Origin of the sequence: Streptococcus sp. 449_SSPC (genome assembly GCF_001073005.1) — a bacterium.
Classification (GTDB): Bacteria; Bacillota; Bacilli; order Lactobacillales; family Streptococcaceae; genus Streptococcus; species Streptococcus salivarius_F.
In genome coordinates this window covers 57,672-173,014 of sequence record NZ_JVGR01000029.1, presented here as the reverse complement: position 1 = coordinate 173,014, position 115,343 = coordinate 57,672, and the positions used below count along the sequence as shown (strand labels likewise).

The 115,343-nt window shown below is 39.7% G+C and carries 107 protein-coding genes, 2 pseudogenes and 1 riboswitch (2 of these 110 cut by a window edge); of the genes and pseudogenes, 18 read left to right on the top strand and 91 right to left on the bottom strand.

What is annotated here, in order from left to right:
* Positions 1 to 152 carry the start of a DNA gyrase subunit A gene (gyrA, locus tag ADH51_RS06900; RefSeq protein ID WP_048675490.1) on the bottom strand. It extends 2,317 nt beyond the left edge of the window, so only the first 152 of its 2,469 coding nucleotides appear in the window; the start codon lies at positions 150 to 152; its stop codon lies beyond the left edge, outside the window.
* Positions 153 to 371: 219 nt separating this feature from the next.
* On the opposite strand from gyrA, the gene ADH51_RS06895 reads away from it, so the two are divergent.
* Positions 372 to 1,358 carry an L-lactate dehydrogenase gene (locus ADH51_RS06895; RefSeq protein ID WP_037600761.1) on the top strand — a complete coding sequence of 329 codons (987 nt, stop codon included), beginning with the start codon at positions 372 to 374 and terminating at the stop codon, positions 1,356 to 1,358.
* A gap of 89 nt (positions 1,359 to 1,447) precedes the next feature.
* Here ADH51_RS06895 and nox read toward each other — a convergent pair whose 3' ends face one another.
* The 6 genes from nox to ADH51_RS06865 form a co-directional block, all read right to left on the bottom strand.
* On the bottom strand, positions 1,448 to 2,821 hold the full coding sequence (gene nox / locus ADH51_RS06890) for a H2O-forming NADH oxidase (RefSeq protein WP_048675487.1): 1,374 nt from the start codon (positions 2,819 to 2,821) through the stop codon (positions 1,448 to 1,450).
* 289 nt (positions 2,822 to 3,110) lie between these two features.
* Positions 3,111 to 4,649: an ABC-F family ATP-binding cassette domain-containing protein gene (locus ADH51_RS06885; RefSeq protein ID WP_048675484.1), complete on the bottom strand. Its 1,539-nt coding sequence runs from the start codon at positions 4,647 to 4,649 to the stop codon at positions 3,111 to 3,113.
* Positions 4,650 to 4,787: 138 nt separating this feature from the next.
* Positions 4,788 to 5,318, bottom strand: a complete 531-nt coding sequence (locus ADH51_RS06880; protein WP_048675482.1) for an ECF transporter S component — start codon at positions 5,316 to 5,318, stop codon at positions 4,788 to 4,790.
* The gene (locus tag ADH51_RS06875) at positions 5,308 to 6,165 is read right to left on the bottom strand and encodes a pyridoxamine kinase (protein WP_048675479.1); all 858 of its coding nucleotides are present in this window, start codon (positions 6,163 to 6,165) and stop codon (positions 5,308 to 5,310) included. The genes ADH51_RS06880 and ADH51_RS06875 overlap by 11 nt, the downstream gene beginning before the upstream one ends.
* Positions 6,166 to 6,675 carry an ECF transporter S component gene (locus ADH51_RS06870; protein WP_048675476.1) on the bottom strand — a complete coding sequence of 170 codons (510 nt, stop codon included), beginning with the start codon at positions 6,673 to 6,675 and terminating at the stop codon, positions 6,166 to 6,168.
* 136 nt (positions 6,676 to 6,811) lie between these two features.
* Entirely contained in the window at positions 6,812 to 7,342 is a 531-nt protein-coding gene (locus ADH51_RS06865) for a DUF5067 domain-containing protein (RefSeq protein ID WP_048675473.1), read from the bottom strand.
* A gap of 159 nt (positions 7,343 to 7,501) precedes the next feature.
* Between ADH51_RS06865 and ADH51_RS06860 the strand changes: the two genes are divergently transcribed.
* Positions 7,502 to 8,767 carry a PLP-dependent aminotransferase family protein gene (locus ADH51_RS06860; protein WP_048675471.1) on the top strand — a complete coding sequence of 422 codons (1,266 nt, stop codon included), beginning with the start codon at positions 7,502 to 7,504 and terminating at the stop codon, positions 8,765 to 8,767.
* A 39-nt stretch (positions 8,768 to 8,806) separates the two neighbouring features.
* Here the strand turns inward: ADH51_RS06860 and ADH51_RS06855 are convergent, their stop codons facing one another.
* The 5 genes from ADH51_RS06855 to pheS all read right to left on the bottom strand — a co-directional run bounded on the left by ADH51_RS06855 (position 8,807) and on the right by pheS (position 14,176).
* Entirely contained in the window at positions 8,807 to 9,145 is a 339-nt protein-coding gene (locus ADH51_RS06855) for an ATP cone domain-containing protein (RefSeq protein WP_002891184.1), read from the bottom strand.
* Positions 9,146 to 9,236: 91 nt separating this feature from the next.
* Positions 9,237 to 9,818 carry a hypothetical protein gene (locus tag ADH51_RS06850; RefSeq protein ID WP_048675468.1) on the bottom strand — a complete coding sequence of 194 codons (582 nt, stop codon included), beginning with the start codon at positions 9,816 to 9,818 and terminating at the stop codon, positions 9,237 to 9,239.
* Positions 9,819 to 9,886: 68 nt separating this feature from the next.
* A complete protein-coding gene (gene pheT / locus ADH51_RS06845) occupies positions 9,887 to 12,295 on the bottom strand; it encodes a phenylalanine--tRNA ligase subunit beta (RefSeq protein WP_048675967.1) in 2,409 nt (802 codons plus the stop codon).
* A gap of 302 nt (positions 12,296 to 12,597) precedes the next feature.
* Positions 12,598 to 13,116, bottom strand: a complete 519-nt coding sequence (locus tag ADH51_RS06840) for a GNAT family N-acetyltransferase (protein WP_048675465.1) — start codon at positions 13,114 to 13,116, stop codon at positions 12,598 to 12,600.
* 16 nt (positions 13,117 to 13,132) lie between these two features.
* On the bottom strand, positions 13,133 to 14,176 hold the full coding sequence (gene pheS, locus ADH51_RS06835; protein WP_048675462.1) for a phenylalanine--tRNA ligase subunit alpha: 1,044 nt from the start codon (positions 14,174 to 14,176) through the stop codon (positions 13,133 to 13,135).
* A gap of 438 nt (positions 14,177 to 14,614) precedes the next feature.
* Between pheS and ADH51_RS06830 the strand changes: the two genes are divergently transcribed.
* On the top strand, positions 14,615 to 14,812 hold the full coding sequence (locus ADH51_RS06830) for a helix-turn-helix transcriptional regulator (protein WP_048675459.1): 198 nt from the start codon (positions 14,615 to 14,617) through the stop codon (positions 14,810 to 14,812).
* 26 nt (positions 14,813 to 14,838) lie between these two features.
* The gene (locus tag ADH51_RS06825) at positions 14,839 to 15,384 is read left to right on the top strand and encodes a DUF3278 domain-containing protein (RefSeq protein ID WP_048675456.1); all 546 of its coding nucleotides are present in this window, start codon (positions 14,839 to 14,841) and stop codon (positions 15,382 to 15,384) included.
* 390 nt (positions 15,385 to 15,774) lie between these two features.
* Here ADH51_RS06825 and smc read toward each other — a convergent pair whose 3' ends face one another.
* The 8 genes from smc to cls (ADH51_RS06785) form a co-directional block, all read right to left on the bottom strand.
* Entirely contained in the window at positions 15,775 to 19,308 is a 3,534-nt protein-coding gene (smc, locus tag ADH51_RS06820; RefSeq protein WP_048675453.1) for a chromosome segregation protein SMC, read from the bottom strand.
* Positions 19,309 to 19,310: 2 nt separating this feature from the next.
* Positions 19,311 to 20,000 (bottom strand): ribonuclease III, encoded by a 690-nt coding sequence (rnc, locus tag ADH51_RS06815; RefSeq protein ID WP_048675450.1) that lies wholly within the window; start codon positions 19,998 to 20,000, stop codon positions 19,311 to 19,313.
* A 157-nt stretch (positions 20,001 to 20,157) separates the two neighbouring features.
* Positions 20,158 to 21,093 (bottom strand): 4-hydroxy-tetrahydrodipicolinate synthase, encoded by a 936-nt coding sequence (dapA, locus tag ADH51_RS06810; RefSeq protein WP_048675447.1) that lies wholly within the window; start codon positions 21,091 to 21,093, stop codon positions 20,158 to 20,160.
* Between the two features lie 345 nt (positions 21,094 to 21,438).
* Positions 21,439 to 22,515, bottom strand: coding sequence for an aspartate-semialdehyde dehydrogenase (locus tag ADH51_RS06805; protein WP_003096845.1), 1,077 nt, complete (start codon positions 22,513 to 22,515; stop codon positions 21,439 to 21,441).
* Positions 22,516 to 22,810: 295 nt separating this feature from the next.
* On the bottom strand, positions 22,811 to 23,464 hold the full coding sequence (locus tag ADH51_RS06800; RefSeq protein ID WP_048675445.1) for a DNA alkylation repair protein: 654 nt from the start codon (positions 23,462 to 23,464) through the stop codon (positions 22,811 to 22,813).
* A 15-nt stretch (positions 23,465 to 23,479) separates the two neighbouring features.
* Positions 23,480 to 25,054, bottom strand: a complete 1,575-nt coding sequence (gene cls / locus ADH51_RS06795; protein ID WP_048675442.1) for a cardiolipin synthase — start codon at positions 25,052 to 25,054, stop codon at positions 23,480 to 23,482.
* A gap of 145 nt (positions 25,055 to 25,199) precedes the next feature.
* Positions 25,200 to 25,715: a GNAT family N-acetyltransferase gene (locus ADH51_RS06790; protein WP_048675441.1), complete on the bottom strand. Its 516-nt coding sequence runs from the start codon at positions 25,713 to 25,715 to the stop codon at positions 25,200 to 25,202.
* Between the two features lie 80 nt (positions 25,716 to 25,795).
* Positions 25,796 to 27,346 (bottom strand): cardiolipin synthase, encoded by a 1,551-nt coding sequence (cls, locus tag ADH51_RS06785; protein ID WP_175064910.1) that lies wholly within the window; start codon positions 27,344 to 27,346, stop codon positions 25,796 to 25,798.
* Between the two features lie 592 nt (positions 27,347 to 27,938).
* On the opposite strand from cls (ADH51_RS06785), the gene ADH51_RS06780 reads away from it, so the two are divergent.
* Positions 27,939 to 29,489: a BCCT family transporter gene (locus tag ADH51_RS06780; protein ID WP_037611795.1), complete on the top strand. Its 1,551-nt coding sequence runs from the start codon at positions 27,939 to 27,941 to the stop codon at positions 29,487 to 29,489.
* A gap of 250 nt (positions 29,490 to 29,739) precedes the next feature.
* Positions 29,740 to 30,063, top strand: a complete 324-nt coding sequence (locus ADH51_RS06775; RefSeq protein ID WP_037611796.1) for a potassium channel family protein — start codon at positions 29,740 to 29,742, stop codon at positions 30,061 to 30,063.
* Here ADH51_RS06775 and ADH51_RS06770 read toward each other — a convergent pair.
* The 3 genes from ADH51_RS06770 to ADH51_RS06760 all read right to left on the bottom strand — a co-directional run bounded on the left by ADH51_RS06770 (position 30,034) and on the right by ADH51_RS06760 (position 33,179).
* Complete coding sequence (locus tag ADH51_RS06770) at positions 30,034 to 30,315, bottom strand: protein rep (RefSeq protein WP_002891204.1); 282 nt, start codon at positions 30,313 to 30,315, stop codon at positions 30,034 to 30,036. The genes ADH51_RS06775 and ADH51_RS06770 overlap by 30 nt on opposite strands.
* Before the next feature lie 312 nt (positions 30,316 to 30,627).
* A complete protein-coding gene (gene uvrC / locus ADH51_RS06765) occupies positions 30,628 to 32,412 on the bottom strand; it encodes an excinuclease ABC subunit UvrC (protein ID WP_048675438.1) in 1,785 nt (594 codons plus the stop codon).
* Positions 32,413 to 32,483: 71 nt separating this feature from the next.
* Entirely contained in the window at positions 32,484 to 33,179 is a 696-nt protein-coding gene (locus tag ADH51_RS06760) for a YjjG family noncanonical pyrimidine nucleotidase (RefSeq protein ID WP_048675436.1), read from the bottom strand.
* A gap of 275 nt (positions 33,180 to 33,454) precedes the next feature.
* Here ADH51_RS06760 and sdaAB point away from each other — a divergent pair, with 275 nt between their 5' ends.
* Together sdaAB and sdaAA are read left to right on the top strand one after the other, a co-directional pair.
* The gene (sdaAB, locus tag ADH51_RS06755; RefSeq protein WP_002885347.1) at positions 33,455 to 34,126 is read left to right on the top strand and encodes an L-serine ammonia-lyase, iron-sulfur-dependent subunit beta; all 672 of its coding nucleotides are present in this window, start codon (positions 33,455 to 33,457) and stop codon (positions 34,124 to 34,126) included.
* 12 nt (positions 34,127 to 34,138) lie between these two features.
* Complete coding sequence (gene sdaAA / locus ADH51_RS06750) at positions 34,139 to 35,008, top strand: L-serine ammonia-lyase, iron-sulfur-dependent, subunit alpha (protein WP_021147208.1); 870 nt, start codon at positions 34,139 to 34,141, stop codon at positions 35,006 to 35,008.
* 90 nt (positions 35,009 to 35,098) lie between these two features.
* Here the strand turns inward: sdaAA and ADH51_RS06745 are convergent, their stop codons facing one another.
* The 31 genes and pseudogenes from ADH51_RS06745 to ADH51_RS06595 all read right to left on the bottom strand — a co-directional run bounded on the left by ADH51_RS06745 (position 35,099) and on the right by ADH51_RS06595 (position 66,335).
* Entirely contained in the window at positions 35,099 to 36,025 is a 927-nt protein-coding gene (locus ADH51_RS06745; protein ID WP_048675433.1) for a transketolase family protein, read from the bottom strand.
* Positions 36,022 to 36,879: a transketolase gene (locus ADH51_RS06740; RefSeq protein WP_048675430.1), complete on the bottom strand. Its 858-nt coding sequence runs from the start codon at positions 36,877 to 36,879 to the stop codon at positions 36,022 to 36,024. The genes ADH51_RS06745 and ADH51_RS06740 overlap by 4 nt, the downstream gene beginning before the upstream one ends.
* Before the next feature lie 3 nt (positions 36,880 to 36,882).
* Positions 36,883 to 38,229 (bottom strand): PTS ascorbate transporter subunit IIC, encoded by a 1,347-nt coding sequence (locus ADH51_RS06735; RefSeq protein ID WP_048675428.1) that lies wholly within the window; start codon positions 38,227 to 38,229, stop codon positions 36,883 to 36,885.
* Between the two features lie 12 nt (positions 38,230 to 38,241).
* Complete coding sequence (locus tag ADH51_RS06730) at positions 38,242 to 38,526, bottom strand: PTS sugar transporter subunit IIB (RefSeq protein ID WP_037612076.1); 285 nt, start codon at positions 38,524 to 38,526, stop codon at positions 38,242 to 38,244.
* A 3-nt stretch (positions 38,527 to 38,529) separates the two neighbouring features.
* A complete protein-coding gene (locus ADH51_RS06725; protein ID WP_048675425.1) occupies positions 38,530 to 40,563 on the bottom strand; it encodes a BglG family transcription antiterminator in 2,034 nt (677 codons plus the stop codon).
* A gap of 260 nt (positions 40,564 to 40,823) precedes the next feature.
* Positions 40,824 to 44,720 (bottom strand): GH32 C-terminal domain-containing protein, encoded by a 3,897-nt coding sequence (locus tag ADH51_RS06720; protein WP_048675422.1) that lies wholly within the window; start codon positions 44,718 to 44,720, stop codon positions 40,824 to 40,826.
* 254 nt (positions 44,721 to 44,974) lie between these two features.
* Positions 44,975 to 45,895 carry a multidrug resistance efflux transporter family protein gene (locus ADH51_RS06715; protein WP_048675419.1) on the bottom strand — a complete coding sequence of 307 codons (921 nt, stop codon included), beginning with the start codon at positions 45,893 to 45,895 and terminating at the stop codon, positions 44,975 to 44,977.
* Positions 45,896 to 46,018: 123 nt separating this feature from the next.
* Positions 46,019 to 46,540 carry an RDD family protein gene (locus tag ADH51_RS06710; protein WP_239682172.1) on the bottom strand — a complete coding sequence of 174 codons (522 nt, stop codon included), beginning with the start codon at positions 46,538 to 46,540 and terminating at the stop codon, positions 46,019 to 46,021.
* Positions 46,541 to 46,733: 193 nt separating this feature from the next.
* A complete protein-coding gene (locus tag ADH51_RS06705) occupies positions 46,734 to 47,618 on the bottom strand; it encodes a hypothetical protein (RefSeq protein WP_048675413.1) in 885 nt (294 codons plus the stop codon).
* Positions 47,596 to 48,501, bottom strand: a pseudogene (locus ADH51_RS06700) (hypothetical protein). Before ADH51_RS06700 ends, ADH51_RS06705 begins: the two are co-directional and overlap by 23 nt.
* Positions 48,502 to 48,568: 67 nt before the next feature.
* Positions 48,569 to 49,813: a hypothetical protein gene (locus ADH51_RS06695; RefSeq protein WP_048675410.1), complete on the bottom strand. Its 1,245-nt coding sequence runs from the start codon at positions 49,811 to 49,813 to the stop codon at positions 48,569 to 48,571.
* Positions 49,814 to 49,944: 131 nt separating this feature from the next.
* Positions 49,945 to 51,033 carry a hypothetical protein gene (locus ADH51_RS06690; protein ID WP_152904288.1) on the bottom strand — a complete coding sequence of 363 codons (1,089 nt, stop codon included), beginning with the start codon at positions 51,031 to 51,033 and terminating at the stop codon, positions 49,945 to 49,947.
* 48 nt (positions 51,034 to 51,081) lie between these two features.
* Positions 51,082 to 51,597: a DUF3592 domain-containing protein gene (locus ADH51_RS06685; RefSeq protein WP_048675404.1), complete on the bottom strand. Its 516-nt coding sequence runs from the start codon at positions 51,595 to 51,597 to the stop codon at positions 51,082 to 51,084.
* Positions 51,590 to 52,138, bottom strand: a complete 549-nt coding sequence (locus ADH51_RS06680) for a hypothetical protein (protein WP_048675402.1) — start codon at positions 52,136 to 52,138, stop codon at positions 51,590 to 51,592. The genes ADH51_RS06685 and ADH51_RS06680 overlap by 8 nt, the downstream gene beginning before the upstream one ends.
* Positions 52,139 to 52,641: 503 nt before the next feature.
* Positions 52,642 to 53,244 carry a response regulator transcription factor gene (locus ADH51_RS06675; RefSeq protein WP_048675399.1) on the bottom strand — a complete coding sequence of 201 codons (603 nt, stop codon included), beginning with the start codon at positions 53,242 to 53,244 and terminating at the stop codon, positions 52,642 to 52,644.
* On the bottom strand, positions 53,241 to 54,335 hold the full coding sequence (locus tag ADH51_RS06670) for a sensor histidine kinase (protein ID WP_048675396.1): 1,095 nt from the start codon (positions 54,333 to 54,335) through the stop codon (positions 53,241 to 53,243). Before ADH51_RS06670 ends, ADH51_RS06675 begins: the two co-directional genes overlap by 4 nt.
* Entirely contained in the window at positions 54,328 to 55,065 is a 738-nt protein-coding gene (locus tag ADH51_RS06665; protein ID WP_048675393.1) for an ABC transporter permease, read from the bottom strand. The genes ADH51_RS06670 and ADH51_RS06665 overlap by 8 nt, the downstream gene beginning before the upstream one ends.
* On the bottom strand, positions 55,062 to 55,943 hold the full coding sequence (locus ADH51_RS06660) for an ABC transporter ATP-binding protein (RefSeq protein WP_048675390.1): 882 nt from the start codon (positions 55,941 to 55,943) through the stop codon (positions 55,062 to 55,064). Before ADH51_RS06660 ends, ADH51_RS06665 begins: the two co-directional genes overlap by 4 nt.
* Entirely contained in the window at positions 55,936 to 56,115 is a 180-nt protein-coding gene (locus ADH51_RS06655; RefSeq protein ID WP_004182318.1) for a hypothetical protein, read from the bottom strand. Before ADH51_RS06655 ends, ADH51_RS06660 begins: the two co-directional genes overlap by 8 nt.
* A 10-nt stretch (positions 56,116 to 56,125) precedes the next feature.
* Positions 56,126 to 56,335 carry a hypothetical protein gene (locus tag ADH51_RS06650; RefSeq protein WP_004182317.1) on the bottom strand — a complete coding sequence of 70 codons (210 nt, stop codon included), beginning with the start codon at positions 56,333 to 56,335 and terminating at the stop codon, positions 56,126 to 56,128.
* Positions 56,336 to 56,486: 151 nt separating this feature from the next.
* On the bottom strand, positions 56,487 to 57,425 hold the full coding sequence (locus ADH51_RS06645; RefSeq protein ID WP_037602152.1) for a bile acid:sodium symporter family protein: 939 nt from the start codon (positions 57,423 to 57,425) through the stop codon (positions 56,487 to 56,489).
* Positions 57,426 to 57,567: 142 nt separating this feature from the next.
* A complete protein-coding gene (locus ADH51_RS06640; RefSeq protein WP_004182315.1) occupies positions 57,568 to 58,017 on the bottom strand; it encodes a cytidine deaminase family protein in 450 nt (149 codons plus the stop codon).
* Between the two features lie 10 nt (positions 58,018 to 58,027).
* Positions 58,028 to 58,765 carry an ABC transporter permease gene (locus tag ADH51_RS06635; RefSeq protein ID WP_004182313.1) on the bottom strand — a complete coding sequence of 246 codons (738 nt, stop codon included), beginning with the start codon at positions 58,763 to 58,765 and terminating at the stop codon, positions 58,028 to 58,030.
* Positions 58,762 to 59,643, bottom strand: coding sequence for an ABC transporter ATP-binding protein (locus ADH51_RS06630; protein WP_048675386.1), 882 nt, complete (start codon positions 59,641 to 59,643; stop codon positions 58,762 to 58,764). The genes ADH51_RS06635 and ADH51_RS06630 overlap by 4 nt, the downstream gene beginning before the upstream one ends.
* A gap of 71 nt (positions 59,644 to 59,714) precedes the next feature.
* Positions 59,715 to 60,392, bottom strand: coding sequence for a hypothetical protein (locus tag ADH51_RS06625; RefSeq protein ID WP_004182311.1), 678 nt, complete (start codon positions 60,390 to 60,392; stop codon positions 59,715 to 59,717).
* 136 nt (positions 60,393 to 60,528) lie between these two features.
* The gene (locus ADH51_RS06620) at positions 60,529 to 61,194 is read right to left on the bottom strand and encodes a hypothetical protein (RefSeq protein WP_004182310.1); all 666 of its coding nucleotides are present in this window, start codon (positions 61,192 to 61,194) and stop codon (positions 60,529 to 60,531) included.
* A gap of 12 nt (positions 61,195 to 61,206) precedes the next feature.
* On the bottom strand, positions 61,207 to 61,701 hold the full coding sequence (locus ADH51_RS06615) for a YkgJ family cysteine cluster protein (protein ID WP_004182309.1): 495 nt from the start codon (positions 61,699 to 61,701) through the stop codon (positions 61,207 to 61,209).
* An 84-nt stretch (positions 61,702 to 61,785) separates the two neighbouring features.
* Positions 61,786 to 63,786 (bottom strand): ABC transporter permease, encoded by a 2,001-nt coding sequence (locus ADH51_RS06610; RefSeq protein WP_048675384.1) that lies wholly within the window; start codon positions 63,784 to 63,786, stop codon positions 61,786 to 61,788.
* A gap of 1 nt (position 63,787) precedes the next feature.
* On the bottom strand, positions 63,788 to 64,546 hold the full coding sequence (locus ADH51_RS06605; protein ID WP_048675381.1) for an ABC transporter ATP-binding protein: 759 nt from the start codon (positions 64,544 to 64,546) through the stop codon (positions 63,788 to 63,790).
* A 144-nt stretch (positions 64,547 to 64,690) separates the two neighbouring features.
* A complete protein-coding gene (locus ADH51_RS06600) occupies positions 64,691 to 65,665 on the bottom strand; it encodes a sensor histidine kinase (RefSeq protein WP_152904287.1) in 975 nt (324 codons plus the stop codon).
* The gene (locus ADH51_RS06595; RefSeq protein WP_048675379.1) at positions 65,655 to 66,335 is read right to left on the bottom strand and encodes a response regulator transcription factor; all 681 of its coding nucleotides are present in this window, start codon (positions 66,333 to 66,335) and stop codon (positions 65,655 to 65,657) included. Before ADH51_RS06595 ends, ADH51_RS06600 begins: the two co-directional genes overlap by 11 nt.
* A 206-nt stretch (positions 66,336 to 66,541) precedes the next feature.
* Positions 66,542 to 66,637: riboswitch (purine riboswitch) on the top strand.
* A gap of 148 nt (positions 66,638 to 66,785) precedes the next feature.
* On the opposite strand from ADH51_RS06595, the gene ADH51_RS06590 reads away from it, so the two are divergent.
* Positions 66,786 to 67,367 (top strand): xanthine phosphoribosyltransferase, encoded by a 582-nt coding sequence (locus ADH51_RS06590; RefSeq protein WP_014634692.1) that lies wholly within the window; start codon positions 66,786 to 66,788, stop codon positions 67,365 to 67,367.
* Complete coding sequence (locus ADH51_RS06585; RefSeq protein ID WP_002891246.1) at positions 67,367 to 68,635, top strand: nucleobase:cation symporter-2 family protein; 1,269 nt, start codon at positions 67,367 to 67,369, stop codon at positions 68,633 to 68,635. The genes ADH51_RS06590 and ADH51_RS06585 overlap by 1 nt, the downstream gene beginning before the upstream one ends.
* A 49-nt stretch (positions 68,636 to 68,684) precedes the next feature.
* Here the strand turns inward: ADH51_RS06585 and ADH51_RS06580 are convergent, their stop codons facing one another.
* Positions 68,685 to 69,101: a pyridoxamine 5'-phosphate oxidase family protein gene (locus ADH51_RS06580; RefSeq protein ID WP_048675375.1), complete on the bottom strand. Its 417-nt coding sequence runs from the start codon at positions 69,099 to 69,101 to the stop codon at positions 68,685 to 68,687.
* A gap of 171 nt (positions 69,102 to 69,272) precedes the next feature.
* Here ADH51_RS06580 and ADH51_RS06575 point away from each other — a divergent pair, with 171 nt between their 5' ends.
* Positions 69,273 to 70,622, top strand: a complete 1,350-nt coding sequence (locus ADH51_RS06575; protein ID WP_048675372.1) for an MATE family efflux transporter — start codon at positions 69,273 to 69,275, stop codon at positions 70,620 to 70,622.
* Positions 70,623 to 71,507: 885 nt separating this feature from the next.
* Here ADH51_RS06575 and msrB read toward each other — a convergent pair.
* The 3 genes from msrB to manA all read right to left on the bottom strand — a co-directional run bounded on the left by msrB (position 71,508) and on the right by manA (position 75,072).
* Entirely contained in the window at positions 71,508 to 72,458 is a 951-nt protein-coding gene (gene msrB / locus ADH51_RS06565; RefSeq protein WP_048675365.1) for a peptide-methionine (R)-S-oxide reductase MsrB, read from the bottom strand.
* Positions 72,459 to 72,584: 126 nt separating this feature from the next.
* A complete protein-coding gene (brnQ, locus tag ADH51_RS06560) occupies positions 72,585 to 73,913 on the bottom strand; it encodes a branched-chain amino acid transport system II carrier protein (protein WP_048675363.1) in 1,329 nt (442 codons plus the stop codon).
* Between the two features lie 217 nt (positions 73,914 to 74,130).
* The gene (manA, locus tag ADH51_RS06555; RefSeq protein WP_048675360.1) at positions 74,131 to 75,072 is read right to left on the bottom strand and encodes a mannose-6-phosphate isomerase, class I; all 942 of its coding nucleotides are present in this window, start codon (positions 75,070 to 75,072) and stop codon (positions 74,131 to 74,133) included.
* Positions 75,073 to 75,443: 371 nt separating this feature from the next.
* Here manA and ADH51_RS06550 point away from each other — a divergent pair, with 371 nt between their 5' ends.
* The 3 genes from ADH51_RS06550 to ADH51_RS06540 all read left to right on the top strand — a co-directional run bounded on the left by ADH51_RS06550 (position 75,444) and on the right by ADH51_RS06540 (position 76,786).
* Positions 75,444 to 75,896 carry a DUF3290 family protein gene (locus ADH51_RS06550; RefSeq protein WP_002885310.1) on the top strand — a complete coding sequence of 151 codons (453 nt, stop codon included), beginning with the start codon at positions 75,444 to 75,446 and terminating at the stop codon, positions 75,894 to 75,896.
* The gene (locus tag ADH51_RS06545; protein ID WP_021143946.1) at positions 75,893 to 76,525 is read left to right on the top strand and encodes a DUF421 domain-containing protein; all 633 of its coding nucleotides are present in this window, start codon (positions 75,893 to 75,895) and stop codon (positions 76,523 to 76,525) included. Before ADH51_RS06550 ends, ADH51_RS06545 begins: the two co-directional genes overlap by 4 nt.
* Positions 76,526 to 76,591: 66 nt before the next feature.
* The gene (locus tag ADH51_RS06540) at positions 76,592 to 76,786 is read left to right on the top strand and encodes a CsbD family protein (RefSeq protein WP_002891254.1); all 195 of its coding nucleotides are present in this window, start codon (positions 76,592 to 76,594) and stop codon (positions 76,784 to 76,786) included.
* 71 nt (positions 76,787 to 76,857) lie between these two features.
* On the opposite strand, the gene ADH51_RS06535 is transcribed toward ADH51_RS06540, so the two are convergent.
* From ADH51_RS06535 to ADH51_RS06530, 3 genes and pseudogenes are all read right to left on the bottom strand, one after another.
* Positions 76,858 to 79,464, bottom strand: coding sequence for a carbohydrate-binding domain-containing protein (locus ADH51_RS06535; RefSeq protein ID WP_048675358.1), 2,607 nt, complete (start codon positions 79,462 to 79,464; stop codon positions 76,858 to 76,860).
* Positions 79,465 to 79,585: 121 nt separating this feature from the next.
* Positions 79,586 to 79,738, bottom strand: a pseudogene (locus ADH51_RS09900) (ASCH domain-containing protein); the annotation flags it as partial.
* A 39-nt stretch (positions 79,739 to 79,777) separates the two neighbouring features.
* Complete coding sequence (locus tag ADH51_RS06530; protein WP_048675355.1) at positions 79,778 to 81,163, bottom strand: amino acid permease; 1,386 nt, start codon at positions 81,161 to 81,163, stop codon at positions 79,778 to 79,780.
* A 326-nt stretch (positions 81,164 to 81,489) separates the two neighbouring features.
* On the opposite strand from ADH51_RS06530, the gene ADH51_RS06525 reads away from it, so the two are divergent.
* The 3 genes from ADH51_RS06525 to ADH51_RS10065 all read left to right on the top strand — a co-directional run bounded on the left by ADH51_RS06525 (position 81,490) and on the right by ADH51_RS10065 (position 89,118).
* On the top strand, positions 81,490 to 84,639 hold the full coding sequence (locus ADH51_RS06525) for a KxYKxGKxW signal peptide domain-containing protein (RefSeq protein WP_048675352.1): 3,150 nt from the start codon (positions 81,490 to 81,492) through the stop codon (positions 84,637 to 84,639).
* 268 nt (positions 84,640 to 84,907) lie between these two features.
* Positions 84,908 to 87,364 (top strand): KxYKxGKxW signal peptide domain-containing protein, encoded by a 2,457-nt coding sequence (locus ADH51_RS06520; protein WP_045768572.1) that lies wholly within the window; start codon positions 84,908 to 84,910, stop codon positions 87,362 to 87,364.
* Positions 87,365 to 87,960: 596 nt separating this feature from the next.
* On the top strand, positions 87,961 to 89,118 hold the full coding sequence (locus ADH51_RS10065) for a hypothetical protein (RefSeq protein ID WP_048675349.1): 1,158 nt from the start codon (positions 87,961 to 87,963) through the stop codon (positions 89,116 to 89,118).
* A gap of 68 nt (positions 89,119 to 89,186) precedes the next feature.
* On the opposite strand, the gene ADH51_RS06510 is transcribed toward ADH51_RS10065, so the two are convergent.
* The 5 genes from ADH51_RS06510 to ADH51_RS06490 form a co-directional block, all read right to left on the bottom strand.
* On the bottom strand, positions 89,187 to 89,951 hold the full coding sequence (locus ADH51_RS06510; RefSeq protein WP_021143941.1) for an amino acid ABC transporter ATP-binding protein: 765 nt from the start codon (positions 89,949 to 89,951) through the stop codon (positions 89,187 to 89,189).
* 11 nt (positions 89,952 to 89,962) lie between these two features.
* The gene (locus tag ADH51_RS06505) at positions 89,963 to 90,649 is read right to left on the bottom strand and encodes an amino acid ABC transporter permease (protein ID WP_048675345.1); all 687 of its coding nucleotides are present in this window, start codon (positions 90,647 to 90,649) and stop codon (positions 89,963 to 89,965) included.
* A gap of 3 nt (positions 90,650 to 90,652) precedes the next feature.
* Positions 90,653 to 91,345 (bottom strand): amino acid ABC transporter permease, encoded by a 693-nt coding sequence (locus tag ADH51_RS06500; protein ID WP_045768571.1) that lies wholly within the window; start codon positions 91,343 to 91,345, stop codon positions 90,653 to 90,655.
* A 67-nt stretch (positions 91,346 to 91,412) separates the two neighbouring features.
* Entirely contained in the window at positions 91,413 to 92,279 is an 867-nt protein-coding gene (locus ADH51_RS06495) for a transporter substrate-binding domain-containing protein (protein ID WP_004182285.1), read from the bottom strand.
* An 18-nt stretch (positions 92,280 to 92,297) separates the two neighbouring features.
* Positions 92,298 to 93,296, bottom strand: a complete 999-nt coding sequence (locus ADH51_RS06490) for a uroporphyrinogen decarboxylase family protein (RefSeq protein ID WP_048675342.1) — start codon at positions 93,294 to 93,296, stop codon at positions 92,298 to 92,300.
* Between the two features lie 381 nt (positions 93,297 to 93,677).
* Between ADH51_RS06490 and ADH51_RS06485 the strand changes: the two genes are divergently transcribed.
* The gene (locus tag ADH51_RS06485) at positions 93,678 to 94,160 is read left to right on the top strand and encodes a glutathione peroxidase (protein ID WP_048675340.1); all 483 of its coding nucleotides are present in this window, start codon (positions 93,678 to 93,680) and stop codon (positions 94,158 to 94,160) included.
* Between the two features lie 107 nt (positions 94,161 to 94,267).
* Here ADH51_RS06485 and ADH51_RS06480 read toward each other — a convergent pair whose 3' ends face one another.
* From ADH51_RS06480 to ADH51_RS06360, 25 genes are all read right to left on the bottom strand, one after another.
* Positions 94,268 to 94,528, bottom strand: a complete 261-nt coding sequence (locus ADH51_RS06480) for a SemiSWEET family transporter (RefSeq protein WP_002885327.1) — start codon at positions 94,526 to 94,528, stop codon at positions 94,268 to 94,270.
* Between the two features lie 294 nt (positions 94,529 to 94,822).
* Positions 94,823 to 95,968 carry an FtsX-like permease family protein gene (locus ADH51_RS06475; protein ID WP_048675337.1) on the bottom strand — a complete coding sequence of 382 codons (1,146 nt, stop codon included), beginning with the start codon at positions 95,966 to 95,968 and terminating at the stop codon, positions 94,823 to 94,825.
* Between the two features lie 3 nt (positions 95,969 to 95,971).
* The gene (locus ADH51_RS06470) at positions 95,972 to 96,652 is read right to left on the bottom strand and encodes an ABC transporter ATP-binding protein (protein WP_048675335.1); all 681 of its coding nucleotides are present in this window, start codon (positions 96,650 to 96,652) and stop codon (positions 95,972 to 95,974) included.
* A complete protein-coding gene (locus tag ADH51_RS06465; protein ID WP_048675332.1) occupies positions 96,649 to 97,224 on the bottom strand; it encodes a TetR/AcrR family transcriptional regulator in 576 nt (191 codons plus the stop codon). Before ADH51_RS06465 ends, ADH51_RS06470 begins: the two co-directional genes overlap by 4 nt.
* A gap of 153 nt (positions 97,225 to 97,377) precedes the next feature.
* Positions 97,378 to 98,301 (bottom strand): aldo/keto reductase, encoded by a 924-nt coding sequence (locus tag ADH51_RS06460; protein ID WP_048675330.1) that lies wholly within the window; start codon positions 98,299 to 98,301, stop codon positions 97,378 to 97,380.
* Positions 98,302 to 98,557: 256 nt separating this feature from the next.
* A complete protein-coding gene (locus ADH51_RS06455) occupies positions 98,558 to 99,361 on the bottom strand; it encodes a DUF3169 family protein (protein WP_193389900.1) in 804 nt (267 codons plus the stop codon).
* On the bottom strand, positions 99,358 to 99,567 hold the full coding sequence (locus tag ADH51_RS06450) for a helix-turn-helix transcriptional regulator (RefSeq protein WP_002885361.1): 210 nt from the start codon (positions 99,565 to 99,567) through the stop codon (positions 99,358 to 99,360). Before ADH51_RS06450 ends, ADH51_RS06455 begins: the two co-directional genes overlap by 4 nt.
* Before the next feature lie 5 nt (positions 99,568 to 99,572).
* A complete protein-coding gene (locus ADH51_RS06445; RefSeq protein ID WP_002885280.1) occupies positions 99,573 to 99,887 on the bottom strand; it encodes a hypothetical protein in 315 nt (104 codons plus the stop codon).
* Between the two features lie 489 nt (positions 99,888 to 100,376).
* Positions 100,377 to 100,979, bottom strand: coding sequence for a nitroreductase family protein (locus ADH51_RS06440; protein ID WP_048675328.1), 603 nt, complete (start codon positions 100,977 to 100,979; stop codon positions 100,377 to 100,379).
* A gap of 126 nt (positions 100,980 to 101,105) precedes the next feature.
* On the bottom strand, positions 101,106 to 101,966 hold the full coding sequence (locus tag ADH51_RS06435; protein ID WP_048675325.1) for a VOC family protein: 861 nt from the start codon (positions 101,964 to 101,966) through the stop codon (positions 101,106 to 101,108).
* Between the two features lie 134 nt (positions 101,967 to 102,100).
* The gene (locus ADH51_RS06430; RefSeq protein WP_048675322.1) at positions 102,101 to 102,550 is read right to left on the bottom strand and encodes an Rrf2 family transcriptional regulator; all 450 of its coding nucleotides are present in this window, start codon (positions 102,548 to 102,550) and stop codon (positions 102,101 to 102,103) included.
* Between the two features lie 184 nt (positions 102,551 to 102,734).
* The gene (locus tag ADH51_RS06425) at positions 102,735 to 103,598 is read right to left on the bottom strand and encodes an alpha/beta hydrolase (RefSeq protein WP_048675319.1); all 864 of its coding nucleotides are present in this window, start codon (positions 103,596 to 103,598) and stop codon (positions 102,735 to 102,737) included.
* Positions 103,585 to 104,877, bottom strand: coding sequence for a PTS sugar transporter subunit IIC (locus ADH51_RS06420; protein WP_048675316.1), 1,293 nt, complete (start codon positions 104,875 to 104,877; stop codon positions 103,585 to 103,587). Before ADH51_RS06420 ends, ADH51_RS06425 begins: the two co-directional genes overlap by 14 nt.
* 187 nt (positions 104,878 to 105,064) lie before the next feature.
* Complete coding sequence (locus tag ADH51_RS06415; RefSeq protein WP_048675313.1) at positions 105,065 to 105,697, bottom strand: nitroreductase family protein; 633 nt, start codon at positions 105,695 to 105,697, stop codon at positions 105,065 to 105,067.
* A gap of 90 nt (positions 105,698 to 105,787) precedes the next feature.
* Positions 105,788 to 106,474, bottom strand: coding sequence for a YoaK family protein (locus tag ADH51_RS06410; protein WP_004182263.1), 687 nt, complete (start codon positions 106,472 to 106,474; stop codon positions 105,788 to 105,790).
* A 144-nt stretch (positions 106,475 to 106,618) separates the two neighbouring features.
* Positions 106,619 to 106,873: a type II toxin-antitoxin system RelE family toxin gene (locus tag ADH51_RS06405; protein ID WP_048675310.1), complete on the bottom strand. Its 255-nt coding sequence runs from the start codon at positions 106,871 to 106,873 to the stop codon at positions 106,619 to 106,621.
* A complete protein-coding gene (gene relB / locus ADH51_RS06400; RefSeq protein WP_048675307.1) occupies positions 106,863 to 107,078 on the bottom strand; it encodes a type II toxin-antitoxin system RelB family antitoxin in 216 nt (71 codons plus the stop codon). The genes ADH51_RS06405 and relB overlap by 11 nt, the downstream gene beginning before the upstream one ends.
* Positions 107,079 to 107,209: 131 nt before the next feature.
* Positions 107,210 to 108,052 (bottom strand): aldo/keto reductase, encoded by an 843-nt coding sequence (locus tag ADH51_RS06395; protein ID WP_048675304.1) that lies wholly within the window; start codon positions 108,050 to 108,052, stop codon positions 107,210 to 107,212.
* A gap of 133 nt (positions 108,053 to 108,185) precedes the next feature.
* On the bottom strand, positions 108,186 to 109,187 hold the full coding sequence (gene galE, locus ADH51_RS06390; RefSeq protein WP_048675301.1) for a UDP-glucose 4-epimerase GalE: 1,002 nt from the start codon (positions 109,185 to 109,187) through the stop codon (positions 108,186 to 108,188).
* Between the two features lie 111 nt (positions 109,188 to 109,298).
* On the bottom strand, positions 109,299 to 110,909 hold the full coding sequence (gene dexB / locus ADH51_RS06385; RefSeq protein WP_048675299.1) for a glucan 1,6-alpha-glucosidase DexB: 1,611 nt from the start codon (positions 110,907 to 110,909) through the stop codon (positions 109,299 to 109,301).
* Between the two features lie 228 nt (positions 110,910 to 111,137).
* On the bottom strand, positions 111,138 to 112,442 hold the full coding sequence (locus ADH51_RS06380) for a sensor histidine kinase (protein WP_048675296.1): 1,305 nt from the start codon (positions 112,440 to 112,442) through the stop codon (positions 111,138 to 111,140).
* A complete protein-coding gene (locus ADH51_RS06375; protein ID WP_009731294.1) occupies positions 112,439 to 113,092 on the bottom strand; it encodes a response regulator transcription factor in 654 nt (217 codons plus the stop codon). Before ADH51_RS06375 ends, ADH51_RS06380 begins: the two co-directional genes overlap by 4 nt.
* Positions 113,093 to 113,163: 71 nt before the next feature.
* The gene (locus ADH51_RS06370) at positions 113,164 to 114,540 is read right to left on the bottom strand and encodes an ABC transporter permease (RefSeq protein ID WP_048675292.1); all 1,377 of its coding nucleotides are present in this window, start codon (positions 114,538 to 114,540) and stop codon (positions 113,164 to 113,166) included.
* A 13-nt stretch (positions 114,541 to 114,553) separates the two neighbouring features.
* Positions 114,554 to 115,186 carry an ABC transporter ATP-binding protein gene (locus ADH51_RS06365; RefSeq protein WP_014632914.1) on the bottom strand — a complete coding sequence of 211 codons (633 nt, stop codon included), beginning with the start codon at positions 115,184 to 115,186 and terminating at the stop codon, positions 114,554 to 114,556.
* Between the two features lie 15 nt (positions 115,187 to 115,201).
* Positions 115,202 to 115,343, bottom strand: the end of a protein-coding gene (locus ADH51_RS06360) for an ABC transporter permease (RefSeq protein ID WP_048675289.1). The gene runs 1,118 nt beyond the window's last position; only the last 142 of its 1,260 coding nucleotides appear in the window; the start codon falls outside the window, past its right edge — the gene reads right to left on this strand; it ends in the stop codon at positions 115,202 to 115,204.

The following is a 115,343-nucleotide window of genomic DNA, read 5'->3' as shown; positions in this document are numbered from 1 at the left end:
TTCATTCCATATAGAATACGACGTTGTACAGGTTTTAAACCGTCACGAACATCTGGGAGAGCACGAGACACGATAACACTCATGGCATAATCGATAAAGCTCGTCTTCATCTCAGACGTCAAATTAACGTCAATTAAATTATTATCTTGCACTCAAAAATGCCTCTTTTCTTTCATTCAAATCATTCCAAACTCTAATAAAAGAGTATAGAAAATTTCTATAATATTATACCATAAAACGCTTTATTTTTCAGTTGTGTAAACGCTTTCATCTATTATTTCCTTATTATTTCGTGACATCCGTCACTTAAAGTGGTAGAATAAGCAGTGTACGGGGTAACCCAATTAAAAAATAAGGAGATGTTTAGACCCATGACTGCAACTAAACAACACAAAAAAGTCATCCTCGTTGGTGACGGTGCCGTAGGTTCATCTTACGCTTTCGCACTTGTAAACCAAGGTATCGCTCAAGAACTTGGTATCATCGAAATTCCACAATTGTTCGAAAAAGCTGTTGGTGATGCGCTTGACCTTAGCCACGCGCTTGCTTTCACTTCACCTAAAAAAATCTACGCAGCTAAATACGAAGACTGTGCGGATGCTGACCTTGTAGTTATCACTGCTGGTGCTCCACAAAAACCAGGTGAAACTCGTCTTGATCTTGTTGGTAAAAACCTTGCTATCAACAAATCTATCGTTACTCAAGTTGTTGAATCAGGCTTCAATGGAATCTTCCTTGTAGCAGCTAACCCAGTTGACGTATTGACTTACTCAACATGGAAATTCTCAGGATTCCCTAAAGAACGCGTTATCGGTTCAGGTACTTCACTTGACTCAGCTCGTTTCCGTCAAGCACTTGCTGAAAAACTTGGCGTTGATGCTCGTTCAGTTCACGCCTACATCATGGGTGAACACGGTGACTCAGAATTTGCCGTTTGGTCACACGCTAACATCGCCGGTGTAAACCTTGAAGAATTCCTTAAAGACACTCAAAACGTTCAAGAATCTGAATTGGTTGAATTGTTCGAAGGTGTTCGTGATGCCGCTTACACAATCATCAACAAAAAAGGTGCTACTTACTATGGTATCGCTGTTGCCCTTGCTCGTATCACTAAAGCTATTCTTGACGATGAAAATGCAGTACTTCCATTGTCTGTATTCCAAGAAGGTCAATATGGTGTAAGCAACGTCTTTATCGGTCAACCTGCAATCGTAGGTGCGCACGGTATCGTACGTCCAGTTAACATCCCATTGAACGATGCTGAACAACAAAAAATGAAAGCTTCTGCTGACGAATTGCAAGCTATCATTGATGAAGCATGGAAAAACCCTGAATTCCAAGAAGCTTCAAAAAACTAATCTAACATTAGTTAAATAAAAGTCTCCAGTAGGAGGCTTTTTTCGTATTAAAAAAAAACAGCTAATTCGACTGAATTAGCTGTTTAAGATTATTTAGCTGAGATAGCTGCTTTAGCAATATAGCTAAGCGGTTGGTTAAAGTGTGGTAAGAAGAACAAATCAAGCAATTGAAGACGGTCAATAGTTACACCTTCTTGGATAGCCAATGAGAACATGTGGATTCCCATAGAGATGTCCATGCGTGATACCATTTGAGCACCAAGAACTTTGCGTGTATCTTTGTCATAGACAATCTTGATTGTAACGTCTGCATTTTCATCTTCCATAAAGGCAGCTTTTTGAAGATCTGTTGAAGATACTACTGCTGGATTGAAACCAAAGCGTTTTGCTTTTTCTTCTGTCAAACCAGTTGATACCATGTTCAAACCATAGATTGAGATACCATTTGATCCTTGAACACCGTTTGATTCAACATCGCCACCACCGGCATTATGACCACCGACAATACCTGAACGAACAGCGTTCGAAGCCAAGGCAATGTAGTTCACATCATCGAGGGCATTATCATAAACGGTAGCACAGTCACCAACTGCATAAACATCTTTGATTGATGTTTCTTGTTTTTTATTAACAAGGTAAGCGCCATTACGGAATGTTTCCAACTTACCAGCACCGAGAGCTGTATTAGGACGGAAACCAACAGCAAGAACAACCATATCGACATCGTAAGCATTTTTATCTGTAACGATGCGTTCTACCTTAGTTTCACCTTCTACTGCTTTAACAGTTTCACCAAATGCCAATTTAATACCGTGGCTTTCCATATTTTTAGCCATAAGGTCAGTCAAGTCATGGTCGTAATAACCTGCCAAACATGTATCAACAACGTCGATAAGGATAACTTCTTTTCCATGACGTTGGAAAGCTTCAGCCAATTCAACACCAATGTAACCAGCACCTACAACCGCCACACGTTTGATATCTTGAGATTTGTCGTTCAATTTATCAATAACTTCTTGAGCGTTTTGGAAAAGTTTAACGAATTGAAGGTTTTCAAGCGTAGCTTCGAAAGTACGGCTACCTTCTTTAATTTCGGCACCTTCGATTGGAGGCAAGATTGGTTGAGAACCTGTAGCCAAAATCAATTTGTCATATGATTCAACATGCTCTTTACCATCTACGAGGGCTGTAACAGTTTTACCATCAAAGTCAATAGACTCAACTGGTGAGTTCATATAAACTTTAGCGCCCTTGCTTTCAAGTCCTTCTTTGTTGGCATAGAAAAGACCATCAGAACCTGAGATTTGATTACCGATCCAAAGGGCCATACCACAACCCAAGAATGAAATGTTAGAGTTTTGGTCGAAAACAACTACTTCATTTTGGTCTCCGTAATTATCGAGAATAGTATTAATACTAAAAGTACCAGCGTGGTTAGCACCAACAACTACGATTTTTGACATAAGTTTATCCAACTTTCTTTTGATAATAGTTTACTATTTTATTCTACCATAATCGGAAAACGGTTACACCTTTTATGCTCAGACTTTGTTACTTTTTGAACAAATTAAATTTGTATGCTCAAAACCCAAATAGGTCACGACAAAATCTGTAGAAAAACACTTTATGATGATGACGACCTTCCTCTACACCATCTCCGTCTTATCAAATCTTAGTAAGTCTACTCGGCTCTTTAACATAAAAAAAGAGTGAGCAAGTCTCTCTTTAGAGAATACCAACACTCTTTTATCACTATACTAACTCATTAAAATCCCAAACATCTGTCCAACCTTCATAAAATTCGGGTTCGTGACATACCATGAGGACACTACCTTTAAAGGCCTGAAGGGCACGCTTCAATTCATCCTTGGCGTCAACATCCAAGTGGTTGGTCGGTTCGTCCAGAACAAGGACATTATTTTCACGATTCATAAGGAGACAGAAACGAACCTTAGCTTGTTCTCCACCTGAAAGCACCTGAATTTGACTTTCAATATGCTTAGAGGTTAATCCGCATTTGGCTAGAGCTGCACGAACCTCAGCTTGATTTAGAGCTGGGAAAGCGTCCCAAACCGCTTCAAGAGGCGTCTGACGTGAGCCTTCTGCTTCTTGTTCAAAATAACCTAGGTCAATAAAATCACCTGTTTCAACTTCTCCTTCGAGTGGTCGAATAATACCAAGCAGGCTCTTAAGCAAAGTGGTCTTACCGATACCATTGGCACCGACAATAGCTACCTTTTGATTACGTTCGAATGTAAGATTCAATGGAGCCTTGGTCAACGGACGGTCGTAACCAATAACGAGATCTTTGGTTTGGAAAATAAAGCGTCCAGGTGTACGACTTTCCTTGAAATGGAATTCTGGTTTTGGCTTCTCTGCCTGCAACTCGATAATTTCCATCTTATCCAATTTCTTCTGACGCGACATGGCCATATTTCGAGTAGCAACACGCGCCTTGTTACGGTTAACAAAATCTTGAAGGTCTGCAATTTCCTTTTGCTGACGTTCATAGGCTGCTTCCAATTGAGCTTTCTTCATTGCATAGACAGATTGGAAATTGTCATAATCACCTGCATAGCGAACCAGATCTTGATTTTCAACATGGTAGACAATGTTAATCACATCGTTTAGGAACGGAATATCGTGCGAAATGAGGACAAAGGCATTTTCATATTCTTGAAGATAGCGTTTAAGCCAGGCAATGTGTTCAGCATCCAAATAGTTGGTTGGCTCATCAAGAAGCAAGATATCTGGTTTTTCAAGTAATAACTTAGCCAAGAGAATCTTGGTACGTTGACCACCTGAAAGGTCCGTTACATCTGTATCCATACCAAAATCCATGACACCTAGTGCACGGGCAACCTCATCAATCTTAGCATCTAGTGTATAGAAATCACGAGTTTCCAAACGATCCTGAAGCTCACCTACTTCTTCCATCAGAGCATCAACGTCGGCTCCTTCATCAGCCATAGACATGTAAATCTCGTTGATGCGTTCTTCAGTTTTAAAGAGCTCATCAAAAGCCGTACGAAGGACATCACGAACGGTCATCCCCTTTTCAAGAACAGCATGCTGATCCAAGTAACCCGCTGTAACGTACTTAGACCACTCTACCTTACCTTCATCTGGCTGCAATTTCCCAGTAACGATAGACATGAAGGTTGATTTCCCTTCACCATTAGCACCGACAAGACCGATATGCTCACCTTTGAGCAAACGGAATGAGACATTTTCAAAAATAGCACGGTCACCAAATCCGTGACTAAGATTTTTGACTTCTAAAATAGACATAGCATATCTGGGCTAAAACAGTCTTCAGCCCTTTCCTTTCTTGACATTAACTCTACTATTTTACCATTTTTTAGTGAAAATTTGGACCTATGCTTCTGGAAAATTAAAAAGAAAAAGCAGGACCAACCTGCTAACTCTTTAGTTTCTCTGTAAAATACGTTTAAAGACAGGATATAGGAGAGGAACTGCAATAATAGTCACTACTGATGTTCCAAAGGTTCCCCCTATTTTAGTAAGTGCCAATACCATGGCAGCATTTACTGGTAAACCCGCAACGACACTATTAATAATCGTATACTTAATAAAATTCAAAATAATTTTGGTTACTGCAGCTATAACTCCAATGATTATGATATTAGCCATTTTGTCATTTGATTTTAGTAGCTTTTCAAAAACAAGATAGAGCACCAGACAGACAATCAAGGATTCTAAAATAGTAATCCAGACCTCAGCAGCATAACCATTGAGAATATCAAACAGTCCTAACCCTACTGTTGCGACTAGCGCACCTTTTCTGGCACCGAAAATCAAAACAGCAATCACAACTAGGGCATTTCCCAAATGGACAAATTGAGGTCCAAAAGGAATACGAATAAACTGTACACTCACAATAATTAAAGCTGCATACAAACTTAAGATAACTAATTCACGTGTTTTATCACTTTTCATTTTTCTCCTCCAATAGGGCATTAAAACCACTAAATAATAAACCAATATGAGGCTCATAGCATAGGCCGTATTTTAAAGGACGACCATCGGACAGTGTTGATGAAAGAACTCTATCCATGACATCCAAGGCCAAATCACAAACCTTTAGTAAATCTAGGTTATAAAAGTAACCAGCTGATAAGATTGCCGTTAGTAAATCTCCACTACCATAAAAATGAGATTGATAACTTTTCCTCATAAGATAAGCCGTTTCATTAGTCTCTTTATCAAAATAAGCCAAACCCATTTTTTCTGTCTCAAAAGAGATACCTGTCACAATAACTTTCCGAGGGCCAAGCTTGGTCAAATCTCTCAAAAGCTTTTCAACAGTGACTTTATCATAGGAACCTGCTTCAAGATATGGAGTATCCGTCAACAAGGCAGCTTCTGTCAGATTGGGAATGATGACATCTGCTTGTTGACAGAAATCTTTCATGGCTTCTACATAGTTTCTATCAAAACCTTGATAGAGACGGCCATTGTCAGCCATAATAGGATCAACAAATAGAGGTATCTCTTTATCGCGAGCTAATTGACCTACAAGTTTTAGTTCTTCTTCTGACTTAAAATAACCACTCACAAGGCCATCTACTTTAAAATCCAAGTGCTCCCACTGCTTACAAAACCCTTTTAGGTCATCTGTAAGGTCCCGTACATAAATATTATTAAAGTCCCCTGTATGCGAAGATAAAAGAACCGTTGGCAAGGGAAGGACTTCAGTTTGACAGGCTGACATGATAGGGAGGCTACTAGTCAAAGCAACCTTACCTAGACCAACGAGGTCATTGGCAACAATTACTTTGGTCATCTATTTCCCTTCCCAAGTCTTTTTAAACTGTTTAACAAAGCTTGTGTGGAAATAAATGTAATAGGCCACTCCTAAACCAAGAATAGCAGCTACAAGGTCAAATGGAATCTTCATAATAGCATAAGCTGGCGTACCATAGATAAAGGCTCTTCCTAAGCCATAACCTACTAGATCAATAATAGCCCCAAGCAAGAGACCTAAAGATGCCCTAGATTTGCTCAATTCTCCTAAACGCCCTCCAACAATGAGTGCAATAGCAAGAACTTGAAGGCTGTGTGTTACTAGAGTTACCCACATAGGAAGAGGGTAAAAAAGAAAATCTCCAATAAAGGAACCTACTCCCGCAATAATAACTGCTTCTGTAGGTGGGAAAATTAAACCAACTAGGAAAATAACAATCCCGTTAAAATAGAAATGACCTCCTGGCACAGGAATAGATAAGAGACTCGAACTCAAAATAATGACAAGTGCCATGAAAAATGCAGAAATGGTTAAACGTTTTGCTGACATACCTAAAACTCCTTAGTCAATAAATATAGTATAAGTTTATGAAAATTCTGACGATTAAACAAGATAGTATTTTCATTACTGTATGGGTACAGATTTTGAGCAATAAAAAAACCACACGTTCGTGTGGTGATCAAACTTATTGAGCTTTTTTATCAAAATATTTGACAGGTGCCTTTTCAAGATTTTGTAGTGAAAGTTTGGCTGTCGCGTTTGCCTCAGTACCGTAATCAGAGAAATCAATGTTAAGATCATGATCAAAATCCGCAACGGCATAGTCAACAACGATTTCTTTAACTTCCTTAGGAGCAATCTTGGTCTTATTTGCAATCTTATCTCGATCATCATCTTTAGAAAAGACCAATGTAGCAACCTTCAATTCTTCCTTCTCTTGTTTCACATCAAGGACCACCTTCATCAAAAGAGTGTAGGCATTCATAGTTTCTTTACTTGAGTTGCTAAGTTTATAGTGAACGCGTACAGCTTTTTGACCTTCCGGTGATTCGATTTTAGTTGCAGAAAGAACTTGTACACTAGCATCTTGTCCTGTAAATAGCATTTTGTTTTTATCGTAGGTCCAAGTAGGCTCTTTCTCTGGTGTGCAAGCTGACAAACCGATAATGGTTAAGCATGCAAGAGCCAGAAGTCCTAAGATTTTCTTAAAAGTCATTCTTACAATCTCCTTAAACTTGTTTGGGATGGAAATTTAGTATTTCCTAATAACCTTTTTATTATGTCAAAATCTAATAATCTTGTCAAATGTCTCCAGACATCTTGCTCTCAGAGGACAAGTAGGGTACAATAAGGAAAAATCTGTAAGGGGTCAGTTATGAGTATTTATCAAGATATTGTCGAGACCATCATCAAAGATATCCAAAATGGGACTTTGAAAAAAGGGAGTAAGCTCCCCTCTATTCGTCAACTAAGCCAGACTTATGCCTGTAGTAAGGACACAGCCCAAAGAGCACTCTTGGAACTAAAGTATCAAAACTATATTTACGCCGTACCCAAAAGTGGCTATTACGTCCTCGAAGGTCGCAATGAAGTCGATAATAAGGTTCTTCTTAACCTTAACGACTACAATCAATTGGCCTACGAGGATTTTAAGCTGTGTTTAGATGAAAGTTTGGCGGGTCATCAAGACTATCTCTTCAACTATTATCATGAACAAGCCGGACTCAAAGATTTGCTTGAATCCTTAAAGAGTCGATTAATAGCTGACGATATTTATGTCAATTCGGATCAGATTGTCATAACCTCAGGAAGTCAACAGGCCCTCTACATCCTTTCACAGATGGATTTTGGTAATGGGGGCTACAAAATTCTCTTAGAACAACCTACCTATCATCGCATGAACCAGCTCGTCAACCGTCAGAATCTAGCTTACGAGACGATTAACCGTGGTTTTGATGGTTTAGATTTTGACCGCTTGGAAGAGTACTTTACATCTGGACAGATTAAGTTCTTCTATACCATCAGTCGTTACTCCAACCCTCTTGGATTAAGCTATTCTGCCAGTGAAAAAGAAAAGCTAGCCCAACTTGCCAATCAGTACAATGTTTATATCGTCGAGGATGACTATATGGGAGACTTTAGCGATAGTAAAAATCTCCCGATTCACTACTATGACACCCAAAATCAGACCATCTACATCAAATCCTTTTCCATGGCTCTTTTTCCAGGTTTACGTCTAGGTAGCCTTGTCTTACCTCCTAATCTTAAGCCTACCTTTTTGAGCCACAAGGGACTTATTGACTATGATACCAATCTCATCATGCAAAAAGCACTTTCCGTTTATCTCGAAAATGGCATGTTCCAAAAAAACATTAAGAAACTTGGTGACCTCTTTCAACAAAACATGGCTAAAAGTCAAGCAATCATTGACAAATCTAAGGTTAGCATTCCTTATCAGATTTCTCCTAGACATGTGACTTGGCAACTTCCTAAGGAGTTTTCACTCGAAAAATTCAAAGCCCACAAGCAGATTCGCTTTTTAGAATCCTCCTTTATTAGACCAACTTCTGAAACTTATCTGCAAGTAGGTCATGGACAGGAACTGGAATCCTTTATAAAACTTTTAAAAAAGACAAAGTGACAATTAGACACAAAAAAAGCCATCGCTTGATGGCTTTTCTTATTTAGTCTGCTCAAAGCGTAGGTGGACAATGACCTTGTCACCATAACCGTTACGCTCCAAATCTCGTTGCAAACGGTATGAAATATAATGCTCAGCAATATTAATAAAGCCTGCTTCCATGAGACGATTTTCAACCAATGACTGAATCATGTTAATGGTTGGGCGTTCCACCTGAGCATCTTGAAGATCAAGCACTACTTTTTTCGTAACTTGAGCAAGGTTTTGGCGCCAAGTATCATCAAGAACATACACAGTCTGTGCTGCTTTTAAGATGGCTTGGTAAATTTTATCAGGATCAAATTCAGCAACTTGACCATTACGTTTAATAATTTGCATGGCTACCCTCTTTTCATGGCTTTTTCTTTTATTATGCAGAGAATTTACATATTTGTCAAGTGCAAATCCCTGAAAGAGCTATCCAGACTGCTTATTCCCAGAATTTAGAAATGTAAACTGGTTTGCCATGTTTATCAAAGGATAGGGTTGCCGTGTAGGACTCTGACTTATGATGCCGCATATAATTAGCGATTCTCTTATCACCATTTATCAGGTGAATGTCATAAGTCTGCCCGTCAGAGCTTACAAAGTGAGCATTAATCCTAGCACTACTCGTTTTTGTCCCAACATGACTAATATCTATTTGTTCAACTTGACCATCAATGGTTTTAGCTATAGGGCCTCTATAGTCTTTGTAAATAGTGACGGTAGCCAAAACATCATCAACTAAAACATAGGTCATTCCGAAAACGAACAAATAAACTATTGGAATGACAATGAAAGATAATTTAGTTTTGCGGAACGTTTCTTTATGCCAAGCCCAAATATCCCGAGGTGACATGGTTAAAAATTTTTTAAAATATTGATGAACGAATAACCTGTAGACTAATAATACAAATATTACTTGCCCCAAGGGATAAGCAAAACTGGGTAAACCATCAATCAGAACATTGACTTTATCAGATTCAAAAGTGTAATGTCCCCATACCCCGTCAAAGAACTCTAAAAACAAATTATCTCCTTTATGTAATATCGTCTAATCACTTAAAAATCCATCTTCTCAGATGGATTTTCTAATGATTAACGTACTTCTGCTTCGACCTTTTCAGTGAGAGCTTTAGTAATTTTTTCCATGTATTTGGCAACTTCTTCGTCTGTAAGGTTGTCATTTGGATTTTGGAAGGTAAGGCTATAAGCCATTGATTTCATTCCCGAACCAAGTTTTTCACCTGCATAAACGTCAAAGAGTTTAACGGCAACCAAGCGTTTCACTCCAGCAGAGTTAATAGCATCCAGAACTTCTTGATGGGTGATGTCAGCCTTAAGAAGAAGGGCGATATCACGTGATACTGCAGGGAATTTTGTGATTTCAACAAATGGTTGATCTGGTTGCAAGGCAGCTTCTACAGCACTAAGGTTAATTTCAGCCACATAAGTCTCAGGAATGCCATAGTTTTTGGCAGTTTGTGGGTGAACTTGACCAAGGAATCCAATAGTTTGACCATTAAGTACAATAGCAGCTGTACGACCTGGGTGCATACTTGCTAGGTCTTTTGTTGGTACATAGTCAACTGAAACTTCAAGTTTATCAAAGAGTGCTTCAACAATACCTTTGGCATAGAAGAAATCAACTGGCGTTGCTTTGGTTTGGAAATCTTTTTCAGCTACAAGACCAGAAATAGCGAAGGCAAAGGTATTGATTTCATTTGGCAATTCCTCTTTTGGATTACCCTTTTGTTCAAAGACCTTACCGATTTCGTAAATAGCAACGTTACTATTCTTACGGTTAACATTGTAAGCAACCGTATCAAGCATGCCAGAAACCATATTCTGACGGAGAGCTGAACGGTCAACAGTCATTGGCCACATCAACTCAGTCAAATTACTTGGTGTCGCAGCAAATTCAACGGCTTTTTCAGGTGTTGTCAAAGCATATGAGATGATTTCAGTCAATCCAGCACCTTCAGCAATGCTACGAACCTTACGGCGAAGTGCTTGTGTTTCAGTCAATTCACCGGCCGTTCCTGCTGCTTCTGGAAGTGTCGTAGGCAATTTTTCATAGCCGTAGATACGTGCAATTTCCTCAACCAGGTCTGCTTGGATACTGATATCCCAACGACGACGTGGTACAGATACTGTGAATTTATCGGCATCACCTGTCAATCCAAAACCAAGTTTCGCAAAGACATCTTCAATATCTGCAAAAGTCAATTCTGTACCAAGGCGAACATTCACATAGTCAAGACTTGTAGAAACTTGAACTGGCTCTGTGTCAACAGATCCCGCTTGAACACGGCCTGCAAGTACCGTTCCATTTGCCAATTCTTGCAACATTGCTGCAGCAAAATCAAGGGCTTCAAGGACAGTATCATTATTGATACCTTTTTCAAAACGTGATGATGATTCTGAACGAAGGTTGAGACGGCTACTTGTCTTACGAATTGATTTACCATCAAATACAGCAGCTTCGAGAACAACATTTTTAGAATTGTTGTCAATTTCAGTTGAAGCGCCACCCATAACACCTGCGAGAGCAACTGGTTTGTCAGCAACTGTAATAACAATATCTTCAGCAGTCAATTCACGGTCTTCACCATCGAGAGTCACCAATTTTTCACCCTCACGGGCATCACGGGCAACGATTCGTGAATCTTCAAATTTGTCCAAATCAAAGGCGTGCATTGGTTGTCCAAAGTAAAGAAGAACATAGTTTGTCACATCTACCACATTGTTGATTGGACGGATACCAGCATTCATAAGAAGATTTTGTAACCATTGTGGACTTGGTTGAACAGTAACATTCTCAACCACACGGCTAGCATAAGTAGCCACTTTATCACTTTCGATGGCTACTGAAATCTTATCAGAAGCTGGTTTGCTGTCTTCAGTAACCGTTTTTTCTGGGAAGTGAACAGATTTTCCATAGATTGCAGCAACTTCATGTGCCACACCACGCATAGAAAGAGCATCCGCACGGTTAGGTGTGATTGACAATTCGATGATTTCATCATCAAGGTCAAGATATGGGAAAATGCTATCGCCAGGAACGGCATCTTCTGGCAAAATTTGGATACCATCCGCAAATTCCTTAGGAATAATGCTATCTGGAAGTCCAAGCTCTGCCAAAGAACAGATCATCCCGAGAGATTCCATGCCGCGAATCTTACCTTTTTTGATTTTGTAATTGTCTGCAATACGGGCACCAGGAATGGCAACAATTACCTTGATGCCAGCAGTGACATTTGGAGCACCACAAACAATTTGACGTGGACCTTCAGCATCTCCTGTATCTACTTGACACAAGTGCAAATGTGTTTCAGGCACATCTTCACATGACAAGACATGACCAACAACCAATTTAGACAAGCCTTCAGCAGGTGTTTCAACACCTTCCACTTCAATACCTGTCGTCGACATTTTTTCAGCGAGTTCAGCAGTGGTAACATCCACATCAACCAACTCTTTTAACCATTTATAACTAACTAGCATAATAATGATATTAAGACCGTGTCCTTGCACAGCAAGGACCAAAGTGACAAGATTTTAGGAAGTCGCCTGAAATCCTAATTTCAGTAGCGACTTATCTAAATCTCGAACTTTGAGGTCGTATTCAAATCCTTTCTGTAAAATTATCAGTTCAACTGATAAATGAGAGAAGAATTTAAACCTCTACTTAGGGCGGGTTCAAATCCTTTCTGTAATTTAGGAATATGTATAGCTGATATAAGAGGAAGACGAACTGATACGTTTAATCGCCTTATAAAATCCTCTCTATCAACTGAATAATCGGTTTATAGTTTTAATTTAAGCAACCAGTCACGGTCTACTTTACCGTCACCAACTGGAAAATCGTGTTCTGCAAATTTTTCAAAGCCATATTTATCGTAAAATATCTGTGCTTTAAAATTCCTTTCCCAAACATCCAACCAGGCCCAATCACAAGCAAGTTCACGAGCTTCTTGTAAAGCAAACTCAAATAATTGCTTACCCAAGCCCATGCCTTGGAAGGCCTGACTGATATAAATACGCTGAATTTGAAAGGCATTGTCCAGGTGCTGCTCTGTTTGGGCAGAACCAACATTGGTCTTTAGAAAACCTGCCTTTTCACCATCAACGAGAATGAAAAAGTATCGCGATTCTTCATGAGTGATTTCATCTAAGAGAACTTCTTCAGAAAGTGCGGTGTCGAAGTAACCTTGCAACTGGGCCTCGGTATTATCATGAGCAAAAGTTTCTCTAAAGGTATCTTCGGAGATAACTTTTAATTCTGCTACTTCTTCCGGAAGAACCTTACGAATAACTACTGACATGATAACCTCCTAAACCTTATTTAAACTGTTCTGAGAAACGAACATCTCCTTGATAGAAACCACGGATGTCGTTGATACCATAACGAAGCATGGCAATACGTTCTTGACCAAGACCAAAGGCGAAACCTGAATATTCTTCAGAATCAACACCTGACATCTCAAGCACTTGTGGGTGAACCATACCAGCACCAAGGATCTCAATCCAACCTGTCTTTTTACATACGTTACATCCTTTACCTCCACACTTGAAGCATGACACGTCAACCTCAACTGAAGGTTCAGTGAATGGGAAGTAAGAAGGACGCAAACGGATTTGACGTTCTGCACCAAACATTTTTTGAATAATCATCTCAAGCGTTCCCTTAAGATCACCCATTGAAATGTTCTTACCAACAACCAAACCTTCGATTTGGTGGAACTGGTGGCTGTGAGTCGCATCATCGGTATCACGACGGAAAACACGTCCTGGTGAGATCATCTTAAGAGGACCTTTAGAAAAATCGTGTTTATCAAGTGTACGAGCTTGAACAGGACTTGTGTGAGTACGAAGCAAAATTTCTTCCGTAATATAGAAAGTATCTTGCATGTCGCGCGCTGGATGGTCCTTAGGCAAGTTCATACGTTCAAAGTTATAGTAATCTGTTTCAACTTCAAAACCATCAACGATTTGGAAGCCCATCCCCAAGAAAATGTCTTCGATTTCCTCAGCTGTTTGGCTAAGAATATGACGGTTACCAAGTTTGACTTGGCGTCCTGGAAGAGTTACGTCAAGACTTTCAGAGTCAAGTTGTGCTTGAATTTTAGCGGCTTCGACAATTTTAGCGGCTTCATCTAAAGCTTCAGTCAAAACGTCACGAACTTCGTTGACCATTTTACCAACTTTAGGGCGTTCTTCATTAGGAAGGTCCTTAAGTCCCTTCAAAAGGTCCGTTAAAGAGCCCTTTTTACCCAAAACTGCAACACGCAATTCTTGTAATTCTTTAGAGTGCTCACCACGCATTTCAGCCAATTTAGCCTGCGTTGATGTTTTCAACTCTTGCAATTGTGTTTGTAAATCCATGAGATTCCTTTCTGATGTAACAATTTCGAATCGCAAACAAAAAACCACATGCCAAAACTCCAACCCGGAGCGTTGACACGCGGTACCATCCGTTTTTTATCTGGTTACCCAGACCTTGATTCGTCAGTCGTCTTCATGAGTGAATTCACCAAACTTCCCTTGAGGAGGCTTCCAGTCCATGGCCCCCAATCCCTGTCAATTTCCATAAGGTTACTAGTCTCTACGACTTCTATTCAATTACCATTTATTTTACCAAAAAAGCAAAAAGCTTTCAAGAGCTGACAAAGAAACCTTTAGTTAATACCAAATTAAAATTATGTCTAAGATAATTGACATATCCATAGGAACTTGCTACAATTATGTCAGATAAAGTTGACATAATTAATAAATTGCAACTTACAGCAACGCATTAACTTGTCTTTCAGAAGGAGGCCCATTATGAATCATGTCAGGGAATTTAGAAAAAATATGGGGCTTTCGCAACTAGAACTCGCAAAGTCTATTGGTGTTTCCCGACAGACCATTAACATGATCGAAAATAACAAATATAACCCAACACTGGAGCTCTGTCTAAATCTAGCTAAGGCACTAAACACAGATCTTAACAGTCTCTTTTGGGATGGAAATAAGGTATAAAGATAAAAGCTAGAAAGAGGTAAATCATGAACAAAGAAACTTTCACTGACAAACTAATTAAACGTTTTTATGGTATCACAGGTCCTTTAGATGAACAAAAGCGCCAACAGGTTGATCGAATGGGTAACATAGCTTTCGTAGTTCTTTTCTTTACCTTACTTTGTGGTAATTGTATTGCCTTTCTTATAGGCTTTAAGTACCCTGAACTTGTGGCCCGTATTTATCCTATCCTCCTCTTGATTATCATTCTGTTAGTTAGCAGCATCCTTACTTATAAGTTAAAGATAAGTGCTGTTAATGCTTTTGACGAGGAAGAACTGACTGAGAAAGAGAAAAAACAACTTAAGCACGTGGGGCTTAAGTCAGGTTTATACTTTGGGATTAGCATGTTCTTAGGCATGCCCCTAGTTCACTTCTTAGTTGACAATAAAGACTATTTGACAGAATTATTCTCAATCCATAATATGCTATCAGGCATTTTTGAAGCTATCCTTTTTGGGGCTATCATGCAGGGCTTGGTCAATGCTGGTATCAAACAAGCCAAATCTCAAGCTGAGAAAGGTGACCAATAAACTAAAAAGACAAAGAAAAATCCAGGTTTCCCAGCCTGGATTTTTCGCTCGAAAGAAGACTTCTTAGACTTGTTTACTCGAAGCCTAAAATGTGTCCAGAAAATCGTATCTTAACACATACACTATAACTAACTTCAAAAAACACCATATCCCCATATGACATTTCCTTAAATATTGTAACATGTCAGTGTGAAATGACAAGTCGTCCTCTTTCTCATAAACCCTAAAATCCTAATCATAGCCTTTGTTAAGCCATTTTACGCAATCGATTGCGTAATTTTGAAAGCGCAAACTTTATTTTTTTCTGAAAGTCTTTACAAATTTTTTGAGACTATGAAAAAAGATAGTGATAAAGCTATCAACTATCTTTCATGAAAATATAATCTATTTTTAGTCTAAATCAAGGTCTTTCAGTTTGACTGAAACGATTTTCGAGACACCTGATTCCTGCATGGTTACTCCATAAATAGAGTCTGCTGCAGACATAGTTCCCTTACGGTGGGTAACTACGATAAATTGACTTGACTTGTCAAAACGATTAAGGTAGTCACCGAAGCGTTTAACATTGGCTTCATCCAAAGCCGCTTCTACTTCGTCTAGGATAACAAATGGAATAGTCTTAACACGAATGATGGCAAAGAGAAGGGCCAGAGCTGACAAAGCCTTCTCACCACCAGACATAAGGTTAAGCGATTGAATTTTCTTACCTGGTGGCTGAACTGAAATTTCTACTCCAGCCTCTAGGAGATTGTCTGAGGTCAAAATCAAGTCAGCTGAACCTCCACCGAACATCTGCGTAAAGGTTTGTTTAAAGCTTTCTCGGATAGACTCAAAGGTTGCTTTAAAGCGTGATTTCACTTCATCATCCATGTCATTAATGGTATTCAGAAGGAGACTCTTGGCTTCGAGCAAATCATCCTTTTGACCGTTCAAGAAATCTAGACGTTGCTTAACCTCTTCAAATTGGGCAATAGCATCCACATTGACTGGACCCAAAGCTTTAATCGAACGCTCAAGACCTTGCAAATTCTGGCGGGTTTGTTCGACATTGTCAAGAGAGCTAGCCTGACTTTTGGCAACTTCAAGTGTCATCTGGTAATCTTCAGCCAACTGAGTAGCAAACTTACGAAGTGATTGACTAATCTGACTTTCACGCTCTTCCAGACGAGTCTGTTGACGAATTAAGTCCTCGTTACGATTACCAGCTTTAGCCAAACGCTCCTCCAAGTCATCCAACTGACCTTCGTAATCTTGCACCTGAATCTTGGCACGGACAAGGGCTTGTTCCAAATCCTCTTTACGTTGAACAGCCTCTTTATGCTGCGCTTGCAGATGGGGAAGACGGTCAGTTTGGTCTTCATCAACCTGGTTGTTAAGGAGTGCCTTAAGACTATCCGATTCTTGCATTAACTCAGATAAGTCGGCTTGAAGACGATTGCTCTCTGTCTTCGCAAAACGCAATTCTGCCTGCAAGTCACGTTCCTTCAACTGAAGTTCAGATTGCTTGTCTAGGAGCACCTGTTTTTGTTGACCAAGAGCATCTTTGTCTTCCTTAATGGCCTCAATACGGTCGTTAATGGCCTCACGCTTGGATGCAATTTGTGCTAACTCAGCTTTAAGTTGCTCAGCCTTATCTTGCAGATTTGCACCTTCAGATCCCTGAGAATCCTGTTTGAAACTATCTACTAAGACTTGATTTTTCTCTACATCTGACAAGGCTTGTTGATGTTCTAAGCCTAGTTTTTGCTCTTGCAGACGAGCATTCTCACCATCTACCTTAAGATTTTCTAGCTCTTTCTGTAGAGTCTTACGTTTAACCTTAAGGGCTTCAACTTTGGCTTCACTATCACTTAATTGAGCCTTAATCTGGTTAATTTCAGCAGTCAATGCATCTAGTTCAGGCTTGATAAAGAGACTATTATTTTGTTTGTTGGTACCACCAGCAAAGGCACCACCTGGACGAATCTCAGAGCCATCAAGAGTAACCATACGCACTTGGAAACGAACCGCTCGAGCCGCCTTATTGGCATTGTCAATGGTATCAAAGATTGCCGTAACCCCAAGGAGGTTTTGGAAAATATTAGATAAGCGGTCCTCATAGGTAACCAAATCGGAAGCCATACCTATAAAACCTGGTGCATTGGCAAGACTTTGAGCAAATTGTCCATTAAGTTGACGTGGCTTAATAGTGGTCAAAGGCAAGAAGGTCGCACGTCCCTGACGATTTCGTTTCAAGTAGTCAATCGAACGCTTAGCAGCCGCTTCGTCCTCAACAATAATGTTTTGCCCGCTAGCTCCCATAGCAATCTCAAGAGCCGTCTGATAACGCGTGTCAAAGGTTAAGTGTTCACTGACTGCGCCAATAATTCCCTGAATGGATTGGGCATTTTGAAGGACAGCCTTCACCCCTGCATAGAAATTAGAATGATTTTTCTGGATAGATTCTAGACTTTGACGACGGGCATCTTTACTTTTAAGATAATCCATGAGGTCAAACATCTGCTTTTGAGCCTCTTGGTAGTCCTTATCAAGAGCTTGATAAGCCTGAGCCTTTTCTTTGTAACTAGCTAAGAGGCTTTGAAGACTCGCTTGGGCTGCTTGATAAGCTTTTTGGGCTTCGCTAGCCACTTCCTGAGCGGAAAGTAAATCCGCTTGAGCTTGTTTATATTCTTCAGCTTGTGCCTCAAGAGCTTGTGTCTGACTGTCCATGTCGTGAGTGACCTGAGTCAAACTGTTGGAAACTTTGGCTTCCTCCTGCATCAGACCAACATAGTCCTCACGTAAACGTTCAATAAGTGTATCTGGATCATCAGAAAATTGCTCTAGTTCTTTTTGAATAGCAATCAGCTCTTGAGCAAGGCTATCCAACTCAGCATTCAATTCAACTTGGCCTTGATTAACCTTATCAAGGGATGCTCTTGCCTCTGCTTTCAAATGCTCTAGCTCACTGAGACGAGCTTCATTTTCTTCTTTTTTCTCTGAACGCTGCTGACTCTCCATGGTATAAAGATCAATTTGACGCTCAAAGTCACTAATAAGTCGTGTGACATCCACTAAGGTTTGTTGGTCAGAAGAAATTTGTTCTGAAATTTGGTGACGTTTTTGCTTGAGTTCTTGGTTCTCCGTCTCTAAACGATGACGTTCTTCATAGTAGCTGGTTAATTTGTCCTTGACCTCTGCCAAATCTTCTTGCGTTTGGGTCAAGTCAGATTTGCCAACTTCAATATCATGGACCAAAAGATTAAGCTGTGTCTGTCTACGCTCTTCATCTAATTCCAAGTAACGTTTGGCTGTGGCTGCTTGTTTTTCAAGGGGTTTAACCTGACCATCTAGCTCATAGATGATATCTTCCAAACGATCAAGATTATCCTGAGTTTGATTAAGCTTGCTTTCCGTTTCTTTCTTACGTGTTTTATATTTGAGAACACCTGCGGCTTCTTCGAAAATAGCACGGCGCTCTTCAGGCTTGGCATTAAAAATAGCCTCAACACGACCTTGAGAAATAATGGAAAAAGAATCACGGCCGAGACCTGTATCCATGAAGAGGTCATGAATATCACGTAGACGAACCTTACGACCATCAATCAAGTAATCATTGTCACCGTTTCGATAAATATGTCGCTCCACACGAATGGTTTCACCAGCACCCGCGATAAAACCATCACTGTTATCAAGTGTGACCGCTACTTCCGCATAGTTGAGAGCCTTACGAACCTCTGTTCCTGCAAAAATAACGTCAGGCATCTTGCCCCCACGCAAGCTCTTGGCAGATGATTCACCCAGTGCCCAGCGCAGACTCTCTGTAATATTTGATTTTCCCGATCCATTTGGACCTACAACGGCTGTTACTCCCTTGTCAAAGATGACTTGCGTCTTATCCGCAAAGGATTTAAAGCCCTGCATTTCAATTGATTTCAAATACATGCTTAATTTCCTAGTTGTTCAAGGGCAGCCTTTGCCGCTGCCTGTTCAGCTAATTTCTTAGATTTTCCAAGACCTGTGCTGAGTTCCTTACCATCAACAGCTACCTGCATAGTAAATTCTTTGGCATGAGCTGGTCCAGACTCGTCGATAACAGTATAAGTAATATCAACCGTACCATTGACCTGAAGACGCTCTTGCAAGGCTGTCTTATAGTCCGTGACGCGGTCAAAATTTCCCTTTTCAACCTGAGGAATCATGACCTGATTTAAGAATTTCTCAACAGCAGGCAAGCCTTGATCCAGATAAAGGGCACCGAGGAAGGCCTCCCAGAGGTCACCTAGGATAGTGGCACGTTCACGCCCACCGGATTTTTCTTCCCCTTTACCAAGACGAATATACTGCTCGAATCCGCAAGCCTTTGTAAAACCTGCCAAACTTTCTTCACGAACGATAGTACTACGCATCTTAGACATTTCCCCCTCTGGCTTGTTAGGGTAGCGATTGTAAAGATAAACAGAAATGACTAATTGCAGAGCCGCGTCTCCTAAAAATTCCAAACGTTCATTATGTGAAATGTTTAGGAGGCGGTGCTCATTGGCATATGAGGTATGGGTAAATGCTGTTTCTAAGAGCTCTTTTTGGCTAAAAACAATACCAAAATCCTGCTCAAGTTTTTGTTCAAGTTGATTCATAAAACTTCCTTTCTTTTTAAGCACACTAACTCTAATTATATCAAAAAAAGCAAATTTTCATGATAGAAAACTGCTTTTAGAGCCTATATCCCTGATTTTTGTGAGATTTAACCTATTCGACTAAAAAAAGCTGAGCAAGCTGCTCAACTTCATTTTCTTAATAATCTGGACGAACAACACCTGTAACTGTCTCACGTGTTGCTTCGACATCTTCTTCAAGGACAACCTTGATGATACGCTTGGCTTCTTCTGAAGTACATGCAACCAATGGCAAACGAAGTGGTCCAACTTCGAAACCAAGATGGTTAAGAACAGCCTTAACAGGTGCAGGGCTTGGTACTGAGAAGAGAGCGTTAACTTTAGGAATGAATTTACGTTGGATAGCTGCTGCTGTCTTGAGGTCACTATTTTCAATAGCTTCAAGCATGGCATGCATCTCATCACCGTTTGTATGAGAGGCTACTGAGATGACACCGTTAGCACCAAGGTTCATAGCGTGGAAGGCATCCCCATCTTCACCGGTATAAACCAAGAAATCTTCAGGTTTGTGCTCGATAAGGTAGGCCATATTAGCAAGGCTGGTACATTCTTTAACACCAATGATATTTGGATGTTCAGCCAAACGAAGCATGGTATCAGGAGCCATTTCAACAACCACACGACCAGGGATGTTGTAGATGATAATTGGCAAATCAGAAGCATCCGCAATGGCTTTGAAATGTTGGTACATACCCTCTTGTGATGGCTTGTTGTAGTATGGCACGATAGCAAGACCTGCTGCGAAACCACCAAATTTAGCAACTTCTTTGGCAAACTCGATAGAGTCACGCGTATCGTTGGTACCGACACCAGCAATCAGTGGCACACGACCATTGACAATATTTTGAACAGCTGCAAAAAGTTCCAACTCCTCATCGTGAGTAAGCGTTGGACTTTCAGCCGTTGTTCCTGCCAAAAGAAGAGCTTCTGTATGGTGAGCCAATAGATGCTCAATCAATTCTGGAAGAACATCATAGTTAATAGATCCATCCTCATGGAAAGGTGTAATTAGGGCTGTGATCAGTTTGACATCTCTTAATTGATCAATTGACATAGTATTCTCCTTCAACCGTTTTCTAATCCTTACCATTTTACCATAATTTTGACCAGACAGACAGATAAGTTGACAATTTTCTGAAAACGTGATGTCACATTGTTTCCAATTTTTGGTGATTCACATAAAAAACAGAGAGACATATCTCCCTGTTTAATTGAAATAAGCTATACGTTAGTATTAAAATACAATACTAAAACCTTGCTATTTCCTAAGCCATGACGCAGTGGTTGATTGGAACTACTCATGTTTTCAACATTCGTACTTCCTAATCAACTGTGCGGGGGGAGTATAAAAGCGAAGGAGAAATCAAACTCTTCGAGTTACTGATTTCTGTTTTGCTCCCTATTTCAATTCAAATTTCAATTCTGATGTTGGGCGTACAAGTCCACGTTCGTGAAGTGTTTCTGCGATTTGTACTGAGTTCCAAGCGGCACCTTTAAGGAGGTTATCTGAAACAACCCACATGTGGATACCTTTTTCAGCATCCAAGTCTTTACGGATACGTCCGACAAATGTATCACGTGAACCTACAGCATTAACGGCTTGTGGGTAGACTTGGTTAGCAACGTCGTCTTCAAGGACTGCACCTGGGAATTCTGCAATAGCAGCTTTCACTTCGTCAATTGGTGCCACTTCTTTTGTTTCAATGTAAACTGACTCTGAGTGAGCTGACAAGACTGGAATACGTACACATGTTGCTGATACGGCAATGCTATCGTCTTCCATGATTTTCTTAGTTTCGTTTGTCATCTTCATTTCTTCGTAAGTGTAGTCATTTTCAGTGAAGACGTCGATTTGAGCCAAAGCATTGAAGGCGATTGGGAAGTGTTTCTTATCGCCACCACATGGCAAGATTTCAGCTTTAACATCACGTGGGTTAACGCCGTCATTCAAAACTTCTTTCAACTCACGTTGTGTTTCAAGGATTGCTCCCATACCAGCACCTGATACGGCTTGGTAAGTTGACACGATGATACGGTCCAAGCCCCATTTTTGACGAACTGGCTCAAGGGCAACCATCATTTGAATCGTTGAACAGTTAGGGCAAGCGATAATACCGTTGTGAGCATCAAGCGCATGTGCATTGACCTCAGGTACAACCAATGGTACATCTGGGTTTTGACGGAAGTATGATGTATTATCAACGACTACTGCACCTGCTTTAACAGCGTATGGTGCATATTTAGCAGAGGTAGATCCACCAGCTGAGAAAAGTGCAATATCAACACCTTCAAAAGCGTCCTCTGTCGTTTCTTCGATGGTCACGTCTTGACCTTTAAATTGCAAGACTTTCCCTGCAGAACGTGCAGACGCAAGGTAGCGAATCTTATCAATTGGAAGTGTTGATTCTTCCAACATTTTGATCATTTGAGCACCGACGGCACCTGTAGCACCGACAACAGCAACTGTGTATCCCATAGTTAAACCTCTTTCGGAATTTTCTATCAATTTAGTTTAATGAGTCTATTATACTACGTTTAAGTCCAGTTGAAAAGGGTAAAAAAGCCAAGAATAAAGAAAAATCCCCTACCAAACGGCAAGGGATAAGAGGCATCTTTCGATGAGAGTAGCAGGTTCACACAACTACTCAAGGTCCGCTCCTGCGTTACAATTTAATGTAGACCTCCTCAGCGCAAAAGGCTCTAAAGAGCCAATCGACTCATCGCATGTTTCTATTCTAGCACAATGGGCGACAGAGTCAAGTGGTTGATTTCTACAAATACTTACTTGCTTCCCTAATGCTAAGAGGTGCCATTTGACTAGCATGTTGACCAATAAAGACACGAACCCAATCAGGATTTACCTTTGAGTAATTGCGCAAACTCCAACCAATAGCCTTGTTAATGAAAAACTCAGTCTGTCCAAAGTTATTACAAATAACCTCAGCTAAGAGGTCTGTATCTGTCCATTCTTTACGCATAAGCTGATGGTCAATGGCAATACGTCTCAACCAAAAATCCTCATCCAGACTCCATTGGCGCATGATATTCTTGGTTTCTGGATATTGAAAAGTAATCTCCCCGATAATAAGGTCTAATTGATCTATACTGTCCCACCATGATTTGGTTTGAGCCAATTCCTTTAGCTTTGGAAAATCTTCAGGCCTAAGCTCCTTCTTCTTTTTGTCCAGATAATCCATAGCAATATATTGAAACTCACGGTAGGGTTGCTGCCAACACTCTTCCACAAAAGTCCAATCAATTGGATCCTTTATGAAAGGCTTAAAATACTCTCTTTCAATTTTTTTGAGAATTGTTTTTTGAACGCCAAGAAAGCTGAATTTATTTTTCATATAGGCTTCCATGTGTGGTACCTTAGCTGGATCAGCTTGGTCTTCTAACAGTTTCAAAAGTATTTTTGCATCCATATGAGTACACCTAAATTACATCAAAGGTCCAATTAAAGATAAGAGATAACCATTCAAACGATGAACTAGAGGCATTTTAGACAAACTTTCCAAAGTGACTTCCTCTGAAAGCGCTTGGGTGTTCTCAAAATCTTGTTCAATGTTAAGCACTTCTAGATTATTATAGAGATAAACTCCATTTTCAAAATTTTGATAGAGACTACGGTAGTCTGTGTTAATAGTCCCTACAACAGCTTGTTTGGCATCAGAAAGATAAACTTTAGCATGGACAAAACCTGGCGTATAGCGGAAAATACGGACGCCAGCATCTAACAAGACCTTAAAATAAGTCGTCGCAATATCAAAGGCATACTGTTTATCAGGAATTCCTGGCATAATGATACGTACATCTACTCCTCGTCTGGCCGCAAATGTCATGGCTCTTACGAGTTCGTCGTCTAAAATCAGATAAGGTGTCATAATATAAACATATTCAGTGGATGTATTTAGAAGATGTAGGTAAACACTCTCTGCGACTTTGTGATAAGTCAATGGCGAATTAGCATACGGGAGAACCAAGCCCTGACTCTCTCTTTTTTGTGGCTTTTCTTGTAAATAGCGATCCATATCAGCTTTGTCTTCTACTCCAGTCACTGACCACATAGTGAGAAAGAGAGCTTTGAGAGTTTGAACCGCAGAACCATCCAAGCGAAGTGCAGTATCTTTCCAATGACCAAAACGCTCTCGTTTATTGACATACTCATCAGCAATATTAACGCCACCCGTATAAGCAACTTGACCATCAATTATTGTCATTTTTCGGTGGTCTCGGTAATTGTAATAAGTCGATAAAATTGGTTTGATTGGTGAGAAGGCCTGAGCTTTAATACCGACCTTGTGTAGCCTCTCGATATAATCATAAGACAAGGTGGTCATCTCATTCATCCCATCAAACATAACACGAACGTCAAGACCTGCCTTAGCCTTCTCCTCCAGGATGGCTAATATCTCTCCCCACATGACGCCTTCATCAATGATGAAATACTCCATGAAGATATAACGCTCTGCCTTTTTCAAATCCTCCAACAAGGCTGGGAGCATGTCGTCTCCAAGTGGGAAATAGGTGAGGACTGTGTCACTGTAAATAGGAAAATGAGCAGGACTCTGTCTTAAAAAATAAGCCAGTCTTCGAAGTTGCCTATCGCTATGGAATAGATAGTCCTCAACCTCTGGATCGGTAGCTAAATAGCCTGAAGCCTGAACTGTTGCTTCTACAAGACGCTTTTTCAAACGCCTGACACCAAAATCAGCAAAAGAAAAATAGAGCAGAGCTGTCCCAAAAATTGGGAAGAGGGAAATGATTATCATCCAAGACAGTTTGGAACGGGAGTCCATGGAACGATTGAGTAAATAAAAGAAGGCAAAGACACTCAATAAGTGTTCCCATAAAATAATGGATGGGAAATGCTCTTTCAGACTGACATAAGAAAAGATTAGGAAGGTAAGTTCAAGAATGAAAAAAAGGGAAATGGGTACCGTGCGATTAAGCAGGATTTTTTCCCATTTAGAAGGTTTCTGAGGCAATAGTCGGGTACTTGTTTCTTGGGACATATAGGCTCCTTTAGGATGAAAAAGATTGGCCTTGCATTCCGACCTCTTTCGGTGATTTATTTAGTCTTAGTGACATTCTACCATAGGTAAATGACCTGAGTAAATGACCTGAGCAATTAACCAGTATTACTGATAATCTAATAGCTTATTTTTCTATTTTTCTGACAGGACCATCTAAGGTCTTTTGCATCCAGACAATATCGTGCCATCGATCAAACTTGTAACCAACTTTTGGGAAATGAGCCACTTGGACATAACCACGTTTTTCATGCATGGCAATGCTAGCCTCGTTCGGAACAGCAATACAGGCTAAGAATCGCAAAAAGCCTCGTTTTTCAAGTTCCTCTTCGAGAGCATCATAGAGCTGGCTCCCCAAACCTCGACCACGCGCATCTTCATGCAAATAGATAGACAATTCTGTCGTCCAATCATAGGCTGTTCGAGCATAGTAGGTTGAGGCATAAGCATAACCGAGAACTTGTCCATCCTCTTCTGCTACTAAATAGGGGTATTTTTCAATCGTATTGCTGATGCGTTTTTCAAACACTTGAACACTGGGAACCTCATATTCAAAAGTAATGGCGGTCTTTTCAACATAGGGGGCATAGATTGCCTGAATAGCTTGTGCATCAGTCAAGTTGGCTAGACGAATGGTTAACATCATTTTCTCCTCCGACTTCATTATCTTTATTTTAAACTATAAAAAAAGAGGGCTCAACCCTCTTCTTACAGATAGTGATATTACATCAATGGTGCAACTAGTTTGATCAATAAACCTAGGGCCTTTTGATGGAATGGAAGATTTTTAACATCAGTCGTGCTGACTCGGTGACACTTAGCTTTTGTCGCTTGAAAATCTTCTTCAATTTCTAGTACCGAGTCAGTCCTATAGAGATAGGTCGCACACTCAAAATGATGGTATAGACTTCGGTAATCTAAATTAATGGTTCCTACAACAGCCCTACTATTATCACTTACAAAGACCTTGGCATGAATAAATCCAGGTGTGTACTCGTAGATTTTAACTCCGGATGCCAAAAGTGTTGGGTAGTAAGTCTTAGCTAGGTAGTAAACTGACTTTTTATCAGGAATGCCAGGCATAATGATACTGACGTCTACCCCACGCTCAGCCGCAAATTTCAAAGCATGCAGTAACTCACCATCTAAAATAAGATAAGGGGTCATGATATGAACAAAATCACGAGCATGGTTAAGAATATCAATATAGACATTTTCACCGACCTTATCCTTATCAAGTGGATTGTCCCCGTAAGGTACGACAAAACCAGGAGTGTCAAAGCCCTCATGTTCAACCATATAGGATGTCACATCTAGCAGTTCATGAGAGTAGGTCCACATCTGAAGAAAGAGGACTAAGAAAGTATCAACCGCTGGCCCCTCCAGCATGAGTGCAGTATCTTTCCAATGACCGAAACGCTCAATCTTGTTAATATACTCGTCAGCTAAATTAATCCCGCCTGTAAAAGCAACCTTACCATCAATCAGCAAGATTTTTCTATGGTCACGATAATTATAATAGGTAGACAAGAAAGGCGTCACTGAGGCAAAAACACGAGATTGAATGCCTATATTTTGCAAACGTTTCTTATAGTCGAAACTTAAGGTTGAAAATTCATTCATACCGTCATACAGAACTCGAACTTCCACCCCTTCTTGAACCTTCTGTTTCAAGATTGCTAGGATTTCACCCCACATTTCACCTTCACCAATGATGAAATATTCCAAGAAAATGTACTTCTCTGCTTTAAGGAGCTGTTTCTTCATTTCCTCAAACTTAGCTTCCCCACTTGGGAAATAGGTTGTCTTCGTGTGACGATATACCGGAAAATGCCCATTCACATTTTCGAGATATTGGACCAAGTTATAGTTACTTGTGTGACGCTGTTTAAGCTCTTCGAGGGCCTGATCATCTTGTTTCAAAATACCAGAACTGCGGTCAATATTGCTCTGAATAGCACGCTTCATCCCTGTGTAACCTAGATCAAGTTTCGTATAAGCCAAGAGCAAGGTTCCGATAATAGGAAAAGGCAATACAAGCAGGAGCCAAGTATTGACGGCTGTTGATTCCATATCACTCTGGAAGAGATAAATAATGGCCAAAATACGAAGGACTACTTCTGTCACCTGAAGATGGACCCTATATTGTTGCAACCATAAGTAAGACATGGCCACAACAACAAGCTGCAGTAAGATGATTAAGAAGATAATCGTAGCACGACTAAAGATTCCACGAAGAAAGCCGCGACGACTCTTATCATAAAGACGTTCAATTTTAGTTTCGTTTTTGATAGCATGACTCCTTTTCTTTTTTTGTTAATCTTATTATAACCCAATTTGTAAAATTAAGCTAGACAGAAAAAGCCATCTATGTTAGGCTCAGATAAACACCACATTTATCTGAAAAGAACTAACATATAGGACGAAATGGATTACCGAAACAAATGGATTTTACGAATGTTTCTCAAAATTATGAGGCTGGGACAAAAGTCCTAGCCTCTCAATTTGTCTTTGGATTGTCGAGAAAGACGCAGTGGTTGAGTGGGCTCTACTACACTGATTTCATCAGCTTTTACAGCCCTACTCAACTGTGCGGAGGTGGGACGACGAAATCGAATTCTAACGAATTACCGATTTCTGTCCCACTCTCAAGAAATAGAATTCCTAGGAAATCATTGAATTATCAATCACCCTACCAAGTTTTTCTGAGTTACTTGAAAAGTCTAACTTAATTTGACAATTTAGGTTCTTAAACGTCTCTAGTTAATCAACTAAAAATTATAACTAGCTGGGTGTTATCTAATCTCCCCTCATTTTTAAGTTTTTATCATTTTTGATATAATGGTAGAGAATGAAAGGAGACTTTATGTCAACTAAAAATTTAACGCCGGTCTTAAAAACCTCTTTTGTGCTACTGGCTATCCTCGTCCTTCTTGGTATTGTTATGCCTGACGGCTACCAAGTTTGGTCAGAACAACTAAGGGAAGTTATTTCAGATAAACTTGGCTGGTTTTACTTATTACTGGTCACGTCAATCGTTCTACTTTGTGGCTTTTTCCTGGTTAGTCCCGTTGGGCAAATCAAACTGGGGGAACCCAATTCGGTGCCTGAACACTCTACTATCTCTTGGATTGCCATGATATTTTCTGCTGGAATGGGAATCGGCCTTGTCTTCTACGGTGCCGCAGAGCCCTTATCCCATTATGCCATTTCAACGGTACGAGCTACCCCAGGGTCGCAGGAAGCCTTAGCCGATGCTTTCCGTTACACTTTCTTTCACTGGGGCATCCATGCCTGGGCAATATATGCTTTAATCGCCCTGGCCCTCGCCTACTTTGGTTTCCGAAAAAAAGAGAAATATCTTTTATCGGTTACCTTAAAGCCCTTGTTTGGTAAAAAAACAAACGGTATCCTTGGTAAGATCGTAGATACGATTACAGTGGTCGCTACTGTTATCGGGGTGGCAACCACTCTTGGTTTTGGGGCAGCCCAAATCAATGGGGGACTCAACTACCTCTTTGGTATTCCAAACAATGCCCTTGTGCAAGTTATTATCATCATTATCACAACCATCCTCTTTACCATTTCAGCCCTTTCTGGTCTTGGAAAAGGGGTAAAAATCTTATCAAACACCAATCTTATTTTAGCGATTGGACTACTCGCCATCACCATAATCATCGGTCCCACAGTCCAGATTTTTAATACCTTGACCGATAGTATCGGACTGTATATTTCCAATTTCTTCCGTATGAGTTTCAGTGCTGGTTCCTTTGGTCAATACAATCGTGACTGGATCAATACTTGGACGATTTTCTATTGGGCTTGGTGGATTTCTTGGTCACCATTCGTGGGAGTTTTTATTGCCAGAATTTCTAAAGGACGTAGTATCAGACAATTTCTATCCATCGTCTTATTAGCACCGACTGTATTAAGCTTTTTATGGTTTTCTACCTTTGGAACACTTTCAACGCATGTTCAATCACTTGGAAATGTAGATTTAACACAGTTTCCAAGTGAGCAGACCTTGTTTGCAACCTTCAGTCAACTGCCATTTGGTTTTATTGCCTCCGTTGTTGCCATCATCCTGATCATTACCTTCTTTATCACGTCAGCAGACTCTGCGACCTATGTGCTAGCTATGCTCTCTGATGATGGGAATCTCAAACCAAAGAATAACCTTAAAATCTTCTGGGGCGTACTCCTTGCGACTATTGCCATCGTCTTACTTCTTTCAGGGGGCTTAGTAGCCTTGCAAAATACGCTGATTATCGTAGCCTTTCCATTTTCACTCATCATGGTACTGATTATGGTTTCCCTAGTCATTGAATTGCTACACGAAAAAGACAAGATGGGACTGTCAATCACACCGACACGATACCCTAAAAAAGATCAACCCTTCAAATCTTATGAAGAATAAATAACCCAATTTGTAAAATTAAGCTAGACAGAAAAAGCCATCTATGTTAGGCTCAGATAAACACCACATTTGTCTGAAAGGAACTAAGATAAATGACCTATACTCATCTTACCACAAACGAGCTTGTAACGATAGAGGCTTACTATCAAGAAAACATAATAAAAATTAATATAAAAAGTTTCTAAAATACATATTTAGACACTTTTTGTATGCTATAATTTTCATTAACACTATAACAAAGGAGAACCAAATGAAACGTTTAAATACTCTATTTCATATTATAAAAGTTACAGGTTTTAATCAATTTTTGACAAGTTTTGTAAGTTTTATTTTTATTTCAGGAGGAATACTTTTATTAGTTGAACCTCAAATAAGTAATTACTGGGATGGACTATGGTATGCTTTTGTCACATCAACAACAGTAGGTTACGGAGATATACTAGCTACTACTCTAATCGGACGTATTACTAGCGTCTTTTTAACTGTATATGGACTTATTTTTTTTGGATGCTTATCAGCCGTAATTGTCAATTACTACAGCAAATTAAATACACCTAATAATAAAACTGACTAACATATTTCTTAGTAACTGTAAAAAATAATTCTTTCTCTGCCAATTCCAAACGGCTACAATTTCCTGACCTCGCGATACTTCTTGACTATCCTCTCCAGTCTGAACAAGATTACCATCTTCGACATCATCTAAGTCTAATTCTTTCTTGATAGTCTTGAAGAGTTTTCCAAATCCAATCTGTCGTTTCCGATAAAGTCCCTCAAACAAATCACCCGTTATCCGTTCCTTCGTCTCTTCAGGCAAGACAATCACTTGTTTGTCATTCTCTTTCTCGACATCAAATGGATTTTACTAATATTTCTCAAAATTATGAGGCTGGGACAAAAGTCCTAGCCTCTTTATTGTTTTTGGATTGTCGAGCAAGACGCAGTGGTTGAGTGGGCTCTACTACGCTGATTTCATCAGCTGTTATAGCCCTACTCAACTGTGCGGAGGTGGGACGACGAAATCGAATTCTAACGAATTACCGATTTCTGTCCCACTCTCAAGAAATAGAATTCCTAGGAAATCATTGAATTATCAATCACCCTACCAAGTTTTTCTGAGTTACTTGAAAAGTCTAACTTAATTGTTATCATTTAATTTATCTAACAGAGCCTCTGCTACTTTTTCTGGAATGCCAAGTGCTTGGATGTCCTCAACAGTAGCTTTTTGGATAGCTGTCATAGACTTGAAGTGTTTGAGAAGTTTTTGTTTGCGCTTAGGTCCAAGGCCCTCCACGCCATCAAGTTTGGAGCTGAAACTATTTTTACTACGAACTTGACGGTGGAAGGTGATAGCAAAACGGTGAACTTCATCTTGGATACGGTGAAGAAGGAAAAATTCCTCGGATTGCCGTGGCAAATCAATGACCTGCAAGGGGTCCCCAAAGAGCAATTCGTTGGTTTGGTGCTTGTCATTTTTCTGAAGCCCCGCAACTGGGATAGAAAGATTCAATTCATTGCGTAGGACATCCTTGGCCACATTGACCTGTCCTTGACCACCATCCATGATAATAAGATCTGGTGGTGTTAGCCCATCGCGTTTGACACGACTATAACGTCGACGAATGACCTCACGCATGCTGGCATAATCGTCAGGCCCTTCAACCGTCTTAATCTTGTATTTGCGGTACTCTTTTTTATTGGGTTTTCCATTCTCAAAGACGACCATGGCGGATACAGGGCTCGTTCCCATGATGTTAGAGTTATCGAAGGACTCGATGCGAACCGGTGTCGGAATTCCCATGAGTTTGCCTAGATTTTCAATGGCTCCTTGGGTCTTGGCTATATCTTTTTCAAGAAGATCAAATTTTTGAGTCAGACTGACACGGGCATTTTTCGTCGCCAGATTAACCAACTGCTTCTTCTCGCCACGTTGAGGTTTAAAGACCTTGACCTCATCTCCAACTAGAGCTTCGACAGACTCTTGATCAATGTCTCCTGGAATGAAAATCTCCTTAGGCTTGAGATGACGACTATCCAGATAAAACTGACCCATATAGGTTAGAAAATCTTCCTCAGCATCATTATAATAAGGGAACATATTGACATCACGCTGAATGAGTTTTCCTTGGCGAACAAAGAAAACCTGAACACACATCCAACCCTTGTCCACGTAGTAACCGAAGATATCACGGTCCTGCATGTCCTGACGGATAACCCTTTGCTTGGTCCTCAGCGTCGATACTGCCTCAATCAAATCACGATACTCCGCAGCACGCTCAAACTCCATCTGGTCAGACATATCCTTCATCTTGGCCTTAAGCTGATTAACGATTTTATCATCATGACCGTTTAGGAAATTCTTGACATCCTCAACCAAACCTTGCCAATAGTCCTCAGTGGTGTGACAGATGGTGTGGGCATTACATTGGCCAATATGGTAATAGAAACAGACCTTATTGGCCGGATTTTTACATTTCTTAAAGGGGAAAATACGGTCCAAAAGCTTCTTGATTTCATTGGCCGCACCAGAGTCTGGGTAAGGACCAAAATAGAGACCGCCATCCTTCTTAACCTGGCGGGTAATCAAGAGCCTTGGATAGAGCTCCTTAGTAATCTTGATAAATGGATAAGACTTGTCATCCTTGAGGCGGATGTTGAATTTAGGCATATTCTCTTGGATAAGATTAATTTCCAAAAGCAGGGCCTCAATATTGGACTCGGTTACGATAAATTCAAAGTCTGCAATCTCAGATACCAAAAGCTCCGTCTTAGTATCATGACTTCCACGAAAATAGCTACGCACACGATTTTTTAGATTTTTAGCCTTACCGACATAGATAATATTGCCGAATTTGTCCTTGTGGAGATAGCACCCCGGGTTGTTTGGGAGCAATTCCAGCTTATGTTTAATCAGATTATTCATGCTTTCATTGTAGCAAAAAAAGAGCTGAAAAGCTCTTAATAGTCATGGGTAAATACAATTTGAAAAGAGGTCTATTTGCTCAAAATCGTCAAAATTTCTTGGTAGTTTTTGACTTGATAGGTTGGAACAGCTGGAGTCTCATTAACCAAACCTTTTGGATTAAACCAAATGCTGTCAATTCCTGCATTATTACCACCTTGAATATCAGCAGTTAGACTATCACCAATCATGAGGGCCGAATCGGGATGAAAGTCATTCACCTGATCCGCAATTTTTTCAAAAAAGTCCGTAGACGGTTTGTGGGCACCCACTTCATCTGAAATGAAAATATCGTCGAAGAAAGGCAAGATGCTTGAGGCTTGCAGACGACCACGTTGGATGTAGCTAACACCATTAGTTGCTGCATAAATCTTGTGTCCGCGATTTTTAACGTTCGATAAGAAAGCATGGGCCTGAGGCAACTCCTGCCCCTGTTGGCTCAAGAAATGCTGGTAACGGCCAGCTAAGTGTCTGCCATCAACCTCCTGTCCAAAATGCTCAAAAAGACGAGAAAAGCGAGTGCGAAGCAATTCCGGCTTAGTGATTAAACCATGATTGAGATCTTCCCACATGGAACGATTCATGGGGATATAGTGATCCTTGTAAACTTTAAGATCTCGTGAAGCCACCCCAGCCCCTTCAAGAAGGTAGGTCAAAGCCAAATCTTCAGCACGGTCAAAATCTAGGAGGGTGTGGTCAAGGTCGAAAAGTAAATGCGTGTAGGTCATGGTATATCCTTTCTAACTGGAAATCTTTAGGCTCTATTTTACCACAATCCAGCTATATATAAACAAAGAAACACAAAAGGGCGACCCGCAGGCCACCCTCTCAGATTTATGAAAAATAAGTATTGCTTACTTAATAGACTGCTATTATATCCATTGAACCTTAAAGAAAGCTTAAAGTAGCTTATTTTTTTGATTCTATAGATTTTTACTTAAACAGCGAATCTCTTTAATTCGTGGTATACTGAAAATACAAGATTAATCAAACGAGGCGTGTTATGAAAAATTTAAAATTTCAATCCGTTTTTGACATCATCGGACCTGTCATGGTCGGGCCTTCCTCTAGTCATACTGCAGGAGCTGTTCGTATTGGCAAGATTGTTTCTGCCATCTTTGGTGAGACACCGACTGAGGTAGAATTTCAACTTTTTAATTCCTTTGCCAAAACCTATCGAGGTCACGGGACTGATGTGGCTCTAGTAGCTGGTATTTTAGGTATGGAAACGGACGACCCTGACATCCCACGCGCTCTGGATATCGCATACGAAAAAGGCATTAAGGTCTACTGGAAAATTAACAAGGATAGTAATGCGCCACACCCCAATACGACTCGTATCACCTTAAAAAATGCTACAAAAACCATTTCTGCCACAGGCGTTTCTATCGGTGGAGGAAATATCCAAGTAACTGAACTCAATGGTTTTGCGGTCAATCTCAAGATGAATACACCGACTCTCATCATTGTCCACCAAGACGTTCCAGGAATGATTGCCCTTGTCACAGATATTTTGTCGCGTTATGGCATCAATATCGCCCAAATGACTGTTACTCGGGAAAACGCCGGTGAAAAGGCCATTATGATTATCGAAATTGACTCGCACCAGTGTGATGAGGCCGTCACTGAAATCGCTAGAATTCCTCATCTACATAATGTCAACTTTTTCAGCTAAGAGGGGGATTGCATGTTTTACACTATTGAAGAATTAGTTCAACAAGCTGACCGAGATTACCAAGGTAATATCGCCAAACTCATGATTGCTACAGAGACAGAGCTAACTGGACGGGAACGTCCTGAAATCCTAGCTCTGATGGCTCGAAATCTTGAAGTGATGAAGGAGTCTGTTCAGGCTGGTTTGTCTCCTGAGAAATCACCAACTGGCTTAACCGGGGGAGACGCTGCCAAACTGGATGCCTATATCAAAAATGGAAAGACCTTGGCTGATTCTGCCGTCTTAGGTGCTGCTAGAAATGCCATGGCAGTCAATGAATCTAACGCCAAGATGGGCTTGGTTTGTGCCACACCAACTGCTGGATCAGCTGGTTGTCTACCTGCTGTTCTTACAACTGCTATCGAAAAACTGGGCTTAACCGAATCACAACAATTGGATTTTCTCTTTACTGCTGGTGCATTTGGCTTAGTCATCGCAAATAATGCCTCGATATCTGGTGCCGAGGGAGGCTGCCAAGCTGAAGTCGGTTCCGCCTCTGCTATGGCTGCTGCCGCTATTACAATGGCTGCTGGTGGAACACCTTTCCAAGCCAGCCAGGCCATCTGCTTTGTGCTTAAGAATATGTTGGGACTCATTTGCGACCCTGTAGCCGGATTGGTTGAGGTCCCATGTGTCAAACGTAATGCTATGGGGGCAAGCTTTGCCCTAGTAGCTGCTGACATGGCCTTGGCAGGCATCACATCAGCCATTCCAGTCGACCAGGTCGTTGATGCTATGTATCAGGTTGGTTCAGCTATGCCAACTGCCTTCCGTGAAACTGCTGAAGGTGGCTTAGCAGCAACTCCGAAAGGAAAAGCACTCGCAAAAGAAATTTTTGGGTAAGAATCAATCGACATCCGTAATTACTAATTCAACCATATAAAAGGCAAACATCTACTGAAAGATGTTTGCCTTTTTCAGATATGTCTAAACTTAAGATAGAATCTGTTGGATTTCTCGTCTGATACTATCTTTATCTAAACCATATTCCTTAAGAAGATAATCTTGTTGTCCTACTTGGCCAAAACGTTCTTTTATACCAAGTCGATAAACTGGTGTATTGACTTTGGTCGCCATCATTTCACAGATTGCACTACCTAAACCACCTATAACATTGTGGTTTTCAACAGTTAGTACTGGTTTATCTGACAGCAAAGTTTCCACTTCAGGATGAATGGGTTTAACACGAAAGAGATCAATGACACCAACCGAATAACCTTCTTTTTCCAAAGAATTCGCTACTTCTAAACAAGGTGCAACCATTATTCCAGAACAAACCAAAGTGAGGTCGTTTCCTCGTTTAAGCTCTATATACCCTTTAGAGAAATCTTCATCTCCCTTATATAGAGGGACTGGTTTTTTCCGAATCGTTCTAATATATTTTAAGCCACTCAATTGTAAAGTTTGTTGCAATACTGACTCAAATTGAACATCATCACTCACTTCAAAAACAGTAGCATTAGGTACTAAGCGAAGAAGACCAAGTTCCTCAAAAGGCATATGGGTTCCACCATTCATCTCAGCACTAACTCCAGCATCTGATCCAATAACAGTTGCACTCAATTGAGCATAGCCAAGTGAGATAAACAACTGGTCAAATACTCTCCTTGAAGCAAATGGTCCAAACGTGTGGAAATAAGGTTTAAACCCTTGGATAGATAAACCAGCAGCAAGGCCGACCATCTCTGATTCCATGATTCCACCATTAATGTATCGCATGCCAAATGCTTTCCCTAAATTATTTGTTCCCATTGAACTCGATAGATCCGCTTCTAATGCAACAACTTCCGGATGACTTTTATTAACATCAAGTAGGAAATCTCTGTACACTAGACGCATTTCTTTTGCTTCTCTTTTCATACCAGATCCTCCAGTTGCTTACGCAAGTTAAACACTGCTTTTTCTAACATTGCTCTTTGTTCATCTGAAGGGCGTAAATGATGATTAGCTGTCATAGTTTCAAGTTCAGGAACTCCTTGTCCTTTCACAGTATCTAGGACAATACATTTTGGTTGGTTAGAGGTCGAAGATTGCAATTCAAAAATCGTATCGTAAATTCCCTTAATATCCGAGCCATCTACACCAAGTGCCTCAAATCCAAAGGCTTTAAACTTCTCAACAAAATCACCAGGATTGCAGACCTCCTCTGTCGTCCCATCAAGTTGTTTTTTGTTATCATCTACAAATACGATCAGATTTCTTAATTTATGATGTGCTGCAAATTGAATCGCTTCCCAACATTGGCCCTCGTTTAACTCACCATCACCAACTATTGTATAAGTAAAATGTGGAGATTCATTTATAATTTGTCCATAAGCTATTCCAGTAGCAACACTAATTCCTTGACCCAAAGAGCCAGTCGTCATATCAACTCCTGGAGTTAGATTTCTATCTGGATGTGACGGGAGCCGTGTACCATTCGTATTTAAAGAGTGAAGAAAGTCTTTATCAAAAAATCCTTTTAAATAAAGTGTACTATATAGAGCGGGACCTGCATGTCCTTTAGATAAGATAAAGTAATCTCGATCTTTCTTCTTAAATTGCTCTGGTGTCATGTCCATCACTTTTCCGTATAAAACAGCTAATATTTCCACGACAGATAAACTACCACCATAATGTCCAAATCCTAAATGATTCAAAGTTTCCAGTGTATTTAATCTAATTTCGGTAGCAAAATACTTTAATTCATGTATCTCTTTTGGACTTAGAGCCATAGCTTATTCCTCCTTAGAAGGTGCTTTATGTACGAGAGAAATACCAACCATAGCTGCAAGGACAACAATAAGACCAATAATGATACCAGCTTGTGAGCCAACTTGGTTAAGAACACCAAGAATAATTCCTGACAAACCAAAGTCTGCATCTGAGAATGTAGAACCTTGGAATCCAAGAGAACCAAGAACCGGCATCAAGAATACTGGCAAGAAGCTAATCAGAACACCTTGTAAAAAGGCACCAATTGTTGCTCCACGAACACCACCTGAGGCATTACCAATGACCCCTGCAGTTGCTCCACAGAAGAAATGAGGAACAACACCTGGTAAAATAACAACAGATCCAGTAGCAATCATAAGTGCCATACTTACCAAACCACCAGCGAAACTAGAGATAAAACCAATTAAGACAGCATTTGGAGCGTATGGATAAACAATCGGACAGTCAAGAGCTGGTTTAGAATTTGGAACCAAGCGTTCAGAAATTCCTTTAAAGGCGGGTACAATTTCACCCAAAATTAAACGAACACCGGCTAAAATTACAAATACCCCAGCGGCAAATTGTCCTGCCAATTGAAGAGCATAAACTAAACCACTAGTACCGCTACTCAATTCTTTTTCAATGTAACCTGAACCTGCAAAAATGGCAACGATTAGATAGATAATTGACATTGAAATTGTAATACTTACAGTACTGTCACGTAAGAATGCTAAACTTTTTGGGAATTTAATATCTTCTGCTGATTTTGATTTATCCCCAACAAGACCGCCAACAAATCCACTTAACCAATATCCCAATGAACTAAAGTGACCTAAGGCAACTTTATCATTACCAGTTAATTGAACCATGTATTTCTGAACGAAAGCTGGCGATAGACTCATGATAATACCTAAAGCTAGACCACCCAATAAAATCAATGGTAAGTTAGTAAATCCAGCAACTGATAGGATTACAGCAATCATACATGCCATATACAATGTATGGTGACCTGTCAAAAAGATATATTTAAAACGAGTAAATCTAGCAATAAGGATATTGAAGACCATACCTGCAAACATAATCATAGCTGTAGCTGAACCATAAGTTGTCAAAGCAACCGCCACAATCGCTTCATTATTCGGTACAACACCAGATAGATGGAAGGCTTTTTCAAACATTGTTCCAAATGGATTCAAAGAACTTTGAATAATTCCAGCACCACCTGATACAACTAGAAAACCTACAAACGTTTTAATACCACCCTTAATAATATCTGGTATTGCTTTCTTTTGAAGCACCAAACCTAGAATAGCAATCAAAGCCACCAATATGGCTGGTGTACTTACAATATCTAATAAGAACTTAATCATTGATAGAACCTCCTAAATAAGACCCTTTTCTTCACAAATTTTAGTTACTAATTCTTTCAGCTCATCCATATCGATAATGCTATTTAATACCCTTACATCACCTAAGTGTCCTGCTGAATCTTCCAAGTCACGTCCAACAATCCAAATATCCGCAGCACTTGGATCCGCACCACCTAAATCATAGTGTTCAACCTCAACACCAGTCACTCCTAGTTCGCTAAGAATAGATTCGATATTCATTTGAACCATAAAGCTAGAACCTAGTCCTGAACCACACGCTGTACCAATTCTCAACATAATTTAGTCCTCCTGTTGAATAATTTCTTTGATATCATTAAACTCTTGAGCTGTTAACAATCTTTCAACCTTCGCATTATCACGTAAAATCATCGTAAGATGTTTTAATGCTTTTAGGTGAGTTTGATTATCGACAGCAGCAATACAAATTAATAAACGAATTTCTTGTGCTGGATCATCCAGCAGATAAATTGGATGGTCTAAAACCAACATAGACATCCCCACTTCATTAACACCATCTTCAGGTCTAGCGTGAGGAATCGCAATACCCTTTCCTAAATTTATGAAAGGTCCAAATTCCTCGACTTTTCCAATCATTGCTTCTGGGTAGTTTGCAGTAATTTGGCCACTTTCTAGCATTGGTTGAGATGCTTTTCGAATAGCATCCTTCCACCCCATTTTTTCTGAACTTCTTTGAAACATTTTTTCTGTAATCAAATCTTGTAACAAAGGTAACACTTCCTTTCTCTGTATTTCTTCGTATATAAAATTTTTCAGAGCAATGCGTAATTCTGATTCTTGTGATACTGAAGCAAATCGCTTAATCAACTCAAGCAATCTCTCTAGCTCAATATCTTTAGGATCCATTTCTGGAAAATCTTTTGAGACTAATTGCACTAATTGTGAAGATTGCTCAACAGACATCATTACTGATACTAAATACTGAGGTTTTTGAGTCTCAACCTTGACTGTTGAAAATACTAAATCGAATTCATCATCCTTAAACTCATGCAAACGATCTACTCGAGTGACTCCGATAAAGCTAACCTGAGGAAATAAAATGCGTAGACTTTCCTTTATCATTAGTGAAGAACTCGTACCATTCGGACAAACAATAACCGCTCTGTAGTTTTTTCTAGTCGACGTCTCATTCTTCTTAAGATAACCACCAAAATGAACGACAAAGTATGCTATTTCACTGTCTGGAATAGGTAAGCCTACAACCTTTGACAATGGCTCCAAGGATTCCTTAACAAATTCAAATAAATCTGGATGCTGTTCTTTTATTCTATCTGTATAATCATTTGAACTAGGAAGACCAAATTTTAAGCGATAGTAAACTGGAATCAAATGCTTAATCAAATTTTCTTTGAGCGTGACTTGCTGAGAAAATTGTAAAAGTGAAATACTTTCCATTTTTTCTACAATTTGATCAGTTAAAGTTTTGAAATAAGAAAAATCAACAGAGGTATTTCCTTCAAAACCACTAGATAAGAGCCCAGCTATATATTGGCGATCTAATCGAGTAAAATTACTATCAAATCCCCCTAAATCATAAGCATTATCCAATAAAATATCTGCCAAATTACGTATCTGAGAAGGAACCTCTATCTCCTCTGAAACTACTCTGGAAACTTTCCTTTGATAACGACATAGAATAAGCGTTATTCCATACAAACATTCTTGTAACTTATCGGAAATTGGCGTAAGGTGCAAAATTTTTGAATAATCCTGAACAAGTTTATTTAAAATCTCAAAAGTAATGCCATGAGGCCAAGCAGAAATAACATATTCAAGTCCCCAAAGTCCGACAGGAGAGTTTAGCAACTCATTAACGACTTTAAAAGCCATCAAATGTTTCTGTTTTTCATCACCAAGTATAATGTATCCTTGAGATCTAGAATATTCTATATCCAAGTGATGAGTTTTCAGATTCTTTCTCAAAGAACGAATATCAGACAAAGTGGTATTCTTACTAACCTTTAAAAAATCTTGATAGTGCCAATTCGAAACAAAATCAGTACGACAAAAAGTATAAAGGTAAATTAAATGTAAACGAATCCTTTTCGGAAGCTGTAATTCTTCAGAACCAATTAATGTCGTTATATTTTTTCTGTCGAGTATACCTGTAACATAATACCTCCCTTTATCTTGTTCAATTTTAATTTCACGATTAGAGAGATATATAGTTAATTGATCGATACAATCTCTAACATCTTTTATAGAAAATCGAGTCTTTACAGATAACTCATACAAAGAAAGATTCTGATTAGCCAACAAGGTTATCAAGACTACTATAATTTTATGATCAATCATTTCTTAACCTTTCTACTTAGATTATATGATACCGCTTACAAAACTTAAAGCTAATTAGGGCACAATTTAAATCATTGAAAAAACTGTGTAGATTGTGCCCAAGATAATATTCTAATGGATTGTTAAATAAAGCGACTTACAAAATCATAATTTTTGAAAAAACTGAATTCCTCCCGTGACTATTTCTAAACAAAAAAACTTAGAAGCTTTCATACTTCTAAGTTTTTTCTTCTTCCATGACCCCTTTCAACTTTTTGGTCTTAGCTGAATAGCCATTTTGTCAAAAAGTGCCATGTTTCTTTGGCAATACTTGCAAGAAAAGTTGAGAGACTAAATGCGTTGAATTTTTTGAGGAGGCTCTCAACTAGTGCTGTGACAGTCTTAGGTGTTTCCACTGGAGTCTTACTTTCTTCTTGCTTACCAGTATTATCCTGAGATGGATCTGGCACTGTGTTTGTACTGTCGTGACCATTATTTTGTCCTGTTGGTTCAGGCTCTGGAGCAAGCTCAGGGTGATGCTCAGGTTCAACTGGTTTATTTTCCGGATTTGGGTCTGGACTAGGTTCTGGCTGAGGATCAGGTTTGATTGGTTCGTCAGTAGTGTCACTGCTTGTGTTTGTCATTTTTTCAGTAACAAAGAAGTTTTGGAATTCTACTGCTCCATCCCAAAGACCTACACCGACATGGGCTTGATTGAAGTAATTATCCACGGCATCAAATTGATGATGGAGCACTTCCTTACCATCGACATAGACTGTCATAGTGTCCTTGCCCTTTTCAACCTTGACGTGGTGGTACTGGCCATCATTGATAGCCTTATCCAAGTGAGCTTCAGCGATGGTTTCACCACCAAAACGGAAGAGACGAACAGTGTCGTTGTCAGCAAATTGGACAGAATAGGCACGGCCAGGTTCTTCACGTTCCGCAGCTACAAAGAGGTTGACCAAACCATGTTGGTATTTGACATCGATATCATAGTCAAATTGCTTGAAGCCATTACTTTCATAGGCCATGAAGAAGTCATTGGCACTGACATTGCTATCGTAAAGCGTCTTATCATCAATATACCAATCACCAGTGACAGCCTTTAAGCCTTTAAGGTTGGTCGCAAAATTGTTGAGCGTAATGTCAATATTAAAGGTCTTGGTCAATGAAGGATTTTCAACTGAAGTTGCTGTGACAGTGAGATGACCTTTGTGAAGGGCTTTGAGAGAAAGTATATTGTCATGCTCAGTATAGGACACCAAACTTGGATCACTAACTGTCCAAGTCACATCTTGCTCTTCAGAGGCTGGTGCAAGGTAAACCTGCAAGTCCTTACTTTGACCAACTTCAAGAGCAAAATGACCTGCAGCTGTTGTGTTCATAGCAACAGCCTTAGTGACTTCCTTCTTGTCAGTCCAAGTACTCTTAATCGGATAGATAGCAATATTTGCTTTGGCTGGACCACCTTCAACTAAGATACTTGCTCCAACGGCTCTTGGGCTTGGGAAAATCTGATTAGCACCAGCTACCGTATTGCCCTTAGAGAAGACTTCCACACTCGCACGGTCCACATAAAGATGCAAATCAATAGAACCATCTTCATTGCGAGTCACTTGTTGACTATTAACCTTAGTAAAGGCATCTGAAAGGATAGTACCAGATTGGCTACGGTCAATAGACAAAGTTTCCTTGGTTAAATCGTAAACGACCTTTGTAGCTTGACCATCGCCAACGCGAAGGTTAAAGCCAACTGCTGTCGTGTCCTTTCCTGGTACAAAGTGAGAAACCACTTCATAAGTGTCACCTGTGAAATCTTTAAGCAGTTCATTGTCAGAAGCTACTCTGACATTTTCAAAATACTGGGCATTATCTGTATCACGAAGGCTTTCATAGGCCTTAACAGGTGTTTGTGTTAAGAGGTAACGGTCGCCTGATTTAACCAAACCAAGGTCAAGGTTAAGGTTAAAGGTACCATTAAATTTTTGACCAACAGTATCTGCGACCAGATTACAGTAATCTTCCCAGGTGTTCATCCAGTTGATTTCAGTCAATTGCGGAATGTTTGGATGGTCAGCTGTCCCAAAATCATGAACATAGTAAGTCATGGCAGCATAGGAATCCTTACCAAAATTCATGATTTCATCATGGTCTTGGTAAACTTCATCAGCTACAAAGGCCCACTTCCCATCCACTTGTTTAAAGTCTCCAACCTTGTAAGAACGACCACCACGTGAGAGGACCCACTTGAGTGCCCCATCATTGGCCACAATTGGATAGAGGTCAGGACATTCCGTATGCAAATCCTTATAGGTTGTTTCAACCTGCCAGTTCTTCAAATCTGGTGAGGAATAAATGCGGAGTGGACCACCAGCAAGGACCATAAACCATTGGTTATCCCAGCGAAAGACCTTAGGGTCACGGAAATCTTGGTTTTGAAGAGGATCTTGAGACCAGTCAGCAACCACCTTGTCATATTTTTGCCAAGTTCTACCCTCGTCCTCACTATAGGCGATTTCGATCCGTTGACCATTACCATTTGAAGTGATAACAGCTACCAGACCACCTTCCGAAGATTTGAAAAGGCCCGAGCTATTGGTACTATCAACCACGACAGAGCCTGAGAACATGTGACCTGTTGCATCTGGATAGAAGGCTATCGGCTCCTCATCCCAATGAAGCAAGTCTCGGCTAGTCGCATGGGCCCAGTGCATTGGACCCCATTTGGTGTCATCGTAAAATTGATAGAAGAGATGATAACGTCCCTTGTAGAAGACCAAGCCATTAGGGTCATTAGCCCAGCCATCCTTAACAGAATAATGATACTGATCACGATAAAGTTCGTTGTAATACACATCATCACTCTGCCTGCGGTGGATATTGATGCGGTAGGTCAAGGTCACAGGTCGGCCAAGCGAATCGGTCACACTACTTTCAATGGTAAAGTAATTGGCACCGACAGCCACTGGCAATTGAGAAATATCTGTGTAAACATTTCCCTTGGCATCTTCAACCTTAATGACAGCATTTGGACTATGCTTAGTGATGTCAAAGCCTACTGTCTCAGCATTGTGTCCCACATATTGAATATGAAGTGGTTCTTCGGAGAAGAATTGGGCTTGTTTTTCAACAGAACCTGTCTTTGAAGTCACTACGAGTTTGTCAATCAAAGGAAGACTCTCATCGTCAAGATTGACATAACGAGTGTTTTTGAAAATAACATTGGCATTCCAATTAAGAAGTCCAAAATAACCTTCTGGAAGAACTTGAGGTTGGCCCTTGTCACTTTTTTGAAGAACAGAGTCGCCTGTACTTGCGACAAGCACATCATTGACATAGTAAGATAGCCATTGATTAGCCGCAACTACTCTAAGATTATAGGTTTCATCAGCAGTTGGGGTCACATCTTTTTCATCTACAAGTTGAATATCTTGATTATTGACCCAACGCCAAAACTTAACCTTATGGTTACCAGAGTCCACATTGACCCCATACATATTTTTGTTACTGCTATCATTGTTACCACGGAAAATGAGAGCAGCTGCACCACCAACTTCCTTGAAGGTCACATCCGTAGAATAAACAAAATTTTTACCTTCAGATTTAGAATAAAGGAAAGAGTCTCCCTTGTCTTTGGCTTCTGAATGAATGCCATCAACCTTCATTTCCCAGTGACCATTTTGATCTGCGGTCATTCCTTCAAGATTGGTAACTGCTTCATTATTAGGCAAATCCGTTTTCTCTTCTGTCACATGAACAGGACTTGTACTATTGGTTTCAACTGGCGTTTCTTGACTGGTCTGATTCAAATCGGCTCCTTGCGCTTGGTTAGTTACTTTCTCAGCCTCACTAGCCTGTGCTTGTTCCTCTTTAGGCTGGTCAAGTTTAGAATGAGTTGGATTCTCTTGAGCTGTTTTAGCAGATTCAGAAACAAGGGACGGGCTAGGCTCTACCACTTGGGGGACTTCTTTGGTCGTGCTGGGAGCAACCTCAACTTGATGATCAGTCTGAGCTACCACCTCTTGAGGTATTGGGCTCACAGTTGCCTGTTCCACTTGATCCGCATAGACAGGACCAGCCAGAGCCAAACCTGCAAAACTTACCAAGGCACAGCCATAGACCCAAGTCTTCCCACTTTTACGCATAAACCAATTTTTACAAACAGTATCATTCATGACTCTTCTCCTTCTTTAGAGCAACATTAAATGTTAACTCAGTTTTCATGAAAATTCAAAGTCAATACATTCGCCTTTATTAATAAGCCTGTCAAAGTTTCCGGAAATATCGCTAGGATTTACATTAAAATGGTAAACGCTTACTTTTAATATCATTATAGCACTATAGTCTGAAAATGTCGCGTTTTTCTATAATATTTTTAATAAAAATAAAAAACTTCCGAATTTGCCATTCGAAAGTCTCATACTTATGCTTAATCTGAGCCTGTTAGCAGGCTATTTCCAATAATACCAATGGTTACAATAGCAATCCCAAGGAATCCCAAAAGGCTAGGTAGACTATCTCCGAGGAAGAGGCAACCACCCAAGAGGGTAAAGAGAACTTCACCAGCCTGAGTAGCCTCAACTACTGCCAGTTGCTTATGGTTATGCTTAACCAGATTAGTCGCCTCGAAGAAAAGCAAGGTTGCGACAACTCCAGAAAAGACAGCTACAATTAAAGATTGTAAAATCTGTCCCCCTGATGGAAGTCCAGAATCCGTTACAGCAAAAACTGATAAGATCACCCAAAAAGGCGTACTCATCAAGGTCATCCCAAACACGCGCTGCGTCGTTGAAAGCTGATCCTCTTTACAGTGGACCATCATCTTACGATTGCCCAAAGGATAGGCAAAAGCAGCCAGTAAAATCAAGAGACTGGCACGAACCACACCGCTACCAAGACCACTACCAAAGTAAGGAATCTGGATGAGAATAATACCTAAAAGGATAACCAATGTCATAAGCAGTTGCTTACCAGGTACCCTCTGACCAAAGAGAGGTGTCAAGAGCAGACCAGCTAGAATGGTAATCTGCCAAGTGGCTGCCACAAACCAGGACTCACCATAAATGGAGGCTAGAGACAGTGGCCCATAGAAAAGCCCAAAACCAACCGTACTCCAAATCAACCAAGTCAGGGGTGCTTTCTTAATGGCAGACAAAACACCTGCCAGCTCACCATTACGCCAGGCCAAAACAGCCAGCATAGGCAAGCTAAACAAATAGCGTAGACTAGCACTCCACATCCAGGACCCACCTGAAAGGTTCATACTACGGTTGAAAATAAAAGTAAAAGCAAAAAAGAGAGCACCAAGAATACCATACCAAATCGCCCTCGCAAATTGAGATTGTTTCATAATTGTAAACTCCTGTAGATTCTATTATACAGTAATTGAAGCAATAGAAAAAGGAGGTCATTATGATGACTTCCTTAGTTTCGTTTCAATTTTTACTTATGGACCAAGTAAACAATCTATATTTTAATCACCTTTTAGCTGCACTTGTGTATGTGCTAGCAGGTCTCCTAGATGCCTCTTATCTTTTCTAAACATCGTCATTGCCAGTAAGGAAACTGCGAGGAGAGTCGCCGAAATAGAGAGGATAATGGACAATACATCAAAATTACTATAGAAACCATGAATCGTGCCCATATGACCGAGTTGCCAAGGTAAAAATTTGATGACATTTCTAGTCAAGCTAGCCTGCACTGTTTTTTTCTGGTAGACCAGTTCAAGTCCAGCTTTTACCTTCCCAAAACTGCCATCATGTTTATAATCCAAGAATGTGAAAAGGAGCGTGATTGGCAAAACAGAGGTGAAAAATACAAGCCACTGCGACTGAATTTCTGTAAACTCTGGGACGCCATTAAAAAAAATAATGTATATAGGCATAGAACTTAAAAACAGAAGACCTAAATAAGCTAGAATGAAAAGATAATCGAATAGAAATTCAATCATTCTTTTTTTAAACGAAATAGGATTGATTGCTAAGATCTTCATCATAGACTCCTCCTTTCTCATCTCCTATTATAACATTTTTTAATATTCTAAATAATATTTGAGAGGAAAATTGCAGGTCATTGAGCTCGCAAATTGAGATTATTTCATAACTGTAAACACCTATTATTGCTCTATTGTACAGTATTTGGAGCAATAAAAAAGGAGGCCATCATAATGACTTCCTTGGTTTAAGTTTTCACTTAAACTTGCCCTTATGCTTCTTCCCATACCATTCTTCTACTGACTTGTCTTCCCAATCACGATATTCTTCTGGGTACTTCCATTTGTAGTAGCCTTGCAACATGTAGGGAAACATGAAATAAATTTCAAAGGCAGCTATTAATATATTGAACACTAGAAATAAAAATAGAACGCTTATTCCTCCAACCAAACTATCTGCATTTCTTATTGAATCCGAAAATATCGTACGAAAAATTATCCAGAGTGCTACAACTATTCCACCATACTTGACAATAAATCTAAATACTCTATTAAACAATCTATCGGTCGGACTCTCTATTTCGGTACTACCATATAATAAATTTAGCAATGAGGTAGACTTATCACGTATCATATAAATGATTGTGAAAAGAATTAGTCCTTCAAAAGCGGCCATTCCCAAATATCCAAATAGACCATAAAGTAAATTCAACAATAGAAGATTTAGTTCAATTAGGAGCCATATTATAAAGGAAACCATAAAATGAAATTGACCTCTATAGATTAAAATGAACTGTTGGTTGAATCGCTTCCCTACTATAATCAGTAAAAGCCATATTACCAGTCCCATCCAAAATACCCAGTAGGGAAGAAAATTTATTTCGGACAAGCCTACTGTTAAATCTTTGGGATTAGCATGATAAAATAAATACTCATTTAAAGCAACAATCAACCAATTAGGACCGATTATTAATAAAATCGTCAAGATTACTAACCAAACATATGACTTCAAGGTCCCTCTGTATTTTTCTTTTTTTAAAGCATCCTGATAGTTATCCTGTGCAAATTTTCCTGAGACACTATCGTCTAATAAATTTAAACTCTCTTCAAAACTTGCACTAAAGATTGATTTTTTCTTCATTTTTAGCTTTCAACAACTCCTTGTGTTTCTTCAAGTACCGCTTGCCATACCAATCTTCCAGTGATTTTCCTTCCCAGTCTCGGTATTCTTCAGGGTATTTCCATTTGTAGTAACCTTCTAAAAAGAAAGGAAACTCCATGAAGATAACCATCGCCAAAAATCCAATATCTATGATTAGCCATGTCAAAAACAAGCCTAACAAGGTCAAGCTTTGTGAAACTGCTACTCCCGAATGCGACAGGATTATTTTGATGATTACAGCAAGACCTAGAACTCCAGAACCATAGGTGGCGATTAGGCCTACTATTCTATCAACAAGAGTTTTTCTCGCCTCTTCACCGAAAAAACAAGAGCTTAAACTTCTTTTCTCCATACGGAGAAATATTAGGGCAATGATAAACAAGAGAATGTAAATGAACCAAATTCCTAATGAGGTTAGGGGCGGGAGGGCTATAGTTATTCCCAAGAGATTGAATTCAAGACAGAACCAAAATAAAAAGGTCTCGATATGAAAGCGATATCTGTATGGTCGAAGAAATGGTTTTCGCACAAATTTTCCAATAAGAACGAGTGATAGCTAAATAAAACAACAAATAAGGAATAATTCAGGGGTCAACAGGGACGGCTTATGAACTGGCAGAGTTAAATCCTTAGGCTCTGCAACATCCAAAGAAGAGGCAAATAAGGCAAGGAGAAAGTTCCCTCCAAAAACAAACAAAACACTGTAGAGAATACTTTTTATTCTAAAACCAATACTTGGCTTTCCATTATTTAAGCCTTTTCCAAGTTTTTCGTAATAGTCTTTTTTTATATACTGAAGCGAAGCATCGTCTAATAAATTTAAACTCTCTTCAAAACTTGCCTTAAAAATTGATTTTTTCATTTATTATCTGTCACTCCGCTCTATTACTATACTCAAGCCTTCTATTTGCCTGTCCTTCCGGTTTAAGCTATTTCTCTATTTTGACTTTTCCCTGCTCATAACCTGAATACCAACTACTTTCAGGGCTGACATACTCTGCTTGTTCATTCTCTGAACCATCACTTACAAGAAGTAGGCTACCGTCATGTAACATACAACTATAAGTCTCCGAATCTTTGGTGAATTCATCGTTTTGGGAGTCAAAGTGATAGGTATGCTCTCCCTCCACATCCTTTAGAGTAATCTGCTCACCGTCTATTTTTATCCAAAAACGTTTATCGATTGTTGCTGTTTTTGTTGATTGATTTTTGACGATGAGATAATAAATGCCATCATCTGATTTTTTCTCATCAATGGTTGTTTGAATAATTCCCAGCAGCATTAGGACTGGAATAATCAAGAGAAGCCATAACCATTTTTTCTTGTTCTTTTTAGGTTTCCCAAGTTCTAGGCTCGGTAAATCGGCAGTTAGAGTCTCGATTCTTTCTAACTCCTGTTCTGAATATTTGAGAATCCCTTCCCCATTGTTGGCCAACCAATGTCTTGCCATTTGTACAAAGTACAGGCGCTCATCTTCTTGTGCAATCTCTTCAAACAAGCTTCTGGCTTGAGCCTTATTTCCACTTAATTGCTCGTTTAAGGCTTTAAAATACTGAAGTTCGAGTCGTTCAAAGGCCTGTGGAGCAGTCGCCTGATTAAAGAAATCATTGGGTTTACGCTCCACAAGAATATCGTACATAGCAATAAATTCCCTCTGCTCGACTTCTTTTGCTTTCTCGTCTTTAGAGTTTAGATAATGGAGTGATTTTAAAAGGTCATCTTTGTTGTTTATTTTTCCAGAAAGTAAGGATGCTTTCAGGGAAATAAACCATAGAAAATCAAGGTAAGTCTTCCTAATACCTGCAAATTGTAATTCCTCTGTTTGGTTGATGACCGATGGGAAGTCGCCAATCATGTAAGCGTAGGTAATAGATGCAATCCTAGCATTGATCTGATTCTTTTTACGTCGAGACTTACCATACAGTTGAATAGATTCATACCAGAAATCCAAACCCATCGTTTCTTTAAGGATCTTTTGAGTTTCCCCTACAAGTAAGCTATTTAAGTAATTTTTTAATATAATGACTAGACCAACGACGCTTACTAAAGCGATCACCTGTATAGTGGAATTTTCTAAAAAGAGCCATCTAAGGAAAAATAACAAAATAATAAGTAATACAGTAGTGATACGTAAAATAAGGGTATATTTTTTCAAAATCCTCTTATAATCCATCAATTTATCTCCTATATTCATTTTTGAAATAGACTTACTTTTCATTATATCTGATTATTTAGCATTCGCAAGTTCACCGATAAGCTGAAAAAGAAAACACCCAAAGGGGTGAATACTTCAATAAAAATAGATTAGTAGGGTTTCTCTTCCTTCTCCAAGATTTTCAAATATTTGGTTTTCTTAAATTGCCCTGATAATGCCAAAATAATAAACAAGTACCACAACACAAAACTTAGAAATAATAAAAGAAAGCTACCCCAAAAAAGGTATAGTATCGATAGCCCTATAGTGACGACTCCAAAGGCGAAAATCAAAAGATAGGTTTTCAAACCATTTGACTTCTGGGTTGGGAAATAATTCTCAGGAATGTCATAAGGTATTACATTCACTATTTGTGTTTGTCTCCTATGTTTAAATTGCCAACGAGCGATGAGAAACATAAGGACAAATGAAAGGACTAACGGAAGAAAACCTTGCAGAGAAATACGCTCAGTCAACCAATAAATACCATAAAATAGTACTGCGCTAGGAGTAAAAATAATTGGAAACGGAACACTCTTCCCTGTATAGAGTTTGTTCTCAATAGGATGATAAAATACGGTCTTAGTAAGATCTCCCTGGTCAGCACCGACTTCCACCAAATCACTTAAATGAAATGTTATCCTATCTTTCGAAGCTAATACCATCTTTTCAAAGTCATCATCTGTAGACTTCTTCTGGTCAAGACTTTCCTTTTTAATTGCTAGTGGTTTGAGGTGTTTTTGATAATAACTAAGTAAGGCCTTATTCTTTCGCTTGTTCCCTAGAAATTTGAGTTTGACCATCTGATTAGAGTCCCCAATGATTTTTCCTTCCAGAAAAATTGGGTAGCTAGCGAATCCTCGAAACGAGTACTTTTTCCCTAAACTGACGATAATAGTTGAGGGATCTAGTCGATAACGTCTAAAATTGCGGTCTACAACTATTTCTGAGTCATTTATTTTTATTCTTCCCATTGATGCAAAAGAAAGCCATCCGACTGTCAATTGGAGAAAACAAGCGACTATTAGATTATAAAAATTATTGACAAATTCATTACCAGTTAGTAACTGATAAAAAGCAATAACAGTACTCAATGTAAATATTATCAAAAGATAAAGTGGTCCTACTTCGTAGATGTAAAAAGTAGTTGATTTTTTCATTTCTTGCTTTTCCTTTTGGTGATAGTCTTTGTTTGTCATTTGATTAACCAGCTCACACACTTCTTATTGCTTGATATAACGCATCTATCAGATTGCCATAGTCAAACAAATAATCGTGATGAAAACAAGCGTCAAAAGTAAGGTCCAATAAGTAAATTTATAGACTTTCACTGCTCCACAAAATCGTTCGACATAAGATTCTTTGGGATTATCTGGATTGTACCAAACTGTCAGGGTTGATCCCAATGGAAAGAAATCTTTGGCGGCATATGGTACTGACGAATTGGTGTATATAACAAGTCTTTTAGCCAACAAGTCTGTATTAGAGGTGGCTTTAGAACTCTTCCAAGGAAGCGAAACTGTCGTAACCCACTCATACTCCAGACTTCTTCTATAAGCCTTGTCATTGACAATATATTCCACAATCGGAGCAATAGCATCAGTATAGTATCTATAACCTACTACGCTACCTTTTACGCTCTCTGTGGAACTCGTTTTACGATTAAGTTCTTTGAGATACACATAACGAAAAAGAATTATCAGTATGGACAAAACAATGACGCTTATGGACCAAGCCAAAAATAAAATCTGTAACTTAGACATGATTTTCCTCCTCAAAGATGATTTTTCCACGCTCGAGTTTGCGAACTGCAAGGAGCCATCGCACTGGATTATTTTGGAAAAATAAGAGGAAAGGTATACCCGCAAATATGGTGAATATAGGGATAACAATTAAAATTCCAGGGTCAAAAGCTTTCTCTGCAATAATGTTAGTTGAATACAACCAAACCCAGCCAAAATATATTGTGCTAAAAATCAACATGACTAGCATGGCAAAAATAAAGATTGGTATTTTAAGCAAAGTCGCCTTCTTATTGAAAAAATTATTCCAAAACTTATTGGTATATACAGCCTGTGAAAAAGCCTCCTTGGTAGAAAGAACGGTATAGTTAACATTGTAATATAAGCACTCCTCCATAAAAAGGATGTACAGTAAGGGTGTTACTATTGAAAGCATAATAAAGGGAGTAATCATCAGCTTTGGATAATGCATACCATGAAAAACCGGTATCAGAAACATCAGTGCTTCCAAAATTAAGAATAACCAGAAAAGCATCATGATTAAAGTACTTAGGGTACTCATTTCGTTCTCCCTTTTTCTTAATCGTTTCCGAATCCAAAGCTACAAGGCCTTCTTTTGTCCTTGTATTGTAATAATAGTTCCTACCGTCAAACTCGCCCATATAAATTATTTTCCGCATTTGATTCTCCCACATTAGTCTTTGCATTTTTGCTCACTCAAATAAGCACAACTCACTCCATTTTACCATGTCTGGACTTTGCTTGCTTGTGAATGTTTAGATAGATTATAAGGCATGAAAAAAGCCACCATCTGGTGACCTTCAATTAAAAAGTATCTTTTATAAACTTCCCTTAAGTGAATTGGGACGTCAGCGATCTTCTTCGAAGCTCCATGACTCATTTTTGAGCCTAAGGTCTCAAAAATCCCATGTGGCTGAAACTAAATTGTTTCAGCCACTTTTCTCACAGCGGGAAGTTTCACTTTAAAAATACTTCACTCTTACTAATTAATCTAATTCAAATTTTTAGTTAAAACAAAGTGATAGAAAATTTATCTACTTCTCCTCACCCTAGCCAGTCTTTTTCTTTGGCAATACGAACGGCTTCTGTGCGGTTGCCTGCATCAAGTTTGGTTAGGATGGCTGTCATGTAATTTCGGACGGTTCCATTTGAGAGAAAAAGACTTTCGGCGATTTCTTGGTTTGTTGACCCTTGGGCCACCATGGCCAAGACTTCTTGTTCACGTTGGCTAAGTGGATTATTGTCAAAGGCGACACCTTCAACCAGCTCTGGCGAGTACTCCTTTTGACCTGCTAGGACGGTATGGATGGTCGCCATGAGGTCACTGATGGAACGCTCTTTGAGTACATAAGCATCCACGTGGGCTGCGAGGGCTCGTTTGAAATAGCCTTTTCGTTTGAAGGTGGTCACTATAACGACCTTCGTTTCTCTTTGGTTGCTACGGATCCACTCAAGAACATCAAGGCCAGTTTTAACTGGCATTTCAATGTCTAAAATAGCTACGTCGACCTCTTCTTTTTCCAAGAAAGTAATGGCTTCTTGGCCATCACTGGCCGAATGGACCTCCTCGACATCGTGCTCCAGCATGAGGAGTTGGCAGAGGGCATCCCTCAACATTGACTGGTCTTCAGCGACTAATAATTTCATGCTTTTCCTCCCTCTTTCAAATGTACACGAATAATAGTTGGATGCGATTGAGACAGGATTTCCAATTCTCCATCTATCAAACTGAGGCGTTCTCTGATACTGTGTAGCTCTTGTCCTGTGACTTCCTTAAAGCCACAACCATCATCTTCAAACTCAAGAATGATACCACGATTACGGCTAAGACGAATCTGACAGCTATCAGCCTGGCTATGTTTAATGACATTATTGGCCAGTTCACGAAGCACCATGGACAAGGTCGACTGGCTAACGGGTGACAGGCTGTCTAAGTCAAGGCTACTATCCACGGTCAGGACGATATCAGATAGGTCAAAGAGTCGCTCGAGTTCCAGTAACTCCTCTGCCACCGTTCGGTACTTGAGCTTATTGACAATCTCACGCACCTCGTACATGGAGTCACGGCTAATCTGGTTCAATTCTTCCAGATTCTTCCTAGCAGCATCATACTGCTCCTTGTCCATCTGTTTCAGTGCCAACTCTGTTTTGAGACTCATCATGGCAAAGGTGTGTCCCAAGGTATCATGCAAATCACGACCAATACGATTACGTTCATTTTCAGCAGACAAGATATTGATGGTACGATTCTTCTCCGCAAGGGCTTCTTCCATCTTTCTCTCCTGACGTATACGGTTTTGATAATAGTACATTCCCAACGAAAAGAGGAGAATAGCCATAGACATGAGGTGAGTACTCAAGTCGTCTCTCAATAGGAAGGATGATGACGTCAAAATCAAGAGTGTCACTAGAAAGGAAAAGAAACGATAAGATGATATACTATCCTCAAAGCGCCAAACGAGAAGATTGACGTTGAAAAAAACAAACCACATCATGCCCCCCTGGAAGGTTATGGACATAAAGATAATGTAAGCTAGAGTGTAAAACCACAGAAAGGGAATCCACTTGCTATAGGCCTTTTTCAAATACACCATAAGGAGATAAGCGATGGTAAACAGTCCTGTCAAAACTAGGGTCCAAACTGGATAATACCCACCAAGGACTCCCAATACTGGGAAGACAAGGAAAATCAGACTAACAAAATAAGCGAAATCATTTTTCTGGTAAGTTCTAAACATGGTCACTTTCTCTGTAAGATTTGATAAAAAGGGCTAAGCCTGTAGCTATTGTAGCATAGACCAAGATAAAAATGAGTGATTTCCATGAAAATTCACCTTTTTTCGCAAAATTGACTACCAATTGATTGATATGATAGATGGGTGTCCACTCAGAAATGTGCTGAACCCATTTTGGAAACATGGTTACTGGCATCCAAGAACCACCGATAATAGCAAGACCAAGAAAGACGATATTTCCGACGATAGCCATGATTTGTTGAGACTTAATTTGGGCAAGAAGCAAGCCAAAGGATAGGAAGACTAGGCTTGACAAGAGTAAAAGAGCTCCTGAACCAAGCCAATGTGATAATTGCATCTCAACATCACGCACAAAAGCTCCCACACAGAAAGTCACTAGGATAGCAACCATAAAGTTCATAAGAACTCGGAAGACCTTAGAGAAGTAATAGGATTGAATACTGATTTTTGAATGTTCGATGTAGGTTAGCCAGTGCTCGGTTTGGTCCTCTCTGAGCATATAAGGGAAGGTGAAGAAACCAAAGCTAGACATGGAAAAGCCAGTCATGGTCAACATATAAGACAAGATAAAGGCTTTTTGTGACGCTGGGTCAGGACTCATTTCCATACCTGAATACAAGAGGAAGAATCCGACGGGCATTCCGATGGACATGATGAAGACTGGCCAACTGCGCCATGTTTTTATCCATTCGATTTTAAGTAGTGCTTTCATGCCTTGTCCTCTCTTGTGCTATCAAATAAGCTATCTAAAAGTGTTTTGTTTTGAATTTCAATGTCAGAAATGCGACAGCCGTGGGCTTGTAAACTATTCCATACACTTTCAATATCTTTAGTCATAAAGGTTACAACATCACGTTTTTCAGTCACATCATAAATGGCTGCCAGTTTGTCAAGACTTGGAGCAAAGCGACTTGGTAAGGTGACTTGCTTTTCCTTTTCCTCGCTACGCATAGCATGAGGCGTAGTATCCCTGATGAGTTTCCCCTGATGAAGTACCAAGATACGGTCAGCTGTGTGCTCGACTTCTTCGATATAGTGGGACGAATAAAGAATAGTCACACCTGACTTTTTCAGATCATTGATGATTTCCCAAAAGCGTTGGCGTGTTGTAGTGTCCATCCCTGCTGTCGGTTCATCTAAAAAGAGAATGTCAGGCTTGCCAATAAGACAGAGGACAAAGGCAAGAAGACGTTTTTGTCCCCCTGAGAGTTTGTCTGCGAACTGCTGATACTGGTCGTCTTTGAATTGTAAGAGTGCTTGTATCTCTTCTTTAGATAAGCCATTTTCAGAAATATCTTGGAAAAAAGCAATCAGTTCCTTAACTCTTAGTTGTGAGGGAATGGTATTTTCTTGAAGGAGAACAGCAATTTGATCTTGCGCTTTTCCCTTTTTGCCCTTGATAAAGACTTGACCGCTACTAGCTTTCTTGTCACCAAGAATGCAGGACATTAAGGTCGTTTTACCAGCACCGTTGGGCCCAATTAAGGCAAGACAATCGCCTTGTCCCACCTCAAAGCTAATATGGTCTAAAATTGTTTTTCCTTTGATTTTTTTGACAAGATTTGTGACTTGAAGGATTGCTTCACTCATGTGTGTGATTTCCTTTCTTTTGGTAGAAGGCTAAAAAGACATAACAAGCTGCAACAGACACACCCATGACACTGTAGAGAATATCACTACTACCATGAAGTAGGACATAGGCAAAGAGGATAGTCCAAATTACCGCTAGGAGCATGATGCTTAGTATTTTCAATAATTTCATACTGGGCCTCCTAGTTTTTCAATTCATTAATGACAAGATCGATAAAACTTTTAGCCATAGTGATAAGAATGTAAGCTGAGATAGACAAGCCAATAATCATGCCCAAATTTGAGAAGATAGCTTCAAAGTTCCCTTTTTCAAAGATGTCAGTAAACATGCTAAGTCCAGCAAAGACAGTTCCGATAACAGCGTAGATAAGGTAAGATGTTTTGATTTTCATGAGATGACCTCTTTCGTTTTTTATTATTTCTAAGTTATGACTAAAGTATATCTTTTTGGTCATTCTCTTTTTAGCACCAGATGTCATGACATGACATGACATTTGTCATGTGACGTAAAAAAGCCAACCCAAGGTCAGCTTTTCATTTATCTTAATGACTATTTTTTGAATGGTTCTTCCACCATGATGAGAGGATAGAACCTGAGATATTGTGCCAAATACTGAAGATAGTTGATGGGATGGCAGCTTGTGGCACGAAATATTTCATGGCAAGGGTTGCTCCAAGACTTGAGTCTTGCATCCCCACTTCGAAAGTAATGGCTTTTTGTTGTGGTTCTTCCAAACCAAGGATTTTTGAAAATCCAAAACCAAGGGCATAACCACAAAGGTTATGAAGCATAACAACTGGGATAACAAGGGCTGTCGCTGCTGTGAAAATATTGGCATGGTTGGCAGAAACAACTGCTCCAACAATCAAGAGGATGGCGGCTTGTGAAATCAAAGGCATAATCTTGATGATGGCATCGATTTTCTTACCAAAGATTGAGTGAACGAGCACACCCAAGATAATAGGGACAACCACGATACGCAAGGTACTTAGGAAGAGGCTTTGGGCAGGAACACTCACGTACTGACCAGCCAAGAATGACAAGAGGGTTGGAATCATGAGTGGTGCCAAGAGAGTTGAGAGGGTTTCAATAGAGACATCCAAGGCAACATCCCCACCTGAAAGGAAGGCCATGACACTCGATGAAGTCCCACTTGGACAAGAGCCAACAAGGATAACCCCTGCTGCTGTCGCACCTTTCAGATGGAAAATCATACAAAGCAACCAAGCCAAACCAGGCATGATGACATAGTGAGCTACAGTCCCTAGAACAACTGGAATTGGACGCTTAGCAATACGTTTAAAATCTTCAGTTGTCAAGGTAAGCCCCATACCAAAGAGAATCAAACCAAGCAGATAAGCCGTATTGGGAATGACCCAACTACTAGTTGCGGGAAGGGCATAGTTAAAGGCCGCCCAGAGGATAACAGCTACAGTAAACCATTTGCTGAGCCATTTACTAAAAGATACAAGTGACTCCATAATGAAACCTTCTTTCTATTTTCACAGAATAGTATAGCACTTTCATTTTGAATTCCAAGGTAAATTTCGAATTTTCTGAAATTAATTTCAAAAAAAATAAACCCTCACACTTAAGATGCGAGGATTATTGATTTTATAAACCTTAAGACTTATCTTCTAACTTCTCTTCAAACTGTTGAGTCCGTTCTTCGCCCCACCATAGTGGCAATAATTCGCCCAAAGTAATGGTTTGACGTGTGTCGTAGTCAACCATAAACTCCAAGTTACGATTGTCAGGATGGAGTTCCATTAGAAATTCTCGACAAGCCCCACAAGGCATGCCAGATGGTCCACCATGAGGTGGCTGGTCACGAAAGGCGATAATACGCTTGACCTTAGTTTGACCAGTTTCTTGATACATATTGAAAAGGGCAGCTCTTTCGGCACATAGATGGAAAACACCACACGTTCCTTCCATACAAAAGCCCGTGAAAATTTGCCCATCTCCAGCCTCAACGGCAGCCACAACGTGTCTAGCATAGACAAAGTCTGAGACTTCCTGTGGCTGATACAAGGCTTGAGCCTTTTCATACATTTTCTGCCAGATATCCATTATTTCTCCTTTAACCTCGATCACTTTCCCTTTGAGACTTGATAAAGAGTGCAAGCCCTGTTGCTACTGCAGTATAAGCTACAATAAACAGGAGTGATTTCCATGAAAATTTCCCATTGATAGCAAAATTAACGACCAATTCATTGACATGATAGACAGGTGTCCACTCAGAGATGCTCTGAACCCACTTAGGGAACATGGAAATAGGAACCCATGAACCACTCACTATAGGCAAGACAAGGTAAATAATATTTGCCACAAGAGACATGAATTGTTGAGATTTAATCTGAGCGATAAGTAAACCAAAAGCTAGAAAGAGCAGACCGGACAAAAGTAAGAGAGCACCTGACCCTACCCATCTAAAGAATGGCATCTCTACATCTCGGAAAAAGGCACCTACACAAAAGGTCACAATGATGGCAACCATAAAGTTTAGAAGCACACGAAAGATTTTAGAAAGATAATAAGCTGCAATACTAACCTTTGAGTGCTCGATATAGGTCAACCAGTGTTCAATTCGGTCCTCTTGCAACATATAGGGAAAGGTAAACAAACCAAAACTAGACATGGAGAAGCCAGTCATGGTCAGCATATAAGACAGCAAAAACTCTTTTTGAGCTTCTGGAGTAGGTGCTGAGAAGATACTAGAAAAAAGGAGGAAAAATCCGACAGGTATCCCGATTCCCATGATAAAGACTGGCCAACTTCGCCACGTTTTAATCCATTCAATTTTTAGTAATGCTTTCATGCCTTGTCCTCCCTTGTTGAATCAAATAGGCTATCCAAGAGTGTTTTATTTTGAATTTCAATATCAGAAATTCCACAGCCCGAATTTTCAAGACTTTGCCATACCTTTTCGATATCTTTGGTCATGAAGCTGATGACATCCCTCTTTTCAGTGATTTCATAGATATCTGGCAGTCCATGAACAATGCTAACAAAGCTACTTGGAAGAGTGACCTGCTTCTCCTTCTCTTCGTGTCGCATAGCGTATGGCGTGGTATCTCTGATGAGTTTCCCTTGATGGAGGACTAAGATACGGTCAGCTGTGTGTTCCACCTCTTCGATATAGTGAGAGGAATAGAGGATAGTTGTCCCAGCTTTTTTCAAGTCATTGACAATCTCCCAGAAACGCTGACGAGTGGAGGTATCCATACCCGCTGTCGGTTCATCCAAGAAGAGGATTTTAGGTTTATCAATCAAACAAAGGACAAAAGCCAGAAGACGTCTTTGCCCACCAGAGAGTTTGTCCGCAAACTGCTGATACTGGTCTTCCTTGAATTGTAGGAGTTCCTGAACCTCTTGATTGGTCAAGGGATTATCAGAAATAGATTGGAAGAAGGCAATTAGCTCTTCCACTTTCAAACTATTTGGAATGGTATTTTCCTGAAGGAGAACCGCAATTTTATTTTTTGCCTTACCTGCTTTACCATCAATGAGGACCTGACCATTACTCGGTTTTTTATCACCAAGAATACAGGACATCAAGACAGTCTTACCTGCCCCATTAGGTCCAATCAAGACCACACAATCGCCCTTGTTTATCTCAAAACTAATCTCCTCTAAAATGGTCTTTCCCTTGATGCGTTTTCCAAGGGATGTGACTTGAATAACCGTTTCATTCATACCTGTGATTTCCTTTCTTTTGTATAGGAGCCATGCTAATTGACGATAGAGCTGATATCATCGGACTTCCCTTAATACTCCACTTCCAACTCCGTACAGAAGAGACTTCCGCTCAGATGAAGCCTAGTTTCAACTTGCTCGATATCAGATTCAAAACGATCCACCTTCACAGATGACAGAGGATGTGAAATTCCAGTGGCATCCATGACACAGTCGTGAGGAAGTCGGATATGAACTTCACCAAACTTAGCATCAAGATGAACAGCTACCTGATCTGACGCAAAGCTGGCCTGACTCAAATCCAACCAAAGCTCACCAAAAGCTAGATTCATATCAATCGTTTCGACTTCTTGAGAATAGATACGATACCTATCCTCAGCCATATAGGTCTTAACAGAAATATGAGGTCCCTCTTGGTCGTTCTTATTAACCTTATAATCTTTAGTGAGCCCTTTCTTTGGACTACGACCATAAAAAAGCTCTAAAGCCAAGCCAATTAGAAAGATACCGCTAAAGAGATTCCACTGTGCAAAATCGAGGTTTAACAAGTCATGAACATAGGGTGATAAGAAGGCCAAACCAAGAAAAATGAGGAGCGGTCGCCTATTCAAGATACCAAAACAAAAGAAGGCCACGAAGAAAACCAGATTATAATTGACCATGATCCAAAAATCTGGAATAAAGGCACTAGCGATAAAACAAGCTGCTAGTAAAAGCAACAAGATGGCCCGAGCATTAAACCGTTTCATAAGGAGACTCCTTTCTAGTAAATGATTGCAAATTTCCAATTATTTTCACTATCAGTATAGCACTATTTGTAAACGTATTCAATGTTATATTAAAAGGATTTGCAAGAAAAAAAGAGCTTTCGCTCTTTCATTATTTTCAATGTTTGACAGTTACCTGTCCAAAGGATACTGAACCTGTTAGAGAAACTGTAGTGCTAGCCAAGTCTCGTTCTCCTAGACTATCGTAGCTTTTCACTCCTGCCAGGCTTGTATGAAGGCCGTGTGCATCCACTTGCCAATCCTTAGGTACTCGAATGATAACCTGAGAAAAATTTGCCTGAACCACAATCTGAGGTCGATCCGTCATAAACTGAGCCTGACGCAAATCCAAAGTCAAACGTCCAAAATCGGCATTGGCATAGACAGTTTCGAGGTTTTGTGAAGTCACCACCTGAACAGACTCTGAAAATAAGGTCTTAGCGAAAATCTCTCGCTCATGTTCTTTAGAAACCTTGTAAGAAAAGTTCTTCTTATAACTTGGCTTGCTCAAACGGTCCACCGCAATTCCCAAGATAAGAATTCCTACAAAGAGAGTCCATTCTGAATAGTCCAATCTAAAGAGGTCATGGATATAGGTCGACAGAAAAGCCATCCCCAAGAAAAAGAGAAATCTCCCCTTAGATTGCCAGCTCAAAAGCACAAAAAGCAAGGCCAAAATCAACTTATAATTAAAGGCCAAATAAAGATCTGGAATAAAGGCTGTCGCGATAAAATAGGTAGCAATGATAAGTAGGGTGATAACACCTGCATTAAAGCGTTTCATAACAAGTCCTTTCTAAATCCTGTCCTTGAGTTTTTCCACAAAAAGGTAGGCTGCTGGACAGAAAAGCGTATTTTTGATAGTCAGATGATTAATCTGATAGATTTTCTTACGATCCGTGTGAGGAAAGGCTGCACAAGCCTTGGGGCGGACATCATAGATGTCACAGAGATTATCAGGTCCCAAAAATGGACAAGGCATAGACTTGAAGACCTTGTCACCATCCTCATCTACTTGCAAGTACATCTCCTCGAATGCAGGTAACTTCATGCGAAAATGCTTGGCAATACGAGTAATGTCCTGCTCTGTGAAGTCTGGGCCTAGTGTCTTACAACAATTGGCACACTGGACACAATCAATCTCCTGAAAGACTTCATTGTGTACCTGCTGAACAATCTTATCTAAATTTTTAGGGGCTTTCTTCTTGAGCTGTGCTAGAAATTTACGGTGCTCCCCCTGCTTTTGACGTGCCAATTCCTCGTAACGTTTGACATCAATAGTCTGTGACATGTGTTTTCTCCGATAATTTATAATTCTGTCATCTATTATAGCATAAAAGAAATAGAGCCTAGCTTGAACTAGACTCTATGTCAATTACATCGATACGATTCGACGATAGGAACGAGACGTTAGGGCAAAAACCAAGACATAGGCTAGGAAGAAGACCCCACAAACAATGATTGTAACTACTAACATAAGATCTGGATTGAGAACTCCAATGATACGGACAATCAAACTGATCATATGATAGGCAAAGGCCAAGTGAATAAAGGCAAAAATCAAAGGGAGGAAGAAGACGGTAAGAACTTGCTTACGAATGGTTTGCTTGACTTGAAGGTCGTCCAAACCAATCTTTTGAAGAATAACAAAGCGCTCACGATCCTCATAACCTTCGGAAATCTGTTTATAGTAAATCACAAGAACTGTGCCAAGCATGAAGATGATGGATAGGAAGATACCAATAAAGAAGGTTCCGCCAACAAAGCCATTTACCATCCCTTCTGCATCATATCGGCTGTTTGCAGAGAAGTAAGACTCAGGGACACCTGTAGTTTGTCCAGCTAACTGTTTTGTTGCTTCACCTGCTATTTGGTCTAGCAAATCTAAATTTTTCTTGGCATCATGTGTAGGGTTCTTGACGTTAACACCAACATAAGTAGCTTGCGTTATTGATGTCCCTTTCATTGATGACTCAAAAATCTTGATATCTGGTACAACTAAGTAGCTATAATCTGACACAATAATCTTATAGATATTTGGTATTTTTTTATTGATAAAGTCACCAAGTTGCCTATGAATCTGGTAGTTCTTACCATCTATGGACAGACTCTTTTGCGTCTTCAATGTTTTATTCTTAGTGTATAAGGCAATTTGATTAGAACTGAGATTGAGTTCTTTCCCTGTCAATTGCTTAAAGGTTTCTTGAGAAAAGACCAGAACAATTGATTTTGGAACAACTTTTCTTTCATTTTTAGTAAAAACGGTTAACTTATTAGTTTCTTGATTTTTTATACCAAATAAAAGATAAGAGACAGCTACTTTTTCATTTGCTTGCTCACCTGTTTTGATTAAGAAATCATCCATAAGCTTTTTAGTGCTTGTAAGGTCAACTTTATTGCCCGCAACTGAATAATCATGTGGAGTAGCACTCGCTAGATAGTCTTTTTTACCAGCATAGATACTTGCAGCGCCTACAAGCGTCACCAAAACCATGCTTGAGAGGATAGCAATAGTCGCCAGACCAACTGCATTTTTTTTCATCCGAAAGACAAGGTTGGAAATGGAAATCATATTATTAGGCTTGTAATAGTAGTTTTTCTTCTTTTTCAAGAGTTGCAGAACTACTGTAGTCCCGGCATTAAAGAGAAGATAAGTTCCTAGAATAACTAGTAAAACAGCCAAGAAAAAACTCATAATAGCTATTACTGGATTCTGAACAGAGAGAGCAAGATAGTAACCATACCCCATAGACCCAAGCCCCAAAAAGGTTTGAATAACTAGGAAACGTCCCTTTTTTTCACCCTTAAGGCCATCTTTAGTTAATTGTAAAGGATTAAGCCGTAGCAATCGGAAACCATTTACCAAAACCAATAAACTAAAAATACAAGCAAAGATGACAAGAACAATAGGAATTGTCATTACTTGAAAGGTCGAAACTAAACCAGTACTTTCACCGATAAGCCTTTGAAGAAAAGCATAAATGAGTTTATCAAATAGTGCTCCCACACCTATACCTAGAAGCAGAGTCACAAAACTCATAATCACCGTTTCTTTTAGAATCATACTAAAGAGGTGACGCTTCTCTAAGCCTAGCACACTATAGAGGCCAAGCTCCTTTGAACGATTTTTCATAACAAAGCTATTGGCATAAAGAACAATAATTCCAGAAGAGAGGGCGACAATCACAAGTCCCATCCCCAAAACCATCTTGATAGGATCTGACCCAGTTAAGTCATCCAGATGCGGATTAAGCGTTAAAGATGTAAAAATATAGGTAATGGCAATAGCCAAAATAGTTGCTAAAGCATATGGATAATAAAGCTTACGATTTTTTATGAGATTGGACAAAGCCAGTCTATTGGTCAGAAGAAACATATTAGTTCACCTCACTTGCCATTGCAGTTAGTGTATCGGAAATTTCCTGGAACATTTGATGTTCAGACTTATCTCCTTTGAAGATTTGATTATAAAGAATTCCATCCTTGATAAACAAAACACGCTTCGCACGACTGGCGGCAGCCGTCGAGTGAGTTACCATGAGAATGGTCTGACCGCTGGTATTGATGGCATCAAAGACATCTAAGAGTGCCGCTGAAGATTTGGAATCCAGAGCACCTGTTGGCTCATCTGCTAAGAGGATTTCTGGTTGAGTGATGATTGCACGCGCAACCGCAACCCTTTGTTTTTGCCCACCTGAAATTTCATAAGGGTACTTCTCTAGTAGGGAATGAATTCCCAGTTGACGACTGACTGCTTCTACTTGTGTCATCATTTGCTTAAGTGGGCGTCGAGAAAGGACCAAAGGTAGTAAGATATTATCTTTAACAGATAGGGTATCCAAAAGGTTGAAATCTTGGAAAACAAACCCTAATTTTTCACGACGAAAACTGGAAGCATCCTTATTTTTGATGGTTGCTGTGTCCATACCATTAAGATAAACACGCCCTGCTGTTGGTTTATCAAGCATGGCAAGGATGTTGAGCAGGGTTGATTTTCCTGAGCCAGACTCACCCATGATTGCAACATAGTCACCCTTTTCAACTGTGAAATGGATATCTTTAAGGGCTTCAACCTGATTTCCTTTGAAACGTGTTTTATAGATTTTTTTAACATGTTGAACATCTAGTAACGCCATAATAAGCTCCTTTATTTAATAAATTTGGAAGAGATTTTTGGAACCTCTTACTTAACTTCTGATACCATTTTATAGAAAAAGCAAGGTCTCAACCATAACCCTTGCTTTCATTTGTGGTCATATTTCTTACACTTTTGTAAGTTATTAATCAATCGCCAACTTCTGCTTTTGAAAATGAATGGAGACTGTGGTTCCTTGGCCAACTTGTGAGCTAATACTAATATCATGTCCAAGCTGATCAGCAATTTTCTTAGAAAGATAGAGACCTAGCCCAGAGGACTGCTGAGTCAGTCGGCCATTGTAACCTGAAAAGCCACGCTCAAAAACCCGTAGAATATCACTATTTTTAATACCAATCCCAGAATCTTTAAGATGAAGCCCGTTATCTTTGAAGTAAATTTCAATACCACCACTTTTTGTGTACTTCAAACTATTTGACAAGACCTGCTCTATGATAACCAAGAGCCATTTTTCATCTGAAACGACCTTAACATCTAAGTCACGTAGATTAATAGTCAATCCTTTTTGAATAAAGAAAAGACTATGTTTTCTAACAACTTCTTTAACCAAGTCTTCTAATGTAACCTGCCTCAACTGCAAATCATCATGAAAATTCTCTAAACGTAAATACTGCAAAACCAAATTGGTATAAGAATCAATCTTGAATACCTCTTGCTCCAAGAGAGCCCTCGTTTTACTATCCGTAACATCCTGAAGCAATAATTGACTAGCTGCTATTGGCGTCTTGATTTGATGCACCCAAAGAGTATAGTAGTCCATCAAATCTGTATAGCGCTTGCGCTCCTCCTCAGTCTGAACCATTTGACTCTCCTTAGCATTTTCCAAGGCCTGAGCTAGATAAAACTCTAAAGGACTTGATGGTGTCATTTTCTCATAGAGATAGGCTAAGTTATAAGACTGATAAGAGCTAACCAAGTCCCAAATAACTATGATGATAGCCACAAATGTCAGTATGGTCAAGGCATAATGAAGAATATCTGCTGCCTCTTCAAATAAAAAGGCAAACAAAACCAAGATGATTCCATTAAAAATAAACAAAAGATAGAAAGGTAGACGAGACCTAATCTGATATTTGATAAATTGACGCTTATCCATCATGACGCAACCCGTAACCGACACCTTTCTTGGTTTCAATAAAATCCTTCAAACCAACTGCCTCTAACTTCTTACGTAAACGTGCCACATTGACAGACAGGGTATTATCATCAATAAAGAAGTCACTGTTCCAAAGCTCCTTCATAAGGTCTTCCCGACTAACGATATTTCCAGCATGGTCGAAGAGAACTTGTAAAATCTGAAACTCGTTCTTGGTCAAAGAAACGACTTCTCCCTGATAAACCAGATCCATGGCCTTAAGGTTCATAATCACACCCATATATTCCAAAAGACTCTGATCCTTTCCAAACTCATAAGATCGGCGCAAAAGCCCTTGAATTTTTGCCAAGAGAACATTTTGGTCAAAGGGTTTAGTCACAAAATCGTCCCCACCCATATTGATTGCCATAACGATATCCATGGCCTGATCCCTGGAAGACAAGAACATAATAGGCACCTTGGAGACCTTACGAATTTCCTGACACCAATGATAACCATTAAATAGAGGTAAACCAATGTCCATAAGAACCAAGTGGGGCTCTACTTTTACAAAAATAGATAATACTTCCATGAAATCTTCAACAAGAACAACTTCGTAACCCCACTGTTCTAGCATTTTTTTGACTTGTTGACGGATAACCTCGTCGTCCTCCACTAATAAAATCTTATGCATAACTCAACCTCTTTCATTTCCCACTATTATAACAATAAATACCCCAAGAAACGACCATTCTCAGCAAATCTTACAATAATGTTAGATTGAATTTTCCAATTTTTAAAATAGTGCGTTTTCATAGGAAAAATCCTTTGAGTCTTCAAAGAAAATATAGTATTATTATAGAGTTGATATTGGTTTATCATCAACCAACGACAGCTTCATCGAATAATGAGAACATTACTTATTTATGTCACGAATCGGCGTGACGTTTCTACAAGGTGCCGTAACACCTAACAATGAGTAAGTCATAAAGTCATAATAAGATTTTACCGTCTTTTTATGATTTTAAAGGCTTGCTTTGCAAGCCTTTTTCTATTATTCGATTGTTTTGATCTTTGTCAGGTTCTCAATAGAATCTGGGAAAAATCAAAATACACTTTAGTTATATTTTTTATAGGAGGTAATATGAAATTACTGGAAGACCGCATTCTCAATGATGGGAATGTCCTTGGGGAGAACATCCTCAAAGTTGACTCTTTCCTCACTCACCAAGTGGACTTTGACCTCATGCGTGAGATTGGAAAGGTCTTTGCTGAAAAGTTCAAGGATGCAGGCATCACCAAGGTGGTGACTATTGAGGCATCTGGTATTGCTCCAGCCCTCTATGCCGCTGAGGCCTTGGATGTCCCTATGATTTTTGCGAAAAAGGCTAAAAATATCACCATGAATGAAGGGATCCTCACTGCTGAGGTCTACTCCTTCACTAAGCAGGTGACTAGTACTGTCTCTATCGCAAGCAAGTTCCTCACTCCTGAAGATAAGGTCCTCATCGTTGATGACTTCCTAGCTAACGGCCAAGCTGCCAAAGGCTTGATTCAAATCATCGAAGAAGCTGGTGCACACGTCGAAGCGGTTGGTATCGTTATTGAGAAATCTTTCCAAGATGGTCGTGCCCTTCTGGAAGAAGCTGGCTATCCAGTCGTTTCACTTGCTCGTTTGGATCGTTTTGAAAATGGTCAGGTCGTATTTAAGGAGGCAGACATCTAATGCAAAACAAAGAGAAACATTCGCAGGCGGCGGTCCTAGGACTGCAACACCTACTTGCCATGTACTCGGGATCAATCCTGGTTCCAATCATGATTGCTGGAGCCTTAGGGTATTCAGCTCATGAATTAACCTACTTGATTTCAACCGACATTTTCATGTGTGGTGTAGCAACCTTCCTCCAACTTCAACTTAATAAATACTTCGGTATCGGTCTTCCAGTTGTTCTTGGGGTTGCCTTCCAGTCAGTAGCACCACTTATTATGATTGGTGAGAAACACGGTAGCGGTGCTATGTTTGGTGCCCTTATCGTTTCAGGGATTTATGTTATCCTCGTTTCTGGCGTCTTTTCAAAAGTGGCCAATCTCTTCCCTTCTATCGTTACGGGATCTGTCATCACTACTATTGGTTTGACCCTCATCCCTGTGGCTATCGGAAATATGGGGAACAACGTTGATAAACCAACTGGTCAAAGCCTCTTCCTTGCAGCTATCACCGTTCTCATCATCCTTTTGATTAATATTTTCACTAAAGGATTTATCAAATCCATCTCAATCTTGATTGGTTTGATTGTCGGTACTGCTATCGCAGCAAGCATGGGCTTGGTTGACTTCTCACCAGTGGCTGCGGCACCTATTGTCCACGTGCCAACACCATTCTACTTCGGAATGCCTAAGTTTGAGTTGTCATCAATCATCATGATGTGTATTATCGCTACAGTGTCTATGGTTGAATCAACTGGGGTTTACTTGGCCCTCTCTGATATTACCAAAGAACCACTCGATAGCACTCGCCTTCGTAACGGTTACCGCGCTGAAGGTTTGGCTGTTCTCCTTGGTGGACTCTTCAACACCTTCCCATACACTGGTTTTTCACAAAACGTTGGTCTTGTGAAGTTGTCAGGTATTAAGACTCGCTTGCCAATCTACTATGCAGCTGGTTTCCTTGTTCTTCTTGGACTTCTTCCTAAGTTTGGTGCCTTGGCTCAAATCATCCCAAGCCCAGTCCTTGGTGGCGCTATGCTTGTCATGTTCGGTTTTGTTTCTATCCAAGGAATGCAAATCTTGGCACGTGTTGATTTCGCCAACAACGAACACAACTTCTTGATTGCTGCGGTATCAATCGCTGCAGGGGTTGGTCTTAACGGCAGCAACCTTTTCAACAGCCTACCAAATGCTTTCCAAATGTTCTTCTCAAACGGTATCGTCGTTGCAAGCTTGCTTGCCATCGTCCTCAATGCCATTTTGAACCATAACAAAAAAGAAAAATAACACAAGAACACCCCTTATAGATTCACCAATCCAATAAGGGGTGTTTTTATCATAGTTTTAAGGTGCTGATTGTAGCCAAATCTTTTGTAACAATTGCGGTATCAAATTTCACCTCAAATAGAATCAGCGATTCTCCTGCGAAATCTATTGTCTTTTTATAATCTGGAAGCTTTGCAATGAACTGAGCTTCCAAATCGAATATCGTTTTCAAACTTCTTTTTGCGAGACCTTTGGCTTTGACATGCTGGTTTCCAGTGTGAGGAATAGTGGTAAAGGCAATCGAAGGATTTTCTTCTATTTCCTTTACCTTGTCATTATCTTTAAATGACGAAAAATAAAGAATGTTTTCACTAGGGTCGAAATAGAAATTAACGATTCTTACATTAGGAATGTTATTTACAGAAGTTGCCAAGGCCATTTCTTTTTGTTCTGCCATTATTCTCAAAAATTCTGTTTTCGTGTTCATTCTCAAAGCCTCATTTCCTTAGATTAATTATATCTGAAAGCCTATAAAATGTCACTCGAGAAAATGAAAGCAAATTGTTTCTTTGAGATTAAAACAGATTGAAAGCAAGTCATATCTATAGTACAATGAAAATATAAATGTTTGAAAAATTAATTTAGAAAGGAAAACAGAATGCACGAAACACATTCTCTCCGTGAGCGATTCCTTGTTTTCTTCAAGATTTTTGTGCCCATACTGATTTATCAGTTTGCCAACTTCTCGGCAGCCTTTGTGGACACTACCATGACTGGTCAATACGATACCCTACACTTGGCGGGGGTAGCCATGGCAACGAGTTTATGGAGTCCTTTTTTCACCTTTTTAACAGGTATCGTCTCTGCCTTGGTTCCTATTATCGGACACCATCTAGGGGCAGGTCGCAAGGACCGAGTGGCACCTGATTTCTATCAATTTCTTTATATGGCTTTGGGTCTATCACTTATCCTCTTTGCCCTCGTTTTTCTGGGGGCACCCTTAGTTTTGAATCATTTAAGCTTAGAACCTTTGGTCAGAAAGGTAGCCCTTGGTTATTTACGCTTTTTGAGTCTTGGTATCATTCCCCTCCTACTCTTTAGCGTGGTTCGCTCCTTCCTTGATGCACTTGGCCTCACGCGCCTTTCCATGTACCTCATGCTTCTGCTCCTACCTCTCAATGGTTTCTTCAATTTCCTCCTCATCTATGGCATTGCTGGTTTACCAGAGTTAGGGGGAGCTGGAGCTGGGCTTGGAACTTCATTGGCTTACTGGGCCCTTCTCCTTATTTCCATCAAGGTTATCAGAAAGCATAAAAAGATTAAGCCCTACCACATTGAAAAGGTTCAACCCCTTGATAAAGCAGCTCTGCTTGACGCCCTTAAACTAGGTCTCCCTATTGGTGGAACGGTCTTTGCGGAAGTCGCCATCTTCTCAGGTGTTGGTCTGGTTATGTCTAAGTATCCGTCACTAGTGATCGCTAGTCACCAGGCGGCCATGAATTTCTCAAATCTCATGTATGCCTTTCCTCTCAGCATTTCCAGTGCCATGGCTATCATTATTTCCTACGAATTTGGGGCCAGACGCATGGATGCCGTCAAGAGCTACAGCAAGCTGGGACGGTTGACAGCCCTAGGATTTTCTATCTTTACCTTGATTTTCCTCTACTTCTTGCGTTATGATTTGGCTGAACTTTATGGGCATGAGCCTGACTTTTTGAGAATGACGGCCATTTTCATGACCTATAGCCTCTTCTTCCAAGTGGCAGATGTCTTTGCGGCTCCGCTTCAAGGAATCCTGCGTGGCTATAAAGATACCAAAGTACCTTTTTATCTCGGTATCCTAACCTACTGGGGCATCACCCTCCCAGTTGGCTTCCTGCTTGAAAAAGTCACTGGACTTGGTCCCTATAGTTACTGGATTGGCCTGATTACCAGTCTTATCGTCAGTGGTCTCTGTTACCAATGGCGCTTAAATAGAATCGTCAAACGATACGAATCACAACAGTAACACACCTGAAGCAGTCTTTTCCGACTGCTTTTTCTATGTCCAAATCTCGATAATACAGAAAAAAAACTCCTGCATATTGAAAACAGATAAACTGTTATCAATACACAGAAAGCTTCTTTTGATGAGTGATTAATTAAATTCAGATTTTCCTGACCTATTACCAAACTGGATTCATTAATGAAAACATAGATGTTTAATATTGAAAAAAGTATCACAGAGACCAGCTGGATCAACTAGGGCAACATAAATCATGACTAAACTACATAGAGCTAGGAAATGATAAAGATAAACTACTTTCTCCCCTGTTTTAGGAAGTAAAAGAAAAGACCAGAACCACAAGACACAAATGGCTATTAATATGATTAGTTTATTTATCCATTCCATAATAATCTCCGTCAAAAAGATTTAGCACAATAAAATAGTCCTTAGGACTATCTGAATGTTATCACAAAATCTAACAAGCGCTGTCATTACTTCTTAAGGAAATATCTTAGTATTCTCTTGCTAGTCTTGTTTTGGTAAGTTAAGACATATAAAATCATATTGGGAGGTTGGGAAGACTCATTATTACACAAAGTACAATAATGTTTACAGACGCCAAAACCAGCAAAAGCTAAGGAGAAGGACACATTTACACTTGTCAGATTTCTCACTATTATAGTGTACTATTTTTTTATTTGAAACGTAAAACAATTTTGCCTAAATTGTTAAAAAATGTAATGAAAGGTCACTTTTTTGTCCTGAACGGTTAGGTCACATGTTATGTTAGATTTAAAGGGCTTTCAATAATTTCTTTTACATGCAAAAGAGGCTGGTAGCAAGCAGTACCAACCTCTTATTTTATGATAAGCTTCTGCTAGAAAATCTCTTAATACTAGTGAATAATCAGTCTACTTGGTCAAGTAAGTAGGCGTAACCTTCTTTTTCCATATCGGCTTTAGGAACAAATCGTGTCGCTACGCCATTGATACAATAGCGTAGACCACCCTTGTCACTTGGACCATCTGGAAAGACATGGCCAAGATGAGAATCACCCACACGACTACGGACCTCAATGCGTTCCATATTGTGAGAATGGTCTTCTTTGTAATTGGCTACCTCAGGACTAATGGGGCGAGAGAAACTCGGCCAGCCACAGGCTGAATCAAACTTATCCTTGGATGAAAAGAGGGGCTCACCAGTCACTACGTCAACGTAAATTCCAGGCTCAAACTGATTCCAAAGCGGACTCGTAAAGGCACGTTCCGTTCCATTTTCCTGGGTCACAGCATAGGCTTCTGGACTCAAGCTTTCCTTAAGCTCCTCCTGATTTGGCTTGTGATAAGCACTTGAATCAATAACAGGATTAACTGCTTGATTAACATTTATATGGCAATAGCCATTAGGATTCTTCTTGAGATAATCTTGATGGTAATCCTCTGCAGGAATAAAGTGCTTCAGAGGCAACAATTCAACCGCCAAAGGCTGGCCGTATTGCTCAGTCATTTCTTGGAAAACTTGCTCGATGATTGGCAAGTCATTTACATCAGTATAGTAAACACCCGTACGGTACTGGGTTCCCACATCATTCCCCTGTTTGTTTTTGCTTAGAGGATTGATGATACGGAAAAAATGTAGCAGAATCTCTCGCAATGACACCTTGCTAGCATCATAGGTCACCTGAACAGTCTCAGCGTGACCCGTCTGACCGATGAGCTCATAACGAGTCGTCTCACTACGACCATTGGCATAACCCGAAACCGCATCAAGCACACCAGGTACACGAGAGAAGTACTCTTCCACACCCCAGAAACAGCCACCAGCAAGATAGATGATATGATTATTTGGATTTGACATTTTTAAACACTCCCTTCACTAGATACTTGTATCTCCACGCCTTAAGTGTAACGCTTTTGGGGAGATTTCGCACTTATGGTGACTTGGAGAGAAAAAATCCCACCACAAATGTGATAGGATTCATTTTTATTCCATTTCGAAGCTTTCGCTCTTAATCTTATCTGGTAAGACGAGAGACAGGAGGATGAACAAGATAGCTGGAATCAACCATGGCAGTGATGCTCCTGATAATGGAAGGAAGTTAATGATGGCATTAAGTCCTGCAAGTTTGAACTGGCTGGCAATTACACTAAGCAAAGCGATAAGCGTCACTATAGCTACTGTCACTTGCATACCAGTTTTAGACAAGGCCACAAACTTATTAGCAATCACAATCATAACAATTGTGATTGTAATTGGGTAGAGAACCAAAAGCACTGGCACTGAGAAAGCAATGATATTATTAAGTCCCAAGTTGGCAATCGCAAACCCAATCAAGGTAAAGATAATGGCGTAAGCCTTGTAAGATACTTTCGGAAATGCCTTGTGGAAGAATTCCCCAGTCGCAACGATAAGTCCTGCTGTTGTTGTGAAGCAAGTCACTGTCACCATGATAGCTAGGAAAATCTGAGCCGCTGGTCCAAAGATGGCTTGTGTGGCTTGTGACAAGACACTTGCACCAATATTGGCATCTTTTGGTAATCCCGCCACTTGGAGTGGGAAATGATTCCCCAAAAAGGCTAATCCCAAATACAGAGCACCAAAGAGGATAGTAACTACGAAACCAACGACCCAAATCGTTGAGATATACTCTTTTTTAGACTTGAAGCCTAATTGGTTGAGTGTGACTACTGCTACTACACTGAAGGCCACAGAAGCCAAGGCATCCAAGGTGTTGTAGCCTTCCAAGAATCCTTTACCAAAAGCAGAAGCCTGATAGGCTTGACTTGCATCCTGAGGATTGTGACCACCATATTTAAATGCTCCTGCCACGATAACGACTACAATCATGATGGCAAAGATAGGCGTCAATATACGTCCAATACTATCTAGAATTTTAGATGGATTCATGGCAATCCATAAAGCCAAGGCAAAATAAACGGCTGTGAAGGCAAGTAACCATAGACTTGTATGACTATTACCGACCATTGGTGCAATACCAATTGAAAAAGCTGTCGCTGCTGTCCTTGGAATGGCAAAGAATGGTCCAATAGACAAGTAAAGCACTGCCAAGTATAACAAGGCAAACTTAGGTGAGATTTTTTGAGAAATCTCGTGTATATATCCCTTCGGATTTAGAGTCCCAATAATAAGTGTTAGAATTGCAATTCCGACACCAGATAGGACAAAACCGGCAATGGCTGGCCAGAAATGACCTCCAGATTCAAAGCCTAGCTGAGGAGGGAAGGTTAGGTTTCCCGCTCCAAAGAACATACCAAACAGCAAAAGAGCTGTAAGGCCTCCTTTTTTTAACATAGGTAACTCCAATCTAAAACAAACAAGACATAACCTCCCAAAAGAAAAGGGCTTGTTTATTAATATTTTTAGTCAACTTAACTAGTATGACATGGTTAATTTGAAAGTTCAAGCAATTGAAACTTATTCACAAAGGTTTTTAAAATTTCAAATATTCTGTCTGATTGGATGAAAAAACTAGACAAGATTCTTATCTCGTCTAGTTTAACTACTTAAATTATGGGTGACTAACAATCAGTTCAAGATTACCCTTGATTTGCCAAGCTTGAACATCGCTTGGTAGAATAAAATGGCTACCTTTTGCAATGTCGTAATCTTGCCCGTCTACTTTAAGACTTCCTTGACCATCAAGCACACTAAACAAACTGTAATCAGCAGTCTTTTCAAAATCAGCCTTGCCTGAAATTTCCCATTTGTAAACAGCAAAGAAATCACTTGCTACTAAGAGCGTTGATTTGAGGTCATCTACTTTTGTTGTGACTGGTCGACTGTTGGCTGGCTCACCGATGGTAAGCACGTCGATAGATTTTTCAAGATGGAGTTCACGCAGGTTACCTTGATCATCTTTACGGTCAAAATCATAAACACGGTAGGTCGTATCACTAGATTGTTGCGTTTCAAGAACCATGATACCTGCACCAATAGCATGCATGGTACCACTTGGTACATAGAAGAAATCTCCTGCTTTAACTGGAACCTTGGTCAAGAGATTTTCCCAATCCTTACTTTCAATTTGCTGGCGCAATTCTTCTTTTGATTTGGCGTTATGACCGTAAATGATTTCAGCACCTGGTTCTGCAGCAATGATATACCAACACTCTGTTTTACCAAGCTCACCTTCATGTTCGAGTCCATAAGCATCATCTGGATGGACCTGAACTGAAAGCCAATCATTGGCATCCAAAATCTTAGTCAAAAGTGGGAAGACAGGTTCTTGACGATTACCAAACAATTCACGGTGCTCTGCATAAAGAACATCTAAAGTTTGACCGGCATAACGACCATTCTTAATAGTAGAAACACCATTTGGGTGAGCAGAAATAGCCCAGTACTCTCCGACATGGTCGCTTGGAATGTCGTAGCCAAAGACATCACGCAAATGCGTACCACCCCAGATTTTTTCTTGCATAACAGATTGTAAAAATAATGGTTCAGACATAATTACTCCTTTTTCTAGGAACGAGAGGCCTTAACATTTTTTGGAATTCAAGAAAAGGTGTTGACTCTCTTAGAGATTAACAGTGAAGTCTTACATAAAATAACCAATCTCTTTAAGTTACCAGACTTCTGATTCTCGAAAAATTTAGGCAAGTTCTGATTGTTGATTACCTCAATTATAAGCATAATTTGTGAAAATATCAACAGAGTCCTTAAAGAAATCATAAGATTTTGGCTTAATGGCTGCAAGTCATTTCAATAGCAAATTTCCTTTAAGAATCCTACTCATTCCTTCATTTTTCGGATAGATTGATTGAATTTAAAGACTTTTTAACCTATAATGTTATTGATATTATGAAAGGAAATCTCTCAATGAAATTCTATTCCTATGACTATGTGCTAAGTCAGATTAGCCAACAAAACTGGGTTATGGTTGCCATTACTGCAGGACTTATTTTAGTGACCGGTGTATTTGCTTTTAAAGCCTTCAAAGAACGCCATGATACTAAGTTTCGTGAACTCTCTATTATTTCTATTTTAACCTTAGTTGCCGTGGTTCTAATTGCTATCAGTAATTTCCAAAGCAATCAATCTAACAACGACCAATTTAGAGCATCTCTTCACTTTATCGAGGTTGTGTCTAAAAATCTTGACGTTGATAAGAGCAAGGTTTATGTCAATACTTCTACTACTACAGATGGCGCTATCCTCAAAGTTGGAAACAAGTACTATCGTGCCATCTCAGGTTCAGAACCTGACAGCTACTTGCTAGAACAAATAAAACTTTACAAGTCTGATGTTGAACTCGTGGAGGTTAAAAAATGACATCTTTTTATCTTACTGTTGCAATTAAACTAGCTTTGGGGCTTATTTCACTCGTCTTTGTTATCAATTTAACAGGTAAAGGAAACCTAGCACCTAGCTCAGCTACTGACCAAGTACAGAACTTTGTTCTTGGTGCAATCCTCGGTGGTACAATTTATAGTAGTACCGTTTCAATCCTCCAATATATCGTGATTTTGATTATTTGGACGATTTTGATTTTACTTCTTAAATGGCTCATCACCAATATTCACTTTATCAAACATTTGATTGACGGTAAACCAACCGTCATCATCAAACAGGGTCAACTAGATCCTGAAGCTTGTCGCTCTATAGGACTTTCAGCTTCTGATGTCGCTTTAAAATTACGTTCTCAAGGAATTTTTCAACTCAAAGAGGTTAAACGTGCAGTTATTGAACAGAACGGCCAATTGATTGTGGTTCGTGCGGGTGATGAAAATCCGAAATACCCAATCGTTACTGATGGGGTCATTCAAACAGAAATTCTTGATACTATTGGTAAAACGGAGGATTGGTTAAATGAAGAGCTTCAAAAAATGGGATATGAAAACGTTTCGGATATCTTTATTGCTGAGTACGATAAAGGAAACATTAATGTCGTTACTTATTAAACAAACCACTTGCATTACCGTTTAATATTGTCTATAATGGTATCATCATAAAAAGGAGGTTCTACTATGGGAATCGAAGATAAATTAAATCAAGCTAAAGGCGCTCTTAAAGAGGGTGCAGGTAAACTGACTGGCGACAAAAAGACTGAAATCGAAGGTGCGGTTGAAAAAGTTGTAGCAAAAGCAAAAGACGGTCTCGAAGATGTTAAAGAAGGCATTGAAGGTGCTGTTGAAGGCCTTAAAAATAACTTTAAAAAATAAGACAAAAAAGAAGTTTTCAAGCCATTTGGCAAGAGAACTTCTTTTTTTATTTGTTTTCTAAACTAAAATTACTAACGAGAATGCTTGCTTCCTTTAAGTGCAAATGATGCTGTCATAAGTACAGCCCCTAATGCACCTAATCCCAAGCTACTCACATCACCAGTATCTGGTAACGTTGATTGGTTTGCTTGGCTACTTTGTGAACTTTTAGCAGACTGATTAGCCTTAGAGCTTGTATGTTGTTTCTGGGCAAAATTAGTTTGTACAACTGAGCTAACATTTTCCTTTTGACTCAAGCTTGACTGACCTTTTGATGCTTCAGAAGTTTGATTTTGAGTAGGAATCTTATTCAACTTCTCAGCAGTCTCTTGATTTTGTTGTTGGGTGCTACTTGTCTTATCTGTCCTTGCCTGTGCGGGCTGTACTTCTGCTGACTGATTTGCAACTGCTACTTCAGACATCAATGATGTTACTTCAGGGTCTGAAGCATTAGTCCTTGATGAGCCTTGAGCTGATGGGCTTGTGCTACTTGCTGTCGTAGAAGTTGTGCTACTCACATTTGGAGACGTTGAGTTACTTGTTTGACTTGCAAAGTTTGGTGGAGTTGGACGTCCTGTATTAGACGTCTGACTTGTTGAACTTGTAGTACTTGTGCTAGACGTATTCTCAGAACTTATTGAACCAGATTGGCCCCATGGTGTGTTAATGCTACCAGTATTAGTTGAGCTTCCGCCATAGCTAGTCGGTCCCCCATAGCCTCCGAAATTATCAAACATTGAGGTATTGTCAAAGCTTCCACCTGGGAATCCACCCATTCCACCTGCACCAGGACCGTTGTTTGTGCCTTCTTCAGTAGCTGTTGCAGTGGCACTTGAACCACTTGAGGTCGTGATGGTATAGGTTTCACCCGAAGTTAGACTCTCGGTACTAAAGACTACATTTCCAAATGAAGACGTCGCTGTCGTTGTGGCAACAACATTTCCAGAGCTATCAGTGACTGTGATGGTGTCCCCTGCACTACCTGAAATGTTGGCCATGATATAAGATTGGCTTGAACCCGTTGTAAAGGCCTGAGCCATTCCTTGGTTACCAATAGCCCATACAGTACCATCCGAGATAATACCTGTCCCATCATAGTCGATAGCGGCATTATCTGCACTTGTCTGAGCGACATAGAGAGAACCACTTTTAACTGTCACATTCCCGTTACTGTCAATACCATCACCGTCTGCTAGGATTGTAACCGTTGCACCGTCAATATTGATGGCAACTTCATTTTCCAAATCAGAAGTCGAGTTGGTTAGGCTTGAAGTGTCTGCACTGTCCTTGGTCGTCCACTCAGTGGCGTTAATACCGTCATCTCCAGCAGTGATGTCAACGGTTCCACCTGTCAAATTGATATAACGTCCTTCAAGGCCTTCGTCACCTGCCACGACTGTTACTTTAGAATTGCCTTCAATGGTCAATTCATCCGTAACCGTGATACCTTTATCAGTCGCATTAATGGTTACCGTTGAGTCGGTAATTGTCAAATCACCACTATTCACATCTGTTTCGTCTTCGACTTGAATACCATCATCAGTTGCTGTGATGTTGACTATGGCATTTTTAATGGTTACAGCTGTCGTCGCATTGATGCCATCCTTGGCCTCAGAAGTCAAATCAAGCGTTACAGAGTCAACCGTTACACTGTCAGCCTTAATGGCGTGCTTTTCAGTACTTGAAAGGGTAAGGGTGCTTCCAGTACCACTCGTGATTGTTAAGGCACCAGCGGCTTCAATCGCATTAGCAGACGTCGAAGAAATAGAACTGTCTGAAAGGACATTAACAGTCAATTCTGCTGAAGAATTGGAAGTAATAGACGAATCCGTTAAGGTCACACCATCCAAGTAGATTGTAACTGGATCTGTCACGCTACCTGACACAATAATGGTATAGCTTGAACCATTTCCGGTCAAAGTGTATGATCCTGCTTGATTGATGGTAATTGTCGTTCCATCAACTGTGACAGTACCGCTATCACTTGTTACCACGGTTGTTCCATTGAAAGTAATCGTTGTCGTTGAGCTTTCTGAATCACTATCTTCAGACTCAGTTGTCGTCGTTTCAGTAGCTGCGTCTGAGTCACTGTTAGTTAAAACTGAAGCTGTTTCGGAAGCAGTGGTTTCAGTGGTGCTTGAGCTTGTATTAGTGCTAGTGTTTTCATCTGCATTGTTCGTTTCAGATGCTGACGTTTCACTAGTTGTGCTCTCAGCAGTTTCAGAAGAACTTGCTTCTGGAGTTGCGGAAGTACTTGAATCATCAGATGTTTCACTGCTTGTTGATGTAGCAGTCGTGTCCTCTGTCGTACTTGTTGTACTTATTGTTGACGAATCAGTGTCTGAAGTTGAAGCCGCAGTTGAAGTACTTGTAGCCGATTCTGTGCTTGTTTCAGTAGTTTCTGATGTATTGTCGGTCTGAGTACTTTCTTCAATTAAATCAGCAGTGGTTTCACCTGTTGAAACCGTTGAGAGTGTTGATTCAGTGTTCGTCTCATCGGCTGAAGCCTTATTTTCATTTAAGACGACTGAGCTACCGAAAATTAAGCTAGCTACTAGGACTGAACCCGCTGTTTTCCATTTTGATGATTTTTTAATGGCGTAACGTTCTTGTGTTTGTTTCGTATCTTTGTATGTCATATCTTAGACCTCTTTCTTACTTTTGAGATGCCTCTATTAAACACAAGAAACCTAAGACAAGACTTAAAGAAAGGTTTATCTTTCCTTAAAGTAAAAAAAATCCCCAAAACTATGGGAACTTTCAATTTCTAGGATAGACCACTCTAAATTCTTCTAAAACAACTAGACTTTCCTGACTAAAATGTAATCCAACCTCTTCCAACCAATTGCTAAAGAGATCCTCATGAAGCTCTTGCCAGTAAGCTAGGGTTCGATCTCCTTCACCTTCATTATATCAAAAAATGATAGGCCAGATGGCACTATCATTTTCATCTTAATACTTAGAATGTTTGTAACCGTAAAAGGCATAGATCACTGAACCGATTAGCACTGCCAAACCAAAGGCTAACCATGTCTGCCAACTGTACTGACTCATAAAGGAGAGACAGACGATAATTGAAATAATAGGCAAGACCGGAACAAACGGAACCTTGAACTCGTCCTTCTGTGGCAACCCCTTCTCCTTACGAAGAATAATGAGGGCAATAGCCAAGAGAACTAAGTAAGCCAAGGTCGCAATGTTAACCAATGATGCCATGTTGGCCAAGGAGAATATACCTGCTGAGATAGCTGACAATACGCCTGTCAAAAGTGTCGCATGATGTGGAACTTTATTAGTCTTTGAAACCTTTTGAAAGGTTTGAGGAAGGAAACCATCACGCGCCAGGCTATAAACCATACGGCTAAGGGCATAGGCCATTGAAATACATACCGTAATCAAGGTCATAATAGCAACTACAGAAACGTAGTTGGCTGCCCAAGAAATACCGATATAGCGAAGGGCATAAGCCACAGCATCATCAACATTCAACTTGGTATAGTGAACCACTCCTGTCAAAACGAGCGAAACCACTGCATAGAGTGAAGCCACGATAATCAAGGCAAGAACGATACCTCGAGGAACGTTCTTTTGTGGTTCTTTAATCTCGTCTACTGTCATAGAGATAGACTCGAAACCAAGGAATCCAAAGAACATGAGGGAGGCACCTGCCATAATTCCTGTCTTTCCTCCATAAATTTGCCCAAAGCCAAATGGTGCAAAATTTGCCCAGTTGCTAGGATTCAAATGGAAGAGGCCCACTAAGATGAAGACCGCCAAGGCTGAAAACTTGAGCACTACCAATAGGGAGTTCAAACGAAGGGCCTGCTTGGAATTCATGAGAAGAAGAGCCGTCACCAAGACCAAGACCAAGACTGGCAAGAGGTCAATGTAAGTGCCTTGACTGGGATTGAAAGGTCCACTGATGGCTTGAGGCAACTTAAGACCAAAGCTAGCCAGTAGACCCTTGAGGTAGGCACCCCAACCAGAGGCAACACTGGATACGGCATTCATAAAGACAATCATGGTCAACCAGCCACCCATCCAGGCAGGATACTCCCCCCAGACAGCATAGAGGTAACCATAGACACCACCGGCTGACGGGTAACGTGAGGCAAACTCGGCAAAGAAAATCGCTGACATCCCAACACACACGGCTGAAATCAAGACTGAAATAATCAGGGCAGGACCAGCTAGAGTCGATGCCGCAGTACCAGTAATCGTAAAGATTCCTGTACCAACCATGGCACCGATTCCCAGAAGGACCACATCCCTAAGGGTCAGATGTCGTTTCATCTCAGTCTGAGCGAGACCAACATCCTTTTTACGAAAAATACTCATTTTTATACTCCATTTTTTGCTAAATACCGAACTATTATACCATATTTCTTGGTCTAAATGGTCTTTTTTCTGTATTTTTATACTTTTATTGGTGAATGCTATGCCAAAAATAGGGACTCCTAATGCTTACTTTTTAATTTTCCATACATCTCGATTAAAAGGAGCTTGCTAAAATGGCCCTATATCATTCTATTTCGTTTCTCAAATCCTTACCTAAAAAGAATTTTCAATTTTTAGAAAAAAACATGAAAATCTTATGAATGCGTTTGATTCTTCTAATGAAAGATGTTAGAATGGGGTCATTAAAAAGGAAAAGGGGAGCTTTTATGGAAAATAAAGTTCATTTTAAACTTCATAAAGTGAAAAAACAATGGGTTACCATTGCCGTGTCTGGTTTGGCACTTGGTGCCTCATTGGTTGGAGTTGGTGTCTCTGCCGACGAGCAAGCTACAAATCAAGTTACCTCAGCTAGCACACCTGAAAGCGTCAATCAGGATCCTGAGCTTGTCGTCACAGAAACAACTGTAGCTACGACAAAAGCTGATCAAGGCGCAACCAATAAGGCAAGTGATACAACTGCTACTGTCACAACTGATAAGCAGCCAGTCCTTAAAGAAGACCAAGCAAGCAGTACTTACAATTTGTCTAGTGGCGAAACGAGAACTGCTACTTCAACTTCAGAAACAGCTAACACAGCTACTGACGTGAATAGCCAAGCACCGGAATCTGTTGAAACTGCTGTCGTTTCTGGCGGTCAATTCAAGAGCGATGTTGAGGGCAACTGGTACTACCTTAAAGACGGGAAAAATCTGACAGGTCCCCAAAACATTGACCATTTCGACCTTTATTTCCACGAGGATGGCAAGCAAGCCAAGGGTGAGATTATCACAGAAAATGGAGAATCTTTCTACTATGACAAAGCTAATGGCCGTAAGGTAACCAATACCTCTATCAACATCGATGGTCAAGCCTACAATGCTGATGCCCAAGGTCGTTTGACAGCAGTTCTACCTGAAACAAACAAACGCAACCAGTTTATTGAAGACAACAACCACAACTGGTATTACCTCGGCAAAGATGGCAAACCCGTCACTGGTGCTCAGAACATCGATGGCTTTAACCTCTACTTCCACGAAGATGGTCGACAAGCTAAAAACGAAATCGTCACTATTAATGGTGATAGCTACTATTTCGATAAAGACAATGGACGTCGTGTAACAGGTCGCCAGTATCTTGATTATGCAAACCATAAATACTTTGGTTATTACTACTTTGACAAAGATGGCAAGATGGTAAAAGATGACTTCATCACTGAGAATGGCAATCTTTACTACTTTGATGCTACTGGTAATCAACCTGATTCTGTCTTTGTCTCAGATAAGTCGGGCAACTGGTACTACTTCGATAATTACAAGGCAACTAAAGGCTTCTCAGCCCCATTTGGTTTCCGCACCGAATTCCTAGACCGTAGCCAAGCTGACTACAAGACAAGCGTTCAAAACCTGAACGGACAACAGTATTACTTTGATCCTAAGACTGGTATTATGGTAACCAATCGCTATGTTTCTGACGACAAGGGTAATTGGTATTACTTTGGTAAAGACGGTAAAGCGCTTCATGGCTTTCAAACGGTAGATGGTAGCCTTCACTACTTCAATGATAGTGGTCAACAAGTCAAAGGAGACTTCCTTTACTACGATAACGATATCTACTATTTCGACAAAGACAATGGGAATCCAGTAACCAACCAATTCATTAATAGAGATAACTCTTGGTACTACTTCGGAGCTGATGGTAAAGCCGTGTCTGGTTTCCAAACCATTAACGGACAGAACCTTTATTTCCACGAATATGGTGTCCAAGCCAAGGGACAACTGGTTACTATTGACGGCAAAACCTACTACTTCGATCCAAATACAGGTGACAAGTGGGTAAATCGCTCACTTACCTTAAACGGTACGGTCTATAACTTTGATAGCAATGGTGTGGCGACTACTAAAGCTGACCAAACCACAAATCGAAATCAATTTGTTAAAGGTACTGATCAAGAATGGTACTACTACGATGCTAATGGCAAAAAGGTCACTGGTTTCCAAACTATTAACAAGGACCTCTACTACTTCAACGATAAGGGACAACAAGTCCGAGGAAAGATTTTCAATCTAGGTGATAACTACTACTTTGCCAACAAAGACACTGGTGCTGTCCTTCGTAATGCCTTCTACAATGATAAATCTACTGGTCGTTACGGTGCTTTCTCTGAAAACATCTACTACGCTGGCAATGACGGTGCCTTCAAGACAGGTTGGTTTGAAGTTGATGGCAACCGTTATTATGGTAGCGACTATTCTGATGACGACACGCCTAAAGGAAATCTCTACACAGGAGTTATCAACTCACAACTCTTTAGCCCAGATGGGAAACTCTTGACAAACGGTCTCTATCCTGAGTTCAAGCGTACTGGTGAAAATTCTTATGAACTTGAAGGTGTCTATGTCACAGATGCCGACGGTAATATCAAAGAAGGTCCTTATCAATATGATGGTAAGATTCTTGGTTCTAAATATAGTTACGTCCGCCAATCACAATGGTCAACTTTTGACGAATGGGATATTCTTAATGGACACCTCTACCATTTTGACTCAACACCTATGACCTTCACAGCACCAAATGGCCAAAAAGTGACCACAAACGTTGCCATTGCAACAACTAACAAGGCCCTTACTTATCACGGCGTAATCTTTAATTTTGATGCCAAGGGTATTGATGCGGCAAAAGAAAAAGCTATCCACTTTGACCAATTGCAGACGGATCGTAACGGCACAAGTTATCTCTATGAAAATGGTCAAAAAGTCACTGGCTTGAAGACCTTTGATGGCGTCACTTACTATTTCTACGAAGATGGCCGTCAAGCCAAAGGCACAGAGGTCACAATCAATGGTAAAACTTACCAATTTGACCAATTGACTGGTATCATGACTCGTAACGCCTTTTCAAAATCATACAACTATGAAGGTTCTCCACGCTTCCCATACTACCCAACACGCTACTATGGTAACGACGGAGCTGCTCTTACTGGTTGGCAAACCATCGATGGCAAAGACTACTACTTCCGAGCTAGTGGAAACCTCGAAACAGGACGTTTTGTCATCGGAGACAGAGCCTATAATGCTGATGACAATGGTGTAGTTGCTGACCGCAAGGGTGAGCCTGCTTATCGCAATCGCATTGTCTACGATAAAGGTGACAACTACTATTACAATGACAAAGGTGAAAAAGTGACCGGCTTCCAAGAAGTTGACGGCAAGGTCCTCTACTTCGACGCTGAAGGCAAACAAGTCCTAGGACGCTTCGTCACAGTCGATAACTATACCTACTATTTCGACCCTAAAACAGGTGAAAAATACACAAACCGCTCTGTCCTCATCGATGGTAAACTCTATACCTTCGACAAAGACGGACATGTCGTGAAGTAAGTTTAGATGAAACCGAGACGAAAGTCTTGGTTTTTTTTGTGGGTTCTTTTAAAATTAAATTTTTCGAACTTTCTTCCATAAAAACTGAAAAATTGTAATTTATACTTGAGTTTTTCAAGAATTAATTGATAAAATTTGCAATACTTTTACTATTTTTTTCACAATATAACAGCTTCCGAATAATTAAAAAATTATTATAGAAATATTTGAATATATAAAAATCAAATGTTAAAATTAAGGTGAAAAGTGAGAAACGGAGGATAGAATTATGGAACACAAAACTCATTTCAAGCTTCACAAAGTGAAGAAACATTGGATTACCATTGCTATTTCAAGCTTAACACTTGGAATCATCGCTTCTACCGGAAATATCGCTTATGCTGAGCAACCGGAATTACCTCTTACTAATCAAACAATAGAAAATTCCATAGTTTTTGAAGAATCAGCTATCAACACATCGAATACTTTCATTGATGAAAAGACTACTAGCCAGTCCGAATCGTCTCTTGAAACATCAACAAATCATTCTACGACAACCGATACTTATACAGTCGACAACAACTTGAAAGTATCGCTTCCTGAAGATAGTACCGTACCGTCTTCAAGTGAAGCATCTTTGGAAGGAGCTACTAATGTTTCTGAAGCTTCAAGTATTGAAACACAAGAAGATAACTCAATTACAGGAGGCAACTTCATAACTGATGAATATGGTAATTGGTACTATATTAAAGATAATCAAAAGTTAACTGGCTTTCAAACAGTGGATGGTGTTCCTCTTTACTTTGACCAGGATGGTATCCAAGCAAAGGGTAACTTTGTAACTGTGGATAATGAAACATACTACTTTGACAAAGATTCTGGTAGAAAGTTAACGAACCAATTTGTTACTGATGGTGGCTATGGATGGTACTATCTCGGAGCTGATGGTAAGGCTGTAAAAGGAGCGCAAACTATTGATAACTTTGATCTCTATTTTGATGATAGAGGATATCAAATTAAAGGTTCGCTAGTTAATATCGGAGAACAGACTTACTATTTTGATCCATACAACGGAAGAAAGGTTAAGGACAAAAAGATTTATGTCCATGGAGGTACATTCTATTTTGATGAATCTGGCGCTGCAGTAAAAAATCGTTTTATTTCTGATAATGAAGGTTTTTGGTATTACTTTGATAAAGATGGACATATGGTTACCTTCAGTCAAATCATCGATGGCTACTCTCTTTATTTTCATTCTGATGGAAAACAAGCTAAAGGTCAACTAATATCAATTTGGGGGAACCATACAGGAACACATTATTTCGATAAGGATAATGGTAGAGAGGTTAAGAATGCCATCTTCGAGCTTGATGGTAAGTCTTATGAAGCTGATGAAAACGGTATTGTTAAAGAACTCCCTCCATATCGTAACCAATACATTTCTGAAAATGGAAATGATTGGTCCTATTACGATGGTTTTGGACACAAACTTATTGGACTTCATAATATAGATGGTGTAAATGTTTATTTTGATGATAACGGAATCCAAGCGAAAGGAAAAATAACAACTATAGGTACAGACACTTATTTCTTCGAAAAGGATAATGGAGCAATGCGTACAAATCAGCTTTCTGTCATTCCTACCAGAGTGAAGAAAACCGTAAATGTTTATGGTACTGATATTGACATAGATGAGAACGTCAATATCACTTACTATTTTGGCCCGGATGGAAAGGCTATAAAAGGATTCCACACGATAGATGGACAAACCTACTACTTCAACGAGAAGGGTTGGGCACTCGATGGCATTATCCATGAAAAAGATGGCGACTACTTCCTCCAAAACTATCATTTAATTTACAATCAGTTTGTAAACACATACTCTGATAATCAAGATGATAAAACAATTACTGGTACCTACTATGTAAACGGTGAAGGAAAGGTTCAAGTAGGATGGCTTAACAAAGACAATAATCGTTATTATCTAGATCCTGAAGCAGGTGGAAAAGTCACTTACGGTTGGAAAGAAATTGATAATAAATTCTATCATTTCACTGAGAAAGATAATCAAGATTCTGCTGGTCAACTTATTCGCAATCAAATTTATCAAGATGGCGACATCTTAGTAACTATTGACCAAGAAGGAATCGTAACTCGTAGCACTGAGAAGCGTCAAACATTTGTTAAAGATGCTCTAGGAAATAGTTATTATGTCACTAATGATGGGACATTTTTAACAGGTCCTCAAGTGGTTGATGGTATCTCTCTTTATTTTGATAAAGATGGCAAACAAGTAAAAGGTCAATTACGTAAGATTGATGGACACATCCATTATTACGATAAACTCACAGGAGAAATGATGACAAATCGTTTCGTCACATTATTACTCGGAGAATATGTTCCAGAAGAAGATTATGAAAAAGTTATCCATTTTGGAATGCCCGCAGCTCCTGGAAGCGGTAGTGGCGACGGAGGGGCTTCTAGAGTCGCTAGATACTACTTTGATAAAGATGGCAAAGCAATAACTGGGCGTCAAACTATTAATGGTAAAGATTACAATTTCCAACAAGATGGGCGTGCCATCCTGAATAAAATGGTTGATTTTGGCGGTCAAAGCTACTTCTATGGCGATGATGGAGCTATGGTTAAAAATCAAACTGTTATGTTTAAATTTTTAGCTATAATGAGACAATTTACGGTTAGCTATCACTTTGATGAAAATGGTGTTGGCCACTACGTCCACTAGCATTAGTTGTATTTCTTTACCTCAATAACGTCTAATTTAGGAATACTACATCTAAGAGAGTCAAAACCACCTGTGAGAATGATAGTGTCTGTTTTTTAAAGTCAGTCGTACAAAATAAATGTACGGCTGTTTTTTATGCATACCGCTTAGACTTGTACTTCTCTATTTTCTTCTTAGCGATTGGGTATAACAAAGGATATCTGAAATTAAGGTAGCGTTTCTCACTTCCAAAGCCAGTTTCATGATCAATATTCAACATGGTATAGTGGATAAGGTTCGTCAAGACCAGAGTAACTAGAGAATAGAGAACTGCTACAATTATCAGGGATATGACAATAAATGTTCATATATTATTGATTAAAGTTTTTGAAATATAAGTTTTTTATTAAACATAAATCACTTTTATGAATCCTCTAGAAAATCATAAAAAGCCCTAATTTTTGAATGAAATTTTACATTAACACTCGTAATGTACTATTGTTATCATGTTTTAAATCATTTTAAGTATCAAACAAAATCTTTCAATTTACATATTTTTAATTTTTTGACTTTTACAATAACCTCTGTTATAATCATGATATATCAAGGAGGAATTAATGAACATGAATAAGAAATTACATGCTACTATTGGTCTTAGTGCTGCAATCTTAGCACTTGGTCTATCATCTTCTGCACTTGCAGATGAACAAGAATTGCCAGTAAGTCTTCCCGCTACAGAGGCTCTTGATAACACTTCTTTTGAAAACCTAGTTGTTGAAAACATCCCTGCTTCAGCCGTTGATGTTAATCTAACTAGCGAATCAGTAAGCACAACTACTACTGCTAATCCTGCCACTGAGGTTAACTCAGCGAGCACTGCTATCCTTAGCGAGGAAGTAACTACACCTGCAAGTACTCCTACACCAGCAGTTGAAAATACAACTCCTGTAAGTCTTGAAGAATCAAGTCCAGTTGTAAACACACCAACGGTTGATGAACGTGTGTCAGAAGTTCGTATTCATCACATCCGTCGAACAACCGAAGCAAGTTACTCACAATTCAGTTCTCAAAAAGATGTGCTTTATGCAACGATTAAAGCTCCTGCTTTCACTGAATACGACACTGCTGCTTTTGCGCCAGCAACAGTAACAGATGAAAACGGAAAAACATGGTATTTCGCTAAATACGACGACATAGTGCTTAACAATAAGAGTAATTACGGCGCACCTAAAAAAGGGATTGCTTCAAGTCCTATTATTGATGTCACCTACTTCTATGATGATGTTGATCTTGCGCCAACTGTCGCGCAACAGGCCCGTTTTGTCGATGATAAGGGACAAGAAATTGCTCCAATCAAAGTCAACATGGTTAGACGCGATATTGATTTAGCTTACTATGCCTATTTCCCGACTGCTCCTGAAACGATTCAAGCTAATGGTAAAACATATAAACTACAATCAACTGATGATCAAGAAATTAAGTCACACAAAATTCGTATTTCAAATACTGTGACAATCACTTATATTTACAAGGAAGTTACTGAAGGAACAGCTGAAAAACCTGTAACACCTGTTACACCAACAAGTGCTAAAAAACTTCGTCTTCCTAAAGGCAATAACGGTGTGAAAACGCGTATCCCTGTTAACTACAAACACCAAACAAATTCTTCAAACCAAGGAACTACAAAATTACGTCTCCCTAAAGGGAATAATGGTGTGAAAACACGTGTACCGGCTAAAAAGAACACTCCTATTCTTGCAGTAGACTACTTATAAGCAAAAAAAACAAAGACAAACTAAACTCGTCTTTGTTTTTTTCATTCTTAATTAAAACAGCAGATTTTTTAAATCATATATTCCAAATCATAACTAGCATCAGAAAGAATACGTGCCAAAAATTGTTGTGTACGTTTTTCTTTTGGTCTGTAAAAAATGTCTTTTGGACTCCCCTCTTCGATGACATGACCACCATCCATGAAAACGACATGATTAGCTACATCTCGTGCAAACCCCATTTCATGAGTCACAACTACCATTGTCGTTCCTTCATGAGCAAGTTGTTTCATGACATCCAGAACATCCCCAACTAGTTCTGGATCAAGGGCTGATGTTGGTTCATCTAACAAGATAACTTCTGGTTTAACTGCTATAGCCCTGGCTAAACCAATACGTTGTTGCTGTCCTCCTGAAAGTTGTGATGGGTAGTAATCTTTAAAATCCAGAAGACCAACTTTTTTAAGTGCTTCTTCAGCAATCTCTTGCGCTTCACTTTTAGGAACTTTCCTAGCAATCACTAAACCTTCCAAGATATTCTCAATGGCAGTCTTGTTTGCAAATAAATTGTAATGTTGAAATACAAAAGCTGTCTTCTTTCGGATATCTAAAATATCTTTCTTTGATAACTTATCCAAAGAGTAGTCCTTACCCGAAATTGTTAATTGACCTCCATCAGCTTTCTCCAAATGATTAAGGCAACGTAAGAAAGTTGTTTTTCCTGAACCTGATGGTCCCAAGATGACAACCACATCTCCCTGTTTCACTTGTAGATTGACATCAACAAGAACCTGACGATCTCCAAATGTTTTTGATATATGTTTAGCTTCTAGCATAGTGACTCCCTCTATGTAAATTGCAATTTTCTTTCTCCAAGGTTAAAGAGAACTTGAATGATACCACAAATGATTAAATATAAAATGAAGATGACAAAATAAGATTCAAAATATTGATATCCATATGCTGCTTCGACTCGTGCAATTGCGGTAATATCTTTTATCGTCATAACAAAGACAAGTGACGTTCCTTTTACAATATTGATAACTAAGTTACACAAATTTGGAAGAGCAGCCTTAAGTGCCTGTGGAAAAACGATTCTCAGATAGGCTTGTCTTGTTGTTAAGCCTATAGCTTGTGCAGCTTCTAGTTGACCTTTATCAACAGTTAGTAATGCTGATCGAATGATTTCCGATAAGCTTCCTGTCGTCATCAAGCTATAGATAATAAAGGCATAGTAAAGCGGGTTAACTTTGAAGACATCTATGTGACTCCCAATTCCTTTAAAAAACTGATTTAACAAACTAGGGAACAAACTATAAAAGAATAAAATTAAAAGAATTGGAGGTGTTGCACGAATAAACGCAAGATAAACAATTGAAAAAGTCTTAACACCCCGTACCTTATAAATTTGACCCAAAGCGAGAAATAAAGCAGGTAGAAAACTCAATAGAATAGCCACAATCATGATTCCCAGTGTTACCGGAACACCATAGAAAGCCTTGATAAAGGTATCTATAATAAAAGTAATATTCATTTTTTACCTCTCTTTTACACTCAATTGTTGCTCTGCTATCCTAGAAATCAACGATAGAATTAATGCTATTCCCCAATAAACAAAGGCAACAGCTGTATAAGTCTCCAAAGAATAATTTCCTAAATGGCGACTAATCAAAAGGTTCCCTTTGCCCATAACATCAATAAAACCAATCGTATAAGCCAAAGCTGCATCACGCATAAGGTTAAGTATAGCTGTTGTAATATTTGGTAAAGCAACCTTAAATGCTTGAGGGGCGATAATTCTTACAAAGGTTTGTTCAGAAGTAAGCCCAATACTAAGCCCAGCTTCTAATTGTCCTTTAGGGATTGCTTGATAAGCTGCTTTAAGTACTTCTGATATCATTGCTGAGAATAGGAGAACCATAGTCACAAGAACGAATATCAATTTGGACCAATCATTAATATCTAATCCTAACCACCAATTAAGAAATTCTGGAACTCCGTAAAATACTAAAAATAGCAACACAATCGGTGGGGTACAGCGTAAGATAAAAACATATCCCTTAGCCAAATTCTCTAAAGCTTTATCCTTAGAAAGGCTTGCCCAAGCAACTAATCCTCCTAATAACGACCCAAGTAAAGTCGTTAATAAGATAACCAATAATGTCATCGGTAAGCCCTTTATGATTTCAGGTAATGCTCCAAAAACTTTTGAAATGTCATAATTGACCATAATTTCTCCTAACTAAACTCACTTCAGAAGCTTATCAAAACATCCTACTTTACGACGTTACAATTACTTATTTGTCTACGTATGAGAAGACATCCTCACCAAAGTATTTTTTAGATAACTTTTCAAGTGTACCGTCTTCTTTTAGTTCCTTAATTGCCTTAGTATATTCTTTTGAAAACTCTTCATTCTTACTATCACGATGCAAGAGTGGATAGGTTGGAATTCCTTTATAAGGGAACCAAGTCAATTTATCTGCATATTGATGATACGCTCCATCTTTATCAGTTACAGCCTTTTCAAAAGATAATTTAATATCAAAGTAAGCATCATAACGATTTTCCAGAACCCAAGCATAGGCATCTGAAACTTGGAAAGATTCCGCAGATGTCAACTCGATTGGTTGATCTTTATGTTCATCGTTGTAGTCTTTAATAACATTCCACTGAGCATTTTGTGGTGAGATTGGCACCAAGCGACCATTTTGTTTTGCAAAGTCAGAGATATTTTTATATTTATCTTTATCATCCTTACGAATGGTAAATCCAATAATACTTGCTCCAATTGGATCTTTAGGAATAATAAATTTTTTAGCACGTTCATCTGTATACCACGCGCCCTTAGTACCAATGTCATATTTACCTGACTCTAAACCAATCAAAAGGTCATCATCACTTGTTCCAGTATATTCAAATTTGTACTGTGGAAGCTTTTTATCAATTTCCTTTAATACAGCTACCTCATAGCCATCAGAATTACCATCCTTATCAACAAAATCATAAGGAACATAGTTTTGAGTATGGGCAACTTTTAATGTTGTTACCTTTCCAGAGTCTGATTTTGCTTTTTTATCTCCTGTTAAGCTACGTCCAATAACTGTAGCCCCAATAAGTGCTACAACAACTGCTCCACCAATAATCCATGTCTTTTTACTCATATTAATCTCTCCTTTTTCTTACAAAATTGCTGCTTCACGTACCCATTCAATACGCTCATGGTTAATATCACTTGGAATCGTGCAATCAGCACCAATGATTAACCCATGAGTTCCAGTATCAGCAATAATCTCCCTAACCTTTTCTTGAATAGCTTTTTTAGTTCCAGTATATAGAAGACCATCTTTTCCATTTTCAAACCCACCAAGAACTGTACGACCTCCAAAAATGTTACGGCCTTTTGCCAAACTAATTCCCTCAGGACCAACCGCCCAATTAACTACCTGAGCAGGATAATCTTTAAAGAGTTCGATGTTATTGCGGGCCCCTTCGTAGCCACAAATATGTAGGATATTGTGACCCTTGGCCTCATTGGCTGCATCTAAAACCTTTAATTCACTTGGAGCAATGATTTCCTTATAAATCTCAGCGCTAACACGATTATCTTGAATACTTTGAACACTTAGGTAAATACCATCAGCACCAGCTTCTTTAATCACTCTCTGACTAAGACTTGCAATGTCTTCTCCAATAACATCTAAAACATGCTTTAAAGCTTCACGGTTCTCCTCAATGTAATCTGCGATAGGATCATCTCCACCTGAAACCTTTCCAACTAACCATTTAAAATAAGTAACCGGAGCGAAGATATTGTAAATTGCAACAATATCTTCAGGAAAATCAGCAATCAAACTTTTTACAAGTTCAACTTGAGCAGAAATCCAAGGATGATTTGCACCTAAAGGTTCAATTGTTTGCAAATCACTGATTGACTTAAAGTCTTTAAAAGCAGGCTGTGGGTATGCAAAGAAACCATCACTCATCAATTTAACAAAATCGGGTTTGACTTCTTCAATATATTTTTTATGACCAGCTTTATTCTTATCAATAATTTCTGGATTTTCAAAACCATGTAACCACTCGTCTTCAGTAGTAAAATGATGCCAAAATCCCACCGGGACACGATCAACACTTTCTCCACGAAATGCTTTCAAAACTAACTCTCTTTTTTCTGACATAAGAATCTCCTTTTCTCTTATCCTAATATCAACAGCTAATGAACATACCTAAAATACTTTTAACTCCTATTATCACTAGCTGCTTCAAAACTGAATGACATTATCTTATCAGAGATTATCACATCCGAAAAATAAAGAAATTTTATCCTGGGTTATAAATTTAATTTATGAGTGTAACATTCAAATCCCGTTTAAACCTTGTGTTATATACTCTAGAGCAATATATCTCCATTTAGTATCATCACAATTAGTAATAAGTAAACCTAAATCAAAGATAAAGAATTACTATCACCAACTTAATTTAGTCTCTATTCTTCCCGAATAACCCTTCTCTGACTAACTTTGCTATAATAGTCTCAAATAAACCAAAGGAGGTTTCCCATGACAACCTTATACGATTTTACAGTTTCAGATCAAGCTGACCAGCCTGTATCCCTACATGATTATAAGGGCAAAGTCGTCTTAATCGTCAATACAGCAACAGACTGTGGTTTGACGCCACAGTATCAAGGCTTGCAGGAACTTTATGACAAATACAAAGACCAAGGTTTCGAGATTCTTGATTTTCCTTGTAATCAGTTTATGGGGCAGGCACCTGGTAGTGCTGAGGAAATCAACACCTTCTGTACCCTCAATTACCATACAACCTTCCCTCGCTTTGCCAAAATCAAGGTCAATGGTAAGGAAGCAGAACCACTTTTTGATTGGCTAAAACAAGAAAAATCTGGACCGCTTGGGGCTAGAATTGAATGGAACTTTGCTAAATTTTTGATTAACCGTGAAGGTCAAGTCGTCGAACGCTTTTCTTCCAAAACTGATCCACTAAAAATGGAAGATGCTATCAAGGCTCTTCTTAGTAACTAAAAACAAAAAACGAGAGTGAAACTAGAACGACAATCTTTGACTGTCGCTAGTTCTGCTCTCGTTTTCTGCGTTAAGAAAAATAGTATAGAAAGAAATTTTGCTTTATTTTAGAACAAAGCTGTCAATGCTGTAATTAAACCAAAGATAATACCTGGTGCATTGGCCGCAGCAAGGGGAAGGTCACGTTCTTTTTTAAAGAGACCATAGTAAACCCAAAGGCTACAGTTGACTGCAGCTACCAATGGTTGGATAAAGTTTCCTTTATGACCAGACAAATTGTCCATGATTTGTGGTACGTATGATACATACATCATAACTGACATGAAGGTTGCCACCCAACCAAGGGTTTTCATTTGTTTATCTGACATTCGAGACTCCTCTTTCATAAAATTCTATTTGCCTTGTACACCTAGAAATATTTCAAGACATGTTTTAATGCACAAAATTAAAACAGTGTCTATCTTACGCTTTAACAATAGAGAATGCAAGAATTTCGGGACAATGTTAAGAAGATGTAAACTATCACAAGATTGTGATAGTGCATTTAGTCTCTTATGTAGCGTTTTCATCAGAGAAAAAGACCTCTTTAAGAGGTCTAAAGTCAATGAATCTACTATTTTTTCTCATCAAAAAGCACTGATATTAAGGATTACTGTCATAAATCATTCAGCTAAGAGCACTTCTTTGATGGTTTGTTTTTGGAGTTTTCTGTTGGATAGATAAAAGAGGCTTTCATAAACTACAGCAAAACCGAGCAAGGTCCAGAAGCACACATTCCCATCAAAGTTATGCTCAATCTTTTCAGGAACCGTGTCTTTGATCACACCGATCAAGATTTCCATGATGCCATATTGATAAGCTGTCCCAAGAACAAATCCTAGATAAGCCCAAAAACGATAGGGAGCGAGAATATGACCTTGGCATTCCCGATCAGTGTAGCCAAAAGCCTTCATAAGAGCCAAGGTTTCGCGACTTTCTGAGACGACAATCCCCAATGACAAAAAGAGAATCGAGAAAGAAAGAATTAGGCCAATCATAATCATCATGGTTTGGATGATGTCATCTGTGTAATCTCTTAAGCCAAAGGACAATTGAACCATGGCCGCAAAACACATGGAGCCAAAGACCACAAAGAACAAGATAGATTTTCTCCCCCAAATCAGTGACGAAGACAGCTCTTTTAAGAAGGATTTGTCTTTCTTGAAAGCCCTCTTTCTCCTTTTGACCTTGATCGGACTTGGGGACTTTTTCAATAAGTGAAGAGCCGGCGTTTGTAGTTGTCTTCTAGCATAACCAATCGCGAGAACCATAAAGAAGGTCGTTGGCAGGATCACCAAAGTAAGCAAGAGCTGCCAGTGAAAGTGAATGGTAATTTCTGGCAAAATCCCCTTTTCATTACGGAAGTCGTAAAAATGTCCCATCATGAGAAAAGAAGCAAAATAGCCAAGAAGCGCTCCAGCTCCAAAACTGAGTCCAAAGGCCCAAAATCGTTTAGCCAACTGGCCATTGCTGTAGCCCAAAGCCTTTAAAATCCCTAATTGTTCCTTGTGGTCATCGACAAATTGTTTGATATAAAAACACATGAGAAGGACCGACGTCAAAGACAAGACGACTCCACTGACCATGGCCACCATCCAAGAAAGCGAGACCTGGGCATCATAGTAAGTCTGAATCATCGGATTGGTTTTAGAAATCTCCAACTGCTCGATATCCAGGTAAAAATTCAAGAAGAGATTGGCCACAAAGACCGCACAGGCTCCAATGATACTAACGACAACTAATTTTCGAATATCTTTTACTGAAAACATGACTTACCATCCAATCTCATAAGCAGTCTGAGGCTGATCATTGGTCACAACTTCGATAATCTTGCCACTATTGACACGAATGATGGTTCTGGCCATATCCGCAATATTTTGGTTGTGCGTCACCATGATCAAGGTAAAGCCTAGCTTTTCCTTCAATTTCCAGATATAGTCCAGAATCTTGCGCCCTGTTTCTTCATCGAGGGCTCCCGTTGGCTCATCTAAGAAGAGAATCTCTGGCTTTTTAGCCAAGGCCCGAGCAATGGAGACTCTCTGCTGTTCCCCACCAGACAATTCACTCGGATACTTGTCCAGCTTATCGCCAAGTCCCAAATCCTCGATAATCTGCAAAAAATCATGATTGTTTGCCAGGTCAGCTCCCATCTTTACATTTTGTCTAACCGTTAGATTAGGCAATAGATAATACTGCTGGAAAATGAAGGCAATCTTTTTACGTCTAAAAGCTGTCAATTGAGCATCCGTGAGTTGTGATAAATCTTGTCCTTGAATGAGGATATGCCCCTCGTCAACCTTTTCTAAGCCTGATAACACATTTAAGAGAGTTGACTTTCCTGATCCAGAAGGGCCGAGGATAACCACATCATCCTGGTCTTGAATCTGCAAATCAATCCCCTTTAAAACCTTGGTTTGGCCGTAGCTTTTGTGCACATTTTCTAGTTGAATCATTTCTTTCCTACCATTTCTTTGATGAGAGATTGACAAACCTCTGTCAGTAATCCAATCACTTCTTCCATGCTGAACTGGTAAATACCAGAAGCAACCATAGAGGCTATCCCGTGTGAGTAGATAAATAAATGCTGGTACAAGCGACTAGCCTCCTCTAACGTCAATGGATAGTCTGCGACAATCGATTCCAGAACCAATTGGTAACTATGATCCTTCATGGGAAGAAAATCTTGAAAGCGACGAATCGGATCTTTGCTAGGATTTTGGAAAAGCAACTGAAAGAGTTGGGGATCTTTTGAGGCGAACAGGATATAAGCAACCCCGACAGATCGAAAAGGCTTCTCATCTTCTAAAGCCTTTCGTATATATTCCACCACTACCATTTCCGCAGCAACAATAACCTCTGCTTGTAACTCAGCCATATTTGCAAATTGCCCAAAAATGACCCTTGGCGTGGCTCCCAGTTTCTCCGCTAATGCTCGAGCCGTCAAACTAGCCATGCCCTCTTCTCTCACCAATTGTAAAGCTGTCCCAATCATAGCTTCTTTACTAAATTTAACCTTTGGTGGCATAAGACTCCTTTCGCGCAACAATTGTTGCGCAACAGTTGTTTCCTAAAATAGTACCATAATAAAGAAAGACTTGTCAAGAAAAATCTATAAAGCATAAAACAAAAAAAAAACAGCCCACTAATACAAGTGAGAGCTGGTCTACTAACAACTATTCTAAGGCAAATCATTACCTGCAGCCAAGTAGATTTGGTACCATTCCTTGCGCGTTAGGGTAACGGTTACTGCTTTCCCCGCTTCAAGGACATGCTGGAGTTTGGTCGTTCCGATGACGGCCTGCATCTTACCTGGATAACGGAGGACCCAAGCTAGGGCAATGGCTGTCGGAGTGACTTGGTATTTCTTCGCCAAGTCATTGAGGACCTGATTGAGGGCTACAAACTCTTCCTTGCCGACAAAGTTCCCTTTGAAATAGCCATGCTGAAGGACAGACCAGGCTTGAATCACCGTATCGGTTAAGCGACAATACTCAAAGACACTGCCATCTCGCACGGCTGCTTTTGGCCCTTCCATGTTGACATGAAAACCAGCTTCAAAGCTCGGTGTAAAGGCGGCACTCAACTGCAACTGGTTGACCTTGAGGGGTTGTTTGACAGCTGTTTTGAGCAATTCCATCATCATAGGATTTTGATTGGACACCCCAAAATGACGGACCTTGCCAGCTTGCTCCAAGTAATCAAAAGCTGCTGCCACTTCTTCAGGCTCCATGAGGGCATTCGGTCGGTGAAGGAGGAGACTATCTAAGCGCTCGATCTGGAGGCGCTCGAGGATGCCATCGACAGAGTCCAAAATATAGTCCTTAGAAAAATCAAAATAAGTAAAACCATCTTTGCGAATCCCACACTTGGACTGGATCCACATCTGATTCCGAAGATCCGGACGGCGCTTGAGAACCTTACCCAGCAGGACCTCACACTGGCCATCGCCATAGATATCTGCCAGATCAAAAGTGTTAATGCCAATTGACAAGGCTGCCTCCACCAAGGCCTCCACCTCATCTTCACTCATCTGACTGATCCGCATCATCCCAAGGACAATGGTTGATAAACGCTCATTTTCAGCAAAATCAATATACTTCATCTCTGCCTCCTTTTCTGTATCTCTATTGTAGTGAAAAGGGTTTCAAAAATCAATTGAGAAATAAAAGACCCTCAGCATCAACTGAGGGCTTAGATAATAAACGAAAGCTAAGGGAAAGTTTGATAATCTCCCATAATCCCTAAGATTCAAGACCGATAGTACACCCATTGATGGTAATGGAAGATAAGATATTCAATAAGAAGGGCTCTCTATCACTTCCAAAAGCTTTTACAGATTTCTAACATGGATGATACATTTACTCTTTATAATAACGTTTGGTAATCTTGTATTGTGAAATAAGGATATAAATATAGATGATGGATACAACAATCAAAGCTAAAAGGATATCCGTCTGGAAGGCAATTCCAATAATTAAGAGAACAAGGAGAAGGCTCGGCAAGATATAATTGCTTAACTTGACAACCACTTCGAAATTTTCCTCGTAGCTAATCTGCTTTTCTGCTTCATCCATCATACTCATCATGAATATACGCACTTCCTTGGCATTGGCATTGCGGGGAATTGGTTTTCCATAAAGCTGATGAAAGGTCTTTCGATAGAAGGAATCCACTAGGAAAAATAGGACAATCAAGGCAAGAAAAAGATAGAGCATGGTAAAGTCTCCAAAGATAAAAGCCAAGTTCCCTGTGCCAGGTCTATCCATAGACATCAATTGACAATAAAAGATGATGACTAAAAAATATGACAAGATCATGATGCCTTTAAAAATGGTCGCTAAACCATACAGTTTATTCTTTTGAATGTCATAGTGATAGGCCTCATCTTCGTCATCTATTTGGAGCATTTTTTGATGGACTTTTCTCGCATGAATCAACAAGGCCATCGTGAGTATAAATACGATCAGAAATAAAACTGCTGAGTCCAAAAAGAGTACTTCTTTACTAAAGAAGGTTTGGATTTCAAGTGGCTTTTCTGATCCAAACATGCCTGTCAAAACTCCGATGACTCCTCCAATCAAGCCAGCAGCAGTCATCAAACCTACTTTTCTCCAAAAACGGTAACGTGGGGATCTTTTTTGTGGTTGCTTTTTCATAATCATTCCTCTTCCTCTACAAGACTAAAAACATTTTCCACAGGCTCTTTGAAAACTTGAGCGATGGTAATAGCAATGATAACTGAGGGGGTATATTCCCCTCGCTCCAAGAGACTGATGGACTGGCGTGAGACCCCTGCTAGCTTGGCTAGCTCAGATTGGTTGAGCCCATCACGCGCTCTCAACTCTTTCAGACGATTTTTTAATCTCATGATGACTACCTCAATTGCTGAATTAATTCAACATCTTCAATACGAACTAATTTTGTCACCCTATGTTGTTTAATGCCCTCACGGCTTAATTTAACCCAATCTTCATCACAATCAACAATTTCCCAATTACTTCCAAAACCATTTAGTCTAATACTGACCGTTTGCCCTTTCAATTCTTCTAAAAGTCTAGACATTTCTTGATTTCCTTTCAATTGTTTTTCCAACCCTTTGATACGTTTGTTCAATCTTTTTATCTTCTTCTCTGAGCTCGTATAAATCAGAAACAGAAGTGGAATAAAAGATAGCCAAATAAATTCCATCGTAATTTCTCTCCTTTCTTCGTCTAAAACTATTGTAACGCTTCTTTTTATTTTTGACAAGCATCTTTGTCAAAAATAAAAAGAATATTGTCAAAATTATTGAAAATAAGATATAAGTAGCTCATCTTTTCAAACCTTTTAGACTATCTCTCCTTCGATAAACGACTTGGAGAAATTGATGTGCAAGATACCGTTAAGAAAGCACCCATAACCAAATAATTTCAAATACTCAGAAGTTTGGAGAACTGTCTTAACCTGAGCCTAAAAATTAAAAATCGAGGGCTCAAACTTTACTCATGAAACTTCGGAGAAGATCGCTGACATTTGCTATCACCTAAGGATAGTTTCAAAATTCAAGCTATACATTTTCTTGGGCATTACTAGTTTTGAAATAGAAAAAAAGCAAGATTCTTCAATCCTGCTAGTCATTTGTCTTATCATTATGATTTTGTTCAGTCAGTACATAACCAACTGACTAAGTTAAGGTGATTATTTGTCGCCAAAAACTTTGAAACGGCCTTCTGTTTGGATGTCCTTATCTCCAGCTGGTGCTACGATTTGACCAAATGGTGCTTGGGAACGGAGCTTCCAGTTCGCTGGGATATCATATTTTTCAGCCAATTGGGCATCAACAAGTGGGTTATAGTGTTGCACGTTCATGCCGATATTTTTCTCAGCCAAAGCCAACCATGTCGCATAAAGAGCGATTCCATGACCTTGTTCTGACCAAATTGGGAAGTTCTCTGCATAAAGTGGGAATTGCTCTTGAAGGCCTTTCACCACATCTTGATCTTCATAGAAGAGGATTGTTCCCTTAGCTTGGGCAAAACCTTTCAAACGTTCTTTTGTTCCCTCGAAGGCTTCTGCCGGTGTTACTTTTTCAAGCTCTGAATAAGCAATCTCATTCCAGAAGGCATCTGATTCTTTATCCAACAAAATCACCACACGTGATGTTTGTGAGTTGAAAGCTGTTGGTGTGTTAAGAACAGCTCCTTGGATAGTATCAATCAATTCTTGATTTGAAAGTTCCACATCTTTTCCCAATGCATAGATAGAACGGCGTTTTGTTTGTAAATCTGTAAAGTTTGTCATCGTTATTTCCTCTTTCTTTGTGATAATTGTTAAAATTGCTAAATGTTTTTTTGTAACATCTTTGATTACAAATACTATTATATAGATTTCAAATGTAATGTCAATAGTTACAACTCAAAAAAATCACTAATTATTGATATTTTTTCTTACCCGTGTCAAAATACCATCATTATCCTCGAATGTTAAGGCATTAGAAGATAACCATTTGACCTCGGCTCCACGATTATTAGCACGCTCTGCAATAGCAATCAAATCTCCCTTGTCTTCTACTTCAACGATGTAATAAGCAAGACCAGGCATATCTTCTTCACGTTTGGCTAAGTTTTTTCCACCCCATTCGTTGACCGCCAAGTGATGATGGTAATCACCTGAAGCAATCCAACTAGCACTTGGAATGGTAAACTTATCTGCCAGCCCCAAAACCTCCTGATAGAAAGCTGAAGCTAACTGACTATCCTTGACTGATAAATGAATATGTCCCATTCGGGTTTCCTCAGCAATGACAAAAGGTTCAACCTTGCGTCCCATCTCGTAAATTTCTTGGGCTGAGAGTTCTTCTGTTACCCCAACAATGCGACCGTCCTCACGAATATCCCACTCAGCGACTGGCTTATCTCGATAGAGCTCAATACCATTGCCCTCAAGGTCTTCCAAATAAAGAGCTTCACTATAACCATGGTCAGCTGCACCAACAAAAGGATAGTCCAGCTCAGCAATATGTTTGAAAACATCAGCCAGATCCTCGCGAGACGGCAACAAAATCGCCATATGGTAAAGACCGTAACTGGACTTGACCGCTTCTTCACGATTAGTTTGAATCAAGTGGACCAAAGGCTTGTTTCCAGATCCCAAGATAACCTCTTTTTCCGTTTGGGAGAGGACTTCAAGACCTATAATCTGTGTATAAAAGGCTGTCTGACCAGCCAAATCCTTAACATTTAGCACTGCCTCTGCTAAATAAATCTTACTATTGTAATCGTATGTCATATGATTTTTCTCCTATGTTGTAATCTTTTATATGACAATATTATACTTAGTTCGATTGTAATGTCAATTATTACAACTCAGTAATAAAAAAGAAACCGAATAACTTTCGATTTCCTCTATTTGCTGACTAAAAATCAAGCTCCGGCTTCTTTCCAGTTTGCCTTGGCATCCTTTAAAATACCAGCCAGTGTTTTCTTTTCAAGCTCTTTTTCCATTGCCATTTGAACGTCTTCTAGGCTTTGGTCCAAGATTCCATGAATATTTCGTCCTACTGGACAGGCTGGGTTAGGATTGTCATGGAAACTAAAGAGTTGACCACTTGGGCCGATGCTATCCACAGCACGATAAACCTGAAGAAGGTTGATTTCTTCTGGGTCCTTGAGCAAGCTAGCTCCACCTGTTCCCCTTTGAACTGAAATTAAGTCTGCTTTCCTTAGTTGCGACAAGGTTTTGCGGATAATAACAGGGTTAACTCCCACACTACTAGCCATAAAGTCACTGGTTAACTTAGTTTCATTTCCCTTATTTTGTGCTATAAGAGTCAAAATATGAACGGCAATGGTAAAGCGACTTGGAATTTGCATATTTGGGACCTCTCATTCTTCTTTGCTATTTTACTTGATTATAACAAAAAGAAAGTTGTAAAACAAGGAGTTACAACAACTTGAAGAGTCAATCTTATCACTAAAAAAGATAGAGCCATGACAGACTCTATCTGATTGTGTTTGATGATAAACAACTAGAACTGATAAATGATATTATTCTCAGTTACTGAGGTTCTAGCTTAGTCTTTTGTTTCTTACGGACACCCTGCCCCTCAATATGCTGTTTGACCAGATCCACAACTTCATCATTGGTTGGCAAGTCCGAGTGCTGAGCATCTTCACCTGTAACCGTAATTTCAGTATAGCTCTTTGCTTGGTTCTGATAGATATATTTTCCAGCGGACACACTGGCATCAGGCACCAACTCGTCCGAATCATAAGTGATAGTCCCTGCTACCGAATAGACATGTAGGGTGGACGGAATATTCTTCTTACCAGCTATGAAATCCGCAAGCATGACTGATTTATTTTTGATATTGGTTTCAGTGAAATTATAGGGCGTCCCGATAGTCATGAGTGAGTTAATCCTAACATCATAGTCACTCAGATAATTTTCAATAAAGGCTGTATAAATCAGACCACCATTGGAATGAGCCAGACCTTTAAAATTATTGAAATTGTATTTATTCTGCAAGGCTTCAAAGGCCTGATTCATCATCTTAGCCTGTTTCTTGATATTACTATAACCGTCTTTGTTATTTTCAAAACCGATAACAATGACTGGTTCGTTGTCCTTAGCCTTGATTTTGCCCTCAAATGTGATACGACCATTGTTCCAAACCTTGACTTTGAGAAGGCTATGCTTGACACCACGACGGTCTTGATTGAGTTTACGTACTAGGCCGTCGAATCTATTTTCCGTAGCGGAGCTCCCTGGAATCATGATAATGGGAGACAATTTTGAATTATAGAAAGTCTCTATTTCCTTGACATTTTTCCTGGTCCAACTATAGGATGGGACGGCTAGCCCAATGAGAAAGAAAGCAACAAGGATAAAGACCAACTTAGTTTTTTTATTTAGTTTCAATGCTTTCTCCTTCCTCTTTCAAACCGTGTTGCACCTTATTAGACAGACGCACAAATGGAATAAAGATAACAATGTCGACTGCAAAACAGAGCAGACTGACAGCAAGAGCTCGTAAACTACCCCCAGTTCCGATAAAGGCGAAAAGAAGACTTGGTGTACCATCTGGAACTGGATAAACCGCAGCTGGCATAAGATGAATAGCCAAGGCCACCGCAGCAATGCCCATATTGATTATAGGTGCCAGTAGGAAAGGAACCAAATAAACTAAATTAAGCAAGACTGGTATCCCCACCATAAATGGAGCACCATTGTTAAAGAGACTAGGAAAGACACTTAGAAGACTCACCTTCTTATCCTTATAACTGGTTGATGCTAAAAGCAGAGCCACCAAGAGGGCTAGCCCTGAGCCAATGCCAGCAACCAAGCCATAACTATGATAAAGATTTGTTAGTGTGTAAAGGTGGGGAAGCCCAGTCGTCGTATGATGGGAAACAGCATAGGTCAAATTTTCCAAGGCAAAACTATCCTCGGCAATTGAATTTAGGGCAAAAGCCTGACTATTTCCAATCCAAGCAGAAAAAGTGTTCAAAAGTCCCATCATAAAGGTTGAGAACAGGTGATTATCAGTTACAGTAAAGGTAGAGGTAACCTGCCTAATCGTCAGAAAAACATTATCTTGCTCTCCAATCACAAAGAGAATGTTAAGTCCAATAGCTAAAATGAGTGACAAAAAAATGGGACGGACGGTCTTTGGTTGATAAATATAGTCCTTGTCCACAATCTGATCATCACTAGCTCTTGAAAAGCGAAAAATCTGGCCAACCAGATAGCCCACAAAGATAGCCAACATAATGTTGATTGAAGCCGGTAAATTGATGCGAGTCAAAACACCATCGTTTAGCGGTGACAGCAACAGCTCCTGCGATCCTATAATTAAGCTAACCAAAAGGGATGTCACACCAGCTGTACCAGTACTTCTACCATAGTGACCAGCTGTGTATTTTCCTGCAAAGTAGGTTGATAAGGGCCCAGCTAAGCCACCAAGAAAGTTGGAAAGATTAATGAGCACCTGCCCAGTTATCTTAAAGGCCGGTAACCAGTCAGAAACTGAAAACAATTGATTAATATAACCAAGCTCCGAAAAGACAGATAGTGAAATCACCCGAATAATTCCTGAAAATAGGAAAAAGGGAAAGAGCGAAACCAAAGTTTTCTGCGTAATTTGGACAAAGCCTCGCTCACGAAACCAGAGAAACCTCTGGACCAAATAGTTTGTCATAAAAGACTCCTAGTAAAAGGCAAAATAAACTTTACATTCAACGTTTTTCTTCATTATAACACAAAGGAAAAGGACTTACCTTAATCATGGGTTAAAGCAACTACCTAATCTTACTAAAAACACTTAGCTATCTTTTAATACAAAAAACCGTAAGCCTCCACTTCCGAGACTTACGGTCAATTATTTATTAAGCAAAAGTCGTCACATCAGAAGCATCCAGACGAACAGACTCAAAGCCTTCTTCATTGGCTTTCCCAAGAGCAATGAGCAAAACTGGTACATGACGGTCTTCATCAAGTCCAAAGGCTTTGGCAAGCCCATCTTTTTTATAACCACCGATAGCGTTGGTATCATAACCATAAGAACGAGCGACCAACATCAACTGCATGGCAGCAAGGCTAGCATCGATGTGGACAATTTCATTCATCATTTCGCGAGGAGCATTTTCATACATTGGCACAATGCTTGACAGTTGTTTTTCTTTGACTTCTTCAGGCATTTTTCCTTGAGCAACAGCCTTACCGTAGATATCTTCAGCTCTTTCTTGGCTCTTCAAATCGGCAAAAATAAGGACCATGGCTGATGATGTTTTATTTTGCAAACCATTGTAGCTGACGAAAGGTGTCAATTTTTCCTTGCCCTCTTCGCTATCAACGACGACAAAACGCCAAGGTTGCATGTTAACTGATGATGGTGCTGTGACAGTTTTATCTAGGATTTCCAACAGTTCTTCTCGCGGAATCTTAACAGATGGATCAAAATTACGAATGGAACGACGGTTATAAACGATATCTGAAAAATCATTGCTTACTACAGGCATCTTATGTCTCCTTTTTTTGATTAAATGAAAATAATATAATCAAAATTATAACACAAGACAATTGTTATCAAAAATATTTGCTACAGACGACTAAAGATTAGTTTCCTTGAGCCCTAGCCGTTTCACTTCAGATGAATAGTAAACCATGATGGTAATAAGACTGAGTGTGATTACCCAGATTGACTTAAGGTGTACAAAATGCATCAGAACGGCTGAGACGATAGCGCCAACGACAAAGCTCCCTACGATAAAGCTATAATTGACAGCCTGACGACGATATTCTCTCTGATCACCACTTCCCTGAATGGCATAATAGAGGGCCGTTAACATCCTTCGATAATTTCCTGAGGTCATAAATATCACGAAGGGATGATTCTCAATCTGACTGCCAGTAAAAGTCTTCATCATGATACCTGCAGAAAAAGCGATAATCGGGAGCTCAATCAAGGCATTTGAAGGTAGAAAAGGCAGGATAGCTGTCATCACACAAAGTGGAAGCAGACCATAAACTCGCCAATAGGCATTCTTACGCTGGTCTTTAAACCACATGCCAAAAAGAAAGCCTAAAGAAAAGAATAAGATTGAAAAGCAACGCAACAAGTTATAGTACATACTACTGTTCTGCCAGTCAGCGACCAAGAGAAGGATATTCCCAGTCTGTGTAGCAACCAAACTATGATAGTACATATGACAAAAGACATCCAAAGCCCCTCCCGAGAAACTCAACAAATTAGCCATCAGACGTGTATTTTGAGGAAGAAGGTTCCGCGATTCCATAGCATAACTTCCCTTCTAATAGTAATTGATATGATAGCCTTATTATAGCAAATTCGAGCACACACAGTATAAAAAAGCAACCCTAACGAGTTGCTTCTATCCTATTAAAAATTAACTGTGTCAGGATCATCCTGAGTCTTGATGCTAATAGATATCACGTCTATGACCGACTTCGAGGGCAAGTATGATGAGTTCATTATCCTGAATATTGACAATAACACGATAGGCACCAATACGATAGCGCCATTGTCCAGTTCGATTGGCAACCAAGGCCTTACCCTTAGCTCTTGGATTATCTGTGACACGATTGAGATAAGCCTTAATTTGTTTTCTGCCAAAAGGATCCAACTTTTTAAAACTTTTGGCAAATTTAGGGGTTGGTACCATCTTATAGGTCATCCCAATTTAGCACCTCCCCACCGTTTTCAAGATAGTCTTCATATTCTTCTAATGCCAAATCGGCTACTCTAGCATCGTATTCATCCTCAATGGCGTCTAAAGTCTTGGTACGAATTAATTCTGACAAAGATACGCCTTCAAATTTCGCAATTGCCTGCATGAACTTCTTATCTGCTTCTGAAACCTTCAATGTAATTGTTGTCATATCCTTAACCTCGTTCTCTTTTGTAACACCATTGTATTACCTCTCCTCCTTCTTGTCAATTTTGATAATAGGTTCATACTCTTATTCGTAAAACAATAAAAAAACAACCCTCACGAGTTGCTTCTATTCTATTAAAAATTAACGGTGTCAGGATTATCCTGAGTCTTGATGCCTTGAATCTTATCCAAGACTGCCATATCTTCCTCCGACAAATCAAAGTCAAAGATATCCAAGTTGGCTTCGATATTTTTTGGTGTCACTGACTTAGGTAGTGGCAAGAAACCTTTTTGAAGGCTCCAACGTAGGGCAACTTGAGCAACAGATTTTCCGTTACGTTCAGCCACTACTTCAACCTCTTCATTTCCAAAAATGCTACCAGTACCTAGTGGACTGTAGGCTTCAAGAAGAATGTCACGTTCTTGACAATAGGCAACCAAGTCTTCTTGGGCACAACCTGGAGCCAAGAGAATTTGGTTGACATGTGGCACAATTTCAGCCGTTTCAAGGAGAGCTTCGAGGTGATGTTGCATAAAGTTAGACACCCCAATAGCACGAACCTTACCATCTTTGTAGGCTTCTTCCATTGCCTTCCAAGCGCCTGCGTTGCCAGCCTTCCAAGCATCATTCTCACGAAGAGCTTTAGGATTTGGCCAGTGGATGAGCAAAAGATCCAAATAATCCACACCTAATCTTTCAAGTGACTCGTCGATAGAGGCTTTAGCCAATTCGTAATCGTGCTTGTCATTCCAAAGTTTTGTTGTTAGGAAAATATCCTCACGCGCCACATCGCTATCAGCAATCGCCTTACCTACAGAAACCTCGTTACCGTAGATTTGCGCTGTATCAATATGTGTGTAACCCGCCTTTAGTGCGAAACTAACGCTGTTATAAGCTTCTTCCCCTTCTGGAATCTGCCAAGTCCCAAAACCGATTTTAGGAATCGTAACGCCATTTGAAAGTGTATATGTTTCCATCCTGTTCTCCTTTTCAATTTGTAACAGAATTATCTTAAAAAATATAAGATAAAAATGCAAAGATTTGCTACGATGTGTAGGAAAAAACTCCAAATGGTAGTTTGTGACCAGATGGAGCTTCTATCCCTTATAATTAATCTCTATCATCATAGCCTTTTGGATGGCTTGAATGCCATGCCCAGGCACTTTCGATGATTTTTTCGATGTTGTCAAATTGTGGTTTCCAGCCTAGTACCGTACGGGCCTTTTCAGATGATGCAATCAATGTATCTGGATCACCAGGACGACGATCAGCTTTCTCAGCTGGAATTTCCTTACCTGTTACCTTACGAGCTGCTTCAAGGATTTGGAGGTTTGAAAATCCAGTTGAAGAACCGAGGTTGAAGGCTGTTGACTCATTACCTTTGCGGAGATACTCCACTGCTAAAAGATGGGCATCTGCCAAGTCAAATGGATGCACGTAGTCACGAACATTAGTTCCGTCTGGAGTATTGTAGTCGTCACCAAAAATCATGATTTTCTCACGAACACCTTGAGCCACTTGGAGAATAATTGGCAAGAGGTGGGTTTCAGGACCATGGTCCTCACCGATAGAACCGTCAGGCTTAGCCCCCGCCACATTAAAGTAACGAAGAGGGACATACTTGATGCCGTAGGCTTGGTCTGACCACTTCATGATGGTTTCCATCATGAGCTTGCTTTCACCGTAAGGATTGATTGGCTTTTGTGGTGTGGTTTCAAGGATTGGAATTTCCTCAGGAATACCATAAGTCGCAGCTGTTGATGAGAAGACAATGTATTTGACACCACATTCGTTCATAACCTCAAGCAACTTCACCATACCAGCAGTGTTATTGTCGAAATACTTGAGTGGCTTTTCCATAGACTCAGCCACAAGTGAGTAAGCCGCAAAGTGAATAACCGCATCGACATCAGGATTTTCCTTAAAGACCTTACGCATAAAGTCCTGATCTGCCAAGTCCCCCTCGTAGAATACAGCGTCTGGATGGACTGCCGCACGGTGACCTGTCACCAAGTTATCCACGACAACGACTTTTTCTTGACCCGCTTCAACCAAACGGTCCACCATGTGAGAACCGATGTAACCAGCCCCACCTAAAACTAAGATTGCCATAAAATTTACCTTTTTCTTATTTTTCTATTATTATAACATAATTCTAGTCTATGAGACTAACTTGATTATAGATTAAAAAGAGGTCGTCAACCGTGGGTTGACAACCACTTTTTATCTCACCTTCACACAAAGGGCATCCCAGGCTTGGAGCTTGCTTTGTTCTGCAATTGATTTCAGTTCGGTATTTGCGATGATAACTTCAATACCATCAAAATCATAATAAAAGTCTTGTTCTTGGTCTGATAGATTAACTACAACTAGATAGCTGCTATCTTGAGTCTTACGGATATAGGCAAAGACCTTATCGGCAGTTTCCAAGAGTTCAAAGTCAGCATCAATCAACCAATCCTGTGTTTTGCGAAGCTCAACCAGTTTCTGATAGGTATAAAAAATTGAATCTGGATTTTCTAGAGCTGATTTAACATTTATGTCCTTATAGTTTGGATTAACAGGTAACCAAGTCTTATCCGCTGTGCTAAATCCAGCATTTTTAGACTCATCCCATTGCATTGGTGTTCGAGCATTATCACGACCCACCTGACAGATTTGGTCCATGATAACTTCTAGCGATACTCCTTTTTCGAGAGTTTCTTTGGCATAGTTGAGAGATTCAATGTCATTCAATTCTTCCAAAGTTCTAAAAGGATAATTGGTCATGCCGATTTCTTCACCTTGATAAATGTAAGGTGTGCCCCTCATGAGATGAAGGAGGATAGCTAAGGCCTTGGCTGACTTCTCACGATAGACACCAGTATCTCCCCACATTGAAAGAATACGAGGCAGATCATGATTATTCCAGAAAAGTGAGTTCCACCCTTGTCCCAACTCTAACTCGGTTTGCCACTTATTAAAAATAGTCTTAAGTGCTGAAACATCCAACTCTTTCTCATACTCCCATTTAGGACTATCTGGCTTATGCTGAAGTCCAATATGTTCAAACTGGAAAACCATGGAAAGTTCTTGATTATCTGGATTTGAATACTGTTTAGCAATTTCAGGGGTTGCTCCCCAGGTTTCTCCAACGGTTAAAAGATCATGCTTTCCAAAGCTCGCCTGGTTCATCTCCTTAATATAATCGTGAAGTTTTGGACCGTTTGTATCAATCAGTTGATCTGGAATCTTACCAATCATATCAATCACATCCATGCGAAAACCGCCGATTCCCTTATCAATCCAGAAATTCATCATATCATGAATTTTCTGCCGCAACAGTGGATTTTCCCAGTTGAGATCTGGCTGTTTCTTACTAAAGAAATGCAGATAATATTGACCTGAGGTCTCATCATATTCCCAAGCTGATCCACTAAAAATAGATACCAACTCATTAGGCTCATCTCGCCAGATATAGAAATCTCGTTCAGGACTTTCTGGATTGTCACTCGCTTCGATAAACCAAGCATGCTCATCAGACGTATGGTTGACCACCAAGTCCATGATAATTTGGATATCACGCTTCTTAGCCTCCACCAAAAGCTCATCCATATCGTTCATATCCCCAAAAATGTCCGCAATAGCCTCATAGTTAGCAATGTCATAACCATTGTCATCCATAGGACTATCATAAACAGGAGAAAGCCAAAGAGCTGTAATCCCGAGTTTTTGAAGATAATCTAGTTTACTGGTAATCCCCTTGAGGTCACCGATTCCATCACCGTTGGAATCCATAAACGACTTGGGGTAAATTTGATAAATTGTAGCCTTGTGCCACCAATATTTTTGCATGATTCTACTCCTCGTATTTATTATCATCGTGAGTCTGATAGTTCTATTTTACATTTTTATCAGAGTTATGCAAACGTTTTCTTTTTGTTAAAAACATTTCAATGACCTATACTCCAGACTCCTTAAATTTTAGTAATGTTGAGAAATAATAGACTTAAAATGAAAGGTTAGCCTTTGCTTATTTTAACAATACAAAAAAACGATAGTTAATGCCTCAACCGTCACTTTTTACTTTTTGGGCAAGACCATAACAAAGCGTCTCCCCGTGGAACTTTCTTCAAATCTATAGCTAAGTTCCTCATGCTCTAGAAGGTATTTAACCACAAAAAGGCCTAATCCTCCTTCTTTCTTAGACTGAACTTTAGTTGGAGTATTTTCTTTAGATACAATCGTATTTTCAATGACAAAATCAGTTCCTTCATTTTCTAAACCTATTCGAATTACTCCACCCTTATCAGAATGCTTGACGGCATTACTGATAATATTTGAGAGAACCAATTTCAAAATAGCTAAATTCATGAAAATACTAGTTATCGGAAGATAATTTTCAATTGATAGGGAGCGAGTCTCAACCAACACTTGATTTTGAGTGAGTATGCGATTTACCACATCATCTAACTGGATCCACTCCTTTTCACCACCTAATTCTTGGATAGAAGATAGGGACAGGATTTCCAGGACGATCTGGTTCATCTCATCGACGATATCGAGGGAGACCGATAGGTAGCGGTCCCGATCCTTGTAGCGACCAATATTATCTCGCATATTTTCTAGGATAATTTTCAAGCTAGCTAGAGGCGTCTTGAGTTCATGCGAAGCCCCTCTTAGAAATTCGACCTTCATCTGCTCCAACTTCAGATTTTCCTGTTTCTGCTTCTCTAGATTGTCGATCACTTCTAAAAGGTGGTGATAGAGGTCGTTGATGTGTTGCTTGAGGACGCCGATCTCATCCTGCGAGTCAATGGGGAGACTGGCTGTCCGATCCAGGCGCTTCATCCGCTTGGTCATCCGTTTGATCTCAAGGATTGGAGAAGAAATCATGCGGGCATAGAGATAGGATGCAATCAGCGACAGAACAAAAGAAGCAAGGAGTGTATAGGGAAGAAAGACCAGACTGATATCTCGCGCTTCCTTTTGCGAATCGACGGTCGCTAAGAATTGCAAGGTTAAGTCTTGTCCTTCTTTAGTCCGAATTTTTCGCTCTTCAATGACCAGGGAATTATTCTGGCTGTCAGGGTTTACGAGTAGGTCATCCTTGACCTCTATGGCATTTTGTTTTTCCTTGCCCTTGATAGAAATCTTGATATCATTGGTCTTGGAATAAAGGTCGATGACGGACTCAATGGTCCCTTCTTCCTGACCTTGTAAACTCTTAGCCAGGGCCTCTGATTTCTTCAAAATCGTCTGACGCTGGGACTCGATATAGGTCGATGGAAAAATAAAGTAAACCGAAGCGTGTAGAAGGATGACTAAGCCACTAAAAAGGGCAAAGGTGATCAGAAAGATCTTTGCAAAGATACTCCGTTTGGTCATGGTCTCTCCAATTTATAGCCGACATTGCGTACCGTAACGATACAGTCCAGCTCTAGTTTTTTTCGTAGTTCCTTGATATAGACATCAATCACCCGGTCAAAAGGTATCTCCTCAGTCTCCTTCCAGACGGCATCAAGGATCTGAGATCGGGTCCGGGCCTTGCCTTCATGCTGGAGCAGGTATTCCAAGATTTCCAACTCCTTGGCATTCATGGAGATAGCTTGACCAGCTAGGCTGGCTGTATAGCTCTCAAAATCCACCCGTGCCTCTCCATAGGTGAAGACCCGTGAAGGCTGGAGCTTTTTAAAAATAGCTTCGATGCGGACCTTCAAGAGGGACAAGGAAAAGGGTTTTTCCAGGTAGCCATCTGCCAACTCTCCAAAGGCCGTCAACTTATAGTCCTCGTCATGGAAGGCCGTCAGCATGAGGACAGGGACTGAGCTGGTCTTCCGGATGGTCTTGAGCACTTCCAATCCATTGAGGATAGGGAGCTGGATGTCCAGCAAGACCAGATCCGGCGCCTCTCTGTGAAAGAGGTCCAGGGCCTCCTGCCCATCGCCTGCTTCAAAGACCTCATAGCCACATTCCATGAGATAGTCGCTCATCCCTTCGCGAATCAGGACTTCATCTTCTACGATTAGTATCTTCATACATTATCCTTTTAATCTATATATGGTCTCTTTCTTCCATTATACCGTTTTTTATAGGTGCAGCAAACTTATCATTCAACATCAACTAAGAGGTCCTTGGGTTTCTTGTGAAGAAGCCAGCGAGAAGAAATCAAGGATACCAAGCTTAAAATAAATCCACCGACTAGAATGACTACCAAAAGTTGCTTAGGTTGCACTGTCATGTGAATCTGAGTTAGAGTCTTACTGAAGCTTTCTGCCTCAGCCCCTCCACCAAGATTTGCAGCTAGAGATTCTTTGGTCATTTGCTTATTGATACCTTCTGTTACATTGGAAAGGACTGTATTACCAACTTTTTCGGCAAAGAAACTAGCTAAACCATATGACAAAAGAAAGGCTGGTAAGGCAATCATCAGCAATTCTATTAAAAATTGACCCGCAACCTGTGTCTTTTTAAGTCCCAAGGCCAAAAAGATACCAACTTCTCTACGACGAGCATTTAACCATAAAATCAACAGAAGGGTTAGCAATAAACTTGTAAAAATGAGACTTCCAATAAACATACGATTTGCCACACGATACATCCCAAGAATAGATTCCTGTAAAGCAGGGTAGTTTGATGAACTCTTAACAAGATCGTAGAGTGTCCAGTTAATGTCCAACTTTTGAATCTTTGCTATCAAGGAATCAAGATTTTGATCGCCTTTAGCAAAGAAAGTGGCATCCTCATAAGTGGCAGTTTCTACGGTATTACCATAGAGTTTTGCTGCTGTGTCTAGATCAGTGATGAGGGTGTTTTCATACAACTCCTGAGCATAGGTAACGGCGGCTTGATTTTGACCAGAAAATAAACCTTTGATAGTCACTTCTACTGTTTCATCAGCCCTTTTTTCGTTATCAGCATCATAGAGATTAGATTTAAGCTTTACTTTATCTCCTACATTAAGACCATTCTTTTTAGCTAAACCTTCGTGCATCAAGATTTGATTATGGTCCTTATCGGTTAGATGTTCTCCTTCAACTAGTTTATAAGCACCTGAAACAAATTTATCTTCTTTTGATGAGTCATTGACTCCTGTCAACATCAAGGTAGACTTAAAATTTTTAGCACGTTCTGGCGATTGATTTTGTAGCGTTTGCTCTGTTTCAATAATCTCATAATCTAGTAAATCACCAATACCATTTATCCGTTTAATAGTCGAAACAATTCCTTTAGTCTCACTAATCTTTTTAATATCTTCTCCCTTAAGATTTCCAGCCCCTCGAGGAGTTCCAGGATTCGTGTTACGATTAATCTGCATTGAAAAACTATTGGTAATTGCCCCTAGACTCTTGGATGCAGCTTCTTGGGTTGCACTTCGCATAGCAAGTCCTAACAAACTAAGAGTACTCATCAAAAGAATAATAGTTAACAGTAATAGTGACTTTGACCATTTTCGTGTAATATATGCAAAAGCGTTTCGAAACATAAGAGTCCTTTCTTTATTTTTTCTTTTCTATGAGTTGTTTCTTCTTCAACTCTAAAACCACATCAGATGCCTGAGCAACTTCCTTACTGTGCGTGACAACTATAACACATTTTTGGCGATCTAAGGCCATTCTTTTAAGGATAGCAATAATATCCTTGGCAGTTTCGTCGTCTAGATTTCCTGTCGGTTCATCTGCTAAGATAATCGGAGCCTCTGAAACCAAAGCCCGTGCAATAGCTACGCGTTGTTGTTGCCCACCTGAAAGTTGCAGGACATTTCGATTAATTTGTTTTTCATCTAATCCCAATTCAGAAAGTATCTTCTTATCAGCATTTTTATTAACAAGTCGTACATTTTCTAAAGGTGTAAGATAATCAATGAGATTGTAATTTTGAAAAACAAGCGCAACATGGTGTCTACGATGATAACTAGAGCTTTTTTTCTTGATATTTTCTCCGTTAAACAAGACCTGCCCCTTCTTGGGATAATCAAGACCTGCCAAAAGGGAAAGTAAGGTCGTTTTTCCCGCTCCAGATTGCCCAATAATACTATAAAATTTACCTTTCTCGAAACGATAATTCACCTTCGAGAAGATAGCTTCACTTTTATTTTGATAACTATACGTAACATCTTTGAGTTCTAACATAGTGTTCCTTTCTCCTTAACTCATATTAGATAAGATTTCTTTTGGAGTTTTGCGCCAAATGAGACCTGTTGTCACACCGAGCGATAATATTACCAAGACTAGAAGACATAGATAAGATAGCCCTAAGGGTAGTCCCTGAGGAATTTGATCTAATAAC

Bases quoted from the DNA above. Each gene is read 5' to 3' on its own strand.
- ADH51_RS06895 (WP_037600761.1), top strand. From the start codon at position 372: ATGACTGCAACTAAACAACACAAAAAAGTCATCCTCGTTGGTGACGGT.
- nox (WP_048675487.1), bottom strand. From the start codon at position 2,821: ATGTCAAAAATCGTAGTTGTTGGTGCTAACCACGCTGGTACTTTTAGT.
- ADH51_RS06885 (WP_048675484.1), bottom strand. From the start codon at position 4,649: ATGTCTATTTTAGAAGTCAAAAATCTTAGTCACGGATTTGGTGACCGT.
- ADH51_RS06880 (WP_048675482.1), bottom strand. From the start codon at position 5,318: ATGAAAAGTGATAAAACACGTGAATTAGTTATCTTAAGTTTGTATGCA.
- ADH51_RS06875 (WP_048675479.1), bottom strand. From the start codon at position 6,165: ATGACCAAAGTAATTGTTGCCAATGACCTCGTTGGTCTAGGTAAGGTT.
- ADH51_RS06870 (WP_048675476.1), bottom strand. From the start codon at position 6,675: ATGTCAGCAAAACGTTTAACCATTTCTGCATTTTTCATGGCACTTGTC.
- ADH51_RS06865 (WP_048675473.1), bottom strand. From the start codon at position 7,342: ATGACTTTTAAGAAAATCTTAGGACTTCTGGCTCTTGCATGCTTAACC.
- ADH51_RS06860 (WP_048675471.1), top strand. From the start codon at position 7,502: ATGAGTATTTATCAAGATATTGTCGAGACCATCATCAAAGATATCCAA.
- ADH51_RS06855 (WP_002891184.1), bottom strand. From the start codon at position 9,145: ATGCAAATTATTAAACGTAATGGTCAAGTTGCTGAATTTGATCCTGAT.
- pheT (WP_048675967.1), bottom strand. From the start codon at position 12,295: ATGCTAGTTAGTTATAAATGGTTAAAAGAGTTGGTTGATGTGGATGTT.
- ADH51_RS06840 (WP_048675465.1), bottom strand. From the start codon at position 13,116: ATGTCAGTAGTTATTCGTAAGGTTCTTCCGGAAGAAGTAGCAGAATTA.
- pheS (WP_048675462.1), bottom strand. From the start codon at position 14,176: ATGGATTTACAAACACAATTGCAAGAGTTGAAAACATCAACGCAGGCT.
- ADH51_RS06830 (WP_048675459.1), top strand. From the start codon at position 14,615: ATGAATCATGTCAGGGAATTTAGAAAAAATATGGGGCTTTCGCAACTA.
- ADH51_RS06825 (WP_048675456.1), top strand. From the start codon at position 14,839: ATGAACAAAGAAACTTTCACTGACAAACTAATTAAACGTTTTTATGGT.
- smc (WP_048675453.1), bottom strand. From the start codon at position 19,308: ATGTATTTGAAATCAATTGAAATGCAGGGCTTTAAATCCTTTGCGGAT.
- rnc (WP_048675450.1), bottom strand. From the start codon at position 20,000: ATGAATCAACTTGAACAAAAACTTGAGCAGGATTTTGGTATTGTTTTT.
- dapA (WP_048675447.1), bottom strand. From the start codon at position 21,093: ATGTCAATTGATCAATTAAGAGATGTCAAACTGATCACAGCCCTAATT.
- ADH51_RS06805 (WP_003096845.1), bottom strand. From the start codon at position 22,515: ATGGGATACACAGTTGCTGTTGTCGGTGCTACAGGTGCCGTCGGTGCT.
- ADH51_RS06800 (WP_048675445.1), bottom strand. From the start codon at position 23,464: ATGGATGCAAAAATACTTTTGAAACTGTTAGAAGACCAAGCTGATCCA.
- cls (WP_048675442.1), bottom strand. From the start codon at position 25,054: ATGTCCCAAGAAACAAGTACCCGACTATTGCCTCAGAAACCTTCTAAA.
- ADH51_RS06790 (WP_048675441.1), bottom strand. From the start codon at position 25,715: ATGTTAACCATTCGTCTAGCCAACTTGACTGATGCACAAGCTATTCAG.
- ADH51_RS06780 (WP_037611795.1), top strand. From the start codon at position 27,939: ATGTCAACTAAAAATTTAACGCCGGTCTTAAAAACCTCTTTTGTGCTA.
- ADH51_RS06775 (WP_037611796.1), top strand. From the start codon at position 29,740: ATGAAACGTTTAAATACTCTATTTCATATTATAAAAGTTACAGGTTTT.
- uvrC (WP_048675438.1), bottom strand. From the start codon at position 32,412: ATGAATAATCTGATTAAACATAAGCTGGAATTGCTCCCAAACAACCCG.
- ADH51_RS06760 (WP_048675436.1), bottom strand. From the start codon at position 33,179: ATGACCTACACGCATTTACTTTTCGACCTTGACCACACCCTCCTAGAT.
- sdaAB (WP_002885347.1), top strand. From the start codon at position 33,455: ATGAAAAATTTAAAATTTCAATCCGTTTTTGACATCATCGGACCTGTC.
- sdaAA (WP_021147208.1), top strand. From the start codon at position 34,139: ATGTTTTACACTATTGAAGAATTAGTTCAACAAGCTGACCGAGATTAC.
- ADH51_RS06745 (WP_048675433.1), bottom strand. From the start codon at position 36,025: ATGAAAAGAGAAGCAAAAGAAATGCGTCTAGTGTACAGAGATTTCCTA.
- ADH51_RS06740 (WP_048675430.1), bottom strand. From the start codon at position 36,879: ATGGCTCTAAGTCCAAAAGAGATACATGAATTAAAGTATTTTGCTACC.
- ADH51_RS06735 (WP_048675428.1), bottom strand. From the start codon at position 38,229: ATGATTAAGTTCTTATTAGATATTGTAAGTACACCAGCCATATTGGTG.
- ADH51_RS06730 (WP_037612076.1), bottom strand. From the start codon at position 38,526: ATGTTGAGAATTGGTACAGCGTGTGGTTCAGGACTAGGTTCTAGCTTT.
- ADH51_RS06725 (WP_048675425.1), bottom strand. From the start codon at position 40,563: ATGATTGATCATAAAATTATAGTAGTCTTGATAACCTTGTTGGCTAAT.
- ADH51_RS06720 (WP_048675422.1), bottom strand. From the start codon at position 44,720: ATGAATGATACTGTTTGTAAAAATTGGTTTATGCGTAAAAGTGGGAAG.
- ADH51_RS06715 (WP_048675419.1), bottom strand. From the start codon at position 45,895: ATGAAACAATCTCAATTTGCGAGGGCGATTTGGTATGGTATTCTTGGT.
- ADH51_RS06710 (WP_239682172.1), bottom strand. From the start codon at position 46,540: ATGATGAAGATCTTAGCAATCAATCCTATTTCGTTTAAAAAAAGAATG.
- ADH51_RS06705 (WP_048675413.1), bottom strand. From the start codon at position 47,618: ATGAAGAAAAAATCAATCTTTAGTGCAAGTTTTGAAGAGAGTTTAAAT.
- ADH51_RS06695 (WP_048675410.1), bottom strand. From the start codon at position 49,813: ATGGATTATAAGAGGATTTTGAAAAAATATACCCTTATTTTACGTATC.
- ADH51_RS06690 (WP_152904288.1), bottom strand. From the start codon at position 51,033: ATGACAAACAAAGACTATCACCAAAAGGAAAAGCAAGAAATGAAAAAA.
- ADH51_RS06685 (WP_048675404.1), bottom strand. From the start codon at position 51,597: ATGTCTAAGTTACAGATTTTATTTTTGGCTTGGTCCATAAGCGTCATT.
- ADH51_RS06680 (WP_048675402.1), bottom strand. From the start codon at position 52,138: ATGAGTACCCTAAGTACTTTAATCATGATGCTTTTCTGGTTATTCTTA.
- ADH51_RS06675 (WP_048675399.1), bottom strand. From the start codon at position 53,244: ATGAAATTATTAGTCGCTGAAGACCAGTCAATGTTGAGGGATGCCCTC.
- ADH51_RS06670 (WP_048675396.1), bottom strand. From the start codon at position 54,335: ATGTTTAGAACTTACCAGAAAAATGATTTCGCTTATTTTGTTAGTCTG.
- ADH51_RS06665 (WP_048675393.1), bottom strand. From the start codon at position 55,065: ATGAAAGCACTACTTAAAATCGAATGGATAAAAACATGGCGCAGTTGG.
- ADH51_RS06660 (WP_048675390.1), bottom strand. From the start codon at position 55,943: ATGAGTGAAGCAATCCTTCAAGTCACAAATCTTGTCAAAAAAATCAAA.
- ADH51_RS06655 (WP_004182318.1), bottom strand. From the start codon at position 56,115: ATGAAATTATTGAAAATACTAAGCATCATGCTCCTAGCGGTAATTTGG.
- ADH51_RS06650 (WP_004182317.1), bottom strand. From the start codon at position 56,335: ATGAAAATCAAAACATCTTACCTTATCTACGCTGTTATCGGAACTGTC.
- ADH51_RS06645 (WP_037602152.1), bottom strand. From the start codon at position 57,425: ATGGAGTCACTTGTATCTTTTAGTAAATGGCTCAGCAAATGGTTTACT.
- ADH51_RS06640 (WP_004182315.1), bottom strand. From the start codon at position 58,017: ATGGATATCTGGCAGAAAATGTATGAAAAGGCTCAAGCCTTGTATCAG.
- ADH51_RS06635 (WP_004182313.1), bottom strand. From the start codon at position 58,765: ATGAAAGCATTACTAAAAATTGAATGGATTAAAACGTGGCGAAGTTGG.
- ADH51_RS06630 (WP_048675386.1), bottom strand. From the start codon at position 59,643: ATGAATGAAACGGTTATTCAAGTCACATCCCTTGGAAAACGCATCAAG.
- ADH51_RS06625 (WP_004182311.1), bottom strand. From the start codon at position 60,392: ATGAAACGGTTTAATGCTCGGGCCATCTTGTTGCTTTTACTAGCAGCT.
- ADH51_RS06620 (WP_004182310.1), bottom strand. From the start codon at position 61,194: ATGAAACGCTTTAATGCAGGTGTTATCACCCTACTTATCATTGCTACC.
- ADH51_RS06615 (WP_004182309.1), bottom strand. From the start codon at position 61,701: ATGTCACAGACTATTGATGTCAAACGTTACGAGGAATTGGCACGTCAA.
- ADH51_RS06610 (WP_048675384.1), bottom strand. From the start codon at position 63,786: ATGTTTCTTCTGACCAATAGACTGGCTTTGTCCAATCTCATAAAAAAT.
- ADH51_RS06605 (WP_048675381.1), bottom strand. From the start codon at position 64,546: ATGGCGTTACTAGATGTTCAACATGTTAAAAAAATCTATAAAACACGT.
- ADH51_RS06600 (WP_152904287.1), bottom strand. From the start codon at position 65,665: ATGATGGATAAGCGTCAATTTATCAAATATCAGATTAGGTCTCGTCTA.
- ADH51_RS06595 (WP_048675379.1), bottom strand. From the start codon at position 66,335: ATGCATAAGATTTTATTAGTGGAGGACGACGAGGTTATCCGTCAACAA.
- ADH51_RS06590 (WP_014634692.1), top strand. From the start codon at position 66,786: ATGAAATTACTGGAAGACCGCATTCTCAATGATGGGAATGTCCTTGGG.
- ADH51_RS06585 (WP_002891246.1), top strand. From the start codon at position 67,367: ATGCAAAACAAAGAGAAACATTCGCAGGCGGCGGTCCTAGGACTGCAA.
- ADH51_RS06580 (WP_048675375.1), bottom strand. From the start codon at position 69,101: ATGAACACGAAAACAGAATTTTTGAGAATAATGGCAGAACAAAAAGAA.
- ADH51_RS06575 (WP_048675372.1), top strand. From the start codon at position 69,273: ATGCACGAAACACATTCTCTCCGTGAGCGATTCCTTGTTTTCTTCAAG.
- msrB (WP_048675365.1), bottom strand. From the start codon at position 72,458: ATGTCAAATCCAAATAATCATATCATCTATCTTGCTGGTGGCTGTTTC.
- brnQ (WP_048675363.1), bottom strand. From the start codon at position 73,913: ATGTTAAAAAAAGGAGGCCTTACAGCTCTTTTGCTGTTTGGTATGTTC.
- manA (WP_048675360.1), bottom strand. From the start codon at position 75,072: ATGTCTGAACCATTATTTTTACAATCTGTTATGCAAGAAAAAATCTGG.
- ADH51_RS06550 (WP_002885310.1), top strand. From the start codon at position 75,444: ATGAAATTCTATTCCTATGACTATGTGCTAAGTCAGATTAGCCAACAA.
- ADH51_RS06545 (WP_021143946.1), top strand. From the start codon at position 75,893: ATGACATCTTTTTATCTTACTGTTGCAATTAAACTAGCTTTGGGGCTT.
- ADH51_RS06540 (WP_002891254.1), top strand. From the start codon at position 76,592: ATGGGAATCGAAGATAAATTAAATCAAGCTAAAGGCGCTCTTAAAGAG.
- ADH51_RS06535 (WP_048675358.1), bottom strand. From the start codon at position 79,464: ATGACATACAAAGATACGAAACAAACACAAGAACGTTACGCCATTAAA.
- ADH51_RS06530 (WP_048675355.1), bottom strand. From the start codon at position 81,163: ATGAGTATTTTTCGTAAAAAGGATGTTGGTCTCGCTCAGACTGAGATG.
- ADH51_RS06525 (WP_048675352.1), top strand. From the start codon at position 81,490: ATGGAAAATAAAGTTCATTTTAAACTTCATAAAGTGAAAAAACAATGG.
- ADH51_RS06520 (WP_045768572.1), top strand. From the start codon at position 84,908: ATGGAACACAAAACTCATTTCAAGCTTCACAAAGTGAAGAAACATTGG.
- ADH51_RS10065 (WP_048675349.1), top strand. From the start codon at position 87,961: ATGAACATGAATAAGAAATTACATGCTACTATTGGTCTTAGTGCTGCA.
- ADH51_RS06510 (WP_021143941.1), bottom strand. From the start codon at position 89,951: ATGCTAGAAGCTAAACATATATCAAAAACATTTGGAGATCGTCAGGTT.
- ADH51_RS06505 (WP_048675345.1), bottom strand. From the start codon at position 90,649: ATGAATATTACTTTTATTATAGATACCTTTATCAAGGCTTTCTATGGT.
- ADH51_RS06500 (WP_045768571.1), bottom strand. From the start codon at position 91,345: ATGGTCAATTATGACATTTCAAAAGTTTTTGGAGCATTACCTGAAATC.
- ADH51_RS06495 (WP_004182285.1), bottom strand. From the start codon at position 92,279: ATGAGTAAAAAGACATGGATTATTGGTGGAGCAGTTGTTGTAGCACTT.
- ADH51_RS06490 (WP_048675342.1), bottom strand. From the start codon at position 93,296: ATGTCAGAAAAAAGAGAGTTAGTTTTGAAAGCATTTCGTGGAGAAAGT.
- ADH51_RS06485 (WP_048675340.1), top strand. From the start codon at position 93,678: ATGACAACCTTATACGATTTTACAGTTTCAGATCAAGCTGACCAGCCT.
- ADH51_RS06480 (WP_002885327.1), bottom strand. From the start codon at position 94,528: ATGTCAGATAAACAAATGAAAACCCTTGGTTGGGTGGCAACCTTCATG.
- ADH51_RS06475 (WP_048675337.1), bottom strand. From the start codon at position 95,968: ATGTTTTCAGTAAAAGATATTCGAAAATTAGTTGTCGTTAGTATCATT.
- ADH51_RS06470 (WP_048675335.1), bottom strand. From the start codon at position 96,652: ATGATTCAACTAGAAAATGTGCACAAAAGCTACGGCCAAACCAAGGTT.
- ADH51_RS06465 (WP_048675332.1), bottom strand. From the start codon at position 97,224: ATGCCACCAAAGGTTAAATTTAGTAAAGAAGCTATGATTGGGACAGCT.
- ADH51_RS06460 (WP_048675330.1), bottom strand. From the start codon at position 98,301: ATGAAGTATATTGATTTTGCTGAAAATGAGCGTTTATCAACCATTGTC.
- ADH51_RS06455 (WP_193389900.1), bottom strand. From the start codon at position 99,361: ATGATTATGAAAAAGCAACCACAAAAAAGATCCCCACGTTACCGTTTT.
- ADH51_RS06450 (WP_002885361.1), bottom strand. From the start codon at position 99,567: ATGAGATTAAAAAATCGTCTGAAAGAGTTGAGAGCGCGTGATGGGCTC.
- ADH51_RS06445 (WP_002885280.1), bottom strand. From the start codon at position 99,887: ATGGAATTTATTTGGCTATCTTTTATTCCACTTCTGTTTCTGATTTAT.
- ADH51_RS06440 (WP_048675328.1), bottom strand. From the start codon at position 100,979: ATGACAAACTTTACAGATTTACAAACAAAACGCCGTTCTATCTATGCA.
- ADH51_RS06435 (WP_048675325.1), bottom strand. From the start codon at position 101,966: ATGACATACGATTACAATAGTAAGATTTATTTAGCAGAGGCAGTGCTA.
- ADH51_RS06430 (WP_048675322.1), bottom strand. From the start codon at position 102,550: ATGCAAATTCCAAGTCGCTTTACCATTGCCGTTCATATTTTGACTCTT.
- ADH51_RS06420 (WP_048675316.1), bottom strand. From the start codon at position 104,877: ATGACAAACTATTTGGTCCAGAGGTTTCTCTGGTTTCGTGAGCGAGGC.
- ADH51_RS06415 (WP_048675313.1), bottom strand. From the start codon at position 105,697: ATGCCTGTAGTAAGCAATGATTTTTCAGATATCGTTTATAACCGTCGT.
- ADH51_RS06410 (WP_004182263.1), bottom strand. From the start codon at position 106,474: ATGGAATCGCGGAACCTTCTTCCTCAAAATACACGTCTGATGGCTAAT.
- ADH51_RS06405 (WP_048675310.1), bottom strand. From the start codon at position 106,873: ATGACCTATAAGATGGTACCAACCCCTAAATTTGCCAAAAGTTTTAAA.
- relB (WP_048675307.1), bottom strand. From the start codon at position 107,078: ATGACAACAATTACATTGAAGGTTTCAGAAGCAGATAAGAAGTTCATG.
- ADH51_RS06395 (WP_048675304.1), bottom strand. From the start codon at position 108,052: ATGGAAACATATACACTTTCAAATGGCGTTACGATTCCTAAAATCGGT.
- galE (WP_048675301.1), bottom strand. From the start codon at position 109,187: ATGGCAATCTTAGTTTTAGGTGGGGCTGGTTACATCGGTTCTCACATG.
- dexB (WP_048675299.1), bottom strand. From the start codon at position 110,909: ATGCAAAAATATTGGTGGCACAAGGCTACAATTTATCAAATTTACCCC.
- ADH51_RS06380 (WP_048675296.1), bottom strand. From the start codon at position 112,442: ATGACCAAACGGAGTATCTTTGCAAAGATCTTTCTGATCACCTTTGCC.
- ADH51_RS06375 (WP_009731294.1), bottom strand. From the start codon at position 113,092: ATGAAGATACTAATCGTAGAAGATGAAGTCCTGATTCGCGAAGGGATG.
- ADH51_RS06370 (WP_048675292.1), bottom strand. From the start codon at position 114,540: ATGTTTCGAAACGCTTTTGCATATATTACACGAAAATGGTCAAAGTCA.
- ADH51_RS06365 (WP_014632914.1), bottom strand. From the start codon at position 115,186: ATGTTAGAACTCAAAGATGTTACGTATAGTTATCAAAATAAAAGTGAA.